The 90,576-nt window shown below is 56.9% G+C and carries 83 protein-coding genes and 1 tRNA gene; 56 read left to right on the forward strand and 28 right to left on the reverse strand.

Features of this window, described 5'->3' with window-relative positions; genetic code table 11:
• Positions 1-318: 318 nt before the first annotated feature.
• Entirely contained in the window at positions 319-981 is a 663-nt protein-coding gene (locus tag FYJ63_RS06795; protein WP_154545085.1) for a low molecular weight protein-tyrosine-phosphatase, read from the forward strand.
• 127 nt (positions 982-1,108) lie between these two features.
• Here the strand turns inward: FYJ63_RS06795 and FYJ63_RS06800 are convergent, their stop codons facing one another.
• Entirely contained in the window at positions 1,109-1,528 is a 420-nt protein-coding gene (locus FYJ63_RS06800; RefSeq protein WP_154545087.1) for a type II toxin-antitoxin system VapC family toxin, read from the reverse strand.
• Positions 1,506-1,763 carry a FitA-like ribbon-helix-helix domain-containing protein gene (locus FYJ63_RS06805; protein ID WP_229770040.1) on the reverse strand — a complete coding sequence of 86 codons (258 nt, stop codon included), beginning with the start codon at positions 1,761-1,763 and terminating at the stop codon, positions 1,506-1,508. Before FYJ63_RS06805 ends, FYJ63_RS06800 begins: the two co-directional genes overlap by 23 nt.
• 157 nt (positions 1,764-1,920) lie before the next feature.
• On the opposite strand from FYJ63_RS06805, the gene FYJ63_RS06810 reads away from it, so the two are divergent.
• The 7 genes from FYJ63_RS06810 (at position 1,921) to FYJ63_RS06840 (ending at position 9,468) form a co-directional block, all read left to right on the forward strand.
• Positions 1,921-2,226: a type II toxin-antitoxin system RelB/DinJ family antitoxin gene (locus tag FYJ63_RS06810; protein WP_154545091.1), complete on the forward strand. Its 306-nt coding sequence runs from the start codon at positions 1,921-1,923 to the stop codon at positions 2,224-2,226.
• Positions 2,223-2,546, forward strand: a complete 324-nt coding sequence (locus FYJ63_RS06815) for a type II toxin-antitoxin system RelE/ParE family toxin (protein ID WP_154545093.1) — start codon at positions 2,223-2,225, stop codon at positions 2,544-2,546. The genes FYJ63_RS06810 and FYJ63_RS06815 overlap by 4 nt, the downstream gene beginning before the upstream one ends.
• A gap of 297 nt (positions 2,547-2,843) precedes the next feature.
• Complete coding sequence (locus FYJ63_RS11025) at positions 2,844-6,584, forward strand: Rib/alpha-like domain-containing protein (protein ID WP_195839357.1); 3,741 nt, start codon at positions 2,844-2,846, stop codon at positions 6,582-6,584.
• 307 nt (positions 6,585-6,891) lie between these two features.
• Complete coding sequence (locus FYJ63_RS06825; RefSeq protein WP_154545095.1) at positions 6,892-7,173, forward strand: FitA-like ribbon-helix-helix domain-containing protein; 282 nt, start codon at positions 6,892-6,894, stop codon at positions 7,171-7,173.
• The gene (locus tag FYJ63_RS06830; RefSeq protein ID WP_195839358.1) at positions 7,170-7,592 is read left to right on the forward strand and encodes a PIN domain-containing protein; all 423 of its coding nucleotides are present in this window, start codon (positions 7,170-7,172) and stop codon (positions 7,590-7,592) included. The genes FYJ63_RS06825 and FYJ63_RS06830 overlap by 4 nt, the downstream gene beginning before the upstream one ends.
• A 148-nt stretch (positions 7,593-7,740) precedes the next feature.
• The gene (locus FYJ63_RS06835; protein ID WP_154545100.1) at positions 7,741-8,796 is read left to right on the forward strand and encodes a uroporphyrinogen decarboxylase family protein; all 1,056 of its coding nucleotides are present in this window, start codon (positions 7,741-7,743) and stop codon (positions 8,794-8,796) included.
• Positions 8,797-9,045: 249 nt separating this feature from the next.
• On the forward strand, positions 9,046-9,468 hold the full coding sequence (locus tag FYJ63_RS06840; RefSeq protein ID WP_154545102.1) for an Hsp20/alpha crystallin family protein: 423 nt from the start codon (positions 9,046-9,048) through the stop codon (positions 9,466-9,468).
• Positions 9,469-9,570: 102 nt separating this feature from the next.
• Here the strand turns inward: FYJ63_RS06840 and FYJ63_RS06845 are convergent, their stop codons facing one another.
• From FYJ63_RS06845 to ispH, 7 genes are all read right to left on the reverse strand, one after another.
• Entirely contained in the window at positions 9,571-9,957 is a 387-nt protein-coding gene (locus tag FYJ63_RS06845; RefSeq protein WP_154545104.1) for a type II toxin-antitoxin system VapC family toxin, read from the reverse strand.
• Entirely contained in the window at positions 9,957-10,304 is a 348-nt protein-coding gene (locus tag FYJ63_RS06850; RefSeq protein ID WP_154545106.1) for a type II toxin-antitoxin system Phd/YefM family antitoxin, read from the reverse strand. The genes FYJ63_RS06845 and FYJ63_RS06850 overlap by 1 nt, the downstream gene beginning before the upstream one ends.
• A 129-nt stretch (positions 10,305-10,433) precedes the next feature.
• Positions 10,434-12,041: an N-6 DNA methylase gene (locus FYJ63_RS06855; protein ID WP_154545108.1), complete on the reverse strand. Its 1,608-nt coding sequence runs from the start codon at positions 12,039-12,041 to the stop codon at positions 10,434-10,436.
• A gap of 14 nt (positions 12,042-12,055) precedes the next feature.
• A complete protein-coding gene (locus FYJ63_RS06860; RefSeq protein ID WP_154545110.1) occupies positions 12,056-12,394 on the reverse strand; it encodes a HepT-like ribonuclease domain-containing protein in 339 nt (112 codons plus the stop codon).
• On the reverse strand, positions 12,391-12,717 hold the full coding sequence (locus FYJ63_RS06865) for a nucleotidyltransferase family protein (RefSeq protein ID WP_277028655.1): 327 nt from the start codon (positions 12,715-12,717) through the stop codon (positions 12,391-12,393). The genes FYJ63_RS06860 and FYJ63_RS06865 overlap by 4 nt, the downstream gene beginning before the upstream one ends.
• A gap of 25 nt (positions 12,718-12,742) precedes the next feature.
• Positions 12,743-13,828, reverse strand: coding sequence for a redox-regulated ATPase YchF (gene ychF / locus FYJ63_RS06870; protein ID WP_154545112.1), 1,086 nt, complete (start codon positions 13,826-13,828; stop codon positions 12,743-12,745).
• A 47-nt stretch (positions 13,829-13,875) separates the two neighbouring features.
• Entirely contained in the window at positions 13,876-14,883 is a 1,008-nt protein-coding gene (gene ispH / locus FYJ63_RS06875) for a 4-hydroxy-3-methylbut-2-enyl diphosphate reductase (RefSeq protein ID WP_154545114.1), read from the reverse strand.
• 281 nt (positions 14,884-15,164) lie between these two features.
• Here ispH and xseA point away from each other — a divergent pair, with 281 nt between their 5' ends.
• Positions 15,165-16,427, forward strand: coding sequence for an exodeoxyribonuclease VII large subunit (gene xseA / locus FYJ63_RS06880; RefSeq protein WP_154545116.1), 1,263 nt, complete (start codon positions 15,165-15,167; stop codon positions 16,425-16,427).
• A gap of 15 nt (positions 16,428-16,442) precedes the next feature.
• Positions 16,443-16,673, forward strand: coding sequence for an exodeoxyribonuclease VII small subunit (locus FYJ63_RS06885; protein ID WP_154545118.1), 231 nt, complete (start codon positions 16,443-16,445; stop codon positions 16,671-16,673).
• 182 nt (positions 16,674-16,855) lie between these two features.
• Here the strand turns inward: FYJ63_RS06885 and greA are convergent, their stop codons facing one another.
• Both greA and trhA read right to left on the reverse strand, forming a co-directional pair.
• Positions 16,856-17,341, reverse strand: coding sequence for a transcription elongation factor GreA (greA, locus tag FYJ63_RS06890; RefSeq protein ID WP_154545120.1), 486 nt, complete (start codon positions 17,339-17,341; stop codon positions 16,856-16,858).
• 214 nt (positions 17,342-17,555) lie between these two features.
• On the reverse strand, positions 17,556-18,182 hold the full coding sequence (trhA, locus tag FYJ63_RS06895) for a PAQR family membrane homeostasis protein TrhA (protein ID WP_229770045.1): 627 nt from the start codon (positions 18,180-18,182) through the stop codon (positions 17,556-17,558).
• Positions 18,183-18,495: 313 nt separating this feature from the next.
• Between trhA and uppS the strand changes: the two genes are divergently transcribed.
• The 5 genes from uppS (at position 18,496) to FYJ63_RS06920 (ending at position 24,640) form a co-directional block, all read left to right on the forward strand.
• Entirely contained in the window at positions 18,496-19,272 is a 777-nt protein-coding gene (uppS, locus tag FYJ63_RS06900; RefSeq protein WP_338106869.1) for a polyprenyl diphosphate synthase, read from the forward strand.
• Between the two features lie 74 nt (positions 19,273-19,346).
• Positions 19,347-20,759 (forward strand): PhoH family protein, encoded by a 1,413-nt coding sequence (locus FYJ63_RS06905; RefSeq protein ID WP_154545124.1) that lies wholly within the window; start codon positions 19,347-19,349, stop codon positions 20,757-20,759.
• Between the two features lie 121 nt (positions 20,760-20,880).
• Complete coding sequence (locus FYJ63_RS06910) at positions 20,881-21,054, forward strand: cutinase (protein ID WP_277028661.1); 174 nt, start codon at positions 20,881-20,883, stop codon at positions 21,052-21,054.
• Between the two features lie 97 nt (positions 21,055-21,151).
• The gene (locus FYJ63_RS06915) at positions 21,152-22,438 is read left to right on the forward strand and encodes an adenylosuccinate synthase (protein ID WP_154545128.1); all 1,287 of its coding nucleotides are present in this window, start codon (positions 21,152-21,154) and stop codon (positions 22,436-22,438) included.
• 363 nt (positions 22,439-22,801) lie between these two features.
• Entirely contained in the window at positions 22,802-24,640 is a 1,839-nt protein-coding gene (locus FYJ63_RS06920; protein ID WP_154545130.1) for a phosphoenolpyruvate carboxykinase (GTP), read from the forward strand.
• Positions 24,641-25,615: 975 nt separating this feature from the next.
• On the opposite strand, the gene FYJ63_RS11205 is transcribed toward FYJ63_RS06920, so the two are convergent.
• Positions 25,616-29,998 carry a phosphoribosylformylglycinamidine synthase subunit PurQ gene (locus tag FYJ63_RS11205; protein WP_229770041.1) on the reverse strand — a complete coding sequence of 1,461 codons (4,383 nt, stop codon included), beginning with the start codon at positions 29,996-29,998 and terminating at the stop codon, positions 25,616-25,618.
• A gap of 315 nt (positions 29,999-30,313) precedes the next feature.
• Here FYJ63_RS11205 and FYJ63_RS06935 point away from each other — a divergent pair, with 315 nt between their 5' ends.
• Both FYJ63_RS06935 and FYJ63_RS06940 read left to right on the forward strand, forming a co-directional pair.
• Complete coding sequence (locus FYJ63_RS06935; RefSeq protein WP_154545132.1) at positions 30,314-31,045, forward strand: sulfite exporter TauE/SafE family protein; 732 nt, start codon at positions 30,314-30,316, stop codon at positions 31,043-31,045.
• Between the two features lie 226 nt (positions 31,046-31,271).
• Positions 31,272-32,810, forward strand: coding sequence for an arylsulfatase (locus tag FYJ63_RS06940; RefSeq protein ID WP_154545134.1), 1,539 nt, complete (start codon positions 31,272-31,274; stop codon positions 32,808-32,810).
• Between the two features lie 86 nt (positions 32,811-32,896).
• Here the strand turns inward: FYJ63_RS06940 and FYJ63_RS06945 are convergent, their stop codons facing one another.
• Positions 32,897-34,246 carry an MFS transporter gene (locus FYJ63_RS06945; RefSeq protein ID WP_154545136.1) on the reverse strand — a complete coding sequence of 450 codons (1,350 nt, stop codon included), beginning with the start codon at positions 34,244-34,246 and terminating at the stop codon, positions 32,897-32,899.
• A gap of 128 nt (positions 34,247-34,374) precedes the next feature.
• Between FYJ63_RS06945 and FYJ63_RS06950 the strand changes: the two genes are divergently transcribed.
• Complete coding sequence (locus FYJ63_RS06950) at positions 34,375-35,547, forward strand: anaerobic sulfatase maturase (RefSeq protein WP_154545138.1); 1,173 nt, start codon at positions 34,375-34,377, stop codon at positions 35,545-35,547.
• Positions 35,548-35,617: 70 nt separating this feature from the next.
• Here the strand turns inward: FYJ63_RS06950 and FYJ63_RS06955 are convergent, their stop codons facing one another.
• The 3 genes from FYJ63_RS06955 to FYJ63_RS06965 all read right to left on the reverse strand — a co-directional run bounded on the left by FYJ63_RS06955 (position 35,618) and on the right by FYJ63_RS06965 (position 39,398).
• The gene (locus tag FYJ63_RS06955) at positions 35,618-36,457 is read right to left on the reverse strand and encodes a sulfite exporter TauE/SafE family protein (RefSeq protein ID WP_154545140.1); all 840 of its coding nucleotides are present in this window, start codon (positions 36,455-36,457) and stop codon (positions 35,618-35,620) included.
• 145 nt (positions 36,458-36,602) lie between these two features.
• On the reverse strand, positions 36,603-37,622 hold the full coding sequence (locus FYJ63_RS06960) for a carbohydrate kinase family protein (protein ID WP_154545142.1): 1,020 nt from the start codon (positions 37,620-37,622) through the stop codon (positions 36,603-36,605).
• Between the two features lie 21 nt (positions 37,623-37,643).
• Entirely contained in the window at positions 37,644-39,398 is a 1,755-nt protein-coding gene (locus tag FYJ63_RS06965; RefSeq protein WP_154545226.1) for a CAP domain-containing protein, read from the reverse strand.
• A gap of 226 nt (positions 39,399-39,624) precedes the next feature.
• Between FYJ63_RS06965 and topA the strand changes: the two genes are divergently transcribed.
• The 4 genes from topA (at position 39,625) to FYJ63_RS06985 (ending at position 45,464) form a co-directional block, all read left to right on the forward strand.
• Positions 39,625-42,408 carry a type I DNA topoisomerase gene (gene topA, locus FYJ63_RS06970; protein WP_338106865.1) on the forward strand — a complete coding sequence of 928 codons (2,784 nt, stop codon included), beginning with the start codon at positions 39,625-39,627 and terminating at the stop codon, positions 42,406-42,408.
• A gap of 234 nt (positions 42,409-42,642) precedes the next feature.
• Complete coding sequence (locus FYJ63_RS06975) at positions 42,643-43,989, forward strand: MFS transporter (protein ID WP_229770046.1); 1,347 nt, start codon at positions 42,643-42,645, stop codon at positions 43,987-43,989.
• Between the two features lie 9 nt (positions 43,990-43,998).
• Complete coding sequence (locus FYJ63_RS06980) at positions 43,999-44,466, forward strand: peroxiredoxin (RefSeq protein WP_154545146.1); 468 nt, start codon at positions 43,999-44,001, stop codon at positions 44,464-44,466.
• A gap of 101 nt (positions 44,467-44,567) precedes the next feature.
• A complete protein-coding gene (locus FYJ63_RS06985; RefSeq protein ID WP_338106866.1) occupies positions 44,568-45,464 on the forward strand; it encodes a phosphatase PAP2 family protein in 897 nt (298 codons plus the stop codon).
• Between the two features lie 210 nt (positions 45,465-45,674).
• On the opposite strand, the gene FYJ63_RS06990 is transcribed toward FYJ63_RS06985, so the two are convergent.
• Positions 45,675-46,973, reverse strand: a complete 1,299-nt coding sequence (locus FYJ63_RS06990; RefSeq protein WP_338106867.1) for a pyridoxal phosphate-dependent aminotransferase — start codon at positions 46,971-46,973, stop codon at positions 45,675-45,677.
• 286 nt (positions 46,974-47,259) lie between these two features.
• On the opposite strand from FYJ63_RS06990, the gene FYJ63_RS06995 reads away from it, so the two are divergent.
• The 3 genes from FYJ63_RS06995 to FYJ63_RS07005 all read left to right on the forward strand — a co-directional run bounded on the left by FYJ63_RS06995 (position 47,260) and on the right by FYJ63_RS07005 (position 50,708).
• On the forward strand, positions 47,260-49,155 hold the full coding sequence (locus FYJ63_RS06995) for a ribonucleoside triphosphate reductase (protein ID WP_154545148.1): 1,896 nt from the start codon (positions 47,260-47,262) through the stop codon (positions 49,153-49,155).
• Between the two features lie 354 nt (positions 49,156-49,509).
• Positions 49,510-50,382, forward strand: coding sequence for an AzlC family ABC transporter permease (locus FYJ63_RS07000; RefSeq protein WP_154545150.1), 873 nt, complete (start codon positions 49,510-49,512; stop codon positions 50,380-50,382).
• Entirely contained in the window at positions 50,379-50,708 is a 330-nt protein-coding gene (locus FYJ63_RS07005; protein WP_154545152.1) for an AzlD domain-containing protein, read from the forward strand. The genes FYJ63_RS07000 and FYJ63_RS07005 overlap by 4 nt, the downstream gene beginning before the upstream one ends.
• Positions 50,709-50,739: 31 nt before the next feature.
• Here FYJ63_RS07005 and FYJ63_RS07010 read toward each other — a convergent pair whose 3' ends face one another.
• Positions 50,740-51,381: an AMIN-like domain-containing (lipo)protein gene (locus FYJ63_RS07010; RefSeq protein WP_154545154.1), complete on the reverse strand. Its 642-nt coding sequence runs from the start codon at positions 51,379-51,381 to the stop codon at positions 50,740-50,742.
• Between the two features lie 210 nt (positions 51,382-51,591).
• Between FYJ63_RS07010 and FYJ63_RS07015 the strand changes: the two genes are divergently transcribed.
• On the forward strand, positions 51,592-52,326 hold the full coding sequence (locus FYJ63_RS07015) for a phosphoglyceromutase (protein WP_154545156.1): 735 nt from the start codon (positions 51,592-51,594) through the stop codon (positions 52,324-52,326).
• A gap of 254 nt (positions 52,327-52,580) precedes the next feature.
• On the opposite strand, the gene FYJ63_RS07020 is transcribed toward FYJ63_RS07015, so the two are convergent.
• Positions 52,581-52,742: a hypothetical protein gene (locus tag FYJ63_RS07020; RefSeq protein WP_229770042.1), complete on the reverse strand. Its 162-nt coding sequence runs from the start codon at positions 52,740-52,742 to the stop codon at positions 52,581-52,583.
• A gap of 214 nt (positions 52,743-52,956) precedes the next feature.
• On the opposite strand from FYJ63_RS07020, the gene FYJ63_RS07025 reads away from it, so the two are divergent.
• The 5 genes from FYJ63_RS07025 to ispF all read left to right on the forward strand — a co-directional run bounded on the left by FYJ63_RS07025 (position 52,957) and on the right by ispF (position 57,908).
• Positions 52,957-53,439, forward strand: coding sequence for a CarD family transcriptional regulator (locus FYJ63_RS07025; RefSeq protein ID WP_154545160.1), 483 nt, complete (start codon positions 52,957-52,959; stop codon positions 53,437-53,439).
• Between the two features lie 84 nt (positions 53,440-53,523).
• The gene (locus tag FYJ63_RS07030; protein WP_154545162.1) at positions 53,524-54,372 is read left to right on the forward strand and encodes an IspD/TarI family cytidylyltransferase; all 849 of its coding nucleotides are present in this window, start codon (positions 53,524-53,526) and stop codon (positions 54,370-54,372) included.
• A 109-nt stretch (positions 54,373-54,481) separates the two neighbouring features.
• Positions 54,482-55,858, forward strand: coding sequence for an MFS transporter (locus FYJ63_RS07035; RefSeq protein WP_277026478.1), 1,377 nt, complete (start codon positions 54,482-54,484; stop codon positions 55,856-55,858).
• Positions 55,859-55,966: 108 nt separating this feature from the next.
• A complete protein-coding gene (locus tag FYJ63_RS07040) occupies positions 55,967-57,352 on the forward strand; it encodes an MFS transporter (protein WP_229770043.1) in 1,386 nt (461 codons plus the stop codon).
• A gap of 52 nt (positions 57,353-57,404) precedes the next feature.
• A complete protein-coding gene (ispF, locus tag FYJ63_RS07045) occupies positions 57,405-57,908 on the forward strand; it encodes a 2-C-methyl-D-erythritol 2,4-cyclodiphosphate synthase (RefSeq protein ID WP_154545164.1) in 504 nt (167 codons plus the stop codon).
• 53 nt (positions 57,909-57,961) lie between these two features.
• Here ispF and FYJ63_RS07050 read toward each other — a convergent pair whose 3' ends face one another.
• The 5 genes from FYJ63_RS07050 to tmk form a co-directional block, all read right to left on the reverse strand.
• Positions 57,962-58,297 carry a histone-like nucleoid-structuring protein Lsr2 gene (locus tag FYJ63_RS07050; RefSeq protein ID WP_154545166.1) on the reverse strand — a complete coding sequence of 112 codons (336 nt, stop codon included), beginning with the start codon at positions 58,295-58,297 and terminating at the stop codon, positions 57,962-57,964.
• A gap of 529 nt (positions 58,298-58,826) precedes the next feature.
• Positions 58,827-58,899: transfer RNA gene (locus FYJ63_RS07055), tRNA-Thr, on the reverse strand.
• Positions 58,900-59,029: 130 nt separating this feature from the next.
• On the reverse strand, positions 59,030-60,595 hold the full coding sequence (locus FYJ63_RS07060) for an alpha/beta hydrolase (protein ID WP_154545168.1): 1,566 nt from the start codon (positions 60,593-60,595) through the stop codon (positions 59,030-59,032).
• Between the two features lie 21 nt (positions 60,596-60,616).
• Positions 60,617-61,912, reverse strand: coding sequence for a DNA polymerase III subunit delta' (locus tag FYJ63_RS07065; protein WP_154545170.1), 1,296 nt, complete (start codon positions 61,910-61,912; stop codon positions 60,617-60,619).
• 2 nt (positions 61,913-61,914) lie between these two features.
• Positions 61,915-62,634, reverse strand: coding sequence for a dTMP kinase (tmk, locus tag FYJ63_RS07070; RefSeq protein WP_154545172.1), 720 nt, complete (start codon positions 62,632-62,634; stop codon positions 61,915-61,917).
• A gap of 196 nt (positions 62,635-62,830) precedes the next feature.
• Between tmk and purD the strand changes: the two genes are divergently transcribed.
• Positions 62,831-64,093: a phosphoribosylamine--glycine ligase gene (gene purD, locus FYJ63_RS07075; protein ID WP_277026466.1), complete on the forward strand. Its 1,263-nt coding sequence runs from the start codon at positions 62,831-62,833 to the stop codon at positions 64,091-64,093.
• A 261-nt stretch (positions 64,094-64,354) separates the two neighbouring features.
• Here the strand turns inward: purD and fliW are convergent, their stop codons facing one another.
• The 4 genes from fliW to FYJ63_RS07095 form a co-directional block, all read right to left on the reverse strand.
• Positions 64,355-64,795, reverse strand: coding sequence for a flagellar assembly protein FliW (gene fliW / locus FYJ63_RS07080; RefSeq protein ID WP_154545174.1), 441 nt, complete (start codon positions 64,793-64,795; stop codon positions 64,355-64,357).
• Positions 64,792-65,808, reverse strand: a complete 1,017-nt coding sequence (locus FYJ63_RS07085; RefSeq protein WP_154545176.1) for a flagellin N-terminal helical domain-containing protein — start codon at positions 65,806-65,808, stop codon at positions 64,792-64,794. Before FYJ63_RS07085 ends, fliW begins: the two co-directional genes overlap by 4 nt.
• Before the next feature lie 5 nt (positions 65,809-65,813).
• Complete coding sequence (locus tag FYJ63_RS07090) at positions 65,814-67,847, reverse strand: flagellar hook-associated protein FlgK (protein WP_154545178.1); 2,034 nt, start codon at positions 67,845-67,847, stop codon at positions 65,814-65,816.
• Between the two features lie 137 nt (positions 67,848-67,984).
• Positions 67,985-68,467 (reverse strand): flagellar protein FlgN, encoded by a 483-nt coding sequence (locus tag FYJ63_RS07095; RefSeq protein WP_154545180.1) that lies wholly within the window; start codon positions 68,465-68,467, stop codon positions 67,985-67,987.
• A 200-nt stretch (positions 68,468-68,667) separates the two neighbouring features.
• Between FYJ63_RS07095 and FYJ63_RS07100 the strand changes: the two genes are divergently transcribed.
• From FYJ63_RS07100 to FYJ63_RS07215, 24 genes are all read left to right on the forward strand, one after another.
• Positions 68,668-70,023 (forward strand): sigma-70 family RNA polymerase sigma factor, encoded by a 1,356-nt coding sequence (locus FYJ63_RS07100; protein WP_338106868.1) that lies wholly within the window; start codon positions 68,668-68,670, stop codon positions 70,021-70,023.
• 134 nt (positions 70,024-70,157) lie between these two features.
• Complete coding sequence (gene fliD / locus FYJ63_RS07105) at positions 70,158-71,735, forward strand: flagellar filament capping protein FliD (RefSeq protein ID WP_154545182.1); 1,578 nt, start codon at positions 70,158-70,160, stop codon at positions 71,733-71,735.
• Positions 71,736-71,844: 109 nt separating this feature from the next.
• Entirely contained in the window at positions 71,845-72,288 is a 444-nt protein-coding gene (gene fliS / locus FYJ63_RS07110) for a flagellar export chaperone FliS (protein WP_154545184.1), read from the forward strand.
• Positions 72,278-72,583 carry a hypothetical protein gene (locus FYJ63_RS07115; RefSeq protein ID WP_195839360.1) on the forward strand — a complete coding sequence of 102 codons (306 nt, stop codon included), beginning with the start codon at positions 72,278-72,280 and terminating at the stop codon, positions 72,581-72,583. Before fliS ends, FYJ63_RS07115 begins: the two co-directional genes overlap by 11 nt.
• Positions 72,584-73,382: 799 nt before the next feature.
• Entirely contained in the window at positions 73,383-73,730 is a 348-nt protein-coding gene (locus FYJ63_RS07120; RefSeq protein WP_154545186.1) for a flagellar basal body rod protein FlgB, read from the forward strand.
• Complete coding sequence (flgC, locus tag FYJ63_RS07125) at positions 73,727-74,125, forward strand: flagellar basal body rod protein FlgC (RefSeq protein WP_154545188.1); 399 nt, start codon at positions 73,727-73,729, stop codon at positions 74,123-74,125. Before FYJ63_RS07120 ends, flgC begins: the two co-directional genes overlap by 4 nt.
• A 4-nt stretch (positions 74,126-74,129) precedes the next feature.
• Positions 74,130-74,561: a flagellar hook-basal body complex protein FliE gene (gene fliE / locus FYJ63_RS07130; protein WP_154545190.1), complete on the forward strand. Its 432-nt coding sequence runs from the start codon at positions 74,130-74,132 to the stop codon at positions 74,559-74,561.
• Positions 74,561-76,177 carry a flagellar basal-body MS-ring/collar protein FliF gene (gene fliF / locus FYJ63_RS07135; RefSeq protein ID WP_154545192.1) on the forward strand — a complete coding sequence of 539 codons (1,617 nt, stop codon included), beginning with the start codon at positions 74,561-74,563 and terminating at the stop codon, positions 76,175-76,177. Before fliE ends, fliF begins: the two co-directional genes overlap by 1 nt.
• 2 nt (positions 76,178-76,179) lie before the next feature.
• Positions 76,180-77,205 carry a flagellar motor switch protein FliG gene (gene fliG, locus FYJ63_RS07140; RefSeq protein WP_154545194.1) on the forward strand — a complete coding sequence of 342 codons (1,026 nt, stop codon included), beginning with the start codon at positions 76,180-76,182 and terminating at the stop codon, positions 77,203-77,205.
• Positions 77,195-77,893, forward strand: coding sequence for a FliH/SctL family protein (locus tag FYJ63_RS07145; protein ID WP_154545196.1), 699 nt, complete (start codon positions 77,195-77,197; stop codon positions 77,891-77,893). The genes fliG and FYJ63_RS07145 overlap by 11 nt, the downstream gene beginning before the upstream one ends.
• 5 nt (positions 77,894-77,898) lie before the next feature.
• Complete coding sequence (locus tag FYJ63_RS07150; RefSeq protein WP_277026443.1) at positions 77,899-79,224, forward strand: FliI/YscN family ATPase; 1,326 nt, start codon at positions 77,899-77,901, stop codon at positions 79,222-79,224.
• Between the two features lie 12 nt (positions 79,225-79,236).
• Entirely contained in the window at positions 79,237-79,713 is a 477-nt protein-coding gene (locus FYJ63_RS07155) for a flagellar export protein FliJ (RefSeq protein ID WP_277026440.1), read from the forward strand.
• Positions 79,710-80,753: a C40 family peptidase gene (locus FYJ63_RS07160; protein WP_277026438.1), complete on the forward strand. Its 1,044-nt coding sequence runs from the start codon at positions 79,710-79,712 to the stop codon at positions 80,751-80,753. The genes FYJ63_RS07155 and FYJ63_RS07160 overlap by 4 nt, the downstream gene beginning before the upstream one ends.
• A gap of 3 nt (positions 80,754-80,756) precedes the next feature.
• Positions 80,757-82,325, forward strand: a complete 1,569-nt coding sequence (locus tag FYJ63_RS07165; protein ID WP_154545198.1) for a flagellar hook-length control protein FliK — start codon at positions 80,757-80,759, stop codon at positions 82,323-82,325.
• A gap of 21 nt (positions 82,326-82,346) precedes the next feature.
• A complete protein-coding gene (locus tag FYJ63_RS07170; protein ID WP_154545200.1) occupies positions 82,347-83,135 on the forward strand; it encodes a flagellar hook assembly protein FlgD in 789 nt (262 codons plus the stop codon).
• Positions 83,136-83,164: 29 nt separating this feature from the next.
• Positions 83,165-84,589 carry a flagellar hook protein FlgE gene (locus FYJ63_RS07175; RefSeq protein WP_154545202.1) on the forward strand — a complete coding sequence of 475 codons (1,425 nt, stop codon included), beginning with the start codon at positions 83,165-83,167 and terminating at the stop codon, positions 84,587-84,589.
• A gap of 201 nt (positions 84,590-84,790) precedes the next feature.
• Positions 84,791-85,063 carry a flagellar FlbD family protein gene (locus FYJ63_RS07180; RefSeq protein ID WP_154545204.1) on the forward strand — a complete coding sequence of 91 codons (273 nt, stop codon included), beginning with the start codon at positions 84,791-84,793 and terminating at the stop codon, positions 85,061-85,063.
• Positions 85,064-85,065: 2 nt separating this feature from the next.
• The gene (locus tag FYJ63_RS07185; RefSeq protein ID WP_154545206.1) at positions 85,066-85,845 is read left to right on the forward strand and encodes a motility protein A; all 780 of its coding nucleotides are present in this window, start codon (positions 85,066-85,068) and stop codon (positions 85,843-85,845) included.
• A 48-nt stretch (positions 85,846-85,893) separates the two neighbouring features.
• Positions 85,894-86,769, forward strand: a complete 876-nt coding sequence (locus FYJ63_RS07190; protein ID WP_154545208.1) for a flagellar motor protein MotB — start codon at positions 85,894-85,896, stop codon at positions 86,767-86,769.
• 77 nt (positions 86,770-86,846) lie between these two features.
• Positions 86,847-87,434 (forward strand): flagellar basal body-associated FliL family protein, encoded by a 588-nt coding sequence (locus tag FYJ63_RS07195; RefSeq protein ID WP_154545210.1) that lies wholly within the window; start codon positions 86,847-86,849, stop codon positions 87,432-87,434.
• A 79-nt stretch (positions 87,435-87,513) separates the two neighbouring features.
• On the forward strand, positions 87,514-88,434 hold the full coding sequence (locus FYJ63_RS07200; RefSeq protein ID WP_154545212.1) for a flagellar motor switch protein FliM: 921 nt from the start codon (positions 87,514-87,516) through the stop codon (positions 88,432-88,434).
• On the forward strand, positions 88,431-89,183 hold the full coding sequence (gene fliN, locus FYJ63_RS07205) for a flagellar motor switch protein FliN (protein ID WP_154545214.1): 753 nt from the start codon (positions 88,431-88,433) through the stop codon (positions 89,181-89,183). Before FYJ63_RS07200 ends, fliN begins: the two co-directional genes overlap by 4 nt.
• Positions 89,184-89,251: 68 nt before the next feature.
• Positions 89,252-90,196: a FliO/MopB family protein gene (locus FYJ63_RS07210; protein WP_154545216.1), complete on the forward strand. Its 945-nt coding sequence runs from the start codon at positions 89,252-89,254 to the stop codon at positions 90,194-90,196.
• The gene (locus FYJ63_RS07215; protein WP_154545218.1) at positions 90,193-90,519 is read left to right on the forward strand and encodes a hypothetical protein; all 327 of its coding nucleotides are present in this window, start codon (positions 90,193-90,195) and stop codon (positions 90,517-90,519) included. The genes FYJ63_RS07210 and FYJ63_RS07215 overlap by 4 nt, the downstream gene beginning before the upstream one ends.
• Positions 90,520-90,576 lie beyond the last annotated feature (57 nt).

Consider the following 90,576-nt stretch of genomic DNA (forward strand, 5'->3'; position numbering starts at 1 on the left):
GGGCGCGCGATTCCGCGACGAAGTTGCGGAATTGCTGGCACCCCGACAATTTTGCCGTGGTTTTGTGAGCGAGCGCTTGCGTGCCCCGAAGGGAAAACTGGGTTTCACGTGAGGTTTGAGCGCGGAATCGCTGGCACCCCGAACATATATAGCTCTTGATTTTGCTATGCCGGCGGGTCAGACCCTTTGGCTACGTTGCTGACGCAACTACGCCAAGAGGTCCGACCCGCCGGCTGCGCTTGCCTTGTCGGTTGAGATTGTCCTGCCGTCGCGCAGGGTAAGGGTACGCCAAACCGCCGGCTAAGTTAGGCTTAAACGATGAAGCAAATCTTAGTGGTCTGTACCGGAAACATCTGTCGCTCCCCGATGGGGGAGATTGTCTTGCGCGACCGGCTTGCGGCGGCGAGTATCAACGATGCCGTGACCGTAGCCTCTGCCGGAGTCTCCGATGAAGAACATGGTCACGGCCTAGATCGGCGCGCTGCGAAGGTCCTCAAGGAGGCCCACTACGAAGTCCCCCAAAACCACTTCGCTCACCGCGCGACTCGCGAGGAACTTCTCGGTTCCGACCTTATCCTCGCCATGACTGTCGGCCACGCCCGTGCGCTCGCCTCCCAGATGGAGGCCGTCGGCGATGACCTCGCGAAACTCCACCTGTGGCGTGAGTTTGATGGGACGCTGCCGGTCGCTCCCGAGGGGGTTTTCGGTCCGGGTGGGGCGCTATATGACGGGTCGGACGGGGACGATGGAAACCCCGAGCCTGCTGGGGGAGGTCAAGAGGGTTCAGCAAGGGCTTTCCGCGACCCAGCCCGCCAGCGCCAGCAGTCTAACTGGTCAAACTTTTATACTTCCGACGGAGCTTTCGATGTGCCGGATCCCTGGTATGGAACCTTGGACGACTTCTATGAGACTCTCGCAGTCGTTGAGGCGGGCGCCGACGGAATCGTGGCCTTCCTGTACGCCGAAAAAAGGGAGGTATAGGCGGGGCTGCTGACGCAACCCGGGTAAAAAACGCGATGAGTGGCATATATGGCAGCAGCGGTCAAAATCGCACGAGTTACATACACCTATTGACCTATAAAACCGCATTTCCTCCTCGAATCCGGCGCTACTCTCCGGTAAAGACCTCCACCAGTTTCTCCGCCTCCCGCGCGAGCCGCAAATCATGCGTTACGAGCGTCGCATTCATTTCCCTAGCTAACACGACATAAGCCGCGTCGTAAACAGTGAAACGGTGGCTGAGTGTAAGGCAGCGGAGTAGTTGTTCCTTCGTGGTTGGAAAAAGGAAGAGACTGATTCCGAAGAAATCGTCAAGAAGATTCAGGGATTCTTCTTCGGTCATGGCTCCGCTAAGAATCAGGGAACGTAGCGCGGAAATGAATTCCAGTTGAAGCAGGTCTGGAGCAATCCAAGTTCCTGGTTCCGGTGGCAGCTCGGGTCGATTCTCGTTGACGAGGTAGTCAACAAGAAATGAGTTGTCAATAACGTAAATCGGACCCTTTGGGTTAGGAAGCAAATTTTCTGGCATGTTCTTCCCGATCTTCACGAACTAGCTTCGCAATATTCTCCCTGCTGAGCTCTTTGAAACCACCTTGCGCGTATTTTCGCTCCATAACTTTTTGCCGCGCTGTCTCCTGCTGGTTCATCGCAGTGTCGTTTTTGATGAGTTGTTTTAAATAGGAATTTAGCGAGATGCCTTTGTGGGCAGCATTTTGTTTAAGCACGTCGCGGGTCTCTTCGGGAACATCGCGAATCTGAATCAAAACCATACATACATTGTGTATTGCATACACTCTGTATGTCAATAGTGTTTATCTGCTCACCCTCTAAACCTCTTCCCAGAATCCTGCAAATCCCTTGCAATCTGCTATACATTCACTTACACTTTAACCAGCAACGTACCTAGAAAGGACCTCTAAAATGGCTAAGACCGCAACCGTTTCCGCCCGTATCGACCCGACGATTAAACGCCAAGCCGAATTCATCCTGAGCCAACTCGGGATGCCGTCTGCGACCGCCATCGATATGTTTTATCGCCAAATCATTGCCCAGCGCGGCTTGCCTTTCGATGCCAAACTCACCTTCCCGGCCCCGAATGACATCTCTCAGATGACCAAGGAGGAGCTAGACCGCGAGCTCGAACATTCCTGGGCTCAAATGCTGGGCGGCGAGACAGTCCCCTTCGAAGAGGCCTCAGAAATGCTTCGTAAGGAATTTGGGCTATGAAATGCCAAGTTCAATATTCAGATGATGCAATCAAAGAATTGCGCAAGGTTTATTGGTATATCGCCGTTAATATTGGAGTGTCTCAAACTGCGGCGGAGCAATATGAACGCCTGGAAAAGGCGATCGGTTCTCTTGACGAAATGCCTTACCGCTTCCGCCAGTGGGAGACGGAACCGTGGCGCAGTCGCGGACTTCGGGTTATGGGTGTTGACAACTATGTCGTTTTGTATGTGCCGGACGACGATTCAATGACGGTAACAGTCCAGCATATTTTCTACGGCGGTGCTGACATTGAGTCGCGCCTAAAGGATGAATCGTAGTCCGCGGGCTCAATACCCTCCCCATTCGGAATTCTTTCAGGTTGGTTCATTAAAGAGGATGACAAAACATTAAGGTAAATCCCAGAATGACCCGCTATATTTCAATAGCGCCCAGGAAAGTCCCAGCTTTGGCCTGACAAACTCTACCTTTTGTCAAACATTCAAATCCGCGCTGACCTGGGCTAACAGAACTGTTTTCTTTTCTGGAGGGGTTCTCAGTTTTGTCTGAAAGAATCCTGAGTTATGATAATACTAATGGGATGGAGATCCCCTAAGTTTCTACAGGAAGGCATGAAAATGCGAAAAGCAACTAAGAGGAGGGCTGGACTCGCCGCCATCGGCGCCGTGAGTCTCGCGTTCTCAACCTTATTTGTCGGCCAGCTCGGAGCCATGGCTGCTGATCCGGTAACTACTAATACTGGCGTAACCCCTACCACAGGAGGTCGCACCACGGCTGACGCAATTCCTGCCGATGCTATTGCTGGCTCCGGCGTTTACAAACTCAGATCGTGGGGTGGCATTACCAGTGAATTGAACGAAACTGGTGAAGACAAGGGCGTTGGTGGCGCTCGCGTTACCGGTTATGCCGTATTGCTCGATTACTCCACCGCGGCAACTAATGGTGGTGAACAGAACACGGCTGTTCCTGAAGGAACCAAAATTTACATGCGTTGGACCGATAAAGATGGTGCGGTTTCCCCCATCTATGTTGCCCAGACGCATAACAATTATTCCACCGCACGGGATGGCGCTTACGCGTTCTCCATCCCGAAGTGGGTCGACTCCATGTACAAGACCCACTACTTCCGTCCGGGCGTTGCCAACCAGCCTAAGGTTCAGGTTTGGTTCGAGCCCTACACGGATCCGACCACTCAGGAACTCGTAGTACCAATCCGCAGCTCGCTGTCCAACCTCGGTAACCCCGGCTTGACTAGCGACGATTTTCTGGATAACAACAAGATTGGTGCCCAGTACCTCGACTTGCAATACATCAACAATGCGGTTCTCTGGGGCTACCAGATGCCTGCCGATTATATGCACGTCGAAGCCACCCAGAGCACTTCCGAATATGCCAATGTGCTTTCGGAAAAAATGAAAGGCCAGATTCAAGGCTCTGTTTGGATTGAAGAGGCTGGCTCCACCGGTGGTTCTGGTCCGATCAACGACCCGCCCGGCGATCCTGCGGCAGAAGGCTTCACCGTCTACATGTCCGCTTTGGATCCGTCCTGCCAGAAAGCCGCTGAGGCTGTTGACAAGGACGTTGCTGCTATGAAGGCTGTTATTAAAGCCAACCCGGGCTGTGTTGTTGAGACCATCAAGGATGTCACTGACTCTCAGGGGCGTTACTCCTTGCAGTTCCGCGACCAGGATGTCTTCAACCATGGCAACACCTTCTATGGTTGGGTCGAAGATCCGACTGGTCAAGTACTTCCGTCCTACTCCGCGTTTGCTGACAACGTATTCAATAACCCGGGCCAGAATGCCGGTCGCACCGAACCGCAGCCGGTCCCGGGTCCTAAGGTGATTTACACTGCTCGTTACATGTACGACGTTAACTTCGCTGTGGTTCCATACTACGCTTTGAACTTGACGCTGGACAAGCACGAAGTGACGAACAAAACCACCCCGGTCACCCCGTCCATCTCTGGCTATTCTTTCTCTCCTGCTGGTAACACCATCATCTGGACCGACAAAACTGGCAAGACTGTGAAGACCTGTGAAGGAATCAAGACCAACGGTGCGATTGCTGCCTGCACTTTGACCGCTCAGGCTGACGCTGTGAAAGGCGACAGCTACACCGCTACCTTGTACTATGGCGATACTGCGGTGGCTGCGGATTCTTTCATCTACACCGTGGGTGACAAAGATGGTGACGGCGTGCCGGATGACAAAGATCTCTGTGGCGACACCCCGGAGGGAGCTTCTGTTGACGCTGACGGCTGCACCATGGCTCAGCGCTACGTGCCGTCTTACACCGAAACCAAGGGCAAAGTTCTAGAATCTGCGACCTCTCAGGCGCCTACCTTTGATGACGTGACCACAACTGACAAGGTAGAGACTCTGGCTTACAACGAGCTCATCTTGAACAAGGGTCTGCCGACCCAGACAACCACCTCCGCGACCTTCGCTCCGGCTGAAGGCACCGCTGCTGAAAACGGTGCAGTGACCTACACGATTCCTTCTCAGGGCACCCACAACGTGCTGGTAGATGTGACTTACGCCGACAACACTGTTGACGAAGACGTGAAGGCTCCTTTCACCGCTGATGAGTCCATGGCCGATGAGAACACCCCGGGATACAATGACGGACACGGTAAACCCGGCGAAACCGTCACCTTGCCTCAGACCGGTGACGAATCGATGCCCGACGGCACCACCTATTCCGAGACTAACGATGATCCCAACGTGACCGTGAATCCCGATACGGGTGAAGTTACCGTGAACATTCCACAAGATGCTGTTCCCGGCACCCCGATTACCGGCACAGTCACCGTTACCTACCCGGATGGCTCCACTGAGGTCATCGACTGGAAGGTTATCGTCAAGGAGCCGGATGCCGAGCCGGCCGATGCGGAAACTTATGATCCGGTCTACACCGAGACCTTCGGTGCCAAGAACAAGACCGTGACTTCCGAGAACCCGACCTTTACGGATGCAACCGGTGGAGAGGCAACTGTTGAGGGCGCGACCTTCGCTCTTGGTGACGGTGTTCCGTCCGCTTTGACTGGTGTTTCGATTGACCAGAACACTGGTGCGATTACTGTAACCTTCCCGGCCGATGCTAAGGATAAAGATTCCTGGAACGTTCCGGTTGTTGTGACCTACGCTGATGGTTCCCAAGACAAGGTTTCAGCCAAGTTCACTGTGCGTGATTCCGACAACGACGGTGTGACTGACCCCGAGGATCCGACCAATCCCGGCGAGGGTGAGGATCAATGCCCCGGCACCCCTGAAGGTGCGGAAGTAGATCCGGAAACTGGTTGCTCTCTGCCGCCAACCATCGGAGATGTGCCCGATGTAGACGGTGTTGTTGACGAGCCAATCACCCCGGTCGTGGTTCCGATTGAGAACCCCGGTAAGGCTGACGTGGTATGCGAAGCTGAAGGCTTAGCTGCCGGCTTGACCATCACCTACAGCCCCACCCAGGGTGGCTGCGTGATCTCCGGCACCCCGACCGAGAAGAAAGACGGAAAGATTACCGTCACGGCAACCTATACACCGGGAGACAACCCGAATGGCGGTGGAACCTTGACCAGCGACGGCAACATCTTGATTGATGATGACGGCGACAAAGATAAGGTTCCGGATTCTAAGGATCAGTGCCCCGGAACTCCAGAAGGCGCGACGGTTGACCCCGAAACAGGATGCTCTATAGCTCCAAGCGTTCCAGAGGTTCCTAGTGTGGACGGCAAAGTAGACCAGCCAATCACCCCGGTTGTGGTTCCGATTGAGAACCCCGGTAAGACTGACCTCCTTAAGTGCGAGGCGACCGGTCTGGCTGCGGGCTTGAAGATTGAGCTGAACGCTGAAGGCACTGCCTGCGTTATCTCCGGCACTCCAACAGAAACCAAGACTGGCGGAGTCACAGTGACCGTGACTTACGATCCGAAGGATGACGGTAAGGATGAACCCGGCACTGTTACTGGAGACGGTAAAATTAACGTCACCAAGGATGAACCCGGCACTCCTGGCCCTGCTGGACCTACTGGACCCGCCGGACCGCAAGGCCCTGCTGGACCCGCCGGACCGCAAGGCCCTGCTGGACCCGCTGGACCGAGCCAGCCCCCGGTTGCAGGAGTGAATGAGCAGCCGAACACTCCGAACATCACCGTGCAGCTTCCGCAGGAGCCTCCGGTGGCGGGAGTGAATACCCCGGCTCCGGCCACCCCGGCAGTTGTCACCACCAATCCGCAACAGCCGCGGAACTTGGCTCGCACCGGCGTGGACGGGATCCTAGGATTCGCTGGCCTAGCGGTAGTTCTCTTAGCAGGTGGCGCGTTGCTCACCTTGCGGGGACGCAAGGAAAACGAGGCCTAAAGTCTCCGGCTGGGAGCCCTGATCAAACCGCTCCCAGCCGGGTCAGGCCCGACCCGGTCAGCAATGACCGTTTCGGTTGACTGTAAAGTCAGCCTGTAGAAACCCAAAGAGTGGGGAGTTCTTCGGAACTCCCCACTCGGGTTTTAAAGCTCATCTGGGTGGGATTTTTTTTGCAGGGGTGCGGTTTGCTTCGCTGGGGGTCAGACCCTTTGGCTACGTTGCTGACGCAGCTACGCCAAGAGGTCTGACCCGCCCGGCGTAGCGGCCGTCTTGAAACATCTGCTTCTTATGGGTGCAAAGTGGGTGCATGTCTATTGTGCAAATCCGCGGTCTCGATGAAGAGGTAAAAGCTGAGCTGCAACGCCAAGCCAAGGCGGAAGGGCGGTCGCTGAACAGCTATCTGAAGCGTGTGCTTTCAGATGTGGCTGAAACATTTCGCTCGCAAAAATCTGAACCGCGTTCGCAAAATCTAGTTGAGCTTCTGAACCGGACTGACACTTCCGATTATGACGACCTTCCACTTCCGCCACGGGAAATCCATCCTAACCCTCACATTCCGGATTTCTCTGAAGATGAGGATATCTGGTGAATTACCTCCTTGATACGAATGTAATAAGTGAGTTGCGACAATCCAAGCGAGCCAGAAATACATCGATGTTGCAGTGGATGTCGGGTAAGGAAACAGATAATTTCTTTATCAGCTCAATAACCCTGGAAGAAATTTACGATGGTATTTTGAGAGTCGAAAGCCGAGAGAATAAACAGGCTACTCGATTACGAAAGTGGTTCAAACATGATGTTATCAACGCTTTTCGAGGCAAGATTTTGTCGATAGATGAGTATGTTGCACTTCGAACTTCCGAGATTAACATTGTTCGAACCTACCCTGAGAATGACGCCTATATCGCTGCGACAGCGCTTGTTCACGCAATGCCCCTGGTGACCCGCAACGTTAAGGATTTTGAGGATATAGGTGGCTTGTCGCTCGTGAATCCCTTTGCTGACTAAATTTATGCGATTGACTCGGTGTTACCAGCCCGCTGTCGTTTCAACGCCCATCTTGCGCACTCTACCGTCCACTTGCCGTCGCTAGAAACTTTCCAGGCAACTTATGGCAATTTGCTAAACTATTGCCTCCAAGGCGTAAAATCAAAGCATGGACGAGGAAATCGAAATCCACACGGGCAGCGCTGCCGCCAATCCCGACACTCCCTTACGGCAGGCATTTCGCGGGGAGCGTCCCGACACTATTCCGGTGTGGTTTCTCGGCCAGTCCTATCTCCACACGCCCGAAAACTGGGCTGACCTTTCGCTTTCCGAACAAAATGCTTTCGCCCTGAATCCGAACCATGTCATTCCAGATGCGCTGGCTCCCGTAGAACAGTGGGATGTGGATGCGGCGGTCTGTTTTTCGGACGTACTCCTGCCTTTGCACCTGATGGGAATCGATTTACGGACGGGGCTGGGGGAGGACGGCGAAAAGATTATGCCCTTGCGCTCACCTTCGCGGGTGGACCAGTTGGTGAATCGTCCCTTTCCGGATTGGACTGCGGTGGAGCAAATTGTTCGCGAGGCTCGCGCCGCTTTGGCTCCGGAAAAGACTTTGATTGCGTTCGGGGCGGCGCCCTTTGTTGTGGCTTCGTTGCTGGTGGAGGGGATTGTTGACCCCGGCCAGCACCTTCAAACTCGCGTTTTTATGCAATCGCAGCCGCGCTGTTGGGATGAGCTAATTCGGTGGGCTTCGAACCTCCTGAAAGGCTTTTTGGCGGCTCAAGTTCGTGGCGGAGCCGAGGCGCTCCAGATGGTAGACCCGTGGGTGCGGGTTTTGACCGAGGGGGAATATGCCTGCATGGCCGAGCCCTATGCGCGTGGGATTTTCGAGGATTTCGGTGACATTACGAAGATTTCTTGCAATCTCGGAGCCGATCAGCTTCTCGGGATTATCGCGCCTTACGTGGACGTCTTGGGGATTGGTGACAACATCACCCTCGAGGACGCGGCGCGGCTCGCCCCGGGGAAAGTCCTCCAGGGGAATCTCGATACGGATTATTTATATGCCGATAGGGACACTTTGCGCGGGGTGGTGGACGAGGTTTTGCGGGCCGGTCGGGCGGCGCCTTCCCATGTTTTCAACTGCAGTGGCGGCCTGCCGCGGGATGTGGAGTCCGACGATATTCGCTGGGTAGTGGACTACGTCCACAATGCGCACTAACTGATTTTTCGGTTTTTACCGGTGGAGACTGGCTGAAATGAGAACAGTTTTACCATTTTGTCCCACTTGCACCAGTAAATTCCCTGGTTAGAGGGATGATGCCAGTTGTCCTAGTGAAGTTGAGTCGAGTATTATCAACTTCGACTAGCACTCTGGGAATAAGAGTGCTAAAATCGTTGTTGTGTTCAATGGAACCGAGAAATCGGGGACTTGAACCAGATGAGAGAAAACTATTGGAGGATGATTAATATGGCTACTTACCGCGATCCGTTTACTGAAATTGATCGTTTGTTCAACTCTGCGATGCACTCTCCGGCTACCCCGGGAATGCCGCTTGACCTTTACAAGGACGGTGACAAGTTCGTCGCGACCGTTGACCTTCCGGGCGTTTATCCCTCGACCATCGACATTGACGTTGAGGATCGCACCTTGACGATTTCCGCCAAGCGTGACGCTGTTGAAGGCGAGAACCTGCACTGGTTGACTCGCGAACGTCCCGCGGGAACTTTCGCTCGCCAGTTGACCTTGGGTTATGGGCTCGCGCTTGACAAGATTGCTGCAAACTATGAAGGCGGCGTCTTGACCGTGACGATTCCGGTGGCTGAGGAAAACAAGCCGCGCAAGATTTCCGTCAATGTCGGCGGTGGCTCTGACAAGGTCATCGAGGGCTAATCGAAGCGTTAGGAAACGCGGACGGTTTCGTTTTTGTGCCAGCACATCTGGAGCAAAGCGGAACCGTCCGCGTTTTTTACGGCGCGCCTCTCGCGGTTACTTTCACGGCGTGAGGACGTCGAGCCCGATCTCTCTACCCGCCTCGGCGAGCCTAAAATCGTATGTGACCAGGCAATCTGCTCCGCTCATCGATGCCCCCGCGAGGTTCAGAGCGTCGAGAGATCGGAGATTCGGGCCGTCTATGAGACCAGCCTTTCGGAATAGCAATGGGGGCATTTCCAGCAGTTTAACACCGGAAAGAAAAGCAGATACCTTATCTTGACCGACATCGGGAACTCGCCTTGCTGCCCGTCTAAGTTCAGTTTCTAAAAGATAAGTCGAAACCATGGTGGGGCGAACTTCTTCGGCGAGGTTACGAATTTCTTCGGTGTGTGCTTCTGTTGTGGTGAGGAATTTCATGGCCGCGGAGGTGTCGAGGTACCAAATCATTAGAAACGATCCTCCCGCAGTTCATCGAGCGTTTTCATAATCTCATCCCAAGAGCCAATCTCGACGGGATCAATTTTCAATAAATCATCAATGGTTCCGGTCGCAGGTTTCGCGACCGGCAGTCCCAGTTGTTTTTCGCGATACTCCTGCAAAGACACCACCGGCCTCCCATAACGCGTCACCGTAAAGACCTCACCGGCCTCCGCGCGCCGCAGAATCTCGCCGGAGTTATTGCGCAGTTCGCGTTGGGAAATCACCGTGGTCCCGTTGAGAGTTCGCGGCTTTTGGCGCGACTTCGCAGGCTTATCACTGTCGGGTGGGATCGGGGGAATTTCTTCAGCGCTCATATTTAAAGTGTAGCAACTTGTAGCACCAATTTGAAGACCTAAAATTTACTCTCGGCCACGGGAATCTTCGTCAGGGGTCTTACCCCCGCTTTGCCTTTAGTTGTGGCCATTTTGAAAACTCCTTTTCTCTCATTTTAGAGGGAACATATTGTTGGAGTAAACCGCTTGCAGTCCCAATCGGGAAGCGTCGGGGATAACTGCGTCGTTCAACAAGCGGACCACCTCAAGGGGGTGCTTGATGTTTTCGTTCAAGCGTCCGGCGTTCATCTTTCCGACCAGGGAGTTGGCCTCGGATTCCCTAATCGCGCCGACAAGAGCCTCGAGATTCCCAGTAATCGGCGGGACTGGGGTTGAGCGCAGGACCCGCTTCGGCAAGGTGACTCCGCCGTCCAACCCCCGCCACCACAGATACGCCGCCGAGGAGTTCAAAACCACCGCCGCGCGGTCGCGGTCCGCCTCATTTTCGAAGTACAGCCTGGCTTTTGAACCGCGGTTTAAAGGTTGGAACGAAGCCGAAATATAGTACCGCGGGGTCAACGGGACATCAAGGGCAAATCTGGTTTCGCGAGTGGTCGTCAAATCCCCGACAGTGAGAGTTTGCCTAGCAAGATAGTCCCAGGTCGGCGTCATCTCAGCGAGGACTTTCACCCACTCTCCGTCAGGCCCGATTCGCCGGTCCACCAAAAGCTTGCGACACTGGTCAAACATGGTTTCGCGGTCGGCAACTTGCCACCTCAGGATGGGTGTAACCCGCCAAGAGCTGGCCTTTGGGGAACAGATTGTGATGGCGGCGCGCACAAAGTTCGTTTTGGAAGTGTTGGCCGAGCCGTACTTGTAGCCCCGGAACAAAGTGTCTGGAACGTTGTCAAAGACGAGAACATCGCCGCCCTTGGCGTAGCGGTTGAGGACATCTCTAAGCGGCTGGAACTTGGGCGCGGCGAGATAGGAGGCGGGGGTGACCCCGATGAACCCGCGCGAAGTTTTCGCCACCCGTTCGGTGAAATAGGCAAACAGGTCATGACAGGAACCAGTCTCAAAGTCGGTTCGTTTCGGGGCGCGGGCGTAGGGCGGGTTGAAAATCACGAAATCGTGGGCGGGGGGCGCCTCGCGGGAGAGGAAATCGCGGCGCGTCGCGCGGGTGGCGAGCGCTTTCACGGCGTTGGTATCGCCCGGCGCGGCGAATTCGGCGGCGATTAATGCTACGGCGGTTCGAAGTGCGGTTGCGTCTTGATCAACAAGCAGCAAGCGGTTTTTGATGAACTCCGCGGGATCCGCCGAGACACTTGCCAAGTGCCACGCTAGGTTACCCACCCCACAGCACGGGTCGAGCCAGGTGCCTTTCGGGAAGGCAAGTGATTGTTCAGCCATGAAATGCGCCGCATCATCGGGGGTGAAGAACTGTCCGGAGGTCCTGCGCGAATCGCGGTCAAGCCGTGAGAGAAGCGCTTCGTAGCAGACCCCGATTTCCCCGATGGTCAGTCCGGATAGTATGCCTTCGTTTTGGGGGCCGGTGGCGGGCGGTTTGGTTGGGGCCGGTTTGACTCCGAGGACTTCAACAAGTTGTTCCGCCAAATCGGGGCGTTTGTGACAAACCAGGTTCGCCACCGCGGCCAGCCAGGAACGTCTAGTTGCAGTATTGCTAGTTCCCAAAAGGGCCTTGATGACGCGATTTACCCGCACCGGAGAAAAAGAGACGGTAAAGTTTCGGTCGCTTCTTGGTGAGCCGAGACGTGTCATGGGTGGAATCCGTCTTAATCAGAAATATGATTAGAAAGTGACTGCTGTAACTCGGGAAGATAATTCTCAATGACATCGCGGATTGTGTCCGTGGCAACAACGAAATATTCGTGAACCAGGATGTTACGTAAACCGCGAATTTGCGGCCAGGCTATATCGGAATGAATTATTGTGAATTCGGAGCTGAGATGATTCGCGGCTTCTCCTATGATTTGGAGGTTCCGCTCAATGGCATCCTCTACGAGCTCTACAAAGTCAGCGCTAGAATCGGATTGAATCAGGGAAAAATAGTTTCGGCATTTTGCAATCGCGCGCAACATATCTTTAATCCTGGCGCTGTCATCACGGCTCATAAACTCACCGACTCGGCACGGGCGGACTCGCTTACTTCGTGCTTTAGTAATGTTTCGGGAAAAATGTCGACGTTGCGCCCAAATAAAGCGCGTGTTTCCTCAAGTAGACCGGATGCTCGAAGCAGGATATTTCCGTCTGCAGGGCTCATGTCAACAAGAATGTCAATGTCACTGTCAGCGTTGGCATCCCCTCGAGCGACCGATCCGAACAGTCTTGGTTTGGTCGCGCGGTATTTATTCAACAAAGCATTAAAGTCGTCGTTGCGCTCGGCAAGCAATTCGCGCAAAGCGCGTGTTTCCGGGGAAATAGTTGCCGTAATCACCCGTTAATAATACCAGCTGAGCAACTTACACGTTAAACTTGAACTCGACGACGTCGCCGTCGCGCATGACGTAGTCCTTGCCTTCTTGGCGGATTTTGCCGAGTTCATGGGCTTTGTGGAGGCTGCCGATTTCGACCAGTTCGTCGTAGGAAATGACGTCAGCCTTGATGAAGCCGCGCTCAAAGTCGGTGTGGATGACGCCGGCTGCCTGGGGCGCGGTCCAGCCCTGGCGGATAGTCCAGGCGCGCGACTCCTTCTCCCCCGCGGTCAAGAAAGTCTGGAGCCCTAAAGTCGCGAATCCGACGCGCGCGAGCTTATCGAGTCCGGACTCCTCGATTCCCGCATCCGCCAGCATTTCCTTGGCATCCTCTTCGTCCAGCTCGACCAGCTCCGCCTCGAACTGTCCGTCCAGGAACACCGCCTCGGCGGGCGCCACCAATGCTGCCAGCTCCGCCTTTTTCGCCTCGTCTGCGAGCCCTGCCGAGTCCATATTGAAGACATAAATGAACGGCTTCGAGGTCATCAACTGGAACTGTTTGACAAGGTTCCCGTCGAGTTCGCCCTTGGCAATCGCGCTAGACAGCGTGCGGCCTTCGTTTAGAATCGCATCGCACTGTTCGGCCGCGGTCAAAACCTCCTTCGGTGTCTTTTTTCCGGTAACTTCTTTCTTCAGTCGGGGTATCGTTTTTTCAAGCGTCTGCAGGTCGGCAAGAATCAGCTCTGTCGAAATCGTCTCGATATCCGAAGCCGGATCAATCTTGCCCTCGACGTGAACCACATCCGGATCGGCGAAAGCGCGGGTGACCTGGCAAATTGCATCGGCCTCGCGGATGTTGGCGAGGAACTGGTTGCCGAGGCCCTCACCCTGGGAGGCCCCCTTGACGATGCCAGCAATATCAACGAAAGACACGGTTGCCGGTACAATCTTGACCGACTTAAACATCTCGGCCAGAACCCCGAGGCGCGCGTCCGGAAGCGGCACGACACCGACATTAGGCTCGATGGTCGCAAAAGGATAGTTTGCCGCCAAAACGTTTGCGCGGGTGAGCGCATTGAAAATAGTGGATTTGCCGACGTTCGGGAGTCCGGCGATGCCGATTGTTAAAGCCATATCCCCATCCTATCTGTTCCAGGGGGGATTCCCCTATAAAGTACGGTTCAGCGCAGGGGCTTCGGGAGGGTAAACGACGTGGTTTCGCGCGAAGTTTCCACGGTTTCCACCTCGTCGAATCCGCGGGAAGCGAGCCACTGGAGGACTTCCTCAACGAGCACTTCCGGCACGCTCGCGCCGGAGGTAACCCCGACTGTGGAAGCCCCCTCGAACCAGCTCGCCTCCATCTCGCCGACCCCGTCGACACGGTGGGCGGCGCGCGCCCCCGCCTCCAAAGCGACCTCCATCAGCCGGACAGAATTTGAGGAATTAGCCGACCCGACCACCACGACGACATCCGAGCGCGGCGCGATGGCTTTGACCGCACCCTGGCGGTTTTGGGTCGCGAAACAGATGTCGTCCGAGGGCGGGCTTACCAGTCCGGGGAAGCGTTTCTCGAGGCGGGACACGGTTTCACGGGTCTGGTCGACGGAGAGGGTGGTTTGGGACAGCCACACGACTTTTCCGGCTGCGTGGGTCTCGGCGGTTGCGTCGGCCGCGTTTTGGATTTCATTTTCACTAAAGTGCCGCCTCCGGTCGGCGCCTAAACCGTCCAAGTCAGGCAGGGCATCGACATCGCCGTCGGTGTCTATAACGTGAATCCGCTCGGGGGCGACCCCGAGCGTCCCTTCGACTTCCTCATGCCCCTGGTGGCCAATGAGAACAATTTCGAAGCCTTCATCGGCGTAGCGTCGCGCCTCGCGGTGAACCTTCATGACCAGCGGACACGTGGCGTCAATCACCTCGAGACCCCGGGCTTCGGCCTCGGCATAAACCGCGGGCGCAACCCCGTGGGCGGAAAACACCACGCGGGCACCTGGCGGAACCTCGTCGAGTTCGTTTACAAAAATTGCGCCGGCCTCGGCTAAAGTTTGGACAACAAACTTGTTGTGGACGATTTCTTTCCGGACATAGATTGGCGCGTCGTATAGTTCCAGCGCGCGGCGAACGGCAGTTACCGCGCGGTCAACGCCAGCGCAATATCCGCGAGGCGAGGCCAACAAGACTTTTCCCATAATTAAAACCTCAACATTTGGCGGGGTAAACGAGGGCGGTTTCGTCTTTTGCATAGCGCGAAGCGCGGAGCAAAGTGGAACCGTCCCCAGTCTGCGTAGCGAATTTTAACTTAAACCTCTACGCAGTCATAGGGACGATTCTTCTTTGCTCCATTCACGCGAACATTCCGCAAAGTAAAAACCGTCCCTAATCGCTCCGTTCTTTCCTTTGAGTTTAGCCGATTAATGGCAATTCGGCGAAGCGAAAATGTCGTCAAGAGGTCTCGTGGCAAGATAGATTCATGGATGAAAAACAGCCCTCCGCGCGGCTCGCCCGCGAAACGACCCGCGAGAACCCCTGGCCCTTGTCGCGTCTGCTCGATAATCTTGACCGCTATATCGATCGGATCGACGCCACCTGGGTGGAGGCTCAGGTCATCGAGTACAACCAACGTCCAGGAAACCGCATGTCTTTCTTCAAGGCGAAAGACCTCGAGGCTGACATGTCAATGCAGGTTAAGGCCTTCGGGGGAGTGATTGCGGCAGCGGGATCCGCGATGCAAGCGGGGGCTCGTGTCGTGATGCGGGTAAAGCCCGATTTCTATACAAAAACCGGCGACCTCGCCTTGATGGCTGCGGAGATCCACCCCGCAGGGGTTGGGGGTTTGCTCGAACAACTCGAACGCTTGAAGCAGCAGCTCGCCGCGGAAGGCCTATTCTCCCGGGAACACAAGAAGCCCCTGCCTTTTCTGCCGCGCAGAGTGGGGTTGATTTGTGGTCATCAAGCGCGAGCCGAGGCGGATGTCATCGAAAATGCCACGCGGCGCTGGCCTTTGGTGGAGTTTGAAATCCGTGAAGTCGCGGTTCAGGGCGACCGTTGTGCCCCGGAAGTTGCCGCGGCGATTGGCGAACTCGATGCGATTGCCGAGGTTGACGTAATTGTCGTGACTCGAGGTGGCGGGGCATTCGAAGATCTTCTCGGGTTCTCCGATGAACAGGTGGTGCGCGCGGCTTTTGCCGCCGTGACCCCGGTGGTGAGCGCGGTGGGTCACGAAGAGGATACGCCGCTGTTGGATTGGGTCGCCGATTTTCGCGCCTCCACCCCGACTGATGCGGCTAAGAGAATCGTTCCGGATCTCGAAGCGGAGCTGGAACTCATGGAGCGCGGGAGACAAAAGATGCGATCCTTCGTCTCATCGAGAATCGAATCTGGGCTCGAATGGCTGGCGGCGCTGCGAACCCGTCCCGTGATGCAAAATCCGGCTGCTTCCCTGGAGGAAAGACGCCGCGATATCGATCATGGCACCGAGGCCTTGCGGTTACGGGTAGGTGCAATTTTGGCGAGATACCGCCAAGAATTGGTCTCCTCCCGTGCGACCCTGACCGCGATTTCTCCGCGGGCAACTTTGGAGCGGGGCTACACCGTATTGCGCCTGCCGAATAAAACACTTGTGACTGATGCCGCGGCGGTCAAGAAGGGGGATCTCTTGGAGGCGGTGTTGGCTCGCGGTTCCTTGGTGGCCTCTGTAGTGGGAACCAATCAAGGCCGTAAAGAAGCAAACTGAGAGAAGGATTGAATAATGGCAACTGAAACTGAAAACGCAACCGCGACGGAATTCCCGGATATCGCGGAAATGTCTTATGAAGAGGCGCGAGCCGAGCTCATTGAAGTTGTGAAGGGTCTCGAAAATCCGGAGGCTCCCCTGGAAGATACAATGAAACTGTGGGATCGCGGGGAAGCATTGGCCGGTCACTGCCAGCAAATTCTTGACGCTGCTCAGGCGAAACTCGAAGCCCGCCAAGTCGGGTAAAGCGGAGCGGTTGTGGGCTTATCGGCAGCGCGCAGCGCATGAGCCGACAAGTAACTGGTGGAGCCGCTCGGAAAAACAAGTTTTTTCAGGCGGAACACCTCTGAGGGCGCCTGCACCCTGAAACTACTTTGCGTAACGAAGCAGAGTAGAAGGCAACCGTCCCCGTTGCTCGTATCCCCTGGCTAGCCTTCGAAAGGCGCCACGCTTAGGACTTCGACCTTGATGGTTTTACCGGCGGGGGTAGCGTATTCAACCTTGTCGCCGGCCTTGTGGCCAAGCAGCGCCGCCCCGAGGGGCGCCTCGGGAGAAAACACATCAATGTTCAGGCCATCATCGGCATCGCGGGAGCCCAAGAGGAACTTCATCTTGCGTGTCCCTACCTTGGCTTCCACTACCATCCCGGGGGTAACTATGCCGTCATCAGCGGCTTCTCCCACCTCGGCGTGCTTGAGGATCTCTTCCAACTCGAGGATGCGAGTTTCGTTGTGGGACTGCTCATCGCGAGCCGCGTGGTAGCCACCGTTTTCCTTGAGATCACCCTCGCGGCGAGCCAAGTCAATCTTCTTAGTGATTTCAGAGCGAATCGGGCCGGTGCGTTCTTCCAATTCCTTCTGGAGCCGGTCATAAGACGCCTGAGTCATCCACTTTTTCTTGACTTCTTCAGCCATTGTTGCCCTCCCTTATAAAAAGACATGCTTTATCTGATAATAAAAAAGATTAGCGCCTGCGACCGAAACTTTATGTGGCGCAAGCACACTCACTGTATCAAGATATTAAAAGTAAGTAAAACGGGAGAATAGCGCATTCGCTACGACATCGGGGACGGGTCAGACTGGCTGCACTTCGTTATGCCACTCATTACCGTCCCTGCTGGCTGCGCCGCTAACCGAGCACAGCGAAATACGCGGCCACACACTGACAGGCCCAAGCCACAACCGTCCAGGCGTGGAAAATTTCGTGAAACCCGAAATACTTTGGGGAAGGATTCGGCCACTTCAAAGCGTAAACCACGGCTCCCAGCGTATAGGCCAATCCGCCCGAAACGAGGAGCCAAAACGCCGGCTGACTCGCGGCAAACATTTGCGGAAGATACATTACCGCCGACCAACCCAAAATCACGTACAGCAGAGTCGAAAACCAGCGCGGAGCATGGGGCCAAATAATCGAGGTGGCGATCCCGAGAATCGAGCCAATCCAGACAACTGTGAGTAAAATCGTAGCCCGCTGCCCGTCCAGTAAACCCACCGAAACCGGCGTGTATGTCCCCGCAATCAAGAGGAAGATATTGGCGTGGTCGAACCGCCGCAACACCCCGTCAACCACTTGCGACCAGGAGCCTTGGTGGTAGACCGCGCTCATCGCAAACAACACCAGCGAGGCTGCGAGGTAAATCGCGCAAGCCGCTTTCAACTCCCACGGCGCCAGCACCAGCAATACGATCGAGGCCGCCAGCGACAGCGGCGCAGCTACCGTGTGAATCCACCCGCGCAGCGCGGGTTTCCGGCGCATCGCTTTCCAATCCCAACGCGGGAAACGGTAGGGCTTACCGGTGCGCGGGTTGATAGGACGCGGAAATCCCGCGGGAATCAGGTGGTGACGCGGGGCTTTCTCGGGAGTCGTTGGGGTCTCGGCGGGATCGCCATAGATGGGGGCTGGAGCTTGAAGTTCCGAGGTCGGCAAGGTGCCTGCCGAAGACTCAGAGTCCGCGCGGTTTTTCGGGGATTCCTTTGCTGACGCAACCATCGCCTTCCCTTTTACTGCCGTGTTCATCAAACCACCCCCCGATGCCACAATCTTAGGATTTTTGTGCTTAACTGATTATGTGAACACGGACGGAAAAAAGTCAAAACTTGGGCTGCTGTATGACATTTACGCTCGCCGATTGATGCGTGAAATCGATCCGAAAAAAATCCCCCAACACATCGGAATTATCCTTGACGGAAACCGGCGCTGGGCGCGCGCGGAAGGCGCACCTGACATGCGTGGACATCAGCGCGGAGCCTTGAAAATCCAGGAAGTCCTCGGGTGGTGTGAACCCTGGCCGGTCAAGGTGGTGACCTTGTGGATGCTATCGATTGACAACCTGGAGCGTTCCGCGGAAGAACTTGGGCCGCTGCAAAAGACCATCGGTAAAACCGTGGGGCGGCTTAGGGAATCCGGGCGGTATCGGTTGCGAGTTTTGGGAGATACCAGCCTGGTGGATCCAGCGTTAGCAGAGGTTTTGGCTAGGGTCGACGGCACCGGACCGGAAGGCGCGATGGTTGTGAATATCGCCGTAGCCTACGGGGGACGCCAAGAGATTCTCGAGGCAGTACGCGGGTACCTGCGTGAGTGCGAGAAATCCGGGCAAACCCTTGGGGACGTCGAAAACAATCTAACCTTGGAAGACATTGGCGCCCACCTCTATACTCGGGGGCAACCCGACCCTGACCTCGTGATTCGGACCTCCGGAGAACAAAGGCTTTCGGGATTTCTACTGTGGCAATCGGCGAATTCGGAGTTCTATTTTTGTGAGACTTATTGGCCGAGTTTCCGCCACATTGACTTCCTGCGGGCGCTGCGCGACTACGCCTCCCGGGAGCGTCGCCTCGGGAAGTAACAAAAAATGTTAGAAATACGTTAACTTGCGGGTTTTATCCGGCGCGCGCTCGGGCGTGTCGATAGGCTGAAGTTATGACAACAGCGCCTCGAACCTACGTTCTTGATACCTCCGTTTTGCTCTCCGATCCGAAAGCCCTCCTGAAGTTTGCTGAACATCAAGTTGTGCTTCCGGTCATCGTGATTACGGAACTCGAAAAGAAACGCCACGACCCGGAACTGGGGTATTTCGCGCGCAAAGCCCTGCACCTCCTTGATGACCTCCGCATCGCCAACGGGCGACTCGACCAACCAGTTCCGGTCGGTTCCCAAGGCGGAACAGTAAGGGTTGAATTGAATTCCATTGATGAATCTATCCTCCCAAGTGGCATGCGGCTGGGCGATAATGACACGAAAATCCTGGCGGTCGCGGCGAACCTAGCCAAAACAGGCGCGGAGGTCACGGTTGTTTCTAAAGACCTGCCGATGCGGGTGAAAGCCTCATCTATCGGGCTGGATACGGATGTGTACCGCAACACGCTTTCCTCGCGCGACGCCTACCAAGGCATTGTCTTCGCCGAGATGAGCGAACAGGACATGTCTCGTCTCTATAAAGAAGGCGAGGTCGAGTCCGAAACCATTGTCCTGACAAACGGCCCTGACGCGAATGACGGGGACACCGCGGTCTACGGCAGCGGGTCCGACGCACTCTTGGGTGAGGACGAGAACTCGGGAGAATTAGAAGAAGCCGAGATTCTTTCCCTGGGCGAACAGCCAGTTCACACGGGCATTATCTTGAATTCTCCGCGAGGCTCGGCTCTGGGGACGATTTGGGCGGACGGCAAGGTTCACCTCGTGCGGACCGATCGGGAACTGTTCGGGGTGAAGGGCCGTTCCGCGGAGCAAAGGATTGCCATGGATCACCTCGTGAATCCGGAGATCGGGATTGTCTCGCTCGGAGGTCGCGCTGGCACCGGCAAGTCCGCGCTCGCCTTGGCAGCCGGACTAGACGCGGTGGTAGAACGGCGCGAACACCGGAAAATCATTGTTTTCCGGCCGATTTACGCGGTGGGCGGCCAGACACTTGGATACCTTCCGGGAACCGGCGAAGAAAAGATGGATCCTTGGGGGCAAGCCGTTTTTGACACACTGTCCTCGATTGTCGCCCCGGAAGTCGTCGATGAAGTCGTGTCGCGAGGTCTCTTGGAAGTTTTGCCGCTGACACATATTCGCGGGCGTTCTCTCCACGACGCTTTCGTAATAGTGGACGAGGCCCAGTCTTTGGAGCGCAACGTGCTTTTGACAGTGCTCTCTCGGATGGGACAAAACGCAAAGATTGTCCTGACACATGATGTGTCCCAGCGCGATAACCTTCGGGTCGGGCGCTACGACGGAATTGCAGCGGTGATTGAGGATTTGAAAGGTTCCAAGCTCTTCGCTCACACGACTCTCGTGCGATCCGAGCGTTCGGCGATCGCGGATTTGGTGACCCAATTGCTGGATCGATGAACCATTAGGCGAGCCAATCCGAGATACAATCGCGAATTCTTTGTTCGGACTTTTACTGTAAATATAGGGTTTTGAGTGTTGATACCGGGAATATCACCCCTTGACTGTTAGGTTTACAAACGTGCGTGATGATGAAAACCCGCAAAGTCTGCCTTTCCCTCCAGAGGCGCAATCCCTCCTAATGCGCTCGGCCATTGCGGCCGCGGTCGCCTCCAAGCGTCTCGCGGAGGAGCGCGGAGTTTTCCGGTTGACCCCCTCAGAATGGGCCGAACTGGAAAGCTCCATGCAGTCCTAGTTTTGAAAAACCGTCTCTATTCCGGCCCTCTTGGGGTTTTAAACGAGTGCGTACTGGTAGACTTGGGAAGTAAATATATTCCGAGCAAGGATGAGTCATGCCTGCGGTAGTAGTTTTGGGCGCCCAATGGGGCGATGAAGGTAAAGGCAAAGCCACTGATCAGCTTTCGAAAGATGTGGATTTTGCCGTCAAATACAATGGCGGAAACAACGCCGGACATACGGTGGTGGTGAACGGGGAGACATTCGCCCTCCACCTGATTCCGACGGGGATTCTTTCCCCGCGGGTGACGCCCGTTATCGGCAACGGCACCGTAATTGACTTGAAGGTATTATTCCAAGAAATCGAAGAACTGGAGATGCGCGGCGTGTCCTGTCAGCGCTTGCTGGTTTCCTCCCGTGCCCACCTTGTCACCCCGTACTCTCTTTGTATCGACGAAGGCAGCGAGCTACTGCGCGGAGACAAAGCTATCGGAACCACCAAGCGGGGTATCGGCCCGACCTATGCCGAGAAAATGTACCGTACCGGTCTCCAGGTTCAGGACTTGTTCGATCCGGAGGGGCTCGGGGACAAGGTCACCGAGATTGCGAAACTAAAGAACCCGATTATTGAACATGTCTACCATCTAGATCCGCCCGATCCGGTGGAGGTGACGGCAGAGTTGCTGCAGTTCTCGGAGCGGCTGCGGCCGATGGTGACGAATACGTCTTTGGTTTTGAATAATGCTTTGGACGAAGAACGGGTCGTGCTATTTGAAGGCGGGCAGGCGACGATGCTCGATATTGACCACGGCACCTATCCTTATGTGACTTCATCGAACTGCACGGCGGGCGGAGCGTGTACCGGAACCGGTATTGGCCCGACCCGTATCGATCGAGTTGTCGGGGTAATGAAGGCCTACACGACCCGTGTGGGTGAGGGTCCGTTCCCCACCGAGCTCAATGATGAGGTCGGCGAGCAATTGCGTCAGCTCGGCGGCGAATTTGGGGCGACAACTGGTCGGCCGCGGCGTACCGGTTGGTTTGACGCGGTTGTGGTGAGTTATGCAGTGAGGGTTAATGGGCTTACCGACTTGGTGATGACCAAGCTCGATGTCTTGAGCGAATACGAGACGATTCCGGTTTGCACCGGCTATGAGATTCCTGGGGGACGCACGGACCAGATGCCGGATAGCGCGAAGGATTTCGCGGCGGCTCGCCCGATTTATGAGGAAATCCCGGGATGGAAGGGATCTGATATCGAGGGCATTACCGACTGGCGTAAACTCCCCGAAGCGGCTCAGAAATACGTGGAGTTTGTTGAAGATCGCGTCGGCTGCCGGATTTCGGTTATCGGAACCGGGGCTTCGCGTGAAGATGCCATCGTTCGGCATGAGTTAATTTAACGGCGGAGGCGTTAAGCGACGGGGCGTTTTGCCGTCGTAGCCGGAGCGCTGGTTGGTTAACGGCGGAGGCGTGCGGAGCGGTCTGGGACGGTTTCGGCTTTGTATAGTTCCGAAGGAACGGAGCAAAGTGGAGCCGTCTCTACGGCTGCGTAGCGAGTTAACGCTTTTTCTGCGATAACAGGAGATGGTTCCCGTCCGCTCCACTGCGTGGGACGACAAAGCACGCCCCCGTTGTCCCAAAAATCTCTGACAGTGAATTCCTCTTGTTTTGACAGAATTAGGGACTTAACGCCCTGCGAAACCGCGACGAATGAGAGATAATTGGCCTTGTTAGAAGATAACTCAACTTAGGAGGCCCTTAATATGGCTGTAACTGAAACCGATGTCCGCAGCGCTGCTCCGGCTAACGCGCCTGAAGATGTCATCAAGTGGGTTGCCGAAATCGCGGAAATGACGACCCCGGAAACGATTGAATTCTGCGATGGCTCCCAGGAAGAATGGGATCGCCTCACCGAGATGATGGTCGAAACCGGTATGTTCACTCGCCTGAACCCCGAAAAGCGCCCGAACTCTTTCCTGGCTCGTTCCTTGCCGTCTGACGTGGCGCGCGTGGAGTCCCGCACCTTTATCTGTTGTGAAAAGGAAGAGGACGCTGGCCCGACTAACCACTGGGTCGCTCCTGCTGAGATGAAAGAAACCCTTACCGGCGAGAAGGGCGTTTTCCGCGGAGCCATGAAGGGTCGCACCATGTACGTTATCCCCTTCTCTATGGGTCCTCTTGGCGGCCCGATTTCCCAGCTCGGCATCGAAATCACTGACTCCCCTTACGTCGTTTGCAATATGCGCATCATGACCCGTATGGGTTCCAAGGCTATGGATCTCATCAACGAAGGCAAGCCGTGGGTTCCCGCAGTTCACTCCGTGGGCGCGCCGCTGGAGCCGGGCGAGAAAGATACCGCTTGGCCTTGCAACGATGAGAAATACATCACCCACTTTCCGGAGACCAACGAAATCTGGTCTTACGGTTCGGGTTACGGCGGGAACGCCTTGCTTGGCAAGAAGTGCTTTGCGCTGCGTATCGCTTCAACAATGGCGCGCCGTGACGGCTGGATGGCAGAGCACATGCTTATCTTGCGTCTGACCGATGAGAATACGAACAAGCAATACCACGTCACTGCCGCTTTCCCGAGCGCTTGTGGTAAGACTAACCTCGCGATGCTCCAGCCGACCATCAAGGGCTACAAGGTCGAGACCGTGGGTGATGATATCGCCTGGATGCGTCCAGGCCCGGATGGCCGTCTCTACGCCATCAACCCGGAAGCCGGCTTCTTCGGCGTGGCCCCGGGAACCTCCTACGACACCAACCCGATGGCCATGGAGTCCATGAAGGAAAACACCATCTTCACCAACGTTGCCTTGACCGATGACGGCGACGTGTGGTGGGAAGGCATTGACGGCGACGTTCCGGCTCACCTGATTGACTGGAAGGGCAACGACTGGACTCCGGAATCCGGCGAAAAGGCCGCTCACCCGAACAGCCGCTTCACCGCTCCGGCGGCGCAGTGCCCGATTATCTGCCCCGACTGGGAAGCCCCGCAAGGTGTCCCGATCGACGCTATCCTCTTCGGCGGGCGCCGCGCGAACAACATTCCGTTGGTGACTGAACAGAAGAATCCGGCTCACGGTGTCTTCATCGGCACGAATATTTCTTCGGAACAGACCGCTGCCGCGGAAGGCTCGGTTGGTGCGCTCCGCCACGATCCCTTTGCGATGCTGCCGTTCTGCGGCTACAACATGGCTGACTACTGGGGCCACTGGCTCGAGATGCAAAAGGAACTCGGCGACAAGTTCCCGCGCATCTACCACGTCAACTGGTTCCGCAAGACCCCGGACGGCAAGTTCATGTGGCCGGGCTACGGCGATAACTCCCGTGTTTTGGACTGGATCGTTAAGCGAGTGTCCGGCCAGGTTGACGCTATCGAGGGTCCGACCGGCTTCTACCCGAAGTTTGAGGACTTCAACTTGGAGGGCTTGGACATCGACAAGGCTGCTTGGGACAAGCTCTTCGAGATTAACCCCGAGGCTTGGCTCGCTGAAACCGACGATACTGAAAAGTACTTCGAGCAGTTCGGCGACAAGCTCCCGGCGGAGATTAAGGCTGAGCTGGAAGCTTTGCGTGAGCGCTTGAAGGCGGCAAAGTAAGACGTAGCCAAATGGGGATGGGGTTCAATGGTGTAATGCAATGTAGCCAGTGGGACCCGTCCCCGGTGGCGTAGTCATCGAAAACATAAGTTTTGGGGCGGTCCTTCGGGGCCGTCCCAAAACAATTCTACGAGTTAAGCGGTTTTCAGGTTATATGACAAATTGTGTGTCTGACCGGTTAGTTCGCGGTGGCGTTTCATCCTTACCGGTGGGGACGGGCCAAACTGGTAAATTTACCAGTTTGGCCCGTCCCCACCGGTGAAAAACTGGCGGCAGAGGAGCGAAACCCGCTCGGAGCCCGCGGAGGTGTGCACGAATGTACGGTCTAACCGGTTCGGCTGGGATTTGTCGCTAGGGCGTTTAAGTGTTTGCGCTGGTCTTGGCGTTTTGAAGTTTCGGGAGACAAGGCCGGTTGGGTCTACGCCGTACATTCGTGCACGCCCTAAACCGAAACTGGAGAAATCCGAGCATTACGTTTCAAAGCAGTGTCGCAAACTCGGTATTTCGGAGTATTCATGCCACCAGCATGAATCCGGTGAACTGTCAACCCGAAAACCTCTTGCAGTGTCACGGAAGAACCACGATTAAATCAACATTTAATTAATTCTCTAATCGCATCATTAAGAAGTGAATCTGCTGTGGTGCCCTTTTGCTCCGGGCGTAGCCGGAGCGGGTCTCATCTCGGCAAAGCCACGGGTCAGGCATAGCCGGAGCGGGTCGCACCTCTTTGCTTGCAACGCTTCGCGTTGCGCGCCGCTTCACAAGGCCATCGGCAATGCTCACGCAAGCGTGGCATTGCTCTCGACCTGTGTCGCGGTGGCGTAGTCGAAGACGAAGCCAAAAGGGTGCGACCCCGGCGGCGTAGACAAAACGGTTTGAAACGGCTTCGCCGGGGGTCAGACCCTTTGGCTTCGTTCCCTCCGGTCACTGCGCCAAGAGGTCTGACCCGCCGGCTACGCCTCATGCTCCCGCCGACTACGCCTCATGCGTCTTGCACCACCGAACCGCGTTGGCGAAAATATCCTGGACTCCGATCTCGGGGATGTTCTTCATGAGGCCTGGGCGGTAACGCTCCGGGTGGCCCATCTTTCCGAGAATCTTGCCGTCTGGGCTAATGATGCCCTCGATGGCGAAGCTTGAGCCGTTCGGGTTATCCGGAGCGCTCATTGTGGGCGCTCCTTCCGCGTCGACGTATTGGAAGGCAACCTGACCTGCGTCGAACAAGCTCCGAGCCTCCGCCTCCGACACCACGAAGCGCCCCTCGCCGTGGCTAACCGGCACGCGGTGGAACTGCCCGAGCTCGAAATCGCCGAGCCAGGGCGAGGCCACACTCGCGACTCGGGTGGTCGCGATTCTCGAAACGTGGCGCAACTGGCGGTTGTGCGCGAGCGTCGGCGACTCGGCGGTTTGGAGGGCTGGATCGCCGTAAGGAAGGAACCCGGACTTCACGAGAGCTTGGAAGCCGTTGCAAACCCCGAGGACAAGTCCGTTTTCCGACGTGAATTTTTTGACCGCGGCAGCGACCTTCTCAGATTTCAAGAAAGCCGCCATGAACTTTGCTGAGCCGTCAGGTTCGTCACCGAGCGAAAACCCGCCGGAAAACGCCAAAATCCGCGTTTCAGGGGCGGCGAGGCGGGCAATAAACTTCTCGGTGTCTGCGGCAAGCATCTGAGGGGTGAGGTTGCGTAAAACCAGGAACTCGGTCGTGGCTCCCGCCGCGCGGAAAGCCTCGTCCATGTCGTATTCCGAGTTCGTGCCCGGGAAGACCGGCAACAAGACGTGCGGGGCGTCCGCGGCTGCGCCAGAGCCGACCAGAGCGGCTAGAGTAGCTGCACTCGCACTGGTAGGAGTTCCGGTCGCGGCCGAGTTTGGAGTGCCAGGAGAGGTCGGGGGTTTAAGGGCAACCATGCTTGAGCGATCCGAACCTACTGAAACGTTGGCAGGGTTCGTCGTGCTTGGAACCTCCCCTTCCGTCGCCGAGGTTGGAACACCGGTTTGGGCCGCGGTAGAAGCGCCCGTTTGCCGGTTCGTAGGCAAAGTTGCGCCCTCGGGTCTTGCCTTCTCCGCAGGGCCGGAGTTGGGCGTTTCAGTAGCGTGGGAACCCGCTTTGGTTTCGGATTCAGCAAGGCCCAGCGCGAAATCGGGCAAGGGCTCCGATTCAGACTCGTTCAAGGGATAAACCGAGGCGTAGCCGCGTTCCATTACGGCGAGGGCTTCTGACAATTCGAAAGACTCAAAGCCAAGCTCGAATCTGGGCGCGACGGAGGTCGCGCCGATGGCAATGACCTGCGGATTTTCCGGGGGCTCGCCGGAAGTTCCCTGACGGCCCTTAGTGAAATCAAAATCCCCGCCGACCGCAAAATGCGAGCCGAGGTCGGTCCCGCGAGCCACCGCAAACACGATCCCTCCGAGCGGGGCCGCAGCGAGTTGGGCAGCCTCGGAACCGGGGCGAAGGTAGGCGCGCACCGCCTCGGGCGCAACCTTGAAGCCAACCGCGTTTCCGAGCGCCATGTTGACCACGGTCGCGCCGAGACCACCAGGCAAAACCGGCGAGGCGGCCAAGACCGCACCCGAGGCGGCAAGCTCGTGGAAAGCCTGGAAGTTCGCCCGCAAGCTCGCGTAGTCTGGAGTTCCGTCCGCGTGGGGCACGTGAGGGAGATAGTACAGGTCGGACGGCTCGCCTGTCGCCGAGGTGTCGGGCGCGCCCGCAGCGGGGCCGGCTTCACTGGGAACCGAGTTGTCGGACGCTTCGCTCGACGCGTCCTCAGCGCCTTCAGTTGCGCCCGCCGAGGGTAGCGCTGCGGAAATCGCCTCGCTCGCGTCCATTAGCCCCACAGTGAAACTCACCAAAGTCGGCGGGACGTGGAGTTTGTCCCCGAAACTCCCGCTCATCGAGTCCTTGCCGCCGATAGCTGCGACCTGGAAAGCGTCTTGAGCCTCGAGGAGCCCCAGCAGCGCCTGGAGGACTACCCCCCAGACTTCCGGATCCTCGTCAGGACGCTGGAAATATTCCTGGACCGTCAGCCACGCGTCCTCCGCGCGGGCGCCGGCCGCGACGAGTTTTGAAAGCGCCTCCACCACTGAATATGCCCCCATGAGGAACGGCGAACGGTCTGCCAAAGTCGGGGAATAGCCGTAGGTGATAATCGAAGCGCTACAGGTGCCGCCTTCCATCGGGAGGGTCTGGATCGACGCGGTTTCGTCGGTTTTTTGGAGTTTCCCGCCGTAGGGCATGAGGACCGTGGATCGGCCCACCGTGGAGTCGAACTGTTCGACCATGCCCTCCTGGGAGCCCGACCGTGCCTCGGCCAGCGTCTCGAGGACGGAGCGGTAGGGTTTCGCGGAGGTATTCGCGCTGGCAGTTACGGAAGTCGCCGCGCCTTCCTCGCCCTCTCCAAGAGCCGGTGGAACCATTTTGACCTTTTGGGTGCGCGGCGCGCCGTTGGTATCGACGAAACTGCGCTTCAAGTCAAGCACGAGCTCCTCGCCGAGGAACATCCGCAGCCTTCCGGTGTCGGTGACCTCCGCGAGCTGGGTGGCTTCGAGGTTTTCCGTCTCTGCAAGGGCATGGAAGCGCGGGGCGTCCTTGGCTCGCACGACGACGGCCATGCGTTCTTGGGACTCGGAAATCGCGATTTCGCGGGCGTTCAGTCCGGCATATTTGAGCGGCACCCGCTCCAAGTGAATGTCGAGGCTTTCGGCGAGTTCGCCCACCGCGACCGCGACACCGCCAGCCCCGAAATCGTTGCAGCGGACAATCATCTGGGCAACTTCCGGGTTCCTAAACAGGCGCTGGATTTTGCGCTCGTTGACCGGATTGCCTTTTTGGACTTCCGCGCCGGAGTGGGCCAGCGACTCCTTGTTGTGGGCCTTCGAGGAGCCGGTCGCGCCGCCAATCCCGTCGCGTCCGGTCCGCCCCCCAAGAAGAATCACCACGTCGCCGGCCTGCGGCTCGAGGCGGTGGACGTTCGCCTCGGAGGCGGCGGCCACTACCGCGCCGAGCTCCATGCGTTTGGCGACATACCCGGGGTGGACGATTTCGCGAACGCCCGTGGTGGCCAGCCCGATTTGGTTGCCATAGCTGGAATAACCGCGGGTGGCGCGGGAAGAAATGTCGGCTTGGGGGAGTTTTCCGGGCAGGGTCTCGGCGCGCGGGGTATTGATGTCGCCCGCGCCGGACAGGCGTAGTGCCTGGTAAACCCAGGAACGGCCCGATAGTGGGTCGCGAATCGCCCCGCCGAGGCAGGTCGCGGCCCCGCCGAAAGGCTCGATTTCGGTGGGGTGGTTGTGGGTTTCGTTTTTGAACATCAACAACCACGGCTCGGTTGGAGGCGTAGACTGCGGGTCAGACCTCTCCGGCGTAGTTGCGCCAGCAACGTAGCCGGAAGGGTCTGACCCCAACGGCGTAGCCGACGTATACCCCTTACTGACATTCACCCTCACCGAACAGGCATTGATTTCTTCGGAAACCTCCTGGTCATCCAAAACCCCAGTTCGCCGCAATTCGCGGCCCATAATCGTCCCGAGATCCATCAAAGTGTGCGGCTTTGCGGTGCGCCCGTTTAGAGCGCGCAACTCGTCCCAGCGCGCGAGGGCCGCTTCGAGGCGCTCCCCGTAACGCGGCTCGGCAATCTCAATATCGGTCAACTCCGTGTTGAAAGTCGTGTGGCGACAGTGGTCTGACCAGTAGGTATCCAAAACCGCGAGCTCCACCTCGGTCGGGACGCGTCCCTCGGAGCGGAAATAATCCTGGATAAGTTTGAGGTCTGCGAGATTCATCGCCATGCCGCGCTCTTGGAGGAGGCCCTGGAGCCGAGTTTCGTCGTAGGTGAGAAAATCGGGGTATTCCCGCAACGGCGCGGCGGTGCCGATTTGCGGCGCCTGCAAGATGGCGAGATTCTTTTCGCGGGACTCCACTGGATTAATGAGATAGCCGCGGATTGCCTCAAGCGCGTCCGCGGTAGGAGCGGGGCGCAGGACATAGAGCTCTGCGGAAATTATGCTGGCCGTTGTTGACGGGTTCAACAAGCGCAAGGCCTGTTCGGCGGCGTCGGCGCGCTGGTCATACTGGCCGGGCAGGGGCTCGACTGCAAGCAGGTGATAAGCCCCGGTCGGGTCGACTGTTGGCTTGGAGTTCCCGACGAACTCCGCCGAGACGAAATCGTCGACGCGCCTGTCTTGCACGACTTTTTCTGTAAGCGCCGCTAAGTCATCGGCGTGAGCCTCAAAAACATCGTATAAATGCAGGATATCGACACTTTCCAGGCTCACCCCTTCGAGATGATTCAAGGTCGTGAGGAGAGCCTTCTCGGCATCTCGGAACTGAGGTTTACGGCGAATCGCAAGACGTGCATCCATAGCTTCATTCTATAATCCTCCGAGACCTGTCGGAGTCACCGCCGAAATCCGCGACTAATCCGCAGCTGGAGTCCCCGCTCCCGCACGGAGTCCCCGCTCCCTACCGGAGTCCTCCGCCGCCCGCTGAGGCTTCGTATACTCGGGTGTCGTCTGGAATTCGTGTGATTTTGGCCATTCCTGCCATATATGCCACTGATGCCCAAAATCGCAAGAGTTCCAGGGGGCCCAGCGAGTATCCACCAACTCCGCGTTGCTGATTTCCGAAAAATTGGCGCGGATTTCGGCTCAGCAAAGGCGGGGTATGATTGAGAAATCATGGAAATCCTCGTCATCAGTCTTGTCTGTCTTCTTGCTACTTGTGTTCAAGGCGTGTCCGGGATGGGATTCGGGCTCGTGACGGTGCCGTTCTTTGTGGCGCTGGTGGGGGCGCACTACGGGATTGTGTGGTCAAACTTCAGCGGCGGTTTGGTGGCTCTGGTTCTCCTCGTAGCAATGTGGAAAGACGTAAATTGGCGTCGTTTCGTCTGGCTTTTCGCCGCTTCCCTGCCGGCACTCGTCGGCTTCGTCCTCATTCTGCGTTTCGTTCCCGAACGGGTTTTTGCCGGAGTCATCGGGGTTTTCATGCTGTTGTCAGTGGCTTTTTCCTTCATTTCAGTGAAATTCAAGCCCGTCCCGCTTCGCCCCGCCTCTCTCGTAGCTGGATTTTTAGCGGGAATGATGAGCGCGCTGGTGGCTCAATCTGGGCCTGTCATGGCCGCTTACGCTCAGGCCACGCGCTGTGGACAACGCGAATTCGCGGCCACGAACCAGCCGCTGTTCTTGAGTTTCAACATTTTTGTCGTTGGTGGGAAGCTTCTCTACGGTGGCCAACCCGAGGCTTTTACTGCTTTTCCTCCGTTCGCTTTTCTCACCATCGTGCTCGCGGTCATTGTCGGCGCGCTCCTGTCAAAGTGGCTCGCCAAAATCGTGAAACCGAAGTGGGCGCGGAATCTCGCGCTCCTGATTGCTACTGTCGGAGCGATTCGGGTTTTGGTCGGCTTATTCTAGCCGTGTTTTTATCTATGGGGACGGGTCTAAAAGGGAAAAAAATTACCTTTTAGGTCCGTCCCCATAGATGAATCAAAAGGCCATGGTCTCCACAAGAGCGCGAGATTGCCCCTAATGCTGCAAACGCTATTTTAAATCCCTTATTGAAGCGTTCAAAAAACCCCGCGGTCAAGCATACAATCGGGCTAGGAGAAAGCTCTTTTCTCCTCGGGCTCAAAGGAGAAAAATGCGACGTAATGTGATTTTGATTTATACCGATCAGTGGCGTGGGGATGCTTTTTCGATTGAGGGCCATCCTACGGTGCGGACGCCCTATCTTGATGAGTTTGCGGATCGCGGGGCACGGGCTCGGCGAGCTTATTCGGGTTCTCCGACTTGTGTTCCGGCTCGGATGACGTTGTTTACGAGTTTGGTGGCGGCTCATCACGGTCGGGTTGGCTATCAGGATGGGGTGCCTTTTGATGTGGAGACAACGCTCGCTGGTGAGTTCAAGAAGGCCGGCTACCATACTCAGGCGATTGGGAAGATGCATTTGTGGCCAGAGCGGGTTCGTGCCGGTTTTGATGATGTGATTCTCCACGACGGCTACCTCCACAAATCGCGCCGCCGCGAGCAGTCTACCGAATGGTACGACGACTATCTGAGTTGGCTGCGGGAGCAGGACGGGGAGTCTGCGGTGGCGGATTATCTCGATGACGGTCTGCACTGTAACTCGATGGTGGCGCGTCCTTGGAGCCGTCCGGAGGCGTATCATCCGACGAGTTGGGCGGTGACTAAGGCGATTGAGTGGTTGTATCGGCGCGACCCGACTGTACCCTTCTTCCTTTATTTGTCTTTTCATCGGCCACATTCTCCGTTCGATCCGCCGCAGTGGGCGTTTGATCAGTACATGAATATGCCGTCCCATGAAGTTCCGGTAGGCGACTGGGTCGAGGAGTTCGAGCCGTGGCGAAACGACAAACGACCAGATTCTTTGGTGGCGGTTTATCCTGAGTATGACCAGCATCGGGCGCAGGCGGGCTATTACGGGAATATGTCTCATATTGATGCCCAGTTGGAGCGTTTTTTTGAGGTGTTGGGCGAGTTTGGGCTTACGCAGGATACCTATGTGGCGTTTTCTTCGGATCATGGGGAGATGTTAGGGGACCATCACATGTGGCGTAAGGGTTATCCGTATGAGGGTTCGGCGCATATTCCGTTTTTCATCAAGGGGCCGGGGATTCCGGAGCATTCGACGATTGATGAAGTGATTGAGATTCGGGATTGGATGCCGACTTTGCTGGAGTGCGCGGGGATTGATATTCCGGAGGGTCTGGATGGGCGTTCGGTGCTACCGTTGATTCACGGGCCGAACGGGGAGAAAGTTGAGCTTCCCGCGGATCAGCCGCGCTCACAGGGAACTACCGGAGACGAGTGGCGGGAATTCACGCACGGGGAACATATTCTCAACGATGTATCGATGCAATTCGTTTTGTCTCAACGGTTTAAATATATTTGGCTGCACCACAATGGTCATGAGCAGCTGTTTGATATTCCGAATGATCCCCAGGAGCTGCATAATCTGGCCGGCGACCCGAATTATGGGGCGGAATTGGCGCGGCACCGGCAGTTCCTTATCGAGTGCCTCGAAGGTCGCGAAGAAGGATTCGTGGAAGACGGTCACCTAGTCCCCGGCCGAGAAGTCCACACGACCTTGTCCTTTGCCGGTAAAAACCCCGTAGCGGTCGAGCATCCGAAACCACAGATGGGAGTGGCGGCGCCGTGATTGTGGTGCGTTTAATTGTTTTGGGGACCCGCCGTAGCGAACCCCCAAAATCTTGATGAACTCGTTTGTTGTTTTCGTCAAACGCGCTACATCTTCTCGTTCAGATCCGTTCCGGTGGTGGACAGCCACGGGTTGGCGAACATGATGATGACCACCACGGGGTAGGCCGCTGCGATAATCATGATGCCCCAGAAGCCGTAGGCTGCGGAGATGGCCGGAATGATGAAGCCATTCAACGCCAACATCAAGCGAGCTGCCGTTTGCGCCACCGAAACGCCGAAGCCGCGCGCTTCCGTGGGCATGGCTTCTGCGGACCAAATCCAGGCCAAGACACCGGGGCCAAACCAAGTGGTGAAAGAAAACGCCACATAGAACAACACCAGCAAGGCCGCGTTGCTCGCCAAGCCCGCCCACACTAGCCCCAGAGCGAGGAAGAACAGGATAGAACAGGTCACAATACCGAGCTTTCGCCGGTCAACTCGGTCAATCACCACCGCGCCGATAATCACCGCCAAAAGACCGAGAATATTGGCGAAAAGCTGGGTGGTTCCAATCATTGGTGAATCGCCGAAAATCAGTTTGTTAAACTGGGGGCCAGACACGGTCGCGAGGCCGCCACCGAAAGCCTGGAGACCGAAAAACGCTGTAATCGCGGCGAGACGTTTCTTGCTTTGCGGACTCATCTTGACCGGACCCCGGGCCTCTTGCGCCTTCTTCTCTTTGATGGCTTCCACCGCAGAGGACGGATCGAGTTCCAGCATATTGAAAACCTTCATAGCCTCTTCTTCACGCCCGTGCTCCAGCAGCCAACGCGGGGACTCGGGGAGGAATCGCCGCATCATAAATACGATGAAAGCCGGAATGGCGGCGATACCGAATAGCCACCGCCAGGTGTGAACCCCAGCGAAGGGATGGATCAAGAGAGTACAAATCACGGAAATAATCCCGCCGATGAGCCACATGATATTCGGCAAAGAACCGGCCAAGCGCCCGCGGCGTGTGTTTGGTGAAATCTCGGCGAGGAAAGCCTGGGACACGGGGATATCCATACCTACGGCGACGCCGACGATGAAACGCATGATGAACAGGGTCACGATATCGAAGGCAAAAGCCGAAATAATCGAGGCCACCACGAAAAACATCAGGTTAATCATGAAAATCGGGCGTCTACCGAACTTGTCGGCGATGCGCCCAAAAATCAGCAAGCCGCAGGCGGCGCCGATGAAAGCCACGGCGACGAAAGCGCCCACAAGCAGAGGATTATCCTTGAATGCGGCGAAGTCCTCTTTGATGAATAGAATCGCCAACGCGATGACCAGAAGGTCATAGCCGTCAATTAACTCTCCGAAAGCCACCAGTCGCGGGGTCCAGCTTTTGACGAACTTGATCCGATGCGGGGTGTACGAGTCGTAATCTAAAGGTTTATTAATATCCATGCCTACCTCCATACTCCTTCGTTAAAGGAATGTAAACAGAATAAATCTATTCCCAAATCTTTTGGTTCGTCGTAGAATGATCCTTGAATTTTGCTTCATAATCTCTTTGACATTTATTAGCAGGTGGGATGATTCCGGTAGCTGCAGTGACGAAGCCTTTCGGGGCGGCTTGCAACCTCGATTGCGCATACTGCTATTTCCTTTCCAAGGAGGCGCTTCATCCGGACAAACCTCAAGTGATGGATGAGGCGCTAGTGCGGCAATATTTGGCGAACTACCTGCGGTCGAATCCGGACGGACCCGTGTTCATCCACTGGCAAGGCGGGGAGCCAACCCTGCGGGGGCTGGAGTTTTACCAACTTGCCCAAGCGATTACCGATGAGTTCGCGCGCCCCGGACAGCAAGTCCAACACACCATTCAGACCAACGCGACTTTGGTTGACGCCGAGTGGGCGGACTTTTTCGCTTCCAAAGGCTGGCTGGTGGGGGTCTCGATTGATGGACCCGCTGAGTTCCACAACGCCTATCGGGTCAACCGTGCTGGTCGTGGGTCTTTCGACCAGGTGATGCGCGGGTGGCGGATTCTGCAAGACGCTGGGGTGGACGTGAACGTTTTATGTACCGTCAACAGCGCCAACGTCGGGGCACCCCTGGAAGTCTACCGTTTCTTCCGTGACACGCTCGGAGCCAAGTTTTTGCAGTTTATCCCCATTGTGGAGCGGGTCGAGGCCGGTCAAGAGGATCTGGCAGAGCGATCTTGGAGGGGCGAGGACGGGACTCACGTGGTCTATCGCCAGCGGGGAACCGCGGTCACTTCGCGCACGGTTGCCCCCGAGGCTTGGGGGAATTTCCTGTGTGCCGTCTTTGATGAATGGCTGGTTCGAGACGTGGGCGAGGTGTTTGTCCAGCATTTCGACGGAATGCTGGGGGCGCGGTTGGGGAAATACACGACCTGCGTTCATGCCCCGGAGTGCGGGACTAATCTCGAGGTGGATCCCTCGGGCATGGCCTATGCGTGTGACCACTTTGTGGAGTCCGGTTATGCGCTCGGAAATGTGGCGGCGATGGACTTGTCTGAGATGGTGCAGTTGCCGCGGCAGGTCACGTTTGGGCGGTCAAAGTTGACGGAACTGTCAGCAAAGTGTGTGTCGTGTCCGGTGCGCTGGGCCTGCCACGGGGGCTGTCTTAAAGACCGGTTTACCGGCGAGGATGGGCGGCTGAACTATTTGTGCGCGGGGTATTACCGCTTCTTCAGTCATGCCGCTCCCGCGATTGAATCCATGGCTCGAAAAATCCGTTAGCGGGTTTTTCCAATGGAGGCGGGCCTAAAAGGTAAGACGATTACCTTTTAAACCCGCCCCCATAGGTAAATCAAAAGGCCAGGGTCTCCACAAGGGTGTAAATCGCCACTCCGATGAGCAGGACACAAAAGATGAAAGTCAAAGTTGAAGAGCGCGCCTTGTTGGATAACGGTGAACCGACGGCGGAACCGAGACCCGAACCGACAGCGAAAAGAATCGCCACCAGCCAATCAATCTGGAACGGCTCCGCACTCGGCTGAAACACCCGGAGCAGCAGGGAAATAATGGAAACCACCGAGATGACAATAAACGAGGTTCCCGCGGCGACCCGCATCGAATAGTGCATAAGGAGGACGAGAATCGGCACCATCACGAAGCCCCCGCCGATACCAAAGAAGCCCACCATGATGCCGGTGAAGGTTCCAATAAGGAGAAACACGGGGAGACGCTTCCAGCTCAGGTCGTATTCATCTTCCGGATCCCCGTCCGCGGTCAAGGCCGCCGCCTCGCCGCCGGACTTCATGGCAATATCCTCGGATTTACGCTGCGTGATGGCATTTCGACCCATGAAAATCGACACCGCAAATAGCAGCAGCGCAAAAGCGATCATCATGCCGTCTCCGCTGATGATGCTGTTGAACCAGGTGCCGAGGAAAGCCCCGATACTGGAACACAACCCGAAAACTATGCCGGTGCCGAGGCGAACCTGGTGGTTTTTGAAACGGGAGGGAAGCGCGGCCGCGGAGGTGACAATCACAATGACCAGGGATTCCGCGGTGGCAGCGTGGGGTTCTTGGCCGAGGAGATACACCAAGACGGGAATCGCGAGGATTCCGCCGCCGATGCCTAACGCTCCGGCAAGGAGACCCACTGCCGCCCCTATCAGGGCAGACATGATGAATGTAAGCATTGGCTTAACCCTTCTCTCGATGTTAGCGCTTCCCCAAGATTACTCCCTTTTGGTGCGAGACCGGTGCGAGATTGGCGTGAGACCGGCGCTATATTGACGAGGTGGGGTCGCGGAACCCGAGCAAAGCCATGCAAAACCAGCGAGTTTAAGCCGAGATCTCCTCGCGGGTCGGGGAATACGCGCCGGCTCTCGCCACGGTTGCCGCAGAAGTCGCCGCCGCGAAATCGAGGCATTCCTGCAGTTCCTCGGGGTCAAGGGTGGATAGGGCAGTGCGGCCAAATCCCAAGCCGCGGTTTTCATCAAGGGCTGCTAGCAATCCGGCCATGAAGGAATCTCCGGCTCCCACCGTATCCACGACCTCGACCGCGCCAGCCGGAGCGGTCAAAGGCGCCGGCAGCCAGGGAGTAAACAGTTCCGCGCCCTCGCCTCCACGAGTCACAACGACAATTTGTGCCCCCGGACCTCGGCGCTCCCACCTGCCTCCAAGCCACTGTTCGGCTACTTTCCGCCGGTCAACCCCGGGATAGAGAAACTCGAGGTCTTCCTCGGAGGCTTTCACAAGGTCAGACTCCTTCACGATTTCCTCCACTCGCGCCCGCGCTGCCTCCAGGTCGCTCACTAAAGCGGGGCGGAGATTTGGGTCGTAGCTCACCGTGAGTCCCTCGATTTCCTTTTTGGACTTCAACAAGGTGGCAATCTTTCCCGCGCCGGGCTCGACCAGTGTCGAATAGGATCCGAGGTGGAGGTGGCCGTAATGTGGGCAGGCTGAACCCTCGTTTCTAAACGGACCGTTGTCAGGAGAGCTAGCGGTTGCCGCGCTGGCCTTTAGTGAGTCCGCGCCAAAACCGTCTGGAAGATCCCATGTTAACTCGAATTCGTAAGTTGCTACCCCGTTCGCGTCCAAAGTGGCTCGGGCAACCGGGGTGGTCGCGGCGGAGTCACTGTCGGGGAAAATCTTTAAACCGGCCTCGTCAGCCGCCGAACGCAGCAACTGCCCGCGGGCGTCTTGTCCCCACCAGGAAGCCAACGTGGTGTCAACTCCGAGCCGAGCCAAGCCTCTGGCCACATTAAACACCGAACCACCAGGATGTTCGCCTTGAACAACACCGTCTGGTCCGACCACTACATCAATCAGCGCCTCACCCGCGCACAGAATCTTCGCCATGTCCCAATCCTAGCGCGCGGCTCAGAAAACGGTCAGCTTCGCGAGCCCGTCGCTCCACGAAACCACGACATCGTAGCCCGCGAGCTTGAAAATCTTAGACCGCACCACGAGCCGGAACTGGGACCCCTCATCGGCGGGGGTGACGTGGTTGACAATGAGCCGGTTCGTGGCGGTGCCTTCAAAATGACCGTCATCGTAGAGCCGCTCCCACCTGCCCGCGCGCAAAACCTGCCACTCGAATGTCGTGTCAAACAGCGACCCGTCGGAATCCAGAATCGGGGTGGCCTCGAAAACTGCGCGGGAACCGATCGTAGTCTTTACTGAAGCCGGCATATTCTTGAGCCCCTGAACCGCAACCCGAACCGGCTCTGACGTGGACTCTCCTTCGGTAGAAGTCGCCACCAAACGGTATTCGGTCGTCTTCGAGCGTTTCCACGTCCACAAGCCCTCCGGAGTATAGGTTTCCTCGTTGGCTCCGGGAATATCCGTCCAGGGGCCGGAGTTAATCCGCTCTTGCCACTGGTATTTTGCGACCGGCCAGGCTGCGACCTGCATCCGAATCGGGTTAATCATCTTGTAGCCGACGCCGGTGAGGGGTTGTTCCAAAAGGGCGATAGTAGGGGCGGTTTTCTCCAAAGGCGTCAGCGGATCAAACAGCGCCACCTGGTATTCATAAGTAGTCTGACCAGTGCCTTTCACTCCGTCGATTTTCACGTTGTAAACCAGGTTCTCCTGGCCAACAGGGAGCCGCTCAATATTCGGAAACTTCATCAAGAGCGTGGAATAGTCCGCAATCACCCGCGGGGTAAAGGCGATGCCGGACTGACCGGGACGGATGACAGTTAAAGGAACATTCTCCCCATTAGGGCCGGTGATGTGCGCCGTTGCCGCTGATAAATCCCCATTTTGAACCGAAAAACTCCACCGTTCCGTATCCGGCCCGTCGGAGGTTATCCCGACAGAAGTAAGGAGCTGTTTGGGGAAAAAACCGGCGGAGGGCCAGCTCATCCACTCGGGAGTGGGGGCAGAGTGGTCGCGCATCGAGTCGGCGGGCATTCCGGGATAGGACTCGCCGGTGCGAACCGAAATCGCGGTGTAGCCGGCGGCGGCGCCGATGGAGGTGACGGAAAGCTGGGGGTCTTGCATAAAGAGGCGGTGTCCGAGCTGGTCGTTTACGGGGTTGTCTGCCGAGGAGTAATCCATGTAGTACCACAGCGCGGTTTCGGCAGAGGTCTGGGAGATGGATTGGGCGAGGTTGGAGTGTCGCGCCCCGCGCACGGCCGCATCGGTGGCGCAGGCGAATCCTTCGACCGCCGGATAGTGGGAGAGTTTGCCGTTGCGGGCGCTGACCATCGCGGCGGCTTGGGTGTAGGGCGAGATGCTGTCGGTTTGATCAAGGGTGACGGCATTCAACCCGTTCAGCCCCCGCATAAAGTTCCAGGACTCTACAATCGGCGCGATTCCGTCACGGACTGCTTGACCTGGTTGACAGTTTTCCAAATCCACCCCGATGGAAGTGACGGGACGAATCATGTTTTTCTCGTAGCGGTTGAGGAATTCCCTCTGGACAATGGATTTCGACGTGGTGTCGATGGCGTTGTCGCCGGGAGGAGCAGGCTCCAGCAGTTTGCTGGAGTAGGCGGAAGAGTTGGCTCCGGCAGCGGAGATGGTTTGGACTTCGGCAGCAGTGGGAACGTTCACCAAGGTGGATGCCAAAATTGCCAGCAAAGAAATGCCGGCGATGACGCCAGTCGATTTCGTTGCTTCCGCGCGCATAGTAGTCTTCATCCGGTTGGCTCGCCAGGTGCCTCTCTTACCCTTTGAGCAGGTCGCAGCTCCCACATAGACCCTGTCCAACACATCGGCAGGAAAACCGCCAGATAAAGGGTTTTTTACCTGGGAAATCCCCGGGAACGGGGGTTTTCTCTTTAAGTCTCGATTTCGCGTGAAACCGAAATTCGTTGTATCTTGCGTTTAAGTCAATTAAAAGGAGTGCGAAGCAGTGGCAGCGAAACAAGACCAGAAACTGGTGATCGTGGAGTCCCCGGCAAAAGCCAAGACCATCAGCCGTTTTCTTGGCAACGGCTACGACGTGGAGGCCTCCATTGGTCATATCCGCGACCTCGCCCAGCCCTCCGAGCTCCCTGCCGCCTTGAAAAAGACCGGATACGCCAAGTTTGCGGTTGACCTGGATCACGATTTTGAGCCCTACTATGTGGTTGACGCGGATAAGAAAAAGAAAGTCAGCGATTTGAAGTCGCGCCTGAAAGACGCCGACGAACTCTTGCTGGCCACTGATGAGGACCGCGAAGGAGAGGCGATTGCCTGGCATTTGCTGGAGGTCTTGAAGCCGAAAGTGCCAGTCAAGCGGATGGTGTTTCATGAAATCACCAAGGATGCCATTGATGAAGCCCTTGCGAACCCCCGCGAACTCGACAAAGACTTGGTGAACGCCCAAGAAACCCGCCGGATCCTTGACCGCCTGGTCGGATACGAAGTCTCGCCCTTGCTGTGGCGGAAAATCCGCACCGGACTTTCTGCCGGACGGGTCCAGTCGGTGGCGACCCGCCTTGTCGTGGACCGAGAACGCGAAAGAATGGCCTTCAAACCCGCAGAATACTGGGATTTAGTGGCAGTGCTACAGGCTGGTGGTGACGGCTCCGACGCCGGGGCTAGTGTCAGGGCAGCATCAGAGAGATTCGAGGCGAGCCTGAAAACTCTCGACGGCAAGCGGGTCGCCACCGGAAAAGATTTTGATGATAACGGCGAGCTAAAGCCCGCGTCGAAAAAAGCCGGCGTAGTGGTGTTGAGTCGGGTCGCCGTAGAGCGCCTCGGCGAGATTTTCGGCGCTGACGAGGCCAAGTGGGAAGTCTCGGAGGTGGAGTCGAAGCCGTATCGTCGCCGTCCCCCCGCCCCGTTTACGACCTCGTCACTTCAACAAGAGGCCTCCCGGAAACTGCGGATGAACTCCCGCGATACCATGCGCGTGGCGCAGTCCCTCTACGAAAACGGCTACATCACCTATATGAGAACCGACTCGGTGAACCTCTCCGACCAGGCAATTCACGCGGCGAGAAGGTTTGCGGTGGCGAGATTCGGGGAGGGGTCCGTTCCGGAAAAACCCCGCTTCTACGAGACGAAGTCGAGGGGTGCCCAGGAGGCTCACGAGGCGATTCGTCCGGCGGGGGATCAATTCCAGCTCCCGAGCGCCTTGAAGTCGGCTCTCAATCCGAGCGAGTGGAAACTCTATGATCTGATTTTCAAGCGGACTTTAGCTTGCCAAATGGTTGATGCGACCGGAACCACTTCCTCGGTGAAGATCACGGTAGCGAATCCCGCGCATCCCGACCTGGGCGAATTTGGCGCTTCCGGAACAGTTATTGAAAATCCCGGATTCTTGGCGGCCTATGAAGAGGGCCGCGACGAGGGCGACAACGGCAACGGAATCGTGAGCGGCGCTCACGGAAATTCCGAGACCCGACTCCCGAAGCTCCGCGGCGGCCAGGCCCTCGACTTGGTGAACCTGGATTCTTCCGAGGAGCGCCAACACTTCACGACTCCGCCGGCGCGTTTCACGGATGCCTCTTTGGTGAAAGCGATGGAAGAACGCGGCATCGGGCGACCTTCGACTTACGCTTCCACGATTTCGACGATTGTGGATCGCCACTATGTCTACCGGCGTGGGCAAGCGTTGGTGCCGTCCTGGTTGGCATTTTCGGTCGTGCGCTTGCTGGAAGAAAACCTTCCCGGGCTGGTGGACTACGATTTCACCGCCGATATGGAGGCGGATTTGGACAAGATTGCTGCCGGAGAGGCCGACCGCAGCGCCTGGTTGCGCGACTTTTGGTCCGGAACCGGTGAGGGATCCGGTTTGCGGGCGAGCGGCTTGGAAAAGGCCGTGGAGGAGCTCGGCGATATCGATGCGGCGGCGCTGAATTCCGTGGATTTAGGGGAAGGGATTACCCTTCGAGTCGGGCGCTACGGGCCCTATCTCCAGTGCGGGGAGGAACGCGCCTCGGTTCCCGACACGGTGGCTCCCGATGAGTTGACGCTTGATAAGGCGAAGGAGCTCCTGGAACAAGGCGCCGAGGGAGATCGTGCACTCGGACATCATCCGGAGACCGGACTCGAGATTGTCGTGAAAAACGGGCGTTTTGGGCCCTATGTGGAGGAGCTGGCTCCCGAGCCGAATGAAATCGGCCAGAAAAAGTCGAAGAAGACCAAGAATCGGACGGCTTCCTTGTTGAAGACCCAGTCAGTAGATGGCGTGACCTTGGAGGACGCAGTGGCCTTGTTGGGGCTGCCGCGGACGGTCGGGGTTGATGGCGACGGGGTCGAGATTGTGGCCGCCAACGGGCGGTACGGGCCTTACATCAAGCGCGGAACCGATACGCGGTCTTTGGAAAGTGAAGACCAGCTGTTCACTTTGACGGTTGAGGAGGCTTTGGCGCTGTTGGCGGCGCCAAAGACCCGCGGGCGCGGCGGGGCGAGCGCGCAAACTGTCATGATGGAATTCGGGGAGGATCCGGAAACCGGCGGGAAAGTCACCTTGAAGAATGGGCGCTATGGACCCTACGTGACTGATGGGAAGACGAACGCGACGGTTCCGCGCGGAACCGATCCGGCGACTTTGACCGAGTCGGCGGCTTTCGAGCTCTTGGCAGCGAAACGGGCAAAGGGTCCGGCGAAGCGCAAAGCTCCGGCTAAGAAAACAGCCGCCAAGAAAACTCCTGCGCGGAAGACTGCTGCGAAAAAGACTCCGGCGAAGAAGGCCGCTGCTAAGTAAGCCCTCGTGAAAGGCTCTGTTATTCACGCGAGTTGGTGGATTGTTAGCTTGTGTACCCGGAGGTAGTTCCGTAACTCTTGCGATTTTGGTCTTTACTGCCATTATTTCCACTCATGCCCAAAATCCCTTGAGTTCCAGAATACTTTTCCGTTATAGCCCGAATCTAAACGGAAATGAAGAGGACGATTTTCCGGTTTTGGGATAGCCTAGTACAGGGAAAAACATGTGGAGGGGATGAATTTGGCTAGCAAGACATTCCTTTCCTTGAATTATCCGAATTTCCGACTGTGGTTCGTTTCGAACCTTTTCGCCGCGACCGCCACCTGGATGCAGCGCGTGACTCAAATTTGGGTAGTTCTCGTGATTTTGACCCACAATGACGCTTTCGCAGTAGGCCTCACCACCGCCCTGCAGTTCCTCCCGCAGCTTTTCGTGGGCTTCCTCGGGGGAGCGTTGGCTGACTGGGTGGAGCGGCGCCGTTTCCTCCAAATCACCCAAACCGGCACGGCCCTGTTGGGGCTGCTCTTGGGGATTCTAATCCTGACCGACACGGCCCATCTCTATCACGTCTACGCCATTGCTTTCGCCACCGGAATCATCGATTCCTTGACGGTTTCTCTCAGGCAAACCTTCCTCTCCGAGTTAGTTCCGAAAGAGGCGCTTCCCAATGCGGTCGGGCTGAACTCCACCGCCTTCAATATTGCCCGCCTGATTGGTCCGGCTCTGGCCGGCGTATTTATCCTCATACTCGGCCCGGGTTGGATTTTCGTTCTCAATTTCGCAATTTTTGTGATACCCGTTGTGACCTTGGCCTTGATGAAGAAGGAACATTTTTATCCCGTGGCGCGAGGCGAACGGCGCAAAGGCATGATTCGAGAAGGCTTCCACTATGTCCGTGCTCGCTCGGATCTGAAGGCTATCATCTTGCTGATTACCCTCACCGGCGCTTTCGGCTTCAACCTCCAGATGACCCAAGCCTTCATGGCCACAGGCGTTTACGGCAAAGGGTCCGGTGAATACGGCCTGTTGGGGTCGATGATGGCCATCGGTTCCCTCGCGGGGGCGCTGATGGCAGCAAGGCGCACTCGGCCGCGGTTCGCGCTGGTGGTTTCCTCGGTCTTCATCTTCGGGGTGATGGAGGCACTGCTCGCAATCAGCCCGAGCTACTGGCTTTTCGCGATTCTCTCGATTCCCGCGGGCTTCGCCATGATCACCATCATCACCGCTGCCAACGCCCTCATCCAGATTTCCACTCCCGAGGAACTGCGCGGGCGGGTGCTGTCGATTTACTTCGTTTTCAACCTGGGATCCACCCCGATTGGCTCGCCTTTCGTGGGCTGGGTCGGGGACACTTTCGGCGCCAGATGGAGCATCGGGGTCGGCGCGATTGCCTGTATCGGGGTGGCGCTCGTGGTTTTCGTGTGGGCCATGTTGGCGTGGAAGGTGAAGCTTCTCCCGACACGCCATTGGCCGTTTTTCCAAATCGAGGGCCCGCGGGAACGCTACTACCGTTGCGATCCCATCAACACACAGGCTGCTGACCCCTCCGATCCCGATTACCGCGGGCCGTCAACTCAGTAGGATGAGAATATGGAAGAAAAATTGAAAGTGGGCGATAGCGCCCCGGATTTTACAGTGGAAACCACTAACGGCACGTTTGCGCTTGCTGACGCCCTGAAGGAGGCTACGGCGGGAGTTGTGGTGTATTTCTATCCGCGGGCCTCGACTCCCGGTTGTACTACGGAGGCCTGCGACTTCCGCGACTCGCTGAACTCGCTGAAATCCGCAGGTTACACGGTTATCGGCGTGAGTCCAGACCAGATGCCAGCCCTGGAGAAATTTACCGCGAACCAAGCGCTCAACTTCGCCCTCGGTTCCGATCCGGAGAGGGAGGTTCTGGAGGCCTACGGGGTGTGGCAGGTGAAACCGCTGACCAAGAAGCCCGGCGTGGTGCGCTCTACCTTCGTTGTCGGGCCTGACGGGAAGCTGATTTACGCAAAATACAACGTGAAGGCCACCGGCCACGTCGCGCGCCTGCGCGAAGCCCTCGGGATTTAAAGCGTAGCCGGCGTCAGACCCTTCTGGCTACGCTCGCAGGCTCGCTATTCCAGAGAGGTGCGACCCGCGCCGGCTACGCCAGGCTCCGCTAAGATAAATCCGTGAGCGAATCAGCGGCGAGGGCGGACAACCCAAGGAACTCGGGGAGACCCGAGGCGTGGCTGACACGTAATCGCCTGTGGCGCCTGGTTATCTCCGCCGTGTTCGCGCTCGCGGCCGTCGCCGGCACCCACCTTGCGCTGTCAACTGTCCACGGCCAAAACTTCGACGGCATTACCCGATTCGCGGTCTCACGCGGAAAACGTCTCCTTCTCGGAGCGGACGCAGCCGTCCTTGACACCATCTCGATGGGGGCGCTCATTGCACTTACTGGCATCGTGCTAATCGTTGCTGCTTTGCGCCGCCGCGCGCCGCTGGGGCTTCGCGTGCTGATCCTTGTCGCGGGAGCGAACCTCACCACCCAGGCGTTAAAACACTTGATCATTCACCGTCCGAATCTCGGGGTAGATTACGAGGGGCTTGCGAACTCCCTCCCCTCCGGTCACGCCACAGTCGCGATGACCGCTGCCATCGGCATCGTCATGGTCGCTCCGGTTCGCGCCCGTTCGGTCGCGACCTTCATCGGTTGGGTGACAGCGAGTTTTGTTGGGATTGCGGTAATGCTAAACGAATGGCACCGGCTTTCAGATGTGTTGGTAGCCTTTCTTATCGCCGGGATTTGGGGAGTGCTCCTGGCTCCGCGCGAGGCTACAGTCAGGCGTTTTGGACGCTTCCATCGGGTGACTTTGCTGGCTTCTCTTTTGGCGACTGTCCTCGGCGCGGGCGCGGGTGCGGTCGCCTGGGTCCGCACCCCGCTTAAACCTCTGAATGAAGCGACGTTGGTCGACGTGGCACACACCGGACTCGGCGCGATCCTCGCCTTCGCCTCTATAGCGCTGGTGCTGGGGCTTGCCGGAGTGATTCTGGCTTTGATTAACACCCAGGCGCGAGAGCATTAATCAGCTTTGTTACTCCCCAAAAAACGGGGTTTTCTTGAGCTGACCCGAAAACTTGAAACCAATCTAGCTGTGAAGATGGGTTTTAGAGTTAAAACCTACCGAGTGGTAGGTGTCCGAGATGGATTAAGGGAGGTGGCGCTGGGGGTGTGAAGGGTGATTTGCCGGAGGGTGAAAAAACCTGGAGCTGTTTGGTTTTCGGCGCTTAGCGGTTCAAATCAGTCGGGAGACCGCAGCCAGCAGTTTCGCGGTAGCCGCTCGGAAGATCTCCGGCTCGAGGAGAAGCGACACCGAGACGACTCCGCGAAACGGCATGTCAAAGAAATAACCCGGCTGGGCGGTGATGCCAGAGTCTCGAATGAGACCGGTCAAAAGCTCGTCTTCGTCCACGTGTGCGGGGAAGCGCAGGAGCGCGTTCCAACCGCCCTCGGGGGTGAGGATGCTGATGGTGCCGGTGGGCTCTTGGGAAACGAGTTCAGCAAGGGATTGCAGGTTTTCGAGGCAACGCTCGCGGGTTCGCTGGGTCTGGTCTGAGATTGCGGAGAGCCAGTCGGGGAGTTTTTCGGCCAGCGCGTCGGAGAACGGGAGGTAGCCATCAGCAATGATGTCGAGGCGCTTTTGGGCTTCATTGACGAGTTCGTCCGGACCGGAAACCTCAATCCAGGCGACCTTCACTCCCGGCGCGGCAAGGTTTTTGGAAAGCCCATCAAGGGTGAAGGTGAGCACGCGGGACTCTCCGGCAAATGAGTCATGGGGACGTGCTTTTTGACTCATTTTTTCGCCGAGCTCAAACTGAAAAAAGACCTCATCAGCGATGATGGGGATGTTGGCGTTGGTTGCGAAGTCAACGAATTCCTTGTATTCCTCGGGATTGAGGTAAGAGCCGGTGGGGTTGTTGGGATTAATCGCGATGAGTGCGCGGGGGGTGTCGGCGGAACCGTGGGGTCGGACCTCGTCGGCGTAACGAAGTGTAGCCGACAGGGTCCGACCCCAGGGTGTAGCCGAATTGTCTGACGCTATACCGTTGGGTCGCACCCTTTTGGCTACGTTCCCTTCGGTCTCTACGCCAAAGAGGTTCAACCCGCCGGTTACGCTCATCTCCCAGCGGGTTCCAACCCAGGTCAAAGGGTAGTAGTCGACTTCGACAGCTTCGAGGCGGGCAAGTTCCTCGACCAGGGGATAACCCGGAGTCGGAGCCAGAATCCGGTCTCCGGGGTCGCAAAACAGTTTTATCAGCCAGGCATAGGCCTGCGAAGTGGAGCTCAGTAAGTAGAGCCGGTCGGGATCGACGCGGCGTTCATCGCGGCTCGCGATGAACGCCGCGAGAGCCTCGCGGGCCGCCCTCGGCCCGCGAGGCTCGGCGCGATATTCCGGCAAAGACCTAACTCCGAGCCCGTGGCGGGTTGGATTGGAATCCGCCAGCTTAATGAGTCTCCCCTTTGCTGAAGCTTTCTGCTCTGCCAGCGCTATCGCGTTGGGCGCGCTCAAATCCACCCGGTTTGAAAATTTCACTGTCTCACCTTACCGCAGTCCTGAACCTACACCCCGACACGCCGAGACTCCGAGAGTGAGGAACCTCACAACCCCGACAAACCCCCTGTTGGAACCGTGAAAGCTGTTTGACAAGACTAACTCAAACCCCAACATCTTGTGGTCGATTTCGCGAAACACCCCATATATAGTTGATTCCAGGAATATTGAGAATAAATTGAAAACTCGAGCCCCTCGCGGCGCCACTGAAAAAATCTGGCACTCGCGTCGCGGATTTTAGGGAGAAAAGAAGAACGGAAGGAAAACAATGAGCGCAACGACGCACGCCCCTCACATGATCGACCCACTGGAGACGGTTGATGAATACTTGAGCCAAGCCGACTGGCGCGTGAACGCCAACGCGAACCAGGGATACTCGGTTGGTGGGCTGATCTTGAATGCTGCGGGGAAAATGGTCGCGAACTACTGGCTGGATAAGATTTACAGCCCCGAGGCCGGCGAGGCTCACCGCGAAGGTGACTTCCACATCCACGACCTCGACATGTTTGCCGGCTATTGCGCTGGTTGGTCCCTGAAGCAGCTCCTGCAGCAGGGGTTTAACGGGGTGGCGGGGGCTATCGCCTCGAATCCGCCGAAGCACTTCTCCTCGGCCTGCGGCCAAATCGTGAACTTCCTTGGGACGCTGCAAAACGAGTGGGCCGGCGCCCAGGCTTTCTCGAGTTTCGACACCTACATGGCTCCGTTTGTTCGCCTCGACAACATGACGTACGACGAGGTCAAGCAGAATATGCAGGAGCTCATCTACAACTTGAACGTGCCGAGCCGCTGGGGTTCGCAGTGCCCGTTTACAAACCTCACTTTCGACTGGACCTGCCCCGATGACCTGAAAGACGAGCAGCCCCTCATCGGCGGGGAAGTCTGCGACTTCGCCTACGGCGACCTCCAGGCCGAGATGGACATCATCAATCGCGCCTACATGGAGGTCATGACCGAGGGCGATGCTGACGGGCGGGTCTTCACCTTCCCGATTCCGACCTACAACATGACCAAGGATTTCGATTGGGATTCACCAAATGCCAACCTGCTTTTTGAGATGACCGCGAAATACGGCCTGCCGTACTTCCAAAACTTCATCAACTCCGAGCTCGACCCCGGCCAGATCCGCTCCATGTGCTGCCGACTCCAACTGGATCTCCGTGAGCTCGTCAAGCGCGGCAACGGTTTGTTTGGTTCGGCTGAACAGACCGGTTCCATCGGGGTCGTTACCATCAACCTCGCGCGTTTGGGGTACTTGTTCAAAGGTGACGAGGCGGGTCTCAGGGCGCGGCTTCGCGAGCTCATCGACCTCGCTTCCGACACACTCGAGAAGAAACGCGTCACTATCCAGCACCACATGGACACCGGGCTGTTCCCCTACACCAAGCGCTATTTGGGAACCCTAGACAACCACTTCTCGACCATCGGGGTTAACGGCATGAACGAGCTCATCCGGAACTTCACTGATGACGCTTATGACATCACCGACCCGCGCGGCCACGAACTCGCGGTCAGAATCCTCGACGGTGTGCGTGACCAGATGGTGGAACTCCAGGAATCTACCGGCCACATGTACAACCTCGAGGCGACCCCGGCAGAAGGTACGACCTACCGGCTCGCGAAGGCTGACAAGAAGAAGTTTGGTGACGCGATTCTCCAAGCCGGAACGCCCGAGAATCCTTATTACACCAACTCTTCCCAGCTCCCGGTCGGTTTCACCAACGACCCCTACTTGGCCGAGGAGCTTCAAGAGGAACTCCAGACGAAATACACTGGCGGGACCGTCCTGCACCTCTACATGGGCGAGGCCGTGAGCTCGGCCGAGGCGTGCAAGCAGCTCGTGCGCCGGTCCTTGACCACTTGGCGGACCCCCTACATCACCATCACCCCGACCTTCTCGATTTGCCCGACGCACGGTTATATTTCCGGCGAGCACTTCGATTGCCCGAAGTGCGAGGCTCGCGGCAAACACACCGAATGCGAGGTCTGGACGCGGGTCATGGGCTATTTCCGTCCCGTCCAGTCCTTCAACATCGGCAAGAAGGGCGAGTTTGCGGAACGGCAGTACTTTAGCGAGTCGGCCGCGGTTGAACACGGCGAGCTCCATTCCCGCCTCGCGGAGGCTGCCGCTAAAACCACGTCCGAACCGGAGCTGGCATTGGTGTAATGCCTGCGGGGACGAGGTACATTCCTCGTCCCCCTGCCTCCCTCGGAGCCTCTCGATCGTCTGCGGTGCGGGGCGAGGCGGCTACCGATTCAGATCGTGACTTGGGCAACCACACCACCGTCCTGAATAACCACAACCGCGGAGATTTTAAGATTCGTGTCGACAGTAAAAACGCCGTTACCTGCGTTTATGTAAATCAGAGTCTCCAATGATTAGAACCTTGTGGTTGCCCACGACACACATGTGGTTGCCCGCGTCGCGGGTTTCTCACGAGACGCGGCTATGCCGCGCGCAAGTCTCGACCTGGCCCCGCGAGGCGCGCTCGAGCCACGTCCAAAGGCATAAACTAATCCAATGAGAAAAAGCGAGTTCGCGGCAGGCCTCGAAGGCGGGATTCCCATTGCGCTGGGCTATTTCGCGGTCTCCATCGCCATTGGCCTCTATTGGGCTCAGGGCGGCCTCCCTCCGCTGACGTCGGCAGTTTTCTCCGCGACGAGCCTGTCCTCCACTGGACAATTCGCCGGAATCACCATCATCGCCTCCCGCGGAGGACTCGTAGAACTTGCGTTCACAACCCTGCTGGTGAATCTCAGATACCTCTTGATGAGCACGTCCCTGTCCCAAAAACTCACCGCCACGAATCCGGAGCCTGTCGGGACGGCTCGCCGCCTCGTGATGGCGCTAGGCGTTACCGACGAGATTTACGCCATCAACATTGGCCGCCCACGAGTGACTTTTTGGCATTTCTTGGGGTCAATGATTCTCCCAATCGCGGGCTGGACTGCGGGAACGCTCGTTGGGGCCTATGTCGGTCATGCGCTGCCGACCTCGGTCCAGAATGCTGCCGGCATTTTGCTCTTTGCCATGTTCATCGCGATTGTTGTCCCGCCTTTTCAAAAGTCCACACGAGTTCGGGTTGTGGTGGCGATCGCGGCCGCGATCTCCCTCGGTCTGGCTTTTGCCCCGGTCGTCTCGGAGCTCTCTTCGGGGTGGCGGATTATTATTGTGACGCTGGCCGCGGCGGGTTTAGGGGCAACTTTTTTCCCGTATTCTCCGGAGCAAAGGCCAACGGGCAATTCTGGCGAACAGCCGCGAAAAAACCGGCAATCCCTTGCTGAACCCTCCGAACCCCACGACTCGACCCCCGAAACCCAGACGCCTACGGACGCCCCCGACCAGACCCTCAACAATCCCCCTGCTGGCTCCGGACAGGAGGGGAAACGATGAGCTACCTTGCCCTTGCGATTCTCGTCGCATTCCTCGCGACCTACTTCCTGCGGGCCGTGCCGCTGCTGCTGTTGCGCCGCGAAATCCGTTCAACCTGGGTGAATTCCTTCCTTTACTACGTCCCGTGGGCGGTTTTGACCGCGATGATTGTTCCCGCAGCGTTCCTGTCCACCGGCACGCTCATCTCGGCACTCGCGGGTGTCGGGGTGGCGCTCGTGTTGGCTTGGCGAGGGCGCTCGCTTTTCGTGGTGGCACTGGCTACGGCGGCAACAGTCTGGCTCGTGGAGGCGTCGCTTACGGCGGTGCCGGTGCTGGCTTATTGCTGACTCGTCCCTTGGTGACAGCGCTCGTCGCGGTTTAATCCAAAATCGTGGGAGTCTTCACGTCCAGCACGAGACGGGTCGGGTTGTCGAGAACCGTGACTCGGTAAGGGAAGTCCTCCTCAGCGGCAATCTGGAAGCGGGAATACCCCTCGAAAGGCAGTTCGATAGTGGCATCCGTGATGGCCGGGTCCAAGCTCTTCGTGAGGGGGACGTCATGCGGGTCTTCCAGATTTTCGGGGTAGGCGACTCCCGCGATGACGATCTGGAGTTTGCGCGCGCCCGCGAGGTCTATCGGCTCTCCCGACCCATCAGCTATCACTTCGTCTTGCCATCCGGTTGCGGACCATTGCAGGGGCGCGGCGGGTTCGCCGTCGAAATACACGATATAGCGGGCAAAGGTGTTCTCGAACTGGCCGGTGACAGCACCTTCCACGCGGTTAAGGCGCACCTGGGCGTTGATGTTCAGGGGGTCTTCTGACTCGCTCGGTTCAGTGGTGAATTCGGTGGTGATGCCGAGCGGGTCAACCCATTTCTTGGGGCCAGACGGGATTGGCGTGGTTTCGGAGCCTGGTGTCTTTGAGGCGGTGGGAGCGGTTTCTTGGCAGGCGGTAAGACCAAGCGTGCCTCCGGTCAACAGGAGTGCACACAGGGTCGCGGCCAGGGTTTTTCGTGACATTTTTCTCCTTAGCAAGGGCTCGATTGGTCGGGGCTAATTGCGTCCTCTTTGAGTCAGTCATTTTTAGTTATACCCCAACATGGGTATGTAAGTCTTGGGATTTTGGGCATGAGTGCCATATATGGCAGCAAAGGCCAAAATCGCACGAGTTACATAGTTACCTCCCCTAAAAGCCACTTGCGCCCGAAGCGGTTGTGAAAGAATGAGGGCATGACATACAAACTGGTTTTGCTCCGCCACGGCGAGAGCGAATGGAATGCTAAAAACCTCTTCACCGGTTGGGTCGATGTGCCACTGTCCGAAAAGGGACGCGCCGAGGCCACTCGCGGTGGGGAACTGTTGAAAGCGGAGGGAATCCTTCCCGATATCCTCCACACCTCACTCCTGCGTCGCGCGATTATGACCGCGAACCTGGCTTTGGATGCGGCTGACCGTCACTGGATTCCGGTGCGCCGCTCTTGGCGCCTGAACGAGCGCCATTACGGGGCTTTGCAAGGGCTCAACAAGAAGGCGATTCGTGACGAATACGGCGAGGATTTGTTCATGCAGTGGCGTCGTTCTTACGACGTGCCGCCGCCCGAGATTGAGCTCGGCTCGGAGTTCTCTCAGGACTCCGACCCGCGCTATGCTGGTGAGCCGATTCCGCGCTCGGAGTGCTTGAAAGACGTGCTCGAGCGGGCGCTGCCTTACTGGAATGACGCGGTGATTCCGGATTTGAAGACCGGCAAGACCGTCATGGTTGCAGCGCACGGCAACTCGCTCCGCGCGATTGTGAAGCACCTTGATTCCATTAGTGATGACGAGATTTCGGGCCTGAATATCCCGACCGGAATTCCGCTTTACTACGAGCTCGGAGAAGACTTCAAGCCCGTGAAACCGGGCCGGTACCTCGATCCGGATGCGGCGGAAGACGCGATTAAGGCCGTGGCGAACCAGGGGAAGTAATCGGAGCAGTCGGGGACGGTTTTACTGCGCGAGCTGGCAGCGAAGCATAAGCCAGCGCGTAACAGTGCGGAGGCGATAAAAACAGCGAAGCTGTTTAGCCGGAGCACCTTGAACGGCGCTTGCGCCGTAAGCGCGGAGCAAAGGAGAACCGTCCCCGACCGCGTTGATTTGCTTTGAACTTTTAAATGAGGATTGGAACTTTGTTCCAATCCTCTCTTTTTATTTGGCGTTTTATTTGGCGCATATCGGTGTGGTCAGAATTCGGTGCCGGGGCTGGGCTCCGTACCGCGCCGCGTGCGTTCCACTCGATAAATCGGAGGATCTAGCAGCTCCGCGTCGCGCCCGTGAAACAGGGCTATATCCCCGGCGCGCGCGGATATGGATTTCTCCGCTGCTCGCGATGATTTGCGTTTCACAGCGGCATTTGTAAGGTCTAAGCCCTGGTTCTTTTTTCGTGAAATTTTTCGTTTACGTTTGGGCTGATACATAGCGTCCCCCCTAGCTAATTCAGGCCTCTTGAACCCATTTTTTCCTAGTCTGGCGCGGAAAATGGTACACCTCAGATTACTTTATACCAGGTTTTCGTGGTAGAATAGGGATATCCACCTCGATAACGGGAGATTTAAGAATATGACATTTACCGTCGGTGAAACCGTAGTTTATCCCCATCATGGGGCCGCCACGATCGAAGAGATCACGACACGGGTCATTGGAGGTGTGGAGCGCGAATATTTGAAGCTGCGTGTAGCTCAGGGCGATTTGACGATTCAGATTCCTTCCGAAAACGTTGAAATGGTTGGAGTCCGCGATGTTGTGGACCAGGCAGGCCTACAGCACGTCTTCGAAGTCTTGCGCGCGGAAAAAACCGAAGAACCCTCCAATTGGTCGCGTCGTTACAAGGCGAATGTGGAAAAAATTGCCACTGGCGACGTTGTGAAAGTTGCTGAAGTCGTGCGCGACTTGAGCCGCCGTGATTCCAACCGCGGGCTTTCCGCCGGAGAAAAGCGGATGCTCACGAAGGCCCGCCAGATTCTCGTTTCGGAACTGGCTTTGGCTGAGAAGACCGACGAGGCAAATGCCTCGTTGCGTCTCGATGAGGTTTTGGCCTCCTAATTTTCAATACCCTAAAGCGATGAACCAGGATTTCCTGGTTCATCGCTTTTTAAGCTTCCACAATCCGGCGGGTAAAGTGGAGAAATGAGGAAATTCGCCATTGTGACTGCGGCAGGTTCGGGAACCCGTCTCGGTTTTGGGGTTCCCAAGGCTCTTGTCGAGGTGAATGGGCAGACGATTTTGGCTCTCGCCCTTGAGCGTTTACCTCAGTTAGACGGCCTGGTCATCAGCGCGCCCGCCTCTCATCTGGAGGTATTCCGCGAGATAGCTAGCCAGATACGTAACCTGGGGCACTACTCTCCCGAAATGTTTGTTGAGGTTGTTTCCGGCGGGGATTCTCGCCAAGGATCCGTAGCATGCGCCCTAGCGGCGCTGGGTGAGCGTGCCGCGCCAGTCCAAGACGATGACCTGGTGGTGGTCCACGATGCGGCGAGGTGCCTCACCCCGACCGCGGTTTTTGACCGAGTTTTCAACGCTTTGGAGTCTGGAGCCGAAGCGGTTATCCCTGCCCAGCCGGTCGCTGACACCATCAAGATAGCCACCGGAGACTATGTAACTCAGGAAAATTTGGCCATCACTGCCAAATATGGCAGCGATGGCCAAAATCCCCCGAGTTGCGTAAAAGACGGAAGCTCGAACCCTAATCTGAGCACCTCCGAATCCGCCAAGAAACCCGAATTCGTCGAATCCACCCTGGACCGCGCGAGACTCCGCGCGGTCCAGACCCCCCAGGGATTTCGCCTGAAATCCCTCCTTGAACTGCACACTAACTTCGCCGCGCGAGCCGCGGACGAGTCCCGGGCTTTTGGTGACGACGCGGGAATGGCGGAGGAAGCCGGTATTACCGTCGGAATCGTTCCCGGAGACGACCTGGCTTTCAAAATCACTCGCCCGCTAGACCTCCAGTTCGCAACCTGTTTGTTGACTCCCTAGAGACTCCGAGTTCGCCCTGGCTCCATACCTGGCATTCCCGCACCCTACAAAAGCCGCTGCTGCCAAGGAATTTAACCAAGCGCTAACAAAAACCCGATAGGCTAAGACCGTGGCTATTGATGCAAAGACGCCCTCGACCGAGGGCAGTTTTATCCAAAAATTCACCTGGTGCCTGTGGGATGCCGGCAGCGCTTCCGTCAACGCGGTCGCCACCACCTTCGTCTTCACGGTCTACCTCACCAGCCAGGCTTTCGGGGATCAAACTGCGAGTTCACAAGCGGTTTCCACCGGTATGACCATCGCGGGAATCATCGTGGCGCTCACCGCCCCCATCACCGGACAGCGCGCTGATAGGCGCGGCAAAGGCACCTTCTGGCTGGCAATCTTCTCCGCCATCACCATCGTCTGCCTCGCTGCCATGTTTTTCGTAGCCCCCGACCCGAAACTCCTCGCTCTTGGAGTCGGGCTTCTCGCGGTGATGACCATGTTTGCCGAGTTCGCCACGGTCAACTACTACGCGATGCTGCCGCGAATCTCTAACGCCGACAATATCGGGAAAATCTCCGGCATCGGCTGGGCCAGCGGTTATTTTGGTGGCATCATCCTCCTGATGTTCCTGAACTTCGGGTTTATCTCGGAAAACAACTGGTTCGGAGTGCCCACCGAAAACGGCATGGGCGTTAGGACCGCCATGCTCATCGCCGCGTTGTGGGCCTTCATTTTCTTCACCCCCGTCCTTTTCGCAGTCCCCGGCCGGGTCGTTCCGGGAAGCGAGAATCTTCCCCGCGAATCAATCTTCAAGTCCTACAAGAAGCTTTTTGCCGACATCAAGTGGCTGTTCTACAACGCCCCGAATGTGTTGTACTTCTTGCTGGCTTCGGCAGTTTTCCGCGACGGGCTTTCCGGAGTCTTCACCTTCGGCGGCATCATTGCTGCCGTGACCTTCGGTTTCAGCGCCGGGGAAGTCATCATGTTCGCGGTGGCGGCCAATGTGGTGGCGGGGATTGCCACCGCCCTGTTCGGGATTCTCGACGACAAAATCGGCCCGAAGAAAGTCATGTTTATCTCTTTGGTGGCTCTAGTTATCTCCTGCGTTGCGATTTTCGCCCTCCACAATGGCGGGAAAATCATCATGTGGACTTTCGGTCTATTCATGACAATCTGGGTCGGCCCAGCCCAATCGGCCTCGCGTTCTTTCCTGGCGCGCCGCATTCCCGAGGGCCATGAAGGCGAGATTTTCGGTCTCTACCAAACCACGGGTCGCTCCGTGACCTGGTTCGCGCCCTTGATGTTTACCCTGTTCATCAGCCTCGGAACCGCCCTTGATGGTCGCGCCGCGGAGGCAATCGGGGAGTCCACCCAGTACTGGGGGATTCTCGGAATCGGGATGGTGCTCCTTCTCGGTTTGCTCCTGTTGATTCCCGTCAAAGAGGACCACGTGGTTCTCGGGAGGCAAGCGGCTCCTGCACCGCCCGCTGGGTCTTGATACACCCGCGCCGAAACCGAAGGACTAGGCTCCGCGAGCTGCCAATACACCGGTGCTCTGTGTATAGCTACCCCTTCGGGGGAGACCGGCGGGTATATAGTCATAGGCATGACCGAAAATGAGCCGACGCCCCCCTCCAAAGCGCCGGGCCCTCGCCAGCCCGAAATCATTATCGCCTCTCCCGATCCGGCCATGATTGACGGGGCGAGAACTGCTCCTGCCGCCGAGTCCACCCCGCCCGAAACGCCACCTCCTGACGCCCTTTCCCCTGAAGCCCAAGCCAAATTCACCGGCTACACCCGCAAAGACCCCGAATATAAACGCATCCAGATTGCGCTTTTCGTCGCCGGTTTCGTGACCTTCGCCCAGCTCTATGAGACCCAGGTTCTCCTCCCGGATATCTCGAGCTTTTTCGGCATTGCGCCGGTGACGGCTTCACTAACGGTTTCCCTAGCAACCCTCGCGCTTGCCGTCGCCATGTTCTTCATCGGCCCGTCATCGGAGCGTCTCGGACGGCGCCCGATTATCCTCATTTCCCTCTTGGTGACTTCCCTTATCGGAGTAGTCCTCGGCTTCACCCCGAATTGGCATTTCCTGATGGTGGGGCGTTTCGCTCAAGGGCTCGCCTTGGCGGGTCTCCCCGCGGTTGCAACCGCCTACCTGGCGGAGGAAATTAACCCGAAAGACCTCCCGCGCGCCGCCGGCTCCTACGTCGCAGGAACCGCGATCGGGGGGATGCTCGGGCGGATTATCTCCGGTGGCCTGTCTCATTTCCTGGCCTGGAATGAGACGGTGGCAACCATCGGCGCCTTTGGGCTGGTCTTAACCGTGGTGGTGTGGCGGCTCCTCCCGACCCAGGAGGGATTTGTCCGCGCCGAGCCGGGATTGCGGAAGTTGCTGGCCAACACTAAGGCGGTCCTCACCGAGCCGGGTATGGCTTTACTATTCCTGATTGCCGGAACCGCGATGGGAGCCTATCAAAGTATCTTCAACATGGTTCCCTACCGCCTCACCGCTGAGCCCTATCTCTTGGCGACGTGGCTGGTTTCCCTGGTTTATCTCGTGAATCTCTTCGGGTCTTGGTCGGCCTCGGTGGCGGGATTGCTCGCGGGGAGATTCGGGCGTCGCGTGGTGGAACCGCTGGCTGGCCTGGTATTTTTGGCCGGAATTTTGCTCACTTTGGGGCGTCCCCTGTGGATGGTTCTGGCGGGCTTGGTGGTTTTCACCATGGGCTTTTTCGCAGTCCATTCGGTGGCGACCGGCTGGGTGACGGCTCGGGCCGTGTCCGGCGTGGGCGCTACCGGCCAAGCGTCTTCGGCCTATTCGATCATGTACTATGCCGGGGGCTCCTTTTTCGGAACCATCGCGGGCTTCGGGTGGAGTGCCCTGGGCTGGGCGGGCGTGATCCTGGTGGCAGGGATTTTGGCGGCTTTCGTCATCGGGTTTGCGCTCGTTCTCCGCAAGATTCCCCCGCTTTCCGCCTCCGGCTACTAGCGGGCTGCGTGAGTTTTTAGGACAGAGTAAGAGCTCATCTTAGAATCGGGGTATGGAGATTCGAGTTGGACAGGCTTTTGACGCCCACCGTTTTGAGACTGCGGCCGACGGGGGGCTGGCAATGCCGGATCCGAGTCACCCCCTGATGCTCGCCACCTTGGCGATTCCGGATGCCCCGCGGTTGGTGGGGCATTCCGATGGGGATGTGGCCGCTCACGCCCTTACCGATGCGTTGCTTGGTGCGGCGGGCTTGGGAGATTTGGGTTCGAATTTTGGGGTGGATCGCCCTGAGTATGCGGGGGCTTCCGGTCGCGTTTTTTTGGAGTCGGCTCAGCAAATGCTATCCGCAAATGGTTGGCGCGTTATTAATGGGGGAGTCCAAGTTATTGGCCAAATTCCCCGTCTGGCTCCGTATTACGACGCAGCAAGCGAGTCGCTTTCGAATATTATCCAGGCTCCGATTACTTTTTCCGCCACTACCAGCGATGGGATGGGTTTTACAGGAAGAAAAGAAGGACTGGCAGCTCTCGGGATTTGTCTCTTAGAAAAAGTCTAAATCAATAAGAGATTCGCGAGGCTGCCAGCCCTCTATGGATTTTTGTACGGAGATTATTCTCCGGTTTCGCGGCGGTACTGCTCCACCAGGGAAGCCGCAACGCGCCCGCGGTCGCTGACTTTAATGCCCTTGTTTTGAGCCCAAGTGCGAACCTTGCGGTTCATCTCGCGAGCCTCGGAGTTGATGGGGGAACCGGTTCCGCGACGGCGACGCCCCGTGGTCTTGCGTCCGGCTTTGATCCAACGATCAAAAGCCTCGCGTAATTCGCGCGCGTGGTTTTCATTCAAATCGATTTCATAATTGATTCCATCCAACGCAAACTGGACGGTTTCTTTCGCTTCGCTCTTGTCGATGTCGTCAATCAAAACTGTGGTGACTTTCTTTGCCATGTAGGCCTCCCCGGGTTTAAGTAGAAGGAATTATTGATTCATCAAAATGATAAACAAATTAGAGAAACAATTTCAACCTGACTGCTGAGCTATTTCGGCATAAATCGATATTTATATCACGTTTTAAAGGAAATGCTTGAGAATTGCATCATTCGGAATTAGGATTACCTGAGGCTTGCTATTTCTATATAAGAGCCTCCCTGTCTTTCGTGATTATCAGTTCTCGGTGTCGGACATGCTATTCATTGCGGTGTTGAAGAACGATGGTGAACGCTGTACGCAACGGAAACTATGGAGCCGTCTGAGAGAATCGAACCTATTCATTGCGGTGTTGAAGAACGATGGTGAACGCTGTACGCAACGGAAACTACGGAGCCGCCTGAGAGAATCGAACCTATTCATTGCGGTGTTGAAGAACGATGGTGAACGCTGTACGCAACGGAAACTACGGAGCCGCCTGAGAGAATCGAACCTATTCATTGCGATGCTGAAGAACGATGGTGAACGCTGTACGCAACGGAAACTACGGAGCCGCCTGAGAGAATCGAACTCTCGACCTATTCATTACGAGTGAATCGCTCTGCCGACTGAGCTAAGGCGGCTTGTCAAGGCTCACCCAAGGGCAACGCCGAAAATTGACAGACTTAATGTTACCGGTAAATCGACCCTGGCTCAAACCCGAGAGGTTCCGCGCCCCTGGGTTTCTCGAACCGGAGGTCACCTTGAATCCCCTCAGGACACTTTACAAAAAGCGCCACCTTCGTCAGGCGCAATCTTGCCAGTCAGAAGATACGTGTCGGTGATGTTCAAGACGCAGGACGGGGCCTGGGAGTTGTAGGAAGTGTGGTTCCATCCCTGTACCGTAAGAAGTTTGGAGTGACTCATATAGGAGCGCACATTCTGAGCCATGGAGTAAGGTGTGGCCGGATCCCCCGTGGTTCCAATCAGCAAGATGTCCCCATCCAATTTCGGGTTTACCTCACGCTTCGCCTCGGTGTCAGCGGGAACCGGCCACTGGTCGGCTCCGAGCGAGCTGTAGGCGAAGAATTTCCCGACCGTGGGGCATTCCTTCTCCATTTGCGCGGCTTGCGCCTCCCACATCGCCAAATCTCCGACCGAGGTATAGTCCAAGCCGTTAATGACCATGAAGGCATCAGCGGAATTATCCGAATAAGTTCCGTCAGACTCCCGCGAATTGTAGTAATCCGCTGACTGCAAAAGCGCCGTCCCGTCCCCGTTTTCGATCGCGGAGCTCAGAGCCGGCATGAGGACTTGCCACCAAGAAGCCTGGTTATAGAGGTTACCGATAATGCCGGTGAAACCGAGCGACGCCGTCAACTCGCGACCATCTCGAGCGGGAAGCGGGGCGGCAATAAGCGAATCTAGCAGCGTCCGAATCTGGGCCAGCCCCGACTCGGTTCCTCCGCTCAAAGGACAGTCATCGGCGTGGCGCTCCTGGCATTGCTTCGAGAATTCACGAAGCGCCTCCTCAAAGCCTTTCGCCTGTGTGGCCGCCACCTCATTGATGTCCGCAGCAGGATCCAAAACCCCGTCCAAGACAAAGCGTCCGACCCTTGCGGGGAACATGTCGGCGTAAATCGCTCCGAGGTACGTTCCGTAAGAGTATCCGAGATAGTTCAGGCGGTTGTCCCCCAGCGCTGCCCGCATAATGTCGAGGTCGCGCGCCACATTCGCGGTGGAGGCAAACCTCGTCATCTCGGGGGAGTTCGTCAAACACTGTTCACCAAGGCGTTTAGCGTCAGCCATCCCGCGTTCGCGCCCTTCCGGAGTATCCATGTCGTAGTACGTGGCATTGTCTTTTTCGCGCTCAGCATCGGTTCGGCAGACAATCTTCGGTTCGGAATTCTGGACTCCACGGGGATCGAAACTCAACACGTCGTAGTTTTCGCGAACCCGAGCAGAGAAGAAATAGGGAGCGTTTTCCGGCTTCATCGCGTCCACTCCGGAGCCACCCGGCCCGCCCGGATTCATGACGAGCGTCCCGAGTTTATGTTCCGAGGTGGTTTTCAGTCGCTTCATCGCAATCTTGGCGGTGCCGGCTGTGGGATTTTCATAATCAAGGGGAACTTCAAGTTTCGCGCAGTCGAACTCGCCTCCGCAGCCTTTCCACTGGAGTTTCTGGGAGTAAAACTCCTCCAGAGCGGGCTGGGTGATGGTTTGGGTGGGGGAGGCAACCTTCGTGGGGGTGACTTTCGGCTCTGGGGCGACACAACTAGACAGCGCCAAGGCCCCGACGGCTCCGACAGCAAGGACCAACCCTTTGGTGACTCGTTTCATTCTTTGCCTTCCTCGTTTTTCCTATTGTCTATTAAAAGCCGAATTCTTGCGCGGTAACAGGTCCAGACACAGGGCCTCCATCGTCAGGGTCGGGTGGCCGTTATGCATGAGGTGGGTCCTAGCGCGGCGGATGGCTTCCAAGCGGGACACCTGGGATTGCGGGTCGGGATCCGACTCGATGAGGCGCGCAATCACGGGGGAAAGCGCGCGGTTATGCAGAGTGCTGTGGGCGCCGAGTTCGGCTAACATCACGTCTCGGTAAAACCCGCCAAGGTCTTCCAAGAGGCGATCCCAGGTGTCGAGTTCGAGACGCTTGTGGCGTCGCTTCTGGGTTTCTTCCAGGCGCTTGAGCTGGGATTTCAAATCTTTCGGAACGTGGGAATCCTCTACCTCGGGGTCGAGACCGAAAGTTCGCAAAAGATCCGCGCGTTCTTCGGTATCGCTGGATTCCCGCATTTCAGCGGCTTCGAGACCAACTAGTTTTACGAGCGCCGCCGCAGTCCAGCAGGCATCTGACGAGGTCCGCATTCGGGACACCAGCTCCAGCATTTGGTTTCGCCGCTGACGCAACTCGGGGTCTTTCGCAAGCGCCCGTGCACGCCCCACATGCGCCCCGGATTCAGCGGCTACTTGTGCGGCCAACTCGGGATCCTCCACTCCGTCGCGACGCACCAAGAGGTCAGCCACGGTTTCGGGAGTGGGAAGCGCCAGTTGCACCAAGCGACAGCGGGACCGCACCGTAGGGATAACCGCGCTCGCGCTCGGGGCACAAAGCATCCAGACTGTCCTCTCAGGCGGTTCTTCCAGGGCTTTCAGGAGCGTGTTGGAGCTCGCTTCGGTGAGACGATCGTAATCCTCCACAATGATGATTCGCCACGACCCGCGAACCGGACGCTGGTAGGCGGCCTGGACAAGCTCCTTAATCTCCGCAATCGTGACCTGAACCAGGTCAGTGGCCATGATGGTCACATCGGGGTGGGTGCCTTTGCGGACCGCGCGGCATTCTTCGCAAACTCCGCAGCCGGCTTCTTCGGGATTGCTGCATTCCAGGGCGGCCGCGAAAGCCTTGGCCGCGGTAGATCGTCCCGATCCGGGAGGTCCCACAATGAGCCAAGCGTGGGTCATGGCGGAGGTGTTTACCGAGGTCGCGGTCTGTGCTGGGGAGCCGTCCTCGGTTTGGGCAATAGCGTCGGTCTTTTCCGCGAGAACTGCGCGCGCGGCTTTGGCCGCCTTTGACAGTTGGGCGACAACCTTGGGTTGGCCCACTACTTCGGCCCAGATGCCACCCCCGGGGCTCACGGATGCTTGCGTAGCCATAGTTACCACGACTTCATAACCGGAAGGATGGTGGCCAAGCGGAGCCGAATTTGGGCGGCGATTTCATCAACGGGGAGACCCGCATCAACGACCATCCAGGTGTCTTTACCTTCCGCTATCCTAAGGAATTCTCCGCGAACTTTGCGCTGAAAGTCGATTCCGGCTCGCTCCATCCGGTCGGGTTCGCTTCGGGTTTCATCAGTTTGCTGGCGTTCAAGCGCGGTTTCGGGGTCGAGGTCGAGGAGCACCGTGAGATTCGGGACGAGTCCGCCAGTGGCCCACATGGAGAGGTCGCGAATGTCTTTCGCTCCGAGATCGCGGCCTTGTCCCTGGTAGGCGATTGATGAAGCCATAAAACGATCCGTGATGACGACCTTTCCGGAGTTCACCGCCGGAACGATGAGCTTCGCGACGTGCTGGGCGCGGTCGGCAGCGAAGAGTAGCGCTTCGGCGCGCGGCGCGACCTCGCCGGCCTCCAGCAAGAGCTCGCGGAGGGACTGTCCGAGTTTGGTTCCGCCCGGCTCTCTAGTTGTCACGACCTCCCAGCCTTGGGCTTTCACCCACTCGGCGGCGAGTTTTATCTGGGTTGATTTTCCGACGCCGTCGGCGCCTTCGAAGGCCACAAAGGCGCCGCGGGTGGCGCGAACTTCGGCGATTTTTCCGAAATCCACGTTGGGGTTCGGGCGAAATTCGCCCATTCCGAGAGCTTCAGTAAAGGACATGTTCCTAGTCTAGCAAGCCCCTCCATCCCAAATTTTGCTTCACCGGGGTCTCGCTCGATCCGAGGTCCTAACCCAGGAGAATATCGCCTGCACTCATCATCTGACACCGCATATATGGCAGTGCGGGCCGAATTCTCCTGGACTTGGACGGGCTTCGCCAATAGCCCTGCCCCGCTGCGCGCGATAGACTGAGGCCGTGAAGGTTTTACTCTTAGGTTCTGGCGGGCGCGAACATGCTCTGGCCCGCGCGATTGCAAAATCCCCGAAACTTACTGAACTCATAACCGCGCCGGGAAATCCCGGGACTGCGAAACTCGGCCGCAACGTTTTTGTGGATCTCAATTCACCAAGCGCCATCCGCGAGCTTGCCGAGAAACTTCAACCCGATCTTGTTGTGATCGGGCCGGAAGCTCCCCTGGTAGTGGGCGCCGCGGACGAACTGCGTGCCCACAATTTTCCGGTTTTCGGTCCCGACAAGGCCGCGGCAAGACTCGAAGGATCCAAGGCCTTCGCAAAAACCATCATGCAAGCCGCACTCGTTCCCACCGCCGCCTCGGTAGCCTGTAAAACCCTTGCTGAAGCCCGTGAAGCCTTAGAACGCTTTGGTGCGCCCTACGTCGTGAAACAAGATGGTCTGGCAGCCGGAAAGGGCGTTGTCGTGACCTCCGACCTCTCCGCGGCCACCCGCCACGCCGAGGCCTGTATCGAAACTTTGGCCGATCCGCACGTTCCCGCGGTTGTCATTGAGGAGTTCCTCGACGGTCCGGAAGCCTCGGTTTTCTGCCTATCTGACGGGAAAACAGTTCTCCCGCTTCCCGCGGCCCAGGATTTCAAGCGCGCGTATGACAACAATGAGGGCCCGAATACCGGCGGAATGGGGGCGTATTCCCCGCTTCCGTGGGCGCCGGAGGACCTCGCCGAGCGGACTGCCACGGAGATTGCCCAGCCGGTGATTGATGAGATGGCCAAGCGCGGGACGCCTTTTGTGGGCTTGCTTTACGTGGGGCTCGCGCTCACGACCCGCGGGCCGCGCGTGGTGGAGTTCAATGTGCGCTTTGGGGATCCGGAGACCCAGTCGGTCCTGGAGCGGATTGATTCGGACCTGTTGGAGTATTTCTGGGCCGCGGCGACGGGTTCATTAAGTGCCATGCCGGAATTTGCGGTGAGTCCAGAGGCCGTCGTCAACGTGGTTTTGGCGGCGCCGGGCTATCCCGAAGCTCCGCAAAAGGGCGGGGTTATCACGGGTGTCGAGGCCGCGGAAGGCATCAAAGGAGTCCATGTTATCCACGCCGGCACTGCGATTGGTGAAGACGGGACGCTGAGAGCTAGCGGGGGCCGCGTTCTGTCGGTGGTGGCTCGCGGCGAGGATCTCGACTCGGCTCGGGCTCGGGCCTACGAAGCTATGGAGAAAATCCATCTCGACGGCGGATATTACCGGTCGGATATTGCGGGGTTTTAGGCGGAGCCGGTGGGTCAGACCTCGGCGGCGTAACGAAGTGTAGCCGACAGGGTCTGACCCACCGGCGTAGCCGTTTAAGCAATTTCGCTGCGCCAGCTGGGGTCAGACCCTTCCAGTTGTGTTCCCTTTGGCCGCTGCACCGGAGAGGTCTGACCCGCTGGCTGCACTGCACTGGAGAGGTTCGACCCGCTGGCTGCGCGATAAAACCGCGAATAGCGCCGGGGTCGAGACCGAGGCGCTAAAGGCTAGAAGCGGGGAATTCTAGGATTCCTTGGGGTCACCAATCGGAGCCTGCAACGGCCAGTCCTGATCCTCCAACACGACCTGGAGCGCATTCATCGTCTCGGGATTGATGACGAGGGGAGCCAGCAGGTTAGCTGTGTGGGGATACGATCCGGTCGCGGGGTGAACGATGACGAGAATGAAGGGGTCCTCGCCCTCCTTCAATCCGACCCGTTCCCGAGCGGAGGACGGAATCATCGGGGTGTAGCCGTCGAAGAAAGCGATGGGTGGCACCGCAAAGAGGCGAACATTCGGATCCATTACGGACTTCAAAGTCCACAACACACCCGTCTCGTCCACGGCACTCAAATTGAAATCCAGGTGGATTTCGAGACCCGGCATGGGAGAAACCATCCGGATTTTTAACGTGGGAAATTCCTCGTTTTCAGCGCTTCCAGTAACTTCGTCGTTGTTGCTCATCGTAAGTAGTCTAGCAAACTTGGTTGTACGACACGCTGAGTTGAACCCAAGGATGCTTGATAAGCCATTGATGCCAAAGACATTTCGACTGTAGCCGATTGAATGTCGATGTCCTCAACTCCGGAAATTTGGGATTTTACGTTCTGGATGTCGGCTAAAACGGTTTCACGGGCTTGTAAAACTTGCTTGTGGCGGGCACCCAAAGTTGACATGCCTTCGTGGAGACCCTCAGCTCGGCGATCCAGTTCAGCCTGAATTGCCATGATGCGGTTGTGTGCTACAGCCTTTTTGTCGGGATCGGCGCTGGAAAGACCGTCAGGGCTTTCCATGATATTGGCTGCTTCCACTAAGAGGTTCATGACGGATGGGTTGTTGGTGGTGTCAATTGTGGTGCCAGTAGCAGCGTCGGGCGCCCAATTGATGGTTCCAGTTCCGAATAGACTGTTTCCATCCATATTAGCTGGAAGGGTAGTGTCTGCATTTATCCGCCTGTTTACGGGTTTAGCGGTAACGTCATCAGTTTCAAGCTGTAAGAAAACTTCGCTTTTGCCATCGGCAGATGTACCGACTTTAAAAACGGCTCCTTTATCAGAGTTCCCAGCGAAAACAGCACGCCCGAGGTAGGTCGCGTTCGCCTGAGACATAATCGCCTGGGCCTGTTGGCGCAAATCCTGGCCGAGAGCCTTCAAAGAGGCTGGCCCGTTAGCGGAGTTAATCGAGTTGATAAGCGTGGACTTGGCCTTAGTGTATTGTCCCGACACGGATTGCATCGCCGAGTCGGCGGTCTGCATCCAGGCGGCGGCGTCATCAATGTTGCGCTGGAACTGCTGGGTGGCGGCGAGTTCCTTGCGCAGCCGCATGGAAGAAACGGAAGACGCGGGATCGTCGGAGGGAAATTCCATACGCTTGCCCGAAGCCATTTGACGGTTCGCGTCCGCCAGACGGGAGAAGTTCTTTTGGATGGTGGCAAGCGAGGTGTTCGCCATCATCGAGGTTGTCATGCGTGTAATCATGTTAATCACCTACCCAAATTAATCAATGTCTCGAGCATGGAGTTTACAGTGCTCATTATTCTGGCCGCGCCCGCGTAGGCGTGCTGACCCTGAATCAGGTTTACCACTTCTTCGTTCATATCCACGGATGCCTGAGCTTTTTGCTGCTGCTCAGCGATACCCCGAGTCTGTTCTGCTAATTGCGCGTTATCCGCTGCACTCTTAGCATGAACCCCGATATCAACAACTGACTTAGACCACTCATTCAACGCTGAGGTTGGTGAGTCTTGCTGGTTTGCAATCCGCAAGGCCACTGAGCCGTCATAGATACCGCTGACTTCCACGCCAGCCGCAATCTTCTGGGGATCCTTGAACGCAACCTGGAGACGCAGTGCTGCCGGCAGCTTGTTATCAGCAGCGGCAAACTTGAAAAAGTCCCCGCCGTCTTCTTTCACGGAAGTGTAGATAGCAGACTTACCGAAGTTGTTCGCTTCAAGTTTGTTTTGCGCATCCTTAACAGCAGCATCAAAAAGCTCATCAGTGGCGAACTGATTGCGCTGAATCGTGTCCCCGGTTATGGCAGTGCCATCGGGATAATTCAAACCCAAGCCGTCCATCTTAGCAGGTTCGGTTTTTCCGGTTGTTGGATCTAGTAACTGGAAAGCTGCTTGTGTGGTTACCAGAGTTTTTGTTTTGTTAGTCACGCTGCTGGCGTGAATGTTGTTGACTTCAGTGGCGATATTGGTTGCCAAGTCGTTGTACAGTTTGCCGGCTTCTGCCCAAGAGCCTCCATTGCCGAGGGTGGCGGAAACTCCAGGCAGTTGTGCTGGTCTAAGGTTGTTCATCAGGCCGCCAATTGAACCTTCTTCGATAACAACCTGGTGGCCTCCGTACTGCCATGTAATTCTGACAGGGCCTTCATCGTGCTGGAAATCGCCAATGCCGAAGATCTGTTCGGTTCCAGCCATTCTGGCGTCATTAACGGATTGCCCATCATTGATTTTTTCCATGTCGTAGAAAGCCACGTATTTCTGTCCGAAATATTTAGACCTGGAATCGATCGTCTTACCGTCGGGCCCGCTATCGCCGGCTTCATAGACGCGAACCTGTGCTTGGTACTGTTGGGTTTCTATTCCATGTTGGATAAAGGTTTGGGTAAGCTTCCCGTTCCCGCCAAGTGCATCGACAGCTTTCTGGTAAATATCACGAGGCGCCGCGTCAATGCCAGGCATATCAACAGAGCCAATAGCTTTGAAATGGTTTGCGAAGTCCTTGCCAACCATGGTGTTTCCAGCAAGCATGATTTCGATTGTGCCGTCGGAATACGCCGTTCCGATAGCAGCTTGACTAGGGGCATTGTCTTTGGTGTAAACACCGTAGCCCTCTTTAACGGTAGCTCCAGTTAACTCCGAAATATGTAGTGCGAGTTGGTCGCGTTCATCAATGAGATGGTTAACGTTGGCGCCAATCGCAGTGCCTTTACGAATCCGATCATTCAACGCCGCCACAGAATCCATGGCTGTGTTTAGATCAGTAACCAGGGCATCAAGCTGCTGACGTCCATTCTTCCACTGGTCTGAGATGTGGGTATAGCCGGTCGCAATCTGGTTCACTAGGGCTTCAGCGTTACCGATTGCAGTGGCTCGAGCCCCGCGATTATCTGAGGAGTTATTGACATCCCCCCAGGCTTTATAAAAATCACGAAGGGAATTGGATACAGACATGGTTCCAAGTTCATCCATCGCGGATTCGATGGCAGACCAGGATGAGTCTATTTGTTTGGTTCCAGCGGCGCGTCCAGTTTCGAGACGCAGCTTTGTGTCCAAAAAGAAATCGCCGAGACGCCTCACTCCTGTGATTTCAACGCCGCCGCCCTGCGGAACAGAGCCTGCGAATACAGATGGCTCGGAGCCGATTCCTAAAGCTTTTTGTTCTACCCGCTGGCGAGTGTAGCCGGGGGTGTTCTGGTTATTAATGTTTTGTCCCGAGACTTCAATCAGACGCTGAGCGGCATACAGGCCGGTCAGTCCGGCGTTCAGCGAGGAAAACGTTGAACCCATCGGAGTGTCCTTTCTCTTTAGTCTGAGTATGTCAGCCAAACTTGGCGACTGGCTTGGTCAAACTAAACTATCGGCGCTTCAGGTGGATTATTGAGTGTTTTTCTCAAATTGCCCGAACAATCGGCCTAACAATTGACTTAAATCGCCTGGTCGAGAAGGGAGGAACCGCTGTCGTAACTCTTGACGGAACCGTCTTCCCCGTAAGTGTCGGCGCCTCCTTGCATACTCATCAAGGTTTCCTGGGTGGCGCGCTGCAGGCTCGACAATACTTCCTGGTTCGCCTTGGAGACATCGGCAATCTCGGTCGTGAGCTGAATCAAAGCCTCGCGGTGCTGGGTCAACAAAGTCTGCCACGGTTCTTCGGCGGCCGCCGCAATCTCTTTGAGGCTCGCCTCGGGGGGGAGGCCGAGTTCCACTGCCGCCGCCTCCGATTCCATGGAGCGCTCCAACTCAATCGTTTGAGCTTGGGCTATGACTGATTCCAGCTCCCGCGTCGCGCGAGGGAGCCAGCGGCTCGAACCGGTGGAAGTGATTAAGCGTTCTTCTTCGAGCTTGAACAGCATAACTTCCAGAGTTTCGCGTTGTTTCCAAAGCTGGCGTGATAAAGCGTCCAATGACATGGCGGTCTCCTCCCTGTAAGTTACCCTATCGGTAAAACGCCTCTCGTTTTAAGTGTTCAGCCCGAATTTAATGGGTTCCCCACGAAATCTTTTGACCAGGGTGGCAATTTAGGCTTCACCTGATGGATTCTCCTAATGGAATGGGGATTTAAAGGTAAACTAGTGAGGATTATAACTGCAATGTTCCGACGGGAGGCGTGGTGGGAACCGAAGCCGAAGAGCTGGATCGGGATGCATTAATTGAAAAGAATCTCCCCTTGGTTGGTTACCAAGTAGCGGAGTTACTGCGTCGCGTTCCCTCCTTTGTGCAGCGAGAAGATTTGGCTTCCGCCGGAGCTCTCGCCTTGGTCCAAGCCGCCAACAGCTACGATCCCACCCACGGCGTTCCCTTCCATCGTTTCGCGGTTTATCGGATTCGCGGAGCCATGCTGGACGAGTTGCGCTCGATGGACTGGGCTACTCGCGGGGCTCGTCAACGCACGAAACAGTTGGAAGAAATGACTGCCACCCTTACTGCCGCCGGGGGTCGCGCCCCCACTAAGGAAGAACTGGCTTCCGCTCTCGGGGTTGAGGTGGAACAGGTCGAATCCGCTCAGGCGGATGCCTCGCGGCGCATTGTTTCTATCGATTCCACTGTCGGGGAAGACGACACGAGGACTATCGAGATTGTCGATGAAGGGATGACTCCGGAAGATAGCCTCCTCACCGATGAGCGCATGGTTTACCTGAAGGCGGCGGTACAGTCCTTGCCGCAACGGCTGCGGTTTGTGGTGGAACAAATTTTCTTCGCCGAAAAACCCATTAGTGAAATTGCTGACGCTCTTGGGGTCACCCAGTCTCGTGTCTCCCAACTTCGCACCGAGGCTCTCAGCATGATGCGCGAGGGGATGGAGCATCATCTCGAATCGGAGCCTAATGATGCGGTAGGCAAGGGACATAAGGAAAAAGCAGGTATCGTCCAGAAGAGACGTGAAAAATACTTCCAAAAGATCGCGGACAACGCAGAATCGATTAGGGAACCTGGAGGTTCAAGACCTTCTGGAGGCAGGACAACGAGCAGCTCTCCGTCTCTTGAGAGCGGCTCCCCTAATGGTACGTCCATAAATCAATCAGCCGAAGGAAAAACATCGTCGAGCAAATCCTCGACGTCATCCCTTTGGGCTAGCGATGAGCCTAGCGGGCAAACAGAGGAAAAAGAACCGCCTTCTACCGCAAGTGAAAATCCTCCCAGGGGCAGTGTCCCTAAAACTCAGGGGCGCAGGTTCGGCAAGTTTCAGGTTCCTACCTCTTCGACAACGACTAGTTTCCTCGCCGACCGTTCCAAAGTGAGCGCCCAAGCCAAGGCTCAGCTGCGTGCTGAAGCTGAGGCCAGAGCTGCAGAGGAAGAGGAACGTAAAAGTAAGGACAAAGAAGGCCGGGGAAGCCAGATCGCTGAGCAACTGCCTAATGCTAAGGAGGAACCGGGATTAACGCCTCCAACTACGTCGTATCTGGGAGGATTGAGTATGAAACGTCATGAAACAATGGTGAGTTCTGGCCGGAAACCAAGAAAATAATTTTTTTCTAAAAAACATCTCCGACTTGCCGATGAGAAAAACTGAGGTAGTGTCACAGGACATCATTCGGTGCCCCCAGCCTCGGCGTTATCTCAGGATGGGATGAAGTGTTTGTTCCACGGAAGGAGAAAATCATGGGTATCGCACTTAGTGGTATCGGCGGGTTTGACACACAAAACATTGTTAAACAGCTGATGTATTTGGAAAGAAAGTCTGGCAGTTCGCTCTACGACAAGAAGAACGCGATTGAAACCACTGTCAAGTCCTATCAGAGCCTAAACTCTCAGATCGCGGCTCTAACAACGAATGCGTGGTCAGTCTATGGGAAGGAATACAAACTCGATCAGACCTACGATTCAGCAGTGGTCTGGGGTGCTGCGCAAGGAAAGGCTAACAATAGTCAGGTGCAAATTTCTACCGAAGCAGGTGCCTCCATCGGGTCGGTCGAATTTGATGTTAAATCCCTGGCGCAGTCGAAGCAAGTAACTTTTGACGCGGCTCAGCTATCTAGCTTGATGTCCGATGCGGCTGGGAAAGACGGCTATATTTCTATTGCTGTGGGTGACAGGGTTACAGCTATTAATCCCGCTTCCAACTCTATACAGGACGTTGCTCAAGCAATCAACTCTGTAAAAGACTCTGGTGTCGCGGCGGCAGCGATTCGTGTCGGCGATAATCCCGATGGCACTGGAAAATATGTCCTGCAGATTACAGGTAAGGAAACCGGAACTACCCAGGGTGACTTTAAGATTTTTGCTGGAGACATCTCCAAAAATCTCGCTATTCAACCTACGTCTGCCACCCCAGATGCGGCCTCGAGGTCCATTTCTTACAAATTCGCGGATGCCGCTACGATGCGCTCTGCTATTGCCAGTGAGGTTCCCACCGAGGGGAGGCTTGTCCGAGCCTCGGCTGACGCCGTGATTTCACTCTATGGTGAAGACCACAGTTATTCCTCGAACAACATAGAGCTGATGGATAAGGTTAAGGTAGACATTTCCGCAGTAAAGCAGGAGACTAAGGCTGACGGTAGTCCGGTTTATCTCGACTATCTCACCAAGGGCGTGAGAGTTGACGTTATCCGGGATGACAGTGTGGCTTCTGAAAAGGTAGAGTCTCTGATTGATTCGGTCAATAAGGTTTTCAATCTGCTGTCGAATGGAATGAAGTCTGTGGAGAAAACCCGTCAGGAAGATGACGGCACTACGACTAGGTACAAAGCTCCGGGCGTGTTATCTAACTCGGTTGGACGTCAGATTCAAGATCAGCTATCCAGTGTGATTTCTGGGGGCGTGAGCATTGCGGGTGAAAACGGTGCAGTCCAGACATATTCTCTGGCTGATTACGGTATTGATCTGAAATTGAACGGTTCCGAATTGTCCCTCAGCTTCGACAAAGCGAAGTTTGGGGAGATGATGAAGGCTGATCCGAACAAGACAGAAACAATAATGACTGCGTTTGCGGAGAAGATCGCTGATACGGCTTCCGGTATTTCTGATTCCACCGATGGTATGTTGACCCAAGTTATTAAGACGAGTGAGACTGAAACGTCTTACTATGACGAGCGAATTAATGAATTCGAAGATCGGATGGTAACTCGACAGGCTAACTTGCAACGGCAGTACTCGGCCTTGGAGACCCTGCTAGCAAGCTACAGCCAGAAGCAGTCTTGGTTGACTTCGCAGTTGGCGTCTCTGAACTTTGGCAAGTAACTATCTGAATGATTGGAAACAACTTCATCATACGTCGGCTGGACGCGCCACATTTCGCGCCCAGTCGAAGTATTGTTAAAGACAAAGATGGATTGAGACGGAGGAAAGAATGCAGACCGCCATTAACCGATTCCAGCAGGATTCGATTGTGACCGCTTCACCGGCGCGCTTGTTGACGATGCTGTATGACCGGCTTTTGCTGGATCTGGGGCGCGCGGAAAAAGCCCTGGCGGGAAAGAACCGCGTGGAGGCGCACAAAAACCTCACTCATGCCCAAGACATTATTGCTGAGTTGATGAGCTCGCTAAGGATGGACGTGTGGGACGGCGCCGAAGGCCTGATGGCGCTGTATGTCTATGCCATGAAAGAGCTCGTCAATGCCAACGTGCAGCAGGATTCGGAAAAGGCGCGCGAGATTCGTGAACTGTTCGAACCCCTGGCGGATGCGTGGAAACAGGCCGCTGCCCAGCTGGAAGCAGAGGATGCCAAGGCTAAGGCTTCAGGAGCTGGTGAGGTGAAGCGAAACTCCCGAGGTGATCTCGGTGTCGGCTAATAACCTCGACGCTTGGAAGGTAGAACTTTCCAAGATTCAAGCCGATGTCGAGGCCTCGCGGGAAGTTCTTGCCCGCGGGGAGATTCCGATAGCGCAGCAGTGGGTTCCGCCGCGCCTCGGGAGGCTGCCGCGGGAATTGCGTCCGGTGGCGGAACAGTTGCGAGCTGAAGTGGAAAACATCAACGAGATGATTCAAGCCGCCATGGAAAAGAATCAAGCCGAGCGCGATCGCCTCCACGCCACTCCCCGCCAAAAACAATCCTCCAAACCCATCTACCTCGACGTCCAAGGTTGATTTTTACCAGTTTGGCCCGTCCCTGATGGGAAAAGGTTGTGTTCGGAGGAAACTTTCAGGAAAAGGGGGATTTCTGGGAGAGGGGTGTGAGGAGAGCCGGAATATTGCCAAAAACTCACCTTGAAAAGCAGACAATTAAGATAGTGTGACGAAGATTACATTCGGGACTAAGGTCCCGATAGTGCTCAAGTCTCGAACGTTTACGAAATTTTACCGACTTGAAACATACAAGTCATCAATCGGGGTCGGAATTCAGACATCCTCGCCACAACTCCCAGCTTCAATCCAGATTCCTTCCTCCTGGTAAGTTTATTCCCCGATTTTTCAAAGTTCAAAACCCCGCAAATCCCCGAAGCCTCAACACTTTAACACATCCTGAAAATCACCTGAATAAAACCAAAATTAACTCTGAACTGGGAAAACTCTTAAAAACGATTTCCGCCCCGCGCCCTCAACCGACCGGTTTTCAAAACATAAAAACCCTTGAACCAAAACTTTCACTCCGGTAAAAATACCACCCTGAAAATACCTAAAATACACCTGTGTAACTTCTCAAAATCGCTTTGACCTGCGGTAAATACGGGAAAATCTCCTCCTCAAATTCTTCAATTTCGGTAAAAAACCCTCTTTGGACCCCCACTCGAACTTGAACCCCGACCTCCCCAGTTAAACAGCCTCGACAATCCCGCTTCACCAGCCGATACTTGAACATGTCAGCGCAAAAAGCACTGAACCGCAGGCAGGAAGTTGTGCGGAATCGGATCGTAGGATGATCCAGCGAGAAACATGTGAGGTCGTCATGTTTGATTCTGTAGGTTACGTAGCAATGCGTACTGCGCTGGATGGCTTGTCAATGCGTCAGCGAGTTATCGCCGACAATATTGCGAATATCCAGACCCCGGGATTCCTTTCCGGAAAGGTGTCGTTTGAAGATGAACTGGCTCGCGCCACTCACTTCGGTCACCCCGAAACCACACACATCTCTACTGCCCGTTCACTCGAACCCACTCGCATTGATGGCAACAACGTCAACTTAGACGAAGAAACCATTAGCTCTGTGGATACGGTTCTCCGCTTTCAGCTGGCAACCCAAGCAATCAGCGGGCAATATTCCAACATTCGCGCGGCCATGAGGACGACATCATGACCACTTTCGGAGCTATTGGGATTGCAGGAACGGGCATGACAGTCAACCGTAAATGGTTGGACTGCATCTCGGATAACATCGCCAACATCAACACCACCAAGCCGATGAACGAAGAAGCCTTCCGGGCTCGCTATGTTGTCGCCCAGGCTGTTGATTACGGACGTCCTGCGGGAACCATGGTCGCCGGCATCGCGCTCGGCGGCACCGACGGTCGGATCGTGTACGACCCCGAAGATCCGAACGCGAATGAAGAAGGGTATGTCCGCCACCCTGATATTGACTTGGGTTCTCAAATGACTCAGTTGATCATGGCGCAAAGGGCTTACCAAGCGAATGCCGCCGTAGTGGATCGCGCAAAGTCCACCTACGAGTCGGCCTTGCAAATCGGAAGGTAAACTCATGCCTTACTCAGTTGATGGGATTGGTTCGAACTTGACGGGTCGCCTCACGGGCAACCAGCAGCTCACCAATGCCTTTGTGCAATCCATTGGATTCTCCCGCTCCGCCGCTACCGAAGCTGGCGCGAGCCGTCTCGGCGCAGACCCCGCTACCCTCCAGCCACCCCGTTTGGGTTTGACTCCCGGTGGCGGAGATATTCGGGGAGTCGCGGAATCCTCTTTCGGCAACATCTTTGCCGACGCAGTTGCTAATATGCAAATGCGGCAGCGCACCGCTGAAAAATTAGGCATTCAAGCCGTTACCGGTCAACTTGATGATGTCCACGACTACACCATTGCAGCCGCAGAATCTTCGTTGACCATGGAGCTCACTTCCGCAGTTAGGAATAAGGCAGTTGACATGTTCAACGAGATTATGAGGATGCAAGCATAATGCCACCAGTTATCGTAAACACACTTGATAAAGTCAAAGGCACTGTTAAAGAGTTCTCCCTGGCTCAAAAAACCTTGGTCATCATTGGAATTGCCGTGCTCGTTCTCGGCGGCGTAGTGCTTTATTCCTGGGTGGGACGCCCCGACTACACCGTGCTTTACTCGGGACTGTCCGAAAAAGACCAGGCTGCCGTGACTGAACAGCTCGACTCTTCCGGCATTAAATACCAAGTTGCTGACAACGGCGTCATCAAGGTACCTGCCGCTGATGTCCAGACTGCACGCATGGATCTCGCTGCTAATGATCTCCCGGCTCAGCCGACCGCCGGCTATGCAGTGCTAGATAATCTCGGGGTAGCGGCTTCCGACTTCCAGCAACAGATGGCGAAGAAACGTGCTCTCGAAGGCGAACTCGCCAAGACCATCGAAACCATGGATCAAATCGAGAAAGCCTCGGTGGCTCTCGCAATTCCAGCCGAGACCGTATTCGCGGATCCGAAGAACCCGACCCCCACCACTGCCTCCGTGACGGTAGAGCCTAAGAACGGCAAAGAAATCGACAACAATACCGTTCAGGCCATTGTGAACATGGTCGCCTCTTCTATCCCGAACCTCACCAAATCCAATGTTTCCGTGGTGGACACTTCCGGCAACACCTTGTCTGATAAAATCAACGCCGGCACAGCTGCCGCCTCCGAGATGGAAAAGAGCTTGGTCGCGAAGGCCCTCGCAGTAGTGGAGCCGCTGGTAGGCGCGGGTAACGCCAAGGTGTCGGCTCACGTGGACCTCGCTCAAGACACCCAACAAAAAACCACCCGCGTCTACACCGAACCCGAGGGTGGAGTCAAGGCCTTGTCCTCATCGAGTGCTTCCGAGGAATATTCCGGCGGCGGCGCGATTATCAATGGCGTGCTCGGCCCAGATAACATCGCCAACCCGTATGAACTCAACAATGGCAACGGCCAAGGTCAATACAATAACTCCCAAACCGTCAACAACAACGCGGTCAACGAAGAATTGACCAACTCCACTCGCGGACCCGGAGCGGCTCTGCGCCAGTCGGTTTCCGTGGTTTTGAATCAGGAAACGGCTCGCCGCCTCGACATGACAGCGATTCGTGACTCGGTTGCTGCCGCCACCGGCATCGATGCGGCGCGCGGAGACCTCATCAATGTTTCCCGTTCCCCCTTTGACCAGACTGCCCAGCAGGCTCGCGAGAAGGCGGCGGCGGAAGCCGCGGCTGCTGCCGAGGCAGCAAAGACTGCCTCTCTCATCCGCCAGGCGGTTATCGCTGGTCTCATCATCCTCTTGCTCATCATCATTGCGGCGGTCGCAAAGAAACGCGCCAAAGCTCGCGAACGTGAGGCCTTGGATCTCGGCGAGCTCGATCAGCTGCCCGATCCATACACGCTGACCCCGCCTGAAGAGGAACAACTCGCCCTTGAGACCGCGGAGATTCCCGAGCCCGAACCCGAGCCTGAACCCGAGCCCGAGCCTGAACCAGATCCGGTTCTTTTGAAGCTCGAAGCCAAGCGGGAAGAAATCGCGGAACTGGCTCTCGACAAGCCGCAGATGGTCGCTGAACAACTTCGCTCTTGGATGGGAGGTCGTCGCTAATCATGGTATCTGCACAAACTGTTGCTTTGAGCGGGCTGCAAAAAGCCGCTTTGGTTCTGATCCAAATTGGGAAAGATCGCGCCGCTCGCGTCATGAGCGAGATGACTGACGATGAAGTTGAGGCACTGTCGGCCGAAATCATGCGAATGTCCAATGTGCCGCGCGAAATCGCCGCAGATGTGATTGATGAGTTCTATGAAAACTCAATCGCGGCGTCTTCCCTTCAACTCGGACACGGAGGCTTGGATTATGCCCAGAAAGTTTTGGAACAAACTTTCGGGGTCGAAAAAGCCGAAGAAATCATGGAACGCCTCGTGCAGGGAATGCAGGGTCAGCCTTTCGATTTCTTGAAGGCAGCCGATCCGCGTGAAATCGTGACCTTGGTTTCGTCGGAACATCCCCAAACGATTGCCCTGGTTTTGGCGCACCTTCGCCCCGACCATGCCGCGCGCGTGATGGCAGGTCTCGGGCCGAAACTCCAAGGCGAAGTCGCTTTGCGCATCGCCCAGATGGAGCGCGCGAACCCGGAAATGGTGGCGCTCGTGGCCGCGTCGCTGCAGAAGAAAGCCGCCCAAGTCATCAACTCCGAGGAGATGCAAGCCGTGGGCGGCGTGGAACCCTTGGTTGATATCATCAACCGCGCCGACCCCGGCACTGAAAAGATGATCCTCACAGGTCTCGAAGAACGCGACGAGGAACTCGCTGACGAAGTGCGTTCGCGCATGTTCGTCTTCGAAGACATCGTGATGCTCGAAGACCGCGGGATTCAGCTGGTGCTGCGCCAAGTCGACGGTGCTCAGCTTGCTCTCGCGCTCAAAGGCACCCAAGAGGATCTGCGCTCTCGCATCATGAAGAACCTCTCCGAACGCGCTCGCCAGAACGTGATGGAAGAAATCGATATGCTCGGCGCGGTTCGTATGAGCCAGGTGCAAGAGGCTCGCGCGGGCATCGTCCAGCTTATTCGTAAGATGGAAGAGTCCGGCCAGATTGTCATTCGCCGCGAAGACGAGGACGAATATGTGGCTTGATCAGGATCTTTTGGAGGTCAAGGAGAATCAACGGCGTGGTGGAGCCATGCCGAAGACGGTTTTACCTTCGGCCAAGTCCAGTGCGGGTGCTTTCCAACTCGTCGATGCCAGCAACCAGGCCAAGACCAACGACAAATCCGCCCAAGCTTTCGGCTATGCCAAGGGATTTTCCTCCGGCTGGGCCGCCGGCCAAAAACGCGCCACCCGCGAGGCGGAGGCAGAACGTTCCATCATTTCCGAAGATGCCCGTCTCGCCGAAGAGGCCCGAACCGAGGCCTACGTGGATGCGATGGATGAGATTCAGGCCATGGCTGACGCCATCGAGTCTCGTGACGCGCTTGTGATTGATGAAATGAAATCTGCCCTGATGGAAGCGGCCGTGGCCTTGGCCGAGGCCCTTCTCGGCGCGGAGCTCTCCGACAAGGAAACCGGCGCGAAAGCAGCGCTCAAGCGCGCCTTGTCGATGAATGACCCCAAAGAAATCGTGAAAGTGAACATGAACCCACAGGACGTGGAGACCCTGACCAGTTTGGGCGTGGAATGCCCGGTGAAACTGGTTCCCGATCCGGAACTCGATCCGGGAGATGCGGTGGCCTACATGCCGGAGGGTTTGCTCGATGCCAGGCTCTCCTCAGCAGTTGAGCGCGCCCGCGAAGCTCTCGCGACGGTTCAAGCCGCTGAGGAGTGAATGTCGTGAATCTTCTCACTTCCCCGACTTTTGCCTCTCTCTTGAACGTCACCCGTCCCCAGCGCGTGGGCGAGGTGGAATCCGTTGTCGGCCTGTCGGTTCAGGTTCGCGGCCTGGACTGCCGCGTGGGCGAGGTGGTTCTCGTCGGCGACTATCCCGGGACTCCCGCCGAGGTCGTGGCCCTCGACTCGGGGGTCGCAAGTTGTATGCCCCTTGATAACCTCGATGGTCTGCGTGTCGGGTCACCAGTTCGCGGGACGGGACTACCGGCGACGGTTCCGGTGGGGCCGGCACTTCTCGGCCGCGTCATTGACGCAGCCGGTCGCCCGATTGACGGCAAAGGTCCCATCTATGCCGCCGACCACGTTCCGATTCACGGCTCGGCTCCAAACGCTTTGGAGCGGGCGCGCATCGACACCCCCGTGGCAATGGGCGTGCGGGTTTTAGACACGCTCGTCACTCTCGGCCGCGGCCAGCGTATCGGCCTGTTCGCCGGTTCCGGCGTCGGGAAATCCACGTTGATGTCGATGATTGCCCGCGGAACGAATGCCGAGGTCTGTGTGATTGCGCTCGTTGGCGAGCGCGGACGTGAAGTCCGCGAATTCCTGGAAGACGATCTCGGGGAAGAAGGGCTCTCTCGCTCGGTTGTAGTGGTGGCCACCTCTGATGAATCCCCGATGCTCCGCAAGCGTGCCGCCTTTACCGCTACCCGCGTCGCCGAATACTACCGCGACGCGGGACGCCACGTCCTGTTGATGATGGACTCGCTGACTCGTACCTGCATGGCTCAGCGCGAAATCGGGCTCTCCGTAGGAGAACCCCCCGCTACCCGCGGCTACCCGCCCTCGACTTTCTCGATGATGGCTCAGCTCCTGGAGCGGGCTGGTTCCGGAGCGGTCGGATCGGTCACGGGAATATACACCGTCCTGGTGGACGGCGATGATCACAACGAGCCGATTGCTGACCAAGCGCGTTCCATCCTCGACGGACACGTTGTCCTTGACCGGAAACTCGCGGTTGCCGGCCACTATCCGGCCATTGACGCGCTCGGGTCGATTTCTCGGGTGGCTTCGAAGGTCTGTACCCGGGAACAGAAGGAGGCTGCGACGGCACTGCGCCAGATTATGGGCGCTAAGCGCGGGGTACAAGACCTCCTGGACGTGGGCGCCTACCAGCCGGGGACGAATCCGGAAGTGGACTTGGCGATGAAATACGACGATGAGATTGAGGGCTTCTTGACCCAAAAGACCGACGAAAAGATCACTTTTGATGAATCTTGGCAACAACTCTTTGACTTGTACCAGGCGTTCCAAACTGAGAAGGCTGCGTAGGGGGTGGCATAGGTGGAACGCGCATTTCGTCTTCAGGGTTTACTCAACTTGCGGCACCTCCAGGAGGATCAGGCCGCGGGGCGCCTCGCGACTGCCCATGCTGACCTCCACGACGCGGACAAGAGGCTCGGAGAGGCTCGCGAGCGTCTCGGTGAGATGACCGCCACCAGCGGATCAAACCTCGCGGTAGCAGCGGCGATGCGAAACGCCGCCCGGATGCAGATTCAAGAAGGCTTGGCGCGGCGCGAATACGCGCAGGCGGTCGTGGACCAGCGTCAAGTCGAGTGGGTAGGTGCAAAAAGGCTGTCAGCTACCTTGGAAAAACTTGAAAATCGTCATGCGGAGGCGGTTATCGCCGATGACTTACATAAGGAACAGGTTGTCCTCGACGAACTCGCTTCGCATATGGGCAACTCCGGTAGCGCCACGGACGGCTTGAAGACAAAAACATCTCGTGAAGATTCCGTTGGCAAGGGAGGAAGACAGTGAGCTTCGATGGGGTATCGAGCGTGCAGTCCCGCATTGCTGCCATCCAGGAGAAGATAGCTTCGCTTTCAAACCAAGGTCGCCCGCCCGTCGCGGTGACCGAGTCGAACGCGGCTGGGGACGCCGCCAGTGCGGGGGGCGTAAACGGCACCGCGAACTCGAACTTTGCTACCGAACTTGCCAAGCAGGTGGCTTCGGCCAACGTGGCGAAGTCGAGCCTCACTGCCGGACGCCACGAGGTGCAAGGGATTCCCGGAACCGCGGAAGCCTTTGTGGAAAAAGTCAAGTCCTATATCGGGGTTCCTTACGTTTGGGGCGGGACTGACCCGTCCAAGGGGCTGGATTGTTCCGGATTGGTGCAAACTGCGGCCAAAGAGGTCGGGGTGAATCTCCCGCGCGTGACCTATGACCAGCAACACGCTGGCGTGGAAGTTGACGGTATCGAAAACGCCAAGCCCGGGGATCTCATTATCACCCGCAACTCAGGTCACGTCGTGGTTTATATCGGCGACGGTAAGGTCATTCACGCCCCGCGTCCCGGGAAAACCGTGACGGAAGCCAGCGTGAAGGATCTTGGACCCATTGTCACAATCCGGCGCGTCATGCGCTCCGCCGGGGATGCTCCGGCCGTGAACTCGGTGAATACGGCGGGGTTGGCTGCGAACGCGAATCCGGCTCTAGCCGCTTTGATGGGTGGAGTCGGCGCGGGCGTCGGGGGAGCCTCCAATGATTTGGCGGCCTCCTTGGTGAGCGCCCTGTCCGGTCGCGGAGCCGCCAGCGGAGCGGGAGCGATGGCCGGACTCATGAATCCCAGTCTTGGTGGCGCCGCCGGTTCGGGCGCGAGTGCCGCCTTGTTGAGCCAGTTTATGGGCTCTTCCACCCTCTACGGGTCAAACGCGAGCAATGGATTGAACTCGCTGCTTGGTGGATCCGGCGTTGCCGGTGGCTCCGGATTGGGAGCGGCCTCCGCCAATGCGTCTTTGTCCAACACGGCCTCCTCTTTGAGCGCCCTGTCCGCTTTGCGTTCCTCGTTAGGGGTGTAATCCATGATTGAAAACCAGATTCGTAATAATGCTGCGACTTTGAATCCCGCGCAGTTTGCTGGAACCTCCGCGAAATCCGGCAACACCACCGCTTTTGAATCGTTGTTGAGCGCGCTCGCCACCGAAGCGCGCAGTGCGCCCCTGCCGACGACAGGCGCGGGGCGCGAACCGCAGCGTTCCGAGGTGGCCGCGGCGACCCGGGCGCGAGTGAGTGAGAGCGCCCGGGAACATCGCTCTGACGTGGCCGCTGCTCGCCGCGGCGAAATCGGTCGTACCGAACGGCTAGACCGCCCCGAACGCCCCGAACGCCCCGAGAAGGCACAACGTCCTGAGCGTCCGGGGCGAGTGGAGAGGAATGACCGTCCGGAGAAACCGGAGCGCGTGGATAACAAGGACGAAGTGAAAGACGACAAGTCCACTGAGGTTCAAGACGGTAAAGCCACTGATGAAGCCGGTAAGACTGACGAGACTGTCAAGTCAGACGAAGCCGCGGCTAAGGCCTCGGGAGACCAGGCCGCGAGCGAAGCGGCGGCGAAGGAGGCGGCAGAGATCGCGCAGGGGGCACTCGTGTCGGACAGCGAGACTGTCGCGACCAAGACCGCCGGGGCGACAGCGGGTGTGGAAGAAACCGCCAAGGCCAAGGGCGCAACCACGACGAAACCGCTCGGGATCGCGGAGGTTCCAGTTGATGCCGCGACCCAAGAGGCTTTACGCGGGGAGACTCCGGCGGCCGAAAAAGGCCCGGCCTTGGACGGCGAGACCTTGATGCAAGACATGAAGAATCCGGAGACAAAGACAGGCGGGGTTCTAAGCGAAACGGCAAAACCAATCAGCAACTTGCCGACGCTGGGGATTGATTCCGTCCGCATCGCTACCCCAGCCACCGCGCCGGAAGACAATCCGGTCGCCCAGGTCGTCGCGACGGCCGTTGGTCAGGGGGTTCCGAGCGTCGCTAAGGCCAGCGCAGGAACCGGCTCTAACGCGGGTGTTTCTGGGGTTTCGGGAACATCGAACGCCGCCCCGCTGGCTGCCGCCCCTCCGGCTCCAGCTGCGCCAGCGAGCGCCCCCGTGAGCCAAGCCGCGCCGACCTATGCGCCGAACTTGAGCCAGCAAGTCTTCGACCAGTTGCAAAACCACCTCACGCGGCTTAGACCCTTGGGGGAGGGAATGCACCAACTGAAACTCGCTATCAACCCGGAAACATTCGGTCCGGTGCGGGTAGCGGTACACTTCCAGGCCGACGGCACTGTCCAGATGCAACTGCTTGGAGCCAATGATGCGGCGCGGGATCAACTGCGGCAAGTGATGGCGGATTTGCGCCGCGACTTGGCCTCCACCGGCTTGACGGCGCAGCTAGACCTAGCCCAGTCTGACCAGGAGTTCGCCCAGTTCACGGGCGCTGGTGCGGAAACTGGACATGAAATGGGGCAGGGAGGCGCCCCCGCGGGATCTGGAGGACAGGATGTCTCCAGGTCAGACACAACTCAGGATGAACGCAAGGGGATGACCGCGCCGCAGGTTGGTGACGTCTTGAAGGACGGCGCCGACGGCTCGGTCGATATGTTCGCGTAAGACAAAGTTAGGAGAAAGACCATGCCAGTAGATGCTGTTGGAACCGCCGCGGGAGCGACATCCCTGATCGACAGCTACTCGATTGGAGCCAATGCTGACAAGAAGAAGGAAGCGGAAACGCTCGCGACGACTAGAAAGATGACCGAGGCCGAAAAAGAGTCCCTGTTCTTGAAGAAGATGAACGAGGGACAGCGAACCGACAAGGTGCAAACCACCAAGGAGGATCCCTCGAAACTCGGCAAAGATGACTTCATGAAGCTCCTCTTGGCGACCTTGAAATATCAAGACCCCACCCAGCCGATGGATACCGCCCAGCTCTTGGAGCAAACCTCGACAATGACGAATATGGAACAGATGATCCAGATGACCGAGGCTTCCAAGCAGGCTTTCGAGGCGCAGCAGAAAGTCCAGGGCACCACGATGGTCGGAAAGACCGTCGTCTATGACGCCATCGACAAGGAAGGCAACGCGATTACCACCGCCGGCAAGGTCGACGCGGTCGAGTTCCTCGCGGAAGGCAAGATTCTCGCCCATATCGGAAACCAGAAGGTCAATATGGAAGACATTCTGGGTGTCGCGGATCCGACAGAGGATCCGGCTTTGACGGCCGCGGTCAACAAGGCCGTGGATGAGTCCAAGGCTGCTGAAGGGGCGGCAAAGGACAGCGCGGCTGCTGGAGCCGGAGCGTCCGCAAGGGCTGCTGCGGGGCAAACCGCCGACCCTGTTGCTGACGACCCGACTGCGACAACTGAAACTGTAGAGGGAACGGAAACCCCCGCACCCACAACTACCACCAACACTCAGGCTTAGGCCACCAATCCAGGAAGAAGGAAAATATCATGTTACGTTCACTGTTTACCGGCATCTCGGGCTTGAGTGTCCACCAGACCATGCTCGATGTCACGGCGAATAACATCGCCAATGTCAATACCACGGGCTTTAAGAGCGCGTCCACTCGCTTTGAGGATACGTTTAGCCAGCTCGTGCGTTCGGGGGCGGCTCCGAGGCTCAACGAGCGCGGCGGTATGAACCCCGCCCAGGTCGGCCTCGGTGTGAAACTCCAGTCCATTACCAATAACTTCACCGGCGGTGCGGCGCAAAACACGGGTCGTAATCTCGACACGATGATTAATGGCGACGGATTCTTCGTTTTGAGGAAGTCCAACGGAACGAGCGTCTATACCAGAAATGGCTCTTTCGGTTTAGACGCCCAAGGCCAGGTTGTCGCTGCCGATGGATCCTTCGTCCAAGGCTGGATGGCCAATGCTGATGGAACAGTAAATGCAACCGGTCAACCAGGCAACGTAATCCTGCCGTTGACCAATACCATGGAGGCCAAGGCGACGAAGAAAGTGGTTTTTGGTGGAAACATGCCTGCCGATCAGAGACTCAACGATCCTACACAAGCCGCTAACGAGGGGAATGCTTTCGTGCGTCAGCAAGTGCTGCGTGTCTACGATGACAAGGGAGATCCCCACAATATTCTTATGCATTTTGTTCGTACAGATTATGACAAAGCCAATGCTGCAGACACGGGGTCGCACTGGGGAGTGGCTTTCTACGACGAGGAAGCTTTCAACGCCATCAATAGCGATAAATTGGCTGATAAGGAAGATGCTCGTATCGAGATTGAAGGCCTGGACAAGCCTGTTACCTTTGGCGGTGTCGATTTGATGGAAATAGCTTTCGATTCTCAAGGCCAGCTCAGTGAAGACGACCGGAAAGCACTGGAAGGATTGAAATTTGATATCAACCAATTCAAGATTACCAATAACCCAGATGGCACAGTAACTATCGATAAAGGCGACAAACTCGCTGCTGAAGCAGTGAACCTTAACATGTCTCAGTTGACTGGGTTTGGAGGTATCAATAACTTCCAGGTATCACAGTCAGACGGCAACGCTGCGGGAACGATGACCGGTTTCTCGATTGAGGCTGACGGCACGATTCGCGGTACTTTCTCCAACGGCGATACGCGCCCCCTGGCCAAAGTGGCAATTGCGGCTTTCGCGAACCCGCTCGGACTCGAGAAAGCCGGAAGCTCCTACTTCGTGGAGTCCGGTAACTCAGGCCAGCCGCAGATTGGGGAGGCTGGTACCGGCACTCGTGGTTCCATGACCGGCGGTGCCATCGAAATGTCCAACGTTGACTTGGCGGCCGAGTTCACGAACCTGATCCTGTCCCAGCGTGGCTTCCAGGCCAACTCTCGCATCATCACGACCTCGGATGAAATCCTCCAAGAACTCGTGAACATGAAGCGTTAAATAACTTCATAGTCGGCTCCGCCGCTGGTGACGGGTTCGATTGGCTACGTTCCTTTCGGCCACTACGCCATTCGTCCCCGTCCTCATTGACGACGCGGAGCCAAAGCTAAACCTAGAGTTTCCTGGTAATTGCCCCAAATAACTAAACATAACCGCAAAACGTGCGATATAAAGACTAGCTTCAGTGGGAGGAGGTTAACCATGATTGCATTGACGAGGCTCGGCGGCTCGGAGTTCGTCTTGAACCCGGATTTAATCGAACGCATCGAATCCGCCCCCGACACCATCATCGTCATGGTTGACGCCACCCGCTATATCGTGGAGCAAACTGCCACAGAGGTCATCGAACTCATTCGAGAAGATCGAGCGCGGTTGCTGGCTCGAGTGGAAGAACTTATCCAGGAGGACTCTCATAAGCCCTCCGCCCCGGTGAAACTATCCGTGGCATATTCAGCAAAAACAGTGGAGGAATAGTTATGGATCCCGCATCAATCATCGGAATAGTTGGTGCCATTTCAGCAGTGGTGGCCATGCTCTATATGGAAGGGTCTCACCTATCTTCGATTCTCCTCCCACCTCCGATGATCCTCGTCTTCGGTGGGACTATCCTCGCCACTATGGCGACTTTCACAATGAAAGATTTTATCTATGCTTTCAAGCGCGTCCCGCCGGGGTTGACCGCGAAACTCCCCGATCCGACCGAGGCTATCGACACCATCGTGTCGCTATCCGAAAAGGCGCGCCGCGAAGGCCTCCTCGCCTTGGAAGACGCTGCGAAAGGGATTGAAGACGACTTCATGCGTGAAGGTCTCATGAGCGCCATTGATGGCACGGATCCCGAAGAACTGCGCGAAATGCTCGGCGACAAGATTGAAGCCAAGAAAGAATCCGACAAGGGCGCGTATGAGTGGTTCAAACAAGCTGGCGGCTACGCCCCGACTATCGGCATTATCGGCACCGTGGTCTCCCTGGTTCATGTGCTGACCAACCTCTCGAATCCGGAGGCTCTCGGCCCGATGATTGCCTCAGCCTTCGTCGCGACCCTGTGGGGTCTGCTGTCCGCAAACATGATTTGGCTCCCCATCTCGGGTCGATTGGAACGCCTGAGCCACCTGGAAGCAGCACGAATGGAAATCATAACCGAGGGGTTGATTTCTTTGCAATCCGGCGCGAATCCGCGCCAGGTTGGCGAGCGTCTGCGTTCCCTAATCCCGCCGAGCCAGCTGAAAGCCCCGAAAGAAGCGGCAGCTGCTTGATGAACCCCTGAGTCCCTAGAAAAATCAAGAAGAAAAGGAGGAGGAACCATGGCCAAGAAAAAGCACGTCTGTCCGGAGCCGGAAAACACCGAACGCTGGGCAGTGTCCTACCTAGACATGATTACCGTCTTGATGTGCCTGTTCCTCGTACTCTATGCAATTTCCCAAGTCGACCAGGGCAAACTCGCGAAACTACGTCAGTCTCTGGCAGCGGGGTTCAATTCTACAATTCAGGTCGTAAACCCTATCCAAACAACCGGGGGGCTGGGAATTCTTACTGGCTCCACCTCAGCGGTCAGCATTGGCAGTCTGTTGGGCAATCAGACTGACCAGGCCGCAACCCAACCCGAACGCCTTGAGGCTATGAAAGAAGCCAGCCATTTAAACGAAATCAAGAAGAAAGTTGAAAAACAACTGCAGACGGTCGGACAACAGGGCGCCTTACAGATGCGCATTACGGAAAACGGGCTGGTTCTCGGGATGGTCGCCAATGACACCTACTTCAAGACTGGAGATGCTTCCGTCCAGCCCGCTGCCCAAGCGGTCATCTCCGCTTTGGCTCCCGTGATTCAAGGTGTCCAAGAGGACGTGGCGATTGAGGGCTACGCTGACCCCCAACCGATTGCGACCGCAAAGTTCCCGTCGAACTATCATTTGGCTTCCGCAAGAGCCATCGAAGTTTTGATTCACTTGAAGAATGGCGGGGTTCCCGGCGAAAAATTACGCACGATTTCCTACGGAGCCGACCACCAAACTACGGCCGAGGAAGGCCAGGATGCTTGGGGGTTGAACCGCCGCGTCGATATCGTCATCATGTCTAAAGCGAAGGATTCAGTTCGCGCCATGCTACCTGATGCGGCCAAGCAACTTGAAAATGGTTCGATTGGAACCACAACCGGTTCCGAAGTGGCCACGGTTCAGTGATGTTTCAGATAACGTTGTAAAAGCAAAAATCGTTACAATGCAAGAAGCGAACGTTCACACCGAGAGGAAGAAATTATATGCCCGTTGGAGTTGGAGCTAAACCAGCCGGAGGGGCTGCAAAACCGGTAACTAAACTTGCAGCTACACCGGCAAAACCAGCCACCCCACCCAGTGAACCACCGGCAGGGTCTGTTGGTAAACAACGAAACATCTTGAAGATTGTCTTAGCCGTAGTTCTCAGCCTGGTTTTATTGGCGGGACTCGCTGTCGGGGTTCTGTTTGCGTTGAAAGCCTTGGGTATTCTCGGTGTGGGAATGAATCAGGAGCCGACTTCGATTCAAAGCGAGGCGAAGCTCGGCAAAACCACCATCACAACCGGAGAACCCATCAATATTAATCTCAAAAACGGCTACTTAGCTTTTGCGGCCACCGTCTATTTTGATGACACTGTGAACGGTGGAGAAAGTGGGGGAGACATTGACACCTCCCCGGCACGAAACGCCGCGTATCTCCTTTTTAAGGGTATGTCCGTGGAAGAACTGGGCAAGTCCGGCGCCATTGCCGAGCTGCAGGAGAAGTACCAGGATCTGTTAAACAAGGAAGTTATCCCGCCCTACGATGGTCACGTGATGGCCGTGCGTTTCACCACTTTCGCGTATCAATAGGATTAATGGGGACGCGTTTCTTGATTTGTCTGTGAATCGATGAAACGCGCTCCGTTGTTTCACTAAAATAGAAGGAGCTATGGCAAAGCAAAGCAAGGCTGACCGCGCTGCGGAAGCGAGGGTTTACGACTTCAGTAAACCGACGAAGTTGCCGCGCGAGTATGCCCGCATCATGGAGATGGCGATTTCGGCGTTCACTCGCCACTGGGTGAACCAGTTGATTGGTCGTCTTCACGTGGTGATGTCAGGTGAGGCCGGAGACCTCTCCATGCGCTCCTATGATGATTACATTGCCAAACTCCCCGAAACGACCTGCATGGTCATTATGGACTTTCAAGGCGGACGCAACCGCGGCATCCTCCAATTCCCCCGACAAACCGCCCTGGCCTGGGTAGATCATCTTCTCGGCGGACAGGGTGATGTCGAATCCGCTCCGGATCGGGAACTCACCGAGGTGGAAGTGTCTATCCTCTCGGACTTCCTGAAGCGGGTCATGTCCGATCTTGATTTCGCTTTCTCCGGAATGTTGCCGCTCGAAACGAAACTCCACGCTATCGAATACTCGCCCCAGTTCGTCCAGGCTCTCGACGGTTCCACGCCGGTTTTGTTCGCCCCCATCACCTTGACCGTCGGCGAACACGTGGATGACTGCACCATCATGATGCCGGTCGCTATGATTACCGATGCCATACACCAAGGTGACACCACGGATAGCCGCTCGGAGGAACAGAAGCGTGAAGCCGTCGCCTTGCGTCAACGGATTGTTGACGTTGTAGAAGAAGTGCCAATTGAGGTCGCGGTTCGTTTCTCACGCCGCAAAGTGAATCCCCGAGAGCTTAACGGGCTCGCTGTTGGTGACACTCTGCCCCTAATCCACCCCACCTCTCGCCCCCTCGATTTGATGGTGGACGATCTAGTTTTGGCGGAAGCTGCAGCTGGGACCTCCGGCTCGCGGCTTGCCGCCATGGTTGTTTCAGTTAACAAAGGAGATAAGAAATGAGTCTGACTCCGGTCCAGGTTCTGGACGCGGCACGCGCGGCAATCCCGCTTTTGCCCTCGACTTCCGAGTTGCGAGCTTCCTCTTGGGAGCCCGGCGACCCGCTTCCCGATGCGGGGGCGCCCGCGGCTGTTGCGACCCTCTCCTCCGAGTCTTCTCTCCAAGTTCTCCTGGCAGCATCCCAACTCATCGCCGAAGCGTTGGAGGGAGCGGAAGGCATGACTCCTGCCCAGGCTCTGATGCCGGCTCTGGAGGCGGCCGCGGCGACTCTCGGAACTGGTGTGTTGGAGGACACCTCCGAGGCAGATGCCACCCAGCTGTTGGGAAGCGGCGACTGGATCACTGCGACCTTGGAAGCCGATGGTGCGGTGGAGGGCTGGCTGGCAGTTCGGGAGAACAAAGGCGCTCCCGCAGACGCTGACGCTGAACCAGCCCAAGAAGCCCCCGCGGCTCCAGCCGGTCCCATCACTCAAGCCACGGCCACTCCCGAGCAGCGCGCCGAATCGATGAAACTCCTCTACGACGTGGAGATGACCCTCACCGCCGAGATTGGGCGAACCAAACTCGCGGTTCATGATGTCTTGGACCTCTCCCCGGGGTCGGTCATCGAACTCGACCGTTCCGCCGGTTCCGCCGCCGACGTGATGGTCAACGGGCGCCTCATCGCCCGCGGCGAGATTGTTGTCGTCGACGAGGAATACGGGATTCGCATTACCGAAATCGTTTCCCTCGCTGACCAGCAAAACCAGTGAAACGACGGGGGCGTGCCTCTGCGTTTCACCCTCCCGGATTCGTCTTCAACTAGGAAGGAGTTGTAGCCATGAATCTCGCGATGTTCCTCGCGGAACTGACCGCGAAACCGCTTCCGGCGGCGGAAAACCCGCTGACGATTATGCTGCGCTTCCTGGTGGGAATTGCGGTGGTTTTCCTCCTCCTGTGGCTGCTGTATCGCTGGGTGAAACGGACGAATCTCGGGGACTATCAGGGCCCTGGCCTGCGGCTCATCTCGCGTCTCGCCCTGACTCGTTCCGCGATGGTGGCAGTGGTCGAGATCGGGGGGCGGATGTTCTTGGTCGGCGCGGGCGATTCCGCGGTGACCCCGATTGCGGAACTCTATGACACGGAGGAAATGGCCTCCGAACTGGACTCCCAGGCGGCAGCGCTGGCGGCGGCGCAGGCGCAGGCGGCGTCGCGGAAGCCCGTGAAGAAGCCATTTAGTCAGGTTTTGGCGAAGGTGAGCCGGAAGGCGGCGGCTCCGGTGGGGGAGGACTCGGGTTCAACAAAGGCCGTCACGGTTTCCTCCGCTCTTCCCTCCGAGAATGCCGCAGGCACTGGATCCGGGGCCGCTCCGCGGCCCCAAAGCGCGACGCAACTGCCGCCGCGCCAACTTCCGGCGGGAAAGACTGGCGGACAATCAGCCACGGCGGCTTCTGGAGTGGCGGGCGCCGCCCGTCAAGACGCGACCGGAAAATCGGGGAAGTCCGCGGCGGGGAGTTCCGCGGGGGTGGCGGGCGGTTCCCGACCCGCGGGGAGTCCCCGACTTGCTCCCTCCGGCCAGTCCTCCCAATCCGCCCAATCCGCTGCGTCATCCTCGGCGGGCTCTAGCCGAGGTTCCGGTTTCCAGCCTGGCTCGGCTCGCGGAGGGGTCGCCCCAGAAACGGCGCGCCCCCAGCCGCAAGTTACTGACGCACAAATGGACGCACTCGCGGCCCAGATCGCCGCTGAATTCGGCGTGAAACCGGCAAAATCGGGTGAGACGTCATGAGCGGGGAGGTTCTCGCGGCGCACGAAGCCTCCCTGAAGGAATTCAGGGAGTGGACTAACGCGCGCGAGGCGCGGCGCGAGTGGCGGCGCGAGGTGAATCGGGAGATTTGCCGCGAACAGTTTGCCTCGACAGCGAGACATCTCCAGTGGCTCGGTTTAAAGGTTCAGGTTCCCCTGGATTTTTCGGTCGACACCCTTGGTTTAACGAGTTCGGAAAGGACCTTGGTCCAAACCCAGGAGAATTCCGCACGCAGTGGAAATAATGCGGTGTCAGATGATGAGTGCAACGTTTTTTTGGAAGGGAGTTGCGCTCTTGGGTGGTAGGTGGTCTGGTTCGGCTGTGCGTGAGTATGCGTTGGAGTTGTTAGAGCTTGGGTGGAC

Source organism: Mobiluncus porci (assembly GCF_009695935.1).
GTDB classification, from domain to species: domain Bacteria; phylum Actinomycetota; class Actinomycetes; order Actinomycetales; family Actinomycetaceae; genus Mobiluncus; species Mobiluncus porci.

Coding starts and splice junctions, on each gene's coding strand:
- FYJ63_RS07030 (WP_154545162.1), top strand. CDS start 53,524: ATGAGGAAATTCGCCATTGTGACTGCGGCAGGTTCGGGAACCCGTCTC.
- FYJ63_RS07185 (WP_154545206.1), top strand. CDS start 85,066: ATGGATCCCGCATCAATCATCGGAATAGTTGGTGCCATTTCAGCAGTG.
- FYJ63_RS11205 (WP_229770041.1), bottom strand. CDS start 29,998: ATGGATGCACGTCTTGCGATTCGCCGTAAACCTCAGTTCCGAGATGCC.
- FYJ63_RS07175 (WP_154545202.1), top strand. CDS start 83,165: ATGTTACGTTCACTGTTTACCGGCATCTCGGGCTTGAGTGTCCACCAG.
- FYJ63_RS07195 (WP_154545210.1), top strand. CDS start 86,847: ATGCCCGTTGGAGTTGGAGCTAAACCAGCCGGAGGGGCTGCAAAACCG.
- FYJ63_RS07010 (WP_154545154.1), bottom strand. CDS start 51,381: ATGTCACGAAAAACCCTGGCCGCGACCCTGTGTGCACTCCTGTTGACC.
- FYJ63_RS06850 (WP_154545106.1), bottom strand. CDS start 10,304: ATGAGCGCTGAAGAAATTCCCCCGATCCCACCCGACAGTGATAAGCCT.
- FYJ63_RS06885 (WP_154545118.1), top strand. CDS start 16,443: ATGGCAACTGAAACTGAAAACGCAACCGCGACGGAATTCCCGGATATC.
- flgC (WP_154545188.1), top strand. CDS start 73,727: ATGACCACTTTCGGAGCTATTGGGATTGCAGGAACGGGCATGACAGTC.
- fliF (WP_154545192.1), top strand. CDS start 74,561: ATGCCACCAGTTATCGTAAACACACTTGATAAAGTCAAAGGCACTGTT.
- FYJ63_RS07085 (WP_154545176.1), bottom strand. CDS start 65,808: ATGATTACACGCATGACAACCTCGATGATGGCGAACACCTCGCTTGCC.
- FYJ63_RS06800 (WP_154545087.1), bottom strand. CDS start 1,528: ATGCCAGAAAATTTGCTTCCTAACCCAAAGGGTCCGATTTACGTTATT.
- FYJ63_RS06835 (WP_154545100.1), top strand. CDS start 7,741: ATGGACGAGGAAATCGAAATCCACACGGGCAGCGCTGCCGCCAATCCC.
- FYJ63_RS07025 (WP_154545160.1), top strand. CDS start 52,957: ATGACATTTACCGTCGGTGAAACCGTAGTTTATCCCCATCATGGGGCC.
- FYJ63_RS06935 (WP_154545132.1), top strand. CDS start 30,314: ATGGAAATCCTCGTCATCAGTCTTGTCTGTCTTCTTGCTACTTGTGTT.
- FYJ63_RS07145 (WP_154545196.1), top strand. CDS start 77,195: ATGTGGCTTGATCAGGATCTTTTGGAGGTCAAGGAGAATCAACGGCGT.
- tmk (WP_154545172.1), bottom strand. CDS start 62,634: ATGTCCTTTACTGAAGCTCTCGGAATGGGCGAATTTCGCCCGAACCCC.
- FYJ63_RS07180 (WP_154545204.1), top strand. CDS start 84,791: ATGATTGCATTGACGAGGCTCGGCGGCTCGGAGTTCGTCTTGAACCCG.
- FYJ63_RS06995 (WP_154545148.1), top strand. CDS start 47,260: ATGAGCGCAACGACGCACGCCCCTCACATGATCGACCCACTGGAGACG.
- fliG (WP_154545194.1), top strand. CDS start 76,180: ATGGTATCTGCACAAACTGTTGCTTTGAGCGGGCTGCAAAAAGCCGCT.
- FYJ63_RS06810 (WP_154545091.1), top strand. CDS start 1,921: ATGGCTAAGACCGCAACCGTTTCCGCCCGTATCGACCCGACGATTAAA.
- FYJ63_RS07090 (WP_154545178.1), bottom strand. CDS start 67,847: ATGGGTTCAACGTTTTCCTCGCTGAACGCCGGACTGACCGGCCTGTAT.
- FYJ63_RS07200 (WP_154545212.1), top strand. CDS start 87,514: ATGGCAAAGCAAAGCAAGGCTGACCGCGCTGCGGAAGCGAGGGTTTAC.
- ispH (WP_154545114.1), bottom strand. CDS start 14,883: ATGGGAAAAGTCTTGTTGGCCTCGCCTCGCGGATATTGCGCTGGCGTT.
- FYJ63_RS06945 (WP_154545136.1), bottom strand. CDS start 34,246: ATGGATATTAATAAACCTTTAGATTACGACTCGTACACCCCGCATCGG.
- FYJ63_RS07000 (WP_154545150.1), top strand. CDS start 49,510: ATGAGAAAAAGCGAGTTCGCGGCAGGCCTCGAAGGCGGGATTCCCATT.
- FYJ63_RS06845 (WP_154545104.1), bottom strand. CDS start 9,957: ATGATTTGGTACCTCGACACCTCCGCGGCCATGAAATTCCTCACCACA.
- FYJ63_RS06915 (WP_154545128.1), top strand. CDS start 21,152: ATGCCTGCGGTAGTAGTTTTGGGCGCCCAATGGGGCGATGAAGGTAAA.
- FYJ63_RS07120 (WP_154545186.1), top strand. CDS start 73,383: ATGTTTGATTCTGTAGGTTACGTAGCAATGCGTACTGCGCTGGATGGC.
- FYJ63_RS06855 (WP_154545108.1), bottom strand. CDS start 12,041: ATGACACGTCTCGGCTCACCAAGAAGCGACCGAAACTTTACCGTCTCT.
- FYJ63_RS07050 (WP_154545166.1), bottom strand. CDS start 58,297: ATGGCAAAGAAAGTCACCACAGTTTTGATTGACGACATCGACAAGAGC.
- FYJ63_RS07065 (WP_154545170.1), bottom strand. CDS start 61,912: ATGGCTACGCAAGCATCCGTGAGCCCCGGGGGTGGCATCTGGGCCGAA.
- FYJ63_RS07215 (WP_154545218.1), top strand. CDS start 90,193: ATGAGCGGGGAGGTTCTCGCGGCGCACGAAGCCTCCCTGAAGGAATTC.
- FYJ63_RS06975 (WP_229770046.1), top strand. CDS start 42,643: ATGAATTTGGCTAGCAAGACATTCCTTTCCTTGAATTATCCGAATTTC.
- xseA (WP_154545116.1), top strand. CDS start 15,165: ATGGATGAAAAACAGCCCTCCGCGCGGCTCGCCCGCGAAACGACCCGC.
- FYJ63_RS06860 (WP_154545110.1), bottom strand. CDS start 12,394: ATGAGCCGTGATGACAGCGCCAGGATTAAAGATATGTTGCGCGCGATT.
- FYJ63_RS07170 (WP_154545200.1), top strand. CDS start 82,347: ATGCCAGTAGATGCTGTTGGAACCGCCGCGGGAGCGACATCCCTGATC.
- fliE (WP_154545190.1), top strand. CDS start 74,130: ATGCCTTACTCAGTTGATGGGATTGGTTCGAACTTGACGGGTCGCCTC.
- FYJ63_RS06950 (WP_154545138.1), top strand. CDS start 34,375: ATGATTCCGGTAGCTGCAGTGACGAAGCCTTTCGGGGCGGCTTGCAAC.
- FYJ63_RS07095 (WP_154545180.1), bottom strand. CDS start 68,467: ATGTCATTGGACGCTTTATCACGCCAGCTTTGGAAACAACGCGAAACT.
- FYJ63_RS07040 (WP_229770043.1), top strand. CDS start 55,967: ATGACCGAAAATGAGCCGACGCCCCCCTCCAAAGCGCCGGGCCCTCGC.
- fliW (WP_154545174.1), bottom strand. CDS start 64,795: ATGAGCAACAACGACGAAGTTACTGGAAGCGCTGAAAACGAGGAATTT.
- greA (WP_154545120.1), bottom strand. CDS start 17,341: ATGGCTGAAGAAGTCAAGAAAAAGTGGATGACTCAGGCGTCTTATGAC.
- FYJ63_RS06920 (WP_154545130.1), top strand. CDS start 22,802: ATGGCTGTAACTGAAACCGATGTCCGCAGCGCTGCTCCGGCTAACGCG.
- ispF (WP_154545164.1), top strand. CDS start 57,405: ATGGAGATTCGAGTTGGACAGGCTTTTGACGCCCACCGTTTTGAGACT.
- FYJ63_RS06965 (WP_154545226.1), bottom strand. CDS start 39,398: ATGCGCGCGGAAGCAACGAAATCGACTGGCGTCATCGCCGGCATTTCT.
- FYJ63_RS07165 (WP_154545198.1), top strand. CDS start 80,757: ATGATTGAAAACCAGATTCGTAATAATGCTGCGACTTTGAATCCCGCG.
- FYJ63_RS06815 (WP_154545093.1), top strand. CDS start 2,223: ATGAAATGCCAAGTTCAATATTCAGATGATGCAATCAAAGAATTGCGC.
- FYJ63_RS07210 (WP_154545216.1), top strand. CDS start 89,252: ATGAATCTCGCGATGTTCCTCGCGGAACTGACCGCGAAACCGCTTCCG.
- fliN (WP_154545214.1), top strand. CDS start 88,431: ATGAGTCTGACTCCGGTCCAGGTTCTGGACGCGGCACGCGCGGCAATC.
- FYJ63_RS06795 (WP_154545085.1), top strand. CDS start 319: ATGAAGCAAATCTTAGTGGTCTGTACCGGAAACATCTGTCGCTCCCCG.
- FYJ63_RS07005 (WP_154545152.1), top strand. CDS start 50,379: ATGAGCTACCTTGCCCTTGCGATTCTCGTCGCATTCCTCGCGACCTAC.
- FYJ63_RS06905 (WP_154545124.1), top strand. CDS start 19,347: ATGACAACAGCGCCTCGAACCTACGTTCTTGATACCTCCGTTTTGCTC.
- FYJ63_RS07190 (WP_154545208.1), top strand. CDS start 85,894: ATGGCCAAGAAAAAGCACGTCTGTCCGGAGCCGGAAAACACCGAACGC.
- ychF (WP_154545112.1), bottom strand. CDS start 13,828: ATGGCTTTAACAATCGGCATCGCCGGACTCCCGAACGTCGGCAAATCC.
- FYJ63_RS07060 (WP_154545168.1), bottom strand. CDS start 60,595: ATGAAACGAGTCACCAAAGGGTTGGTCCTTGCTGTCGGAGCCGTCGGG.
- FYJ63_RS06955 (WP_154545140.1), bottom strand. CDS start 36,457: ATGCTTACATTCATCATGTCTGCCCTGATAGGGGCGGCAGTGGGTCTC.
- FYJ63_RS06940 (WP_154545134.1), top strand. CDS start 31,272: ATGCGACGTAATGTGATTTTGATTTATACCGATCAGTGGCGTGGGGAT.
- FYJ63_RS06980 (WP_154545146.1), top strand. CDS start 43,999: ATGGAAGAAAAATTGAAAGTGGGCGATAGCGCCCCGGATTTTACAGTG.
- FYJ63_RS06825 (WP_154545095.1), top strand. CDS start 6,892: ATGTCTATTGTGCAAATCCGCGGTCTCGATGAAGAGGTAAAAGCTGAG.
- FYJ63_RS06960 (WP_154545142.1), bottom strand. CDS start 37,622: ATGGCGAAGATTCTGTGCGCGGGTGAGGCGCTGATTGATGTAGTGGTC.
- FYJ63_RS06840 (WP_154545102.1), top strand. CDS start 9,046: ATGGCTACTTACCGCGATCCGTTTACTGAAATTGATCGTTTGTTCAAC.
- FYJ63_RS07015 (WP_154545156.1), top strand. CDS start 51,592: ATGACATACAAACTGGTTTTGCTCCGCCACGGCGAGAGCGAATGGAAT.
- trhA (WP_229770045.1), bottom strand. CDS start 18,182: ATGCGCCGGAAACCCGCGCTGCGCGGGTGGATTCACACGGTAGCTGCG.
- fliD (WP_154545182.1), top strand. CDS start 70,158: ATGGGTATCGCACTTAGTGGTATCGGCGGGTTTGACACACAAAACATT.
- fliS (WP_154545184.1), top strand. CDS start 71,845: ATGCAGACCGCCATTAACCGATTCCAGCAGGATTCGATTGTGACCGCT.
- FYJ63_RS11025 (WP_195839357.1), top strand. CDS start 2,844: ATGCGAAAAGCAACTAAGAGGAGGGCTGGACTCGCCGCCATCGGCGCC.